Origin of the sequence: Pseudomonas sp. Fl5BN2 (assembly GCF_009908205.1) — a bacterium.
Lineage (GTDB): Bacteria > Pseudomonadota > Gammaproteobacteria > Pseudomonadales > Pseudomonadaceae > Aquipseudomonas.
This window is the reverse complement of record NZ_JAAARL010000003.1, coordinates 170261-285603: the sequence shown is the minus strand read 5'-3', so window position 1 is coordinate 285603 and position 115343 is coordinate 170261. Positions and strand designations below refer to the sequence as shown.

Annotated in this window: 102 protein-coding genes and 2 tRNA genes (2 of these 104 running past the window's edge); 63 read left to right on the top strand and 41 right to left on the bottom strand. The window is 59.0% G+C overall.

Features of this window, described 5'->3' with window-relative positions:
- The 5 genes from hisA to GV819_RS05775 all read right to left on the bottom strand — a co-directional run.
- Positions 1–149, bottom strand: partial view of a 1-(5-phosphoribosyl)-5-[(5-phosphoribosylamino)methylideneamino]imidazole-4-carboxamide isomerase gene (hisA, locus tag GV819_RS05795; protein WP_161754364.1) — the 5' end (the start) only. 589 nt of this gene lie to the left of the window's left edge; the window shows 149 of its 738 coding nt (coding positions 1–149); the start codon lies at positions 147–149; the stop codon falls past the left edge of the window.
- 42 nt (positions 150–191) lie between these two features.
- The gene (locus GV819_RS05790) at positions 192–452 is read right to left on the bottom strand and encodes a DUF2164 domain-containing protein (protein ID WP_123724143.1); all 261 of its coding nucleotides are present in this window, start codon (positions 450–452) and stop codon (positions 192–194) included.
- Positions 453–1091, bottom strand: coding sequence for an imidazole glycerol phosphate synthase subunit HisH (gene hisH / locus GV819_RS05785; RefSeq protein ID WP_161754362.1), 639 nt, complete (start codon positions 1089–1091; stop codon positions 453–455).
- Positions 1091–1684 (bottom strand): imidazoleglycerol-phosphate dehydratase HisB, encoded by a 594-nt coding sequence (hisB, locus tag GV819_RS05780; RefSeq protein WP_025128392.1) that lies wholly within the window; start codon positions 1682–1684, stop codon positions 1091–1093. The genes hisH and hisB overlap by 1 nt, the downstream gene beginning before the upstream one ends.
- 202 nt (positions 1685–1886) lie before the next feature.
- Entirely contained in the window at positions 1887–3548 is a 1662-nt protein-coding gene (locus tag GV819_RS05775; RefSeq protein WP_161754360.1) for an OFA family MFS transporter, read from the bottom strand.
- 348 nt (positions 3549–3896) lie between these two features.
- Between GV819_RS05775 and GV819_RS05770 the strand changes: the two genes are divergently transcribed.
- From GV819_RS05770 to GV819_RS05740, 7 genes are all read left to right on the top strand, one after another.
- Entirely contained in the window at positions 3897–4295 is a 399-nt protein-coding gene (locus GV819_RS05770; protein ID WP_161754358.1) for an acetyl-CoA sensor PanZ family protein, read from the top strand.
- 81 nt (positions 4296–4376) lie between these two features.
- Entirely contained in the window at positions 4377–6602 is a 2226-nt protein-coding gene (locus tag GV819_RS05765) for an AsmA family protein (RefSeq protein ID WP_161754356.1), read from the top strand.
- On the top strand, positions 6599–7666 hold the full coding sequence (gene mutY / locus GV819_RS05760) for an A/G-specific adenine glycosylase (RefSeq protein WP_161754354.1): 1068 nt from the start codon (positions 6599–6601) through the stop codon (positions 7664–7666). Before GV819_RS05765 ends, mutY begins: the two co-directional genes overlap by 4 nt.
- Positions 7663–7935 carry an oxidative damage protection protein gene (locus GV819_RS05755; RefSeq protein ID WP_161754352.1) on the top strand — a complete coding sequence of 91 codons (273 nt, stop codon included), beginning with the start codon at positions 7663–7665 and terminating at the stop codon, positions 7933–7935. Before mutY ends, GV819_RS05755 begins: the two co-directional genes overlap by 4 nt.
- Positions 7936–8039: 104 nt before the next feature.
- Positions 8040–8115: transfer RNA gene (locus tag GV819_RS05750), tRNA-Phe, on the top strand.
- A gap of 96 nt (positions 8116–8211) precedes the next feature.
- Entirely contained in the window at positions 8212–9312 is a 1101-nt protein-coding gene (locus tag GV819_RS05745; RefSeq protein ID WP_161754350.1) for a site-specific integrase, read from the top strand.
- A gap of 55 nt (positions 9313–9367) precedes the next feature.
- Positions 9368–10621 (top strand): hypothetical protein, encoded by a 1254-nt coding sequence (locus GV819_RS05740; RefSeq protein WP_161754348.1) that lies wholly within the window; start codon positions 9368–9370, stop codon positions 10619–10621.
- Positions 10622–10661: 40 nt separating this feature from the next.
- Here GV819_RS05740 and GV819_RS05735 read toward each other — a convergent pair whose 3' ends face one another.
- A complete protein-coding gene (locus GV819_RS05735; RefSeq protein WP_161754346.1) occupies positions 10662–11111 on the bottom strand; it encodes a hypothetical protein in 450 nt (149 codons plus the stop codon).
- Positions 11111–11347, bottom strand: a complete 237-nt coding sequence (locus tag GV819_RS05730) for a hypothetical protein (RefSeq protein WP_161754344.1) — start codon at positions 11345–11347, stop codon at positions 11111–11113. Before GV819_RS05730 ends, GV819_RS05735 begins: the two co-directional genes overlap by 1 nt.
- A gap of 1110 nt (positions 11348–12457) precedes the next feature.
- On the opposite strand from GV819_RS05730, the gene GV819_RS05725 reads away from it, so the two are divergent.
- The gene (locus tag GV819_RS05725; RefSeq protein WP_161754342.1) at positions 12458–14722 is read left to right on the top strand and encodes a DotA/TraY family protein; all 2265 of its coding nucleotides are present in this window, start codon (positions 12458–12460) and stop codon (positions 14720–14722) included.
- Between the two features lie 26 nt (positions 14723–14748).
- Here GV819_RS05725 and GV819_RS05720 read toward each other — a convergent pair whose 3' ends face one another.
- Positions 14749–15087 carry a hypothetical protein gene (locus GV819_RS05720; protein ID WP_161754340.1) on the bottom strand — a complete coding sequence of 113 codons (339 nt, stop codon included), beginning with the start codon at positions 15085–15087 and terminating at the stop codon, positions 14749–14751.
- Between the two features lie 41 nt (positions 15088–15128).
- Here GV819_RS05720 and pilV point away from each other — a divergent pair, with 41 nt between their 5' ends.
- The 4 genes from pilV (at position 15129) to GV819_RS05700 (ending at position 22255) form a co-directional block, all read left to right on the top strand.
- Positions 15129–16391: a shufflon system plasmid conjugative transfer pilus tip adhesin PilV gene (gene pilV, locus GV819_RS05715; protein ID WP_161754338.1), complete on the top strand. Its 1263-nt coding sequence runs from the start codon at positions 15129–15131 to the stop codon at positions 16389–16391.
- Positions 16392–16612: 221 nt separating this feature from the next.
- Positions 16613–17653 (top strand): hypothetical protein, encoded by a 1041-nt coding sequence (locus tag GV819_RS05710; RefSeq protein ID WP_161754336.1) that lies wholly within the window; start codon positions 16613–16615, stop codon positions 17651–17653.
- 829 nt (positions 17654–18482) lie between these two features.
- On the top strand, positions 18483–21542 hold the full coding sequence (locus tag GV819_RS05705; protein WP_161754334.1) for an HsdM family class I SAM-dependent methyltransferase: 3060 nt from the start codon (positions 18483–18485) through the stop codon (positions 21540–21542).
- Positions 21539–22255, top strand: coding sequence for a Fis family transcriptional regulator (locus GV819_RS05700; protein ID WP_161754332.1), 717 nt, complete (start codon positions 21539–21541; stop codon positions 22253–22255). Before GV819_RS05705 ends, GV819_RS05700 begins: the two co-directional genes overlap by 4 nt.
- A 590-nt stretch (positions 22256–22845) precedes the next feature.
- Here the strand turns inward: GV819_RS05700 and soxR are convergent.
- Entirely contained in the window at positions 22846–23307 is a 462-nt protein-coding gene (gene soxR, locus GV819_RS05695; protein WP_161754330.1) for a redox-sensitive transcriptional activator SoxR, read from the bottom strand.
- Positions 23308–23420: 113 nt separating this feature from the next.
- Between soxR and GV819_RS05690 the strand changes: the two genes are divergently transcribed.
- Positions 23421–24899 (top strand): MFS transporter, encoded by a 1479-nt coding sequence (locus GV819_RS05690; protein ID WP_161754328.1) that lies wholly within the window; start codon positions 23421–23423, stop codon positions 24897–24899.
- A 12-nt stretch (positions 24900–24911) separates the two neighbouring features.
- On the opposite strand, the gene GV819_RS05685 is transcribed toward GV819_RS05690, so the two are convergent.
- Positions 24912–25913, bottom strand: coding sequence for a DMT family transporter (locus GV819_RS05685; RefSeq protein ID WP_161754326.1), 1002 nt, complete (start codon positions 25911–25913; stop codon positions 24912–24914).
- A 93-nt stretch (positions 25914–26006) separates the two neighbouring features.
- Between GV819_RS05685 and GV819_RS05680 the strand changes: the two genes are divergently transcribed.
- Positions 26007–26972: a LysR substrate-binding domain-containing protein gene (locus GV819_RS05680; protein ID WP_161754324.1), complete on the top strand. Its 966-nt coding sequence runs from the start codon at positions 26007–26009 to the stop codon at positions 26970–26972.
- On the opposite strand, the gene GV819_RS05675 is transcribed toward GV819_RS05680, so the two are convergent.
- The 3 genes from GV819_RS05675 to GV819_RS05665 form a co-directional block, all read right to left on the bottom strand.
- Positions 26923–27243 carry an isochorismate lyase gene (locus tag GV819_RS05675; protein WP_161754322.1) on the bottom strand — a complete coding sequence of 107 codons (321 nt, stop codon included), beginning with the start codon at positions 27241–27243 and terminating at the stop codon, positions 26923–26925. The genes GV819_RS05680 and GV819_RS05675 overlap by 50 nt on opposite strands.
- A 139-nt stretch (positions 27244–27382) precedes the next feature.
- A complete protein-coding gene (locus GV819_RS05670) occupies positions 27383–28003 on the bottom strand; it encodes a hypothetical protein (RefSeq protein WP_161754320.1) in 621 nt (206 codons plus the stop codon).
- A complete protein-coding gene (locus GV819_RS05665; protein ID WP_161754318.1) occupies positions 27996–28145 on the bottom strand; it encodes a hypothetical protein in 150 nt (49 codons plus the stop codon). Before GV819_RS05665 ends, GV819_RS05670 begins: the two co-directional genes overlap by 8 nt.
- A gap of 125 nt (positions 28146–28270) precedes the next feature.
- Between GV819_RS05665 and GV819_RS05660 the strand changes: the two genes are divergently transcribed.
- Together GV819_RS05660 and GV819_RS05655 are read left to right on the top strand one after the other, a co-directional pair.
- A complete protein-coding gene (locus GV819_RS05660; RefSeq protein WP_161754316.1) occupies positions 28271–28600 on the top strand; it encodes a hypothetical protein in 330 nt (109 codons plus the stop codon).
- A 48-nt stretch (positions 28601–28648) separates the two neighbouring features.
- Complete coding sequence (locus GV819_RS05655) at positions 28649–29626, top strand: alpha/beta hydrolase family protein (protein ID WP_161754314.1); 978 nt, start codon at positions 28649–28651, stop codon at positions 29624–29626.
- 9 nt (positions 29627–29635) lie between these two features.
- Here the strand turns inward: GV819_RS05655 and gltS are convergent, their stop codons facing one another.
- The 3 genes from gltS to GV819_RS05640 are packed head-to-tail and all read right to left on the bottom strand — an operon-like array spanning position 29636 to position 32584.
- Positions 29636–30844 (bottom strand): sodium/glutamate symporter, encoded by a 1209-nt coding sequence (gltS, locus tag GV819_RS05650; protein ID WP_161754312.1) that lies wholly within the window; start codon positions 30842–30844, stop codon positions 29636–29638.
- Between the two features lie 57 nt (positions 30845–30901).
- Positions 30902–31840, bottom strand: a complete 939-nt coding sequence (gene hutG, locus GV819_RS05645; protein ID WP_161754310.1) for a formimidoylglutamase — start codon at positions 31838–31840, stop codon at positions 30902–30904.
- An 18-nt stretch (positions 31841–31858) separates the two neighbouring features.
- On the bottom strand, positions 31859–32584 hold the full coding sequence (locus tag GV819_RS05640; RefSeq protein WP_161754308.1) for an IclR family transcriptional regulator: 726 nt from the start codon (positions 32582–32584) through the stop codon (positions 31859–31861).
- Between the two features lie 249 nt (positions 32585–32833).
- Between GV819_RS05640 and GV819_RS05635 the strand changes: the two genes are divergently transcribed.
- A complete protein-coding gene (locus GV819_RS05635) occupies positions 32834–33244 on the top strand; it encodes a hypothetical protein (protein ID WP_161754306.1) in 411 nt (136 codons plus the stop codon).
- 82 nt (positions 33245–33326) lie between these two features.
- Here the strand turns inward: GV819_RS05635 and GV819_RS05630 are convergent, their stop codons facing one another.
- The 3 genes from GV819_RS05630 to gabP form a co-directional block, all read right to left on the bottom strand.
- Positions 33327–33647 carry a hypothetical protein gene (locus tag GV819_RS05630; protein ID WP_161754643.1) on the bottom strand — a complete coding sequence of 107 codons (321 nt, stop codon included), beginning with the start codon at positions 33645–33647 and terminating at the stop codon, positions 33327–33329.
- 367 nt (positions 33648–34014) lie between these two features.
- A complete protein-coding gene (locus GV819_RS05625; protein ID WP_161754304.1) occupies positions 34015–36057 on the bottom strand; it encodes a DKNYY domain-containing protein in 2043 nt (680 codons plus the stop codon).
- Positions 36058–36244: 187 nt separating this feature from the next.
- Positions 36245–37636 carry a GABA permease gene (gabP, locus tag GV819_RS05620; RefSeq protein WP_161754302.1) on the bottom strand — a complete coding sequence of 464 codons (1392 nt, stop codon included), beginning with the start codon at positions 37634–37636 and terminating at the stop codon, positions 36245–36247.
- A 554-nt stretch (positions 37637–38190) separates the two neighbouring features.
- Between gabP and GV819_RS05615 the strand changes: the two genes are divergently transcribed.
- From GV819_RS05615 to GV819_RS05590, 6 genes are all read left to right on the top strand, one after another.
- Entirely contained in the window at positions 38191–38964 is a 774-nt protein-coding gene (locus GV819_RS05615) for an ABC transporter ATP-binding protein (RefSeq protein ID WP_161754300.1), read from the top strand.
- 13 nt (positions 38965–38977) lie between these two features.
- On the top strand, positions 38978–39730 hold the full coding sequence (locus tag GV819_RS05610) for an ABC transporter substrate-binding protein (RefSeq protein WP_161754298.1): 753 nt from the start codon (positions 38978–38980) through the stop codon (positions 39728–39730).
- Between the two features lie 60 nt (positions 39731–39790).
- Positions 39791–40483: an ABC transporter permease gene (locus tag GV819_RS05605; RefSeq protein WP_161754296.1), complete on the top strand. Its 693-nt coding sequence runs from the start codon at positions 39791–39793 to the stop codon at positions 40481–40483.
- Entirely contained in the window at positions 40484–41173 is a 690-nt protein-coding gene (locus GV819_RS05600) for an ABC transporter permease (RefSeq protein ID WP_161754294.1), read from the top strand. It begins immediately after the preceding gene.
- Positions 41174–41222: 49 nt separating this feature from the next.
- On the top strand, positions 41223–42434 hold the full coding sequence (locus tag GV819_RS05595) for a methyltransferase (protein ID WP_161754292.1): 1212 nt from the start codon (positions 41223–41225) through the stop codon (positions 42432–42434).
- A 275-nt stretch (positions 42435–42709) separates the two neighbouring features.
- Complete coding sequence (locus tag GV819_RS05590; RefSeq protein ID WP_161754290.1) at positions 42710–44341, top strand: BBE domain-containing protein; 1632 nt, start codon at positions 42710–42712, stop codon at positions 44339–44341.
- A 512-nt stretch (positions 44342–44853) separates the two neighbouring features.
- On the opposite strand, the gene GV819_RS05585 is transcribed toward GV819_RS05590, so the two are convergent.
- Entirely contained in the window at positions 44854–46437 is a 1584-nt protein-coding gene (locus GV819_RS05585) for an amidohydrolase (RefSeq protein ID WP_161754288.1), read from the bottom strand.
- Positions 46438–46754: 317 nt separating this feature from the next.
- Between GV819_RS05585 and GV819_RS05580 the strand changes: the two genes are divergently transcribed.
- The 9 genes from GV819_RS05580 to GV819_RS05540 all read left to right on the top strand — a co-directional run bounded on the left by GV819_RS05580 (position 46755) and on the right by GV819_RS05540 (position 57426).
- Positions 46755–47672, top strand: a complete 918-nt coding sequence (locus GV819_RS05580; RefSeq protein WP_161754286.1) for a LysR substrate-binding domain-containing protein — start codon at positions 46755–46757, stop codon at positions 47670–47672.
- Between the two features lie 149 nt (positions 47673–47821).
- Positions 47822–48913, top strand: a complete 1092-nt coding sequence (locus tag GV819_RS05575; RefSeq protein WP_161754284.1) for an ABC transporter ATP-binding protein — start codon at positions 47822–47824, stop codon at positions 48911–48913.
- Positions 48914–49004: 91 nt separating this feature from the next.
- Positions 49005–50117, top strand: coding sequence for an ABC transporter substrate-binding protein (locus GV819_RS05570; protein WP_161754282.1), 1113 nt, complete (start codon positions 49005–49007; stop codon positions 50115–50117).
- Between the two features lie 10 nt (positions 50118–50127).
- Positions 50128–50964, top strand: a complete 837-nt coding sequence (locus GV819_RS05565) for an ABC transporter permease (RefSeq protein WP_161754280.1) — start codon at positions 50128–50130, stop codon at positions 50962–50964.
- A gap of 7 nt (positions 50965–50971) precedes the next feature.
- A complete protein-coding gene (locus GV819_RS05560) occupies positions 50972–51787 on the top strand; it encodes an ABC transporter permease (RefSeq protein WP_161754278.1) in 816 nt (271 codons plus the stop codon).
- A 506-nt stretch (positions 51788–52293) separates the two neighbouring features.
- Positions 52294–52770 carry a formate dehydrogenase subunit gamma gene (locus GV819_RS05555; protein ID WP_161754276.1) on the top strand — a complete coding sequence of 159 codons (477 nt, stop codon included), beginning with the start codon at positions 52294–52296 and terminating at the stop codon, positions 52768–52770.
- Complete coding sequence (locus GV819_RS05550) at positions 52767–54329, top strand: formate dehydrogenase beta subunit (RefSeq protein ID WP_178125943.1); 1563 nt, start codon at positions 52767–52769, stop codon at positions 54327–54329. Before GV819_RS05555 ends, GV819_RS05550 begins: the two co-directional genes overlap by 4 nt.
- On the top strand, positions 54326–57208 hold the full coding sequence (gene fdhF, locus GV819_RS05545) for a formate dehydrogenase subunit alpha (protein ID WP_161754274.1): 2883 nt from the start codon (positions 54326–54328) through the stop codon (positions 57206–57208). Before GV819_RS05550 ends, fdhF begins: the two co-directional genes overlap by 4 nt.
- Entirely contained in the window at positions 57205–57426 is a 222-nt protein-coding gene (locus GV819_RS05540) for a formate dehydrogenase subunit delta (protein WP_161754272.1), read from the top strand. The genes fdhF and GV819_RS05540 overlap by 4 nt, the downstream gene beginning before the upstream one ends.
- A gap of 52 nt (positions 57427–57478) precedes the next feature.
- Here GV819_RS05540 and GV819_RS05535 read toward each other — a convergent pair whose 3' ends face one another.
- A complete protein-coding gene (locus GV819_RS05535) occupies positions 57479–58123 on the bottom strand; it encodes an amidase (RefSeq protein ID WP_161754270.1) in 645 nt (214 codons plus the stop codon).
- 199 nt (positions 58124–58322) lie between these two features.
- On the opposite strand from GV819_RS05535, the gene GV819_RS05530 reads away from it, so the two are divergent.
- From GV819_RS05530 to GV819_RS05485, 10 genes are all read left to right on the top strand, one after another.
- On the top strand, positions 58323–59708 hold the full coding sequence (locus GV819_RS05530) for a sodium:solute symporter (RefSeq protein ID WP_161754268.1): 1386 nt from the start codon (positions 58323–58325) through the stop codon (positions 59706–59708).
- A 544-nt stretch (positions 59709–60252) separates the two neighbouring features.
- Positions 60253–61584, top strand: a complete 1332-nt coding sequence (locus tag GV819_RS05525; RefSeq protein WP_161754266.1) for a nucleotide disphospho-sugar-binding domain-containing protein — start codon at positions 60253–60255, stop codon at positions 61582–61584.
- A complete protein-coding gene (locus GV819_RS05520) occupies positions 61581–61925 on the top strand; it encodes a cupin domain-containing protein (protein ID WP_161754264.1) in 345 nt (114 codons plus the stop codon). Before GV819_RS05525 ends, GV819_RS05520 begins: the two co-directional genes overlap by 4 nt.
- 123 nt (positions 61926–62048) lie before the next feature.
- On the top strand, positions 62049–63581 hold the full coding sequence (locus GV819_RS05515) for an aldehyde dehydrogenase family protein (protein WP_161754262.1): 1533 nt from the start codon (positions 62049–62051) through the stop codon (positions 63579–63581).
- Between the two features lie 241 nt (positions 63582–63822).
- Positions 63823–64779, top strand: a complete 957-nt coding sequence (gene speB / locus GV819_RS05510) for an agmatinase (protein ID WP_161754260.1) — start codon at positions 63823–63825, stop codon at positions 64777–64779.
- Positions 64780–64883: 104 nt separating this feature from the next.
- Complete coding sequence (locus tag GV819_RS05505; protein WP_161754258.1) at positions 64884–65675, top strand: helix-turn-helix domain-containing protein; 792 nt, start codon at positions 64884–64886, stop codon at positions 65673–65675.
- A 194-nt stretch (positions 65676–65869) separates the two neighbouring features.
- Complete coding sequence (locus GV819_RS05500; RefSeq protein ID WP_161754256.1) at positions 65870–67306, top strand: APC family permease; 1437 nt, start codon at positions 65870–65872, stop codon at positions 67304–67306.
- Positions 67307–67323: 17 nt separating this feature from the next.
- Complete coding sequence (locus GV819_RS05495; RefSeq protein ID WP_161754254.1) at positions 67324–67917, top strand: hypothetical protein; 594 nt, start codon at positions 67324–67326, stop codon at positions 67915–67917.
- Between the two features lie 106 nt (positions 67918–68023).
- Positions 68024–69067 carry a zinc-dependent alcohol dehydrogenase gene (locus tag GV819_RS05490; protein WP_161754252.1) on the top strand — a complete coding sequence of 348 codons (1044 nt, stop codon included), beginning with the start codon at positions 68024–68026 and terminating at the stop codon, positions 69065–69067.
- A 50-nt stretch (positions 69068–69117) separates the two neighbouring features.
- Positions 69118–70593: an aldehyde dehydrogenase family protein gene (locus GV819_RS05485; protein ID WP_161754250.1), complete on the top strand. Its 1476-nt coding sequence runs from the start codon at positions 69118–69120 to the stop codon at positions 70591–70593.
- Between the two features lie 186 nt (positions 70594–70779).
- Here GV819_RS05485 and GV819_RS05480 read toward each other — a convergent pair whose 3' ends face one another.
- The gene (locus tag GV819_RS05480; protein WP_178124663.1) at positions 70780–71049 is read right to left on the bottom strand and encodes a hypothetical protein; all 270 of its coding nucleotides are present in this window, start codon (positions 71047–71049) and stop codon (positions 70780–70782) included.
- A gap of 430 nt (positions 71050–71479) precedes the next feature.
- On the opposite strand from GV819_RS05480, the gene GV819_RS05475 reads away from it, so the two are divergent.
- From GV819_RS05475 to GV819_RS33125, 4 genes are all read left to right on the top strand, one after another.
- A tRNA-Thr gene (locus tag GV819_RS05475) sits at positions 71480–71555 on the top strand.
- A gap of 171 nt (positions 71556–71726) precedes the next feature.
- Positions 71727–73049 carry a tyrosine-type recombinase/integrase gene (locus GV819_RS05470; RefSeq protein WP_161754246.1) on the top strand — a complete coding sequence of 441 codons (1323 nt, stop codon included), beginning with the start codon at positions 71727–71729 and terminating at the stop codon, positions 73047–73049.
- Positions 73050–73960: 911 nt separating this feature from the next.
- Positions 73961–74941 (top strand): integrase domain-containing protein, encoded by a 981-nt coding sequence (locus GV819_RS05460; protein WP_161754244.1) that lies wholly within the window; start codon positions 73961–73963, stop codon positions 74939–74941.
- Entirely contained in the window at positions 74938–75204 is a 267-nt protein-coding gene (locus GV819_RS33125; protein WP_256667365.1) for a hypothetical protein, read from the top strand. Before GV819_RS05460 ends, GV819_RS33125 begins: the two co-directional genes overlap by 4 nt.
- Positions 75205–75337: 133 nt before the next feature.
- On the opposite strand, the gene GV819_RS33530 is transcribed toward GV819_RS33125, so the two are convergent.
- From GV819_RS33530 to GV819_RS05445, 3 genes are read right to left on the bottom strand one after another with little or no spacing between them, the layout of a single operon-like run.
- Entirely contained in the window at positions 75338–75763 is a 426-nt protein-coding gene (locus GV819_RS33530; protein ID WP_161754242.1) for a Mov34/MPN/PAD-1 family protein, read from the bottom strand.
- A 17-nt stretch (positions 75764–75780) separates the two neighbouring features.
- Positions 75781–77460 carry a ThiF family adenylyltransferase gene (locus GV819_RS05450; RefSeq protein WP_161754240.1) on the bottom strand — a complete coding sequence of 560 codons (1680 nt, stop codon included), beginning with the start codon at positions 77458–77460 and terminating at the stop codon, positions 75781–75783.
- A gap of 3 nt (positions 77461–77463) precedes the next feature.
- Positions 77464–78630: a CBASS cGAMP synthase gene (locus GV819_RS05445; RefSeq protein WP_161754237.1), complete on the bottom strand. Its 1167-nt coding sequence runs from the start codon at positions 78628–78630 to the stop codon at positions 77464–77466.
- An 88-nt stretch (positions 78631–78718) separates the two neighbouring features.
- On the opposite strand from GV819_RS05445, the gene GV819_RS05440 reads away from it, so the two are divergent.
- Positions 78719–79423 (top strand): hypothetical protein, encoded by a 705-nt coding sequence (locus GV819_RS05440; protein ID WP_161754235.1) that lies wholly within the window; start codon positions 78719–78721, stop codon positions 79421–79423.
- Between the two features lie 309 nt (positions 79424–79732).
- Here GV819_RS05440 and GV819_RS05435 read toward each other — a convergent pair whose 3' ends face one another.
- From GV819_RS05435 to GV819_RS05425, 3 genes are all read right to left on the bottom strand, one after another.
- Positions 79733–80308: a hypothetical protein gene (locus GV819_RS05435; RefSeq protein ID WP_161754233.1), complete on the bottom strand. Its 576-nt coding sequence runs from the start codon at positions 80306–80308 to the stop codon at positions 79733–79735.
- Between the two features lie 575 nt (positions 80309–80883).
- Positions 80884–82293 carry a cyclic GMP-AMP synthase DncV-like nucleotidyltransferase gene (locus tag GV819_RS05430; protein WP_161754231.1) on the bottom strand — a complete coding sequence of 470 codons (1410 nt, stop codon included), beginning with the start codon at positions 82291–82293 and terminating at the stop codon, positions 80884–80886.
- Positions 82294–82295: 2 nt separating this feature from the next.
- Positions 82296–83294 carry a CBASS cGAMP-activated phospholipase gene (locus tag GV819_RS05425; RefSeq protein WP_161754229.1) on the bottom strand — a complete coding sequence of 333 codons (999 nt, stop codon included), beginning with the start codon at positions 83292–83294 and terminating at the stop codon, positions 82296–82298.
- A 921-nt stretch (positions 83295–84215) separates the two neighbouring features.
- Here GV819_RS05425 and GV819_RS05420 point away from each other — a divergent pair.
- The 5 genes from GV819_RS05420 to GV819_RS05400 all read left to right on the top strand — a co-directional run bounded on the left by GV819_RS05420 (position 84216) and on the right by GV819_RS05400 (position 89014).
- The gene (locus GV819_RS05420; protein WP_161754228.1) at positions 84216–85199 is read left to right on the top strand and encodes an AraC family transcriptional regulator; all 984 of its coding nucleotides are present in this window, start codon (positions 84216–84218) and stop codon (positions 85197–85199) included.
- A gap of 168 nt (positions 85200–85367) precedes the next feature.
- Positions 85368–86402, top strand: coding sequence for a DUF1254 domain-containing protein (locus tag GV819_RS05415; RefSeq protein WP_161754226.1), 1035 nt, complete (start codon positions 85368–85370; stop codon positions 86400–86402).
- Positions 86403–86507: 105 nt separating this feature from the next.
- Positions 86508–87353, top strand: a complete 846-nt coding sequence (locus GV819_RS05410; RefSeq protein WP_161754224.1) for a MipA/OmpV family protein — start codon at positions 86508–86510, stop codon at positions 87351–87353.
- Positions 87354–87390: 37 nt separating this feature from the next.
- Positions 87391–88206 (top strand): acid phosphatase, encoded by an 816-nt coding sequence (locus GV819_RS05405; protein ID WP_161754222.1) that lies wholly within the window; start codon positions 87391–87393, stop codon positions 88204–88206.
- Between the two features lie 13 nt (positions 88207–88219).
- Complete coding sequence (locus GV819_RS05400; RefSeq protein ID WP_161754639.1) at positions 88220–89014, top strand: hypothetical protein; 795 nt, start codon at positions 88220–88222, stop codon at positions 89012–89014.
- 103 nt (positions 89015–89117) lie between these two features.
- Here GV819_RS05400 and GV819_RS05395 read toward each other — a convergent pair whose 3' ends face one another.
- Together GV819_RS05395 and GV819_RS05390 are read right to left on the bottom strand one after the other, a co-directional pair.
- A complete protein-coding gene (locus GV819_RS05395) occupies positions 89118–89474 on the bottom strand; it encodes a hypothetical protein (protein WP_256667364.1) in 357 nt (118 codons plus the stop codon).
- Positions 89440–89838, bottom strand: coding sequence for a carboxymuconolactone decarboxylase family protein (locus tag GV819_RS05390; RefSeq protein ID WP_161754220.1), 399 nt, complete (start codon positions 89836–89838; stop codon positions 89440–89442). The genes GV819_RS05395 and GV819_RS05390 overlap by 35 nt, the downstream gene beginning before the upstream one ends.
- Positions 89839–90269: 431 nt before the next feature.
- On the opposite strand from GV819_RS05390, the gene GV819_RS05385 reads away from it, so the two are divergent.
- From GV819_RS05385 to GV819_RS05375, 3 genes are all read left to right on the top strand, one after another.
- On the top strand, positions 90270–90758 hold the full coding sequence (locus GV819_RS05385) for an OB-fold protein (RefSeq protein ID WP_178124661.1): 489 nt from the start codon (positions 90270–90272) through the stop codon (positions 90756–90758).
- A gap of 356 nt (positions 90759–91114) precedes the next feature.
- On the top strand, positions 91115–91501 hold the full coding sequence (locus tag GV819_RS05380) for a c-type cytochrome (protein WP_161754216.1): 387 nt from the start codon (positions 91115–91117) through the stop codon (positions 91499–91501).
- Between the two features lie 86 nt (positions 91502–91587).
- Complete coding sequence (locus GV819_RS05375) at positions 91588–92667, top strand: lysozyme inhibitor LprI family protein (protein WP_178125941.1); 1080 nt, start codon at positions 91588–91590, stop codon at positions 92665–92667.
- A 65-nt stretch (positions 92668–92732) separates the two neighbouring features.
- Here the strand turns inward: GV819_RS05375 and GV819_RS05370 are convergent, their stop codons facing one another.
- From GV819_RS05370 to GV819_RS05345, 6 genes are all read right to left on the bottom strand, one after another.
- A complete protein-coding gene (locus GV819_RS05370) occupies positions 92733–93428 on the bottom strand; it encodes a tetratricopeptide repeat protein (RefSeq protein ID WP_161754214.1) in 696 nt (231 codons plus the stop codon).
- A gap of 5 nt (positions 93429–93433) precedes the next feature.
- On the bottom strand, positions 93434–94099 hold the full coding sequence (locus GV819_RS05365) for a hypothetical protein (RefSeq protein ID WP_256667363.1): 666 nt from the start codon (positions 94097–94099) through the stop codon (positions 93434–93436).
- 108 nt (positions 94100–94207) lie between these two features.
- The gene (locus GV819_RS05360) at positions 94208–96241 is read right to left on the bottom strand and encodes a multicopper oxidase family protein (RefSeq protein ID WP_161754210.1); all 2034 of its coding nucleotides are present in this window, start codon (positions 96239–96241) and stop codon (positions 94208–94210) included.
- Between the two features lie 359 nt (positions 96242–96600).
- Complete coding sequence (locus GV819_RS05355) at positions 96601–97887, bottom strand: OprD family porin (RefSeq protein ID WP_161754208.1); 1287 nt, start codon at positions 97885–97887, stop codon at positions 96601–96603.
- Positions 97888–98126: 239 nt separating this feature from the next.
- Entirely contained in the window at positions 98127–98516 is a 390-nt protein-coding gene (locus tag GV819_RS05350; RefSeq protein ID WP_161754206.1) for a nuclear transport factor 2 family protein, read from the bottom strand.
- A 27-nt stretch (positions 98517–98543) separates the two neighbouring features.
- Positions 98544–99239, bottom strand: coding sequence for a DsbA family protein (locus GV819_RS05345; protein ID WP_161754204.1), 696 nt, complete (start codon positions 99237–99239; stop codon positions 98544–98546).
- Between the two features lie 263 nt (positions 99240–99502).
- Between GV819_RS05345 and GV819_RS05340 the strand changes: the two genes are divergently transcribed.
- The gene (locus GV819_RS05340) at positions 99503–101602 is read left to right on the top strand and encodes a TonB-dependent receptor (protein ID WP_161754202.1); all 2100 of its coding nucleotides are present in this window, start codon (positions 99503–99505) and stop codon (positions 101600–101602) included.
- A gap of 59 nt (positions 101603–101661) precedes the next feature.
- Here GV819_RS05340 and GV819_RS05335 read toward each other — a convergent pair whose 3' ends face one another.
- The 4 genes from GV819_RS05335 to GV819_RS05320 form a co-directional block, all read right to left on the bottom strand.
- Positions 101662–101862: a hypothetical protein gene (locus GV819_RS05335; RefSeq protein WP_161754200.1), complete on the bottom strand. Its 201-nt coding sequence runs from the start codon at positions 101860–101862 to the stop codon at positions 101662–101664.
- Positions 101863–102108: 246 nt separating this feature from the next.
- Positions 102109–103215 carry an agmatine deiminase gene (gene aguA / locus GV819_RS05330; protein ID WP_161754198.1) on the bottom strand — a complete coding sequence of 369 codons (1107 nt, stop codon included), beginning with the start codon at positions 103213–103215 and terminating at the stop codon, positions 102109–102111.
- Between the two features lie 5 nt (positions 103216–103220).
- On the bottom strand, positions 103221–104099 hold the full coding sequence (aguB, locus tag GV819_RS05325; RefSeq protein ID WP_161754196.1) for an N-carbamoylputrescine amidase: 879 nt from the start codon (positions 104097–104099) through the stop codon (positions 103221–103223).
- 199 nt (positions 104100–104298) lie between these two features.
- A complete protein-coding gene (locus GV819_RS05320) occupies positions 104299–107214 on the bottom strand; it encodes an aminotransferase (protein WP_161754194.1) in 2916 nt (971 codons plus the stop codon).
- Positions 107215–107457: 243 nt separating this feature from the next.
- Between GV819_RS05320 and rfbB the strand changes: the two genes are divergently transcribed.
- The 7 genes from rfbB to GV819_RS05285 all read left to right on the top strand — a co-directional run bounded on the left by rfbB (position 107458) and on the right by GV819_RS05285 (position 114704).
- A complete protein-coding gene (gene rfbB / locus GV819_RS05315) occupies positions 107458–108540 on the top strand; it encodes a dTDP-glucose 4,6-dehydratase (protein WP_161754192.1) in 1083 nt (360 codons plus the stop codon).
- Positions 108537–109412, top strand: coding sequence for a glucose-1-phosphate thymidylyltransferase RfbA (gene rfbA / locus GV819_RS05310; protein ID WP_161754190.1), 876 nt, complete (start codon positions 108537–108539; stop codon positions 109410–109412). Before rfbB ends, rfbA begins: the two co-directional genes overlap by 4 nt.
- Positions 109409–109954 carry a dTDP-4-dehydrorhamnose 3,5-epimerase gene (gene rfbC / locus GV819_RS05305; protein WP_161754188.1) on the top strand — a complete coding sequence of 182 codons (546 nt, stop codon included), beginning with the start codon at positions 109409–109411 and terminating at the stop codon, positions 109952–109954. The genes rfbA and rfbC overlap by 4 nt, the downstream gene beginning before the upstream one ends.
- Complete coding sequence (gene rfbD / locus GV819_RS05300; protein WP_161754186.1) at positions 109951–110832, top strand: dTDP-4-dehydrorhamnose reductase; 882 nt, start codon at positions 109951–109953, stop codon at positions 110830–110832. Before rfbC ends, rfbD begins: the two co-directional genes overlap by 4 nt.
- An 83-nt stretch (positions 110833–110915) precedes the next feature.
- On the top strand, positions 110916–112724 hold the full coding sequence (locus tag GV819_RS05295; RefSeq protein ID WP_161754184.1) for a sensor histidine kinase: 1809 nt from the start codon (positions 110916–110918) through the stop codon (positions 112722–112724).
- A gap of 83 nt (positions 112725–112807) precedes the next feature.
- A complete protein-coding gene (locus GV819_RS05290) occupies positions 112808–114211 on the top strand; it encodes a sigma-54-dependent transcriptional regulator (RefSeq protein ID WP_161754182.1) in 1404 nt (467 codons plus the stop codon).
- Between the two features lie 37 nt (positions 114212–114248).
- On the top strand, positions 114249–114704 hold the full coding sequence (locus GV819_RS05285; protein ID WP_161754180.1) for a YiiD C-terminal domain-containing protein: 456 nt from the start codon (positions 114249–114251) through the stop codon (positions 114702–114704).
- Positions 114705–115112: 408 nt separating this feature from the next.
- Here GV819_RS05285 and cysQ read toward each other — a convergent pair whose 3' ends face one another.
- On the bottom strand, positions 115113–115343 hold the 3' portion of the coding sequence (gene cysQ, locus GV819_RS05280; RefSeq protein ID WP_161754633.1) for a 3'(2'),5'-bisphosphate nucleotidase CysQ. 597 nt of this gene lie beyond the right edge of the window; only the last 231 of its 828 coding nucleotides appear in the window; its start codon lies beyond the right edge, outside the window; it ends in the stop codon at positions 115113–115115.

Below are 115343 nucleotides of genomic sequence, written 5' to 3'. Positions count from 1 at the left end.
ACCAGATGCAGACGACGGCAGCCCCCCTCAACCCACTTGGCAGCCATGCTCACCGGGTCATCGGAGAACACCGTGGAATCTTCCATGCGGCCCTGGCGCAGACGTACACAGGCACCGTCTTTAAGATCGATAGCGGGAATAATCAGCATCTGGCAAACCTTCAAATTCGATTGTTCAGCTTCACTCGAAAATCAGTTTTTCTCGAGCGCCCACAGGTCGCTTTCGATGCTCTCGAACCTCTCTTTGAGGTGCGTCTGCACATCGAAAATCGCCCTGTTGTAATAGTGCGGAGCAATTTCACGGGTAAACAGCTCAAGAATCTCCGCTGCTTCGAACGAACCCAGATCGAGTTCGAAGCGGTCTTCCATGAAGCGCTTGATCTTGTGTGTCGCCTCACTCTCCTGTTCGGTGGTGAGGGTCAGGATCGGCGGCTTGGATTTCTTGATCGCCATTTACCAGCGACCGTCCCAGGCGGCGAAGTTCTGCAGTAACTGCAGGCCATGGGTATGGCTCTTCTCCGGGTGGAACTGCACGGCGAAACGCGAGCCGTCGGCCAACGCCGCAGCGAAGTCCACGCCATAGTGACCACTACCCACCACCTGCCGGGCATTGCCGGCCGCGATGTAGTAACTGTGCACGAAGTAGAAGCGCGCCAGGTCCGGAATGTTGTGCCACAGCGGGTGTTCCACCGCCTGCTGCACTTCGTTCCAGCCCATGTGCGGCACCTTGAGGTGCTCGCCATCCTCGATCAGGCCCTTGCCGAAGAACTTCACCTGGCCCGGGAACAGGCCGATGCAGTCGACGCCAGCGTTCTCTTCGCTGTGGTCCAGCAGGGCTTGCATGCCCACACAAATGCCCAGGAAGGGACGGTCCTGGCTGACTTCGCGCACCAGGGTGTCGAAGCCCAGGCGACGGATCTCGGCCATGCAATCGCGGATCGCGCCGACGCCGGGAAACACCACCCGGTCGGCTTCACGAATCACACTGGCATCGCTGGTGATCAGGACCTTGCCGGCACCCACGTGCTCCAGGGCCTTGGCCACCGAGTGCAGGTTGCCCATGCCGTAGTCGATAACGGCGACGGTCTGCATTACAGCACGCCCTTGGTCGACGGCATCTGGCCGGCCATACGCTCATCCAGCTCGACGGCCATGCGCAGCGCGCGGCCGAAGGCCTTGAACACGGTTTCGATCTGGTGGTGGGTGTTGGTGCCACGCAGAGTGTCGATGTGCAGGCTGACCAACGCGTGGTTGACGAAGCCCTGGAAGAACTCCTGGAACAGGTCAACGTCGAAACCGCCAACGGTGGCGCGGGTGAAAGGCACGTGCATCTGCAGGCCGGGGCGGCCGGAGAAGTCGATCACCACACGAGACAGGGCTTCATCGAGGGGCACATAGGCGTGACCGTAGCGACGAATGCCTTTCTTGTCGCCAATGGCTTTGGCGAAAGCCTGGCCGAGGGTGATACCGACATCCTCCACGGTGTGGTGGTCGTCGATATGCAGGTCGCCCTTGCTTTCGATGTCCAGGTCGATCAGCCCGTGCCGGGCGATCTGGTCCAGCATGTGCTCAAGGAAGGGCACGCCGATATCGAATCGGGCCTTTCCGGTGCCATCCAGGTTGATCGAGGCTTTGATCTGGGTTTCCAGAGTGTCGCGCTCGACAGATGCCTTACGTTCGGCCATCACCAGCTCCGCAAAATCATTGGGCGAAAAAGGCGAATAGTATAGGCCCGAGGACGGCTAAACAGAAACACGTCGGACAATATCCTGACAGGCGCCAGCCAATGGCTCCGGGGCTGTACCTGTCATGACAAGCAGTCATCTGCGGTGGCCAGAACGCAGAACAGGGCGCATGCGCCCTGTTCCGTGAACCTCAGACATTGACTCAGTGAAACAGCACCGCGGTCTTTTGCAGGGTGACCCACACGCCCCACGCCAAGGGAATGCCCACCGCCAACCAGGCGGCGATCACCACCGGCAGGCTCGCGGACGAAGCTTTCCACTCCAGCACGACACTGCTGTCAGCACCTTTGTCGTGGCCCAGGGCCTGTTCAGCGGCCAGTTGCTCGTCGGTCATGAAGTACTTGTCCGCCACCGGACGTACCAGCAAGTTGCACAGGAAACCCAGCACCAGCAGGCCGGCGAGGATGTACAAGGTGATGTCGTAAGCCGCCGCACGCTCGACACCGATGCTCAGCTGGTACTCACGCAGGTAGTTCACCAGTACCGGGCCCAGCACCCCGGCCGCCGCCCAGGCCGTCAGCAGGCGGCCGTGGATCGCCCCCACCATCTGCGTACCAAACAGGTCCGCCAGATACGCCGGCACGGTGGCAAAACCGCCGCCGTACATCGACAGGATGATGCAGAACGCCGCCACGAACAGGGCGATATTGCCCAAGTGGCCGAGGTTCGGAATCAGCGCATACAGGGCAAAGCCCAGGGCGAAGAACACAAAGTAGGTGTTCTTGCGTCCCAGGTAGTCGGAGAACGACGCCCAGAAGAACCGCCCACCAATGTTGAACAGGCTCAACAGTCCGGTGAAACCGGCGGCGATCGCGGCAATCTGCGCCAGTTGCCCGGCATCCAGTTGACTGAAGGTCAGGCTATTGCCCAACAACTTGCCGGCAAAGACTTCCTGCAGCAGTGGCGAGGCCATGCCGAGAATGCCAATACCCGCCGACACGTTGAGGCACAGCACCAGCCACACCAGGCGGAACTGCGGGGTCTTCCAGGCCACGTTCACATGCACATGGCGGTGAGTGATCATCGCATTGGCGGTTTTCTTCGCCGGTGCATTCCAGCCCTCAGGCTTCCAGCCGGTAGGCGGAACCCGATAGGCCAGGGCGCCGCCGATCATGAACACGAAGTAGATCGCCGCCATCACCAGGAAGCTCTGCCACACGCCAACGCTGGTAGGGGTCGCGAAGTGGCCCATCAGCGCTGCCGCCAGGGGCGCGCCAACCATGGCGCCACCGCCGAAACCCATGATCGCCATGCCGGTAGCCATGCCGCGCTTGTCCGGGAACCACTTGATCAGGGTCGACACCGGGGAGATGTAGCCCAGCCCCAAGCCGATACCGCCGATCACCCCCGAGCCGATCCACATCAACCAGATCTGGTGAGTGTAGATCCCCAGCGCGGAGATCAGCAGACCGCCACACCAGCACAGGGCCGAGACCACACCAGCCTTGCGTGGACCGGCATGTTCCAGCCAGCCACCCCAGATCGCCGCCGAGCAGCCGAGGAAGATGAAAAACAGGGTGTAGATCCAGCCGAGCATGGAAATCGGCCAGTCACACTGGGATGAAAATATCTGTGCGACAAAGCTCATGTCCGGTGCGCAAGCCACCGGCGCGCCGATGCCCAGGGCCTTGGACAGTGGCAGCCAGAACACCGAGAAACCGTAGGCCATGCCGATGCACAGGTGAATGGCCAGCGCGGCCGGCGGTACCAGCCAACGGTTGAAACCGGGCTTGGCGATGATGCGTTCTTTGGACAAGAACGCTGGCTGAGCGGCCGAACTGGCGGACGCGATGCTAGTGCTCATGGATGTTTCCCCCAATTATTAGAATTGTTCATCGGCCACTCCTCTGCGACGACCTTGGCACGCAGGCGCGGTCGTTTTATTGAGTAAAGCTCCATTTTGGCAGGCGCGACATTAAGTCGCAGAAGGACGAACGAACCGCGAGAGGTTACCATTTGCGACGCGCTAAAAAACCAGACTGCTATGACCTTTTTTGCCGCGCCTGCTTCGCTCGGCCTCGCCAAAGTGTTGACCTGAGCCTGCAGTCGGCCCTGTTCGCCGGCAAGCCGGCACCTAGCTGAAAACGCTACTCCCGCAGGAGCCGGCCTGCCGGCGAAGGCCCAAGCCACGGCCCCCCAAACAGGAAATCCCATGCCCATTCTTGTCGAATCACTGCGCAACGCCAGTTATCAGGACCAGCAAGACCTGCAGAAGATTTACCAGGACGCCCCGGACTGGCTGTTTGCGCCCCAGCGCGACGCTCAGGACCTGATCGACAGCGGCCTGCGCGAAGGCGAGCTGCTCACCGCCCGCTTCAATGATCGCTTGCTGGGCGCCGCGCGCCTGCAACGGCACTCGGATGGCTGGCACCTGTCCCAACTCTGCGTCCGCAGGATCACCCGGCGCCGCGGGGTGGCCGAGCGACTGCTGAACGAGGCACGGAAAATGGCTCGGGACCAGGGCGCAACCTTGCATTTGCTGGCCCCCGCCGGGCACCTGGAGGCTCAGGCCCTGGCGGCCAAACTGCATCTGCCGCTGAAAAAACTGTAAGCGGATTGGCTGACCAGTCGTCTGGTTCAGAGCGCTATACTCCCCGGCTAAATTTTGAATTCGACATACAAGGACTCGCCCATGAAAGCGTTCGGCAAAATCCTGGGTCTGGTAATTCTCGGGCTGTTGCTGATCATCGTGGCTCTGGGCTTTGCCCTGACCCACCTGTTTGATCCCAACGACTACAAAGACGAGATTCGCCAGATTGCCCGCGACAAGGCCCACATCGAGCTGACGCTCAATGGCGACATCGGCTGGAGCCTGTTCCCCTGGCTTGGCCTGGAACTGCACGATGCCGGGGTAGCCACCCTGGCCAACCCGACCCAACCTTTCGCCGACCTGCAAATGCTCGGCCTCTCGGTGCGCGTGCTGCCGCTGCTGCGCCGCGAAGTGCAGATGAGCGATGTACGGGTCGAAGGCCTGAACCTGCGCCTGACACGCAACAAGGACGGCCACGGCAACTGGCAAGACATCGGCAAGGCCGCCCCTGCCGAAAAGCAGGGCGAGACGCCTGCCACCAGCACCGGTGAAACCGGCCAGGCCAGCGCCGGCACGGAGAAGCCCTCGCAGCCGATCCGCCTGGACATCGACAGCCTGACCGTGAACAACGCCCGGATCGAGTACAACGATGAACAGACCGACAAGCAGTTCACCGCCGAAAGCATCCAGCTGAGCACCGGGCCGATTCACGAAGCCAGCAACACCCCGGTCAAGCTCACCGCCTTCCTCGCCAGCACCCAGCCCGCCGTGCGCGTGCGCACCGAGCTCAATGGCGAATTGCGTTTCGATCGCGCCCTGCAGCGCTACCAGTTCGAAGACATGCGCCTGTCCGGCGAAGTGGCCGGCGATCCGCTGCAAGGCAAGACCGTCACCTTCGCTGCCCAGGGCCAACTGCTGCTGGACCAGGCCGCCAACGTCGGCCAGTGGACCGGCCTGAAAGTCTCCCTCAACCAACTGCGCGCCCTGGGCGAGCTCAAGGTCAATGACCTGGACAAGACCCCGCAGATCAGCGGCGGGATCTCCATTGCCCAGTTCGACCTGGCAAAATTCGTCGACAGCATCGGCCAGACCCTGCCGGCCATGGCTGAAGGCAGCCTGAGCAAGGTCGAACTGGTCAGCCGCCTGCAAGGCACGCCCACCAGCCTGGCTCTGGAAGACCTGAACCTGAAGCTCGACGACAGCACCTTCAGCGGCCGCCTGGCCATCGAAGACTTCGACAAGCAATCCCTGCGTGCCCAGCTCAAAGCCGACACCTTCAATGTCGACCGCTACCTGCCGCCAAAATCCGCCGCGGCCAATAGCGCCACCTCGGCGCGCAAGGCTGAAGTACAAAGCAGCGAAGCCGATGCCATGGCTGGGGCCGGTACCACGCCACTGCCCAATGCACCGACCAAAGGCGCCTGGAGCACCGACAAGCTGCTGCCGGTGGAGCGCCTGAGCAAACTCGACGTCGATGCCGACCTGAGCTTCGGCCAATTGACCCTGGACAAGCTGCCGATCCACAACGCCGCGCTCAAGGCCTCCGGCCAGGGCGGCCTGCTGACGCTCTCGAGCCTGCGCGGTGAGTTGTACAACGGCAGCTTCGACGTCAGCGGCAATCTCGATCTGCGCCCGAACACCCCGCAACTGAGCCTGCAGACCAAGATCAGCCGGGTGCCGGTGGAACGCATCCTCGAAAGCCAGGGCCAGACACCTCCGATCAAGGGCCTGGTGACCTTGAACAGCAATCTGACCGGCAGCGGCAACAGCCAGAAGGCGCTGATCGACAGCCTCAACGGCAATGCCAGTTTCGCCATCAACAACGGCGTGCTGATCAATGCCAACCTGGAACAGCAGCTATGCCAGGGCATCGCCGTACTCAATCGCAAGAACCTTGGCAGCACCCCACGCGGCAAGGACACCCCGTTCCAGGAGCTCAAGGGCAACCTGACGTTCCGTAATGGCGTCGCCAGCAACCCGGACCTGAAGGTGCGGATCCCCGGCCTGAGCGTCAACGGCAATGGCGATATCGACTTGCGGGTGCTGGGCATGGACTATCGGGTCGGCATCATTGTCGAGGGCGACCTGAGCACTAACCCGGACCCGGCCTGCCAGGTCGGCGACCGCTTCAAGGGCATCGAACTGCCGCTGCGTTGCCGTGGCCCGCTGGAGCTCGGGGCCAAGGCCTGCCGCCTGGACAAGGACGGCCTGGGCCAGGTCGCGGCCAAGCTGGCCGGTGACCGCCTGCAGCAAAAGATCGACGAGAAGCTCGGTGACAAGGTCAGCCCGGAACTGAAGAACGCACTCAAGGGGCTGTTCAAGCGATGAGAGCCGAGGCGTTTGCACCGGCGGTGCTGGACTGGTACGACCATCACGGCCGCCATGACCTGCCCTGGCAACAGGGCATCAACCCGTATCGGGTATGGGTCTCGGAGATCATGCTGCAGCAGACCCAGGTCAGCACCGTGCTCAACTACTTCGACCGCTTCATGGCCTCCCTGCCCACGGTGCAGGCCCTGGCCGAAGCCCCGGAAGACGAAGTGCTGCACCTGTGGACCGGCCTGGGTTACTACACCCGCGCACGCAACCTGCAGAAGACCGCGAAGATCGTCGTCGCCGAGTATGGCGGCGAGTTTCCCCAAGACGTGGAAAAGCTCACCGAGCTGCCGGGCATCGGCCTGTCCACGGCCGGCGCCATCGCCAGCATCAGCATGGGCCTGCGGGCGCCGATCCTCGACGGCAACGTCAAGCGGGTGCTGGCGCGCTTCACCGCCCAGGAGGGCTACCCCGGGGAACCCAAAGTGGCCAAGCAGCTGTGGGCCGCCGCCGAACGCTTCACGCCCCACAGCCGGGTCAACCACTACACCCAGGCGATGATGGACCTGGGGGCCACCCTCTGTACCCGGAGCAAACCCAGCTGCCTGCTGTGTCCCCTGGAGCGAGGCTGCGAAGCCCACATGCTCGGCCTGGAGACCCGCTACCCGATTCCCAAGCCGCGCAAGGAAGTGCCGCGCAAGCGCACCCTGATGCCGCTGCTGGCCAACCGCGAAGGCGCCATCCTGCTTTACCGAAGGCCCTCCACGGGGCTCTGGGGCGGCCTCTGGAGCCTGCCGGAGCTGGATGACCTGGAAGACATCCAGCACCTGGCCCTGCAGCACTCTCTGGAACTGGGCCAACAGCAAGAGATGCCGGGACTGGTACACACCTTCAGCCACTTCCAGCTGGCCATCGAACCTTGGCTGATCCGGGTCGAAGAGTCGGCCCTGCACGTCGCCGAGGCCGACTGGCTCTGGTATAACCTCGCCACCCCGCCGCGCCTGGGCCTTGCCGCCCCGGTGAAGAAACTGCTGAAACGCGCGGCCGAAGTATTGAATGCAGGAGAGTCCGCATGACCCGCAGCGTAATGTGCCGCAAGTACCAAGAAGAACTGCCAGGTTTGGAGCGCCCTCCGTATCCGGGCGCCAAGGGCCAGGATATTTTCGAACACATCTCGGCCAAGGCCTGGGCCGACTGGCAGAAACACCAGACCCTGCTGATCAACGAAAAGCGCCTGAACATGATGAATGCCGAAGACCGCAAATATCTGCAGGGCGAGATGGACAAGTTTTTCTCCGGCGAGGAATACGCCAAGGCCGACGGCTACGTGCCACCGACCGAGTAAACCCGCGGAAAATCGGGGCGGGAACGTAAGCGGCGGTAATAATTAAACTTTTTTTCAAAACTTGCTTGACGACCCCCCGAAAAACCCGTTTAATGCGCCCCGTTGCCCAGATAGCTCAGTCGGTAGAGCAGGGGATTGAAAATCCCCGTGTCGGCGGTTCGATTCCGTCTCTGGGCACCACTAATTTCAAGGCTTAGCGCAACACTAAGCCTTTAGTCCCTCGCTCCAGAGGTACAGTTTCGGTACAGTGCCGATACGTAAGCTCTGGAGACAGCGATGGCGACAATAGTAAAGACCCCCTCCGCAACATGGAAAGCAGTCGTCCGAAAACAAGGATGGCCAACGGCTTCCAAGACATTCAGAACCAAACGTGATGCCGAAGACTGGGCTCGCGGTACCGAAGATGAAATGACCCGAGGGTTGTACATCCGTCGCACCCTCTCAGAAAAAATGACTTTAGAAGCAGCCTTGAGCCGCTATCTCCTCGAAGTAACTCCCTCCAAAGCAGACTCCACGCAAAAATCTGACAAGACCAAGTCCAAGCCACTCATTCGACTTTTGGGCAAGTACTCTCTTGCTGCATTAACCCCCGACATCATCGCTGGCTATCGCGACAGACGCCTAAACGAACCTGTAGCAACAAAGCTCAAAAAAAATAGCCTCGTAGTACCTCGAAACGTCGGAGACAATACTGTGCGCCTTGAGCTGGCCCTACTGAGCCACCTCTTTACAATCGCCATCCAAGAGTGGCGTATCGGGCTCCCACAAAACCCAGTCTCAAATGTGCGCAAACCGAGCCCAGGTCCAGGGCGCGATCGGCGCCTCCTTCCTGAAGAAGAGATAAGCCTGCTGAGAGCCGTTAGTGCACACAGCAACCCGATGCTCGCCTGGATCTTCAGGATCGCCCTAGAAACCGGCATGCGCTCTTCAGAGATCGTCTCCTTACGTAGGCACCGGGTAGATCTGAAAAAACGCGTAGCACGCCTTGGAAAGACCAAGAATGGGAGCGCACGCACCGTCCCCCTGAGCCTCATCGCAACGAACGTTTTCGCGCAAGCTTTAGATAACCCAGTACGTCCTTCCGACTCAGACCTAATTTTCTTTGGTGAACCTGGCGAGGATGGAAAACGAAGACCCTACGTATTTTCCAAGACATGGATTGCGATGAAGAAAAAGCTCGGTATCGCGGACTTTCGCTTTCACGATCTGCGACATGAAGCGGTTAGCCGATTTGTTGAGACAGGAAAATTTTCAGATCAACAGGTCGCAGCAATCAGCGGACATAAGTCGATGCAGATGTTGAAAAGATACACCCACCTAAGGGCGGATGAGCTAGTAGGGCTGCTAGATAAAGCAAACGCGGATAGCCCGACTTGAAGGTCAATAAAGTCGCCACGCGCATCTAACAAGGAAGCAGCCATACTGGAGGAATATGAACATACTTACTGAAGAGCAGCTCAATTTCGTAATTTCTGAGATTTGCGAAGCGAAAACTCTTGAAGAATCAACAGCCCAATACAATTTATATGAGCCAATATTGCCCGACTGCAAGTTTGTTTTTGCGTCGCATAATGGAGCCAGCCCTGGCTTTTCGGTAAATCGTACGTTTTCGGCCGGCGCTGTTGTAAGAGGCCTCTTCAAAACTCCAAAGGTCTGGGTCCTCGACAGAGAAACCCTACAGGAGATGAAAACAGGGCCATCAACATTCAGAATTGACTATTCAATCTCCTTGGACACAATGGCTCTAAGCTACTTAGAACCCTACCTACAAGGAAAACACTCACAGATACCCAGTGACTTCAAGGAAGTATTTCAGTTTATCTCCAGAAAGGATGTCTGGATTGACTCACTAGCTTATTGCACAGAAAACATTAAAAACCTAAAAGATCCGAAACATTCGGATAAAATATACAACAAACTAAAAGCTTATGAAATACTTAGAACCCTGGACACAAGCCTACTTGAATCACAAGGGATAGCTCAATCAACCCTTTCAGAGGACGAACTGACGAAGGCCGCACAAGAACATATTGCAAGAATGTATATGAACTTGGACGACAACCGCGACGTAAATGACGCCAATCGCATCTACCAGCTCTCTTATTGCTACCTATTAAAAATGGTCCTAATTCAGTTTCGCGAGCCAAAGCTTTTGCTTCACGAGAAAATTTGGCAACTGCTTGAGTTCAGCGATGAAGAAGCGGGCGTCATAGCTGCTAGAGAATTCGCTATTGCGAAGGAATATTTTAGCAAAGGACAAAAACTGAATTTTTTTGGAAAAATCCAAAAAAATAAATCTGACACGCTCGAAAAACTAGACGGAATGGCCTGGGACTTAACTCACGCAAGAAGAATGGAGCTAACATTGACTGTCAGGCCTGATGCTGGCGCACGGTATTTCTTCCCAGCATTACTAACTTTCGACAAAGCATTCATAGAAATTCTTGATCTGTACCCGCTAAAGGTCTGTGCCTACGTTGAAGGGCGTCACAACCCGATGCCATTTTATGATGGGGATTGGTTTGGGCTAATCTCAGAAAATCCAATGGAAAAAAATAAAATTATCGAACGCTTCTATACGGCTGAAGCAATAAGTAGCAGAGCAAAACGAAGAAAATCTGTACAACTATCAAATTTGATTAGCCGTCTAGAAGACGAACTCAAACAATTTATGGCCTTGCAGTGATCAGCCCCAACATTAAATGGAACAAGCTAGTAATCCAAGCTCACTCGGGTTCAGAATAACCGGTTACAATACCTAGACTCGCCGTATAGTGGCGAGTCTGGTATATCAAAACGTTTTTGGCTTGAAGCGTAACATCTTCATTTAAACCCCAATCCGCAGCCAGCTTGTCCAGTTTATGCGTTATAACTAACTGTATTAGTGGCTCTGGGTGCACTCCCATTTTCAGCGCAGACCAGTCATAAACGAATGACTTGAGCTGCGCTGCCCTTTTCTTCGTTACGCAGGGATAACGCCTAAACTTATCGATAAGGTAAACCGCACGGCGCTGCGCCATGATGTCGCCCTGTAGCGCCTCCAAAACCTCCCTTGCAGAAAAGCTCTCGGCGTACCAAATCGAAAGGGCAAACTCCACCAACGTATCAACACTAGCTTGCGCTAACGGAGAGCTCGCTAGGCGAAATAGAGGGTGAGCATGCACCATTGAACTCACTACCCCTGCTCTTCATCCGCTGCAGAAAGCAAATTCAACACAAACAAACGAAATGCACGCTCAGTCGAGACTGTAACTGCCGCTGACTGATAAGCAGACACAACCAAATCAAGCGCGGGCTGCAGTAAGGACCCCAGAGCCTTCATTTGCGGATCAAAGTCTGGAGCATCGGCGTTTGGGCAGACTTCGTAGAGAAGATCTTCAACAAGATTTTCAGATACAATCGACATAGCCATTTCAGGACCTCCTGCGGTCTTGGTGGTTAGGCGCTGCCTGGGGTTGCCGCCCCGGGCAAGCGCTGACTTCTTTTAGTTTCGGTAATAACCCCCCTCCCGTCCAGTGCTGTTTGTATGTTTTTCTTTTAGCCAATACAAAACAAAGCTTTAGACACACTCCACACCTTGATCTACGTGGCCCACAGTACTAGTTAGGTGAATACTTATGGGGCGAAGGTGAAAGGATATGGGGCGTATGGTGAACGTTTATGGGGAGCAGCTTCTTGTAAGGTGAAAGCTTATGGGGAGCGTAAAGTGAATGTCTATGGGGAGCAAGGTGAATGGATATGGGGCATCACCATCCAATCGAAAGCCCTCTTACGAAAATTTTAAATTTGGGGATCTACAGCACACTTAGCCACACAAACCCTATAACAACTAAACTTTTATACTAGTTCGTTATAGGGTTTTTTCGAAAATTCAGCTCAAACACCAATAAAGCCAAAAAGAGCATAAAAAACAATACGCAATAATACATTTGACAAAAAACAAATAAACTCCAAATGATCTTGGCGCACTCTTCCTGACTCGAGAGCCCGTCAATGAACGCAGCTACTAATCTTAAGCCCACATTCGAATCCGAATTTTTACATCGCTATGGGCCGCTTCTATCCCAAGACCAGATGGCCAATCTTCTGGAGAAAACTCCAGGTGGTCTCAGAGCTTTTTTACTTCAACGATCAAAGCTTGCCGTAGGGCTCTCAAACTGCAAAGTTCAGGTCGGCCGGAGAATCTTCTACCGCACCATTGAAGTTGCGGAGCTTCTATCATGCCGCGCATAAGATCGCTTCTTTCTTCGCCCCAACTTACAACCTTAACAAATCGGATGTTTTATCTATTGCTTCTGCTGTCCAATATTTTGTTACCCGCAGGGCAACATAGAGTATGGGGAGGTCTCCGCCGATGGTGGATATTTCCTTTGACCGCGGCCGCAACCTACATATCGGTGCAACTCTATCTCAATGGTCACGGCTCGTATTGGAGGCTAGCCGGGGTGCCCTACGCGTTGCTGTACGTGCACGACGCCTTGGCAGTAACCGCAGTTTCAGCCAATAGCCCGAGTGCTGAGAAATGAAATTAACCTTCCATTTGCTGACGCTGCTTGCTGCTCTTTCCTGCGGACCAGTCCTAGCCGCAGGCGGCCCCTTTCAGCAGTTCACTCCACCACCAGGTGATACGTCGATCGACTTTCTGGAGGAAGTATTCGGATCCATCGTCGGCACCATCCATTCAGGAGGCAATGTCCAAACAGGGGAAGCCGAGGACGTTATGGGCTCCATGATGGGAGTCTTCGGTGGCGCAGTGCTCTTCCTGGGCATGCTTTTCGTGGGCTACACCACGATCAAAGGCACGATCGACTCCGCGCATGACGGAGAGGTGCTCGGCAAGAAAATGAGCTCTATCTGGATTCCGCTTCGGACTGTTGGCGGTACCGCCCTGCTACTCCCCCTCGGGCACGGCTACTCGCTGATCCAAATCATCGTGCTCTGGCTCGCGATTCAAGGCGTCGGCATCGGTGACGCGATCTGGAGCCAGGCTGTGGACCAGATGGGGAAAGACGGGATGCTCACCCGCCCGATGATCCCTGATTCGCGACCATTGGCGGCCAGTATTCTGAAATTTGAGGTGTGCGCCGCGGCCATGAACAAACAGTTTGCGGCCTCAGGGCGCTCAACCAAGATTCAGGCGGTTTCCTCACCACGCAAAGTGGTGAATACCGGAGAGTTCAATGTGGGTCTTCCGGACGCCATCCCCGTTTATGGTGCGGCGAATATGATCCAGAAGTACGCCAATGCCTCGTACACAGTCATCGACTACAAATGGAAAGCCAACGACAGCTCTTACATGAATCCTGATGTTTGCGGCGCACTGACCTGGAAACAAAGCTGGGAGGCCTCGGAAGGCAACAGCAACACCAAGATCATCAAGGAGCCGATCCTCGCAGCCCATGCAAACGCCGTTCAGCAGATGATCCTCGATATTCGTCCGACAGCTCAGCAGATCGTTGCAGGGCAGAAGCCTGAAGCTGGGGCCCTCGACTCTGCAGCAAACAAGTATGAAAACTCACTTCGGACGGCGGCCAAAACAGCCGTTTCGCAGACTAGCGATCGAGCCCGGGCTGACTTCCTCTCAGGCGCGAAAGACGGCGGGTGGCTATTTGCCGGAACCTGGTACAACCACATCGTCAAAATGAACGACGTCATGCAGTCGACCTTGAATGCTCTACCGGCAGCCGAGCCCATCGACATCGTCGACAAGGAAACGAAGGAGTCACTGCAAACGTATCAGGACGTCATCACGACAGCCGATGAATACGCAAAGAATCGGGTTGAGTCCATCAGAAACGTTTACTACACCGATACGAACATTCGCGCACCAAGGGACGGCGAAGGGGCATGGGAGTACGTCAAAAAAATGCTTTCGGCGCCTTTCATGGGTGCTATCAACCAGATGACTCAAAGCATTGCCGGCTCGAATTTGAACCACATGAGCCAGATGAAATCCTTCGGAGATGTGATCGTCACGACCGGTGAGGTGATGATGGCTGCAATGGCAAGTGCAGTGGGCGTCTCAAACTCTTGGGCAGCTCAGGCGACGGTGAAGGTGGGCTTCGACGCCGGAGCTGTTTTCCAATTTCTTTCTTCATTGATCACAGTCTTACTGATCAGTTTATTTTTCTTCGGCGCTACGTTAAGCACCTATGTGCCAATGATCCCCTTCATCACCTGGATTACCTCTGTAGTGAACTGGTTCGTCCTGGTGCTTGAGTCAGTGATTGCCGCCCCCCTGTTCGCCGTTGCGCACGTTCACCCGTACGGCGACGATGCAGTCGGCAAGGCCGGCCAGGGTTACATGATGATCCTCTCGCTGGTAATGCGCCCAGCGCTCATGCTGTTTGGACTGATAGGCGGAATGCTACTGACGCAGCCGATTGTGGGCTTCATCAACGTTGGCTTCATGTCCGTTGTGGCAGGCATTCAGGCTGACTCCATGACTGGGATAGTCTCCTTCGTAGCTTACGTGGCCATCTATGTAATCGTGATGACCACTGTCGTGCACATCGTTTTTAGCCTGATCCATTGGGTGCCAGACAACATCATTCGGTGGATTGGTCACGCTGCCGGCGGCATCGGAGACGCCCAGAGCACTGGCGACAGCGGTCACGATGTTTTCATCGGTGGTGTCAGAGAGGCCAAGCATGGGGTGTCTGGAGGCTTGGGCGGGGGCGGGCATAAGTCACTTGGGCCGGAGGGAAGCGGCACCCCGGGGCCGAGCGGCTCAAACTCACCAAGCAATAAAGATCTTCTTGGAAGTGGCCCGAGACCAGGTGACTGAGAACTCAGTCTTGGGGAAAGAGGTTATTACCGGGAAAAGCCTTTCGGACTTGAGGCTTCATAGCCACTTTCAATCATGCATTCCTCGAAAACCTCTTGGCGAATGGCATCACGATTTTGCTTGATTAACAGATGAGAGTTTGGCTTTACAGCTCTTAACTCATCCATGAGCAAGCGGAGCAAATGATTATTTGCGTCGAAATCGGCTTGCATGATTACCACACGCTCATTCAGTGCGGAAACTTGAGTCTTTAATTTATTTGAGTGGGCACGCCACTCAGCAATCTTAGATTCATATTCATTCTGGATGGATCGTGCGCGAGCAAAACCGGCTCCAAGACCACCTTGATAATCAGAATTACTCATTCAAAACCTCCAAAGCAGACTAAAACTCAAAGAGAGAAATCATGCGGAGATTCAAGCAGCAAATCAACTTAAAATCCAGTGGGCAATCAGGCTTTGCCGCAATCGAAATGATCGTTGTACTGATACTGGTAGTAGCAGCATTGGGGATTGGCTCTCAAGCGATGTTCGACCATGCAGATAACATGGCGGGACAATCCGCGGCTGATCATCAAAAAATCATTTCGGATGCAGCAAGTGCATACATTAAAGACAACTACGCCGCCGTTCTCAATGTCGCAACACCGACGACGCCGGCCAACATTACCGTGGGCATGCTTAAAAACGCCGGTTATCTATCACCCAGCGTGACTGACATAAATAACTTTGGCCAAAGCTATTCGGTGCTTGCTATTAAGCCAACAGCAAACAAGCTTCAAACCTTGGTCATCACTATCGGAGGGGAAACAATTCCGGAAACCAGCATCCGTCGAATCTCCAAGCAGGTGGGCGCAAGAGGCGGGTACATTTCGAACATCGATACCAGTGTCGTTGAAGGTACATATGGAGGGTGGAATGTTTCTTTGGCGCCCTATGGTATTTCACCAGGTGAAGGCCATCTTGCGACCGCGCTGTTTTTCGATGATGGAGCCCTCACCAACGACTACCTCTATCGAAACGCCGTGCCGGGCCATCCGGAAGTCAATGAAATGAATACCTCGATCGATATGAAGGGAAACAACCTCAACAACGCTGCAAATGTGAACGCCACGAATGTCAATGCAACGACTGTAAACGCCAACAACGCTGCGGTTACCGGCACAGTTAAAGCGGGTACAACAGACACCACCGGTGAAACCTATACTGGCGGCTGGTTCAGGACTCGCGGCGACACTGGCTGGTACAACGAAAAGTGGAACGGCGGCTGGTATATGACCGATCCTAACTGGGTTCGCTCCTATGGTGACAAGGGCGTTTACACAGGCGGGGCGATTGCAGGTGGGACTTTGCAGTCTAACGGCAGAACCACCGTAGGTGAGTATCTACAGCTCAACGGAGTTGCAACTGAAGGTGCAGCGTGCTCCCCCAATGGCCTAGTCGGCCGAAACGCGGCAGGCCTAACACTATCTTGCCAATCCGGCGTATGGAAGGGGGCGGGTAGCATCCGCGGCATTGGCAGCGGATTCATGACTGGTGGAGCTGGAACTTACGTAAACCAAATGACAGGTGGATTTAATTGCCCTACGGGACTAATCCCGGTCCTCACAGGTGGGCAAGTTAACGGTAGTTGCCAACCTTGCTTTATGTACTCGTGCGTCCTGCCATAGCAAAAAATCCAAATCTCAGGACATGTAAATAGCGCCACTCGTGACCTAAATACGATAGTCATCAGTGACCTAAAAAAAGATACGCCACATGTGACCTAAAAATAAAACACATTCACGCACCTGCGTGAATGTGGGCGCTGGTCGACGTAGTCGATTCACGTAGTGAAAAGCGCCCTTTCCGTCAGCCATAGAAAAGTCTCTGGTCACAAAAAGGAATAGGTATGAGGACACAGTCAGAAGCATTTGCTCTCATCGTAGAGGCCAGACAGCATTTAAAGAATCAGGTGTCCAATTCTCTATCTGAGCAAACCATAAAAGGATATGAGAGCGAGGCTAAGCGGCTGCTCGCCAAAAGCGAATCGGATATCGACAAAATACTTCCTGCCATCCGAGATACAACAAGCAAGTCGACATATCACAGACGTAAGGCGGCCATTAAATACGTTCTGATGCAGGTGCTTGAGAGGCAAATTCGCCTTCAGGATAAGGCGCAGCGAGGGCAGCACACAGAGGATTTCCATCGGCACATAGAGGTCATTAATGGCACCTTGAAAATGCTCAATGCGATCGCAGAGAGTACAGATGCCTGCCCACTAGAAAAGACTAAAAGACGAAGGTCGAAGCGCCAAGATCTTCATAAACTGCCGTCCAACTGGCGCGATCTGATGGCCGACGAGACTGAGCATGGCAAATACCAGATCCCCTACCTTGTCAGCGCGATTTGTGGATGTCGACCAGGTGAGCTTGAAAAAGGCGTGAACGTGACTTTTTCTGCTACCGAACTGCTGGTACGAATCGACAGTGGAATCAAGGTCACAGCAAGTAAAGGACAACCTTGGAGGGAGCTTCGATACTCACTGGATGATCACAGCCATCCATTGGTACGCCGCCTCATCGAGGTGCTCCAAGGTGAGCACCAAGCAGCAAGCGGTGGCGCTATCATTTCTATCGAGAAACAAACAAATTTCAGAGCGGCCATGACTGCAGCAGGGAAAAAGCTCTGGCCGAACGGCCCGAATGTGACTCCCTATTGTTTACGCCATGCATTCGCTAGCGATCTCAAACGCGGTCGGCAAGTATCCAGAGAGGAAATCTCAGCTGCAATGGGCCATTGTGTGGATAAAACGGCAAGCTATTACGGTCAATTTCAGATTGGGCAGTCAGGCGGCGCCGGATTGGCACCTAGCAGTATCAAAGCTGCTCGATCCATCCTACAAACCCGCAGCCCTATACCCCGAAAACAAACGCGGGCAAGACGATGAGAAGACTGAGATTCGCAGCAATCATCCCGCATTTCTCGCGGGCAGAGGCAAATTCAGCATTCATGAGCAAAAAACACATGCATTATTTCGATGAAATGGTGAATCCGAGATAGGAGAACGCCGCTGCTCTGTACCAACCTCGAGAACTGAATTTTCGTGCAGCCACGAGCCCTTGCCACCAACCCTCGACACGCTGCGGCAGCAAAGCTGCCTTGGTCTCGGGTTTAAACTATGAAAAACCACGCTGCTGCGTGACATATACTCAGATCTGCGTCTAACATACGCAGATGAAAACCAAGCCTATAACATCTGCTGACATTGCGAACGTAACGGGATATACCCGGCACCAGCTGCGCGGATTACTGAACGAATTACCTGCATATCAGGCAAAGGCTGAGCGTGCGCGGGTTGCCCGTGAGTACTCCAAGCATGATCTGGCAGTAATCACTATTTGCTGCGAGCTTGAGGCTCGTTTTGGGCTCCGCAGGGACGCTATTGTCTCTTTAAGCCAACATCTCGCACGAGCCCTCCTTGGCCCGCGCCCAAACACCCAAGAAGCATATCTGATCATCCAGGTTTGCCCTTCAGCCGTTCAGTTTGTGGAACATGTGCCAAGCACCCTGAGAGAGGGTCTGGTCATATCTTTACGAGAGATCTTTGCTCGAGTGGACGGCTACCTAGCAGCCGATTACCTACCGGGACTATCTCAACAGCAATTGCTTGACCTTGGTCTGCAATCAGTGATGCCAAATCGGAAAAAAAACAGAGTGCAGACTTTCAACGCTTCTGAGACGGCCGTCAAAGCCGGAGCGCGTAGGCAGCGTAAACAATGAACGAGAACATTACTTTTGAGCGCTGGTTAGAAGTTCTCGGATATAGCCATGCCCAAGGGCTCCACATTGAGTCTGCGGATATTAGCCTCAGCCACAGGTATAGAAGTGAGCTTAACGAGCTGTTGCGTCCTGACGGCCAAGTTCGTGCAAAAGCTGTATTTGAAGTAGATGGCGTGCCTGCGGTAGCTTTTTTTGATGACGCGCTATCACTCTCGACTGAAGACTTAAATCGAATTCGTCAAAAGATCTGGAATCAAAACCTGATTTCGTTGGTCATTGTGATGGACGATTCAAGCTTAACTGCGTACCCGCCGGCGAAAAACGTGCCCATTGGCACCACCCTAAGTGCTAAAGAAGCCATTACTACAGGGTACTTCTCATTAGCCGAGGTCTCGTCAAGTGATGTTCAACGTAGACTGCCAAAATGGTTTTCCCCAGGAGACAGAGTCGATCGACAACTTCTTAAAAACTTGGGACTTGCAATTGAACAGCTAACGAAAGCCAGTGTAGCTCGAGCGGCAGCACAGGGACTTTTAGGACAGATACTTTTTATCTCTTATCTTGAGCATAGAAATATCGTAAGCGAAGTTTACCGCACCCAACGAAATGTCGAGCCTCTACACTCGTTAGTCGCCAGCCATAATACCCGTGGCATTGAAAAACTGATCGAGGCGCTTAGGAAAGACTTTAATGGTGATTTTCTTTCGCTGGACCATACAAACTCTGACTGGTGGTCACTGGTCAGCTCCAAGGGTTTAGACATACTAGGCCGATTCCTTGACCAGGTCGATCTAGACAGCGGTCAGCTATCATTGTGGAATTATGACTTTAGCTTCATTCCTGTAGAGCTACTGTCCGGAATTTACGAATCATTTATAGGGGAACGACAGAGCATATTGTCGGCCTATTATACGCCTCGTCATCTTGCAAATTTTGTAATTGATGAAGCATTCCATACGTCTCTGAATCCAGCAAATGAAACGGTTTTCGATCCAGCCTGCGGCTCTGGCATTTTGCTTACTACCGCATACCGGCGCCTTCTTCAAATACAAGAAGGTCAAACAGGTGAATGCCTAGATCTCGCAGGCCGTATAAAACTTTTAAAGGGACACATTTTTGGCGCTGACATTAGCGAGGCCGCCTGTCGTGTTACTGCTTTCAGTTTATACCTTTCGCTTCTTGAGGATCTGAAACCTGCCGATATTGCTCTACTTCAAGAGAGTGAACAGGTTAAGCTTCCGACACTTCGCGGTATAAACTTACTGTGCGGCGAACAGCACGGGGACTTTTTCGCGCCTGAAAACCTGTTTGCTACATCACAAAGATTCAGCCTCATAATCTCGAATCCTCCTTGGAGTGAGCCTGCTGGAAGCGCATGGAGTTCGGCGGATATTTGGGCAAAGAAAAAAGGAGTGCCAAGAGCGCGTCGCCAACTGGCGGGCGACTTTGCGTTTAGAGCATTGGAGAGTGTATCGCCAAATGGCCGTATATGCTTGATTATGCCAATCAGCCTACTAATTGCGTCCACTAGCCGACCATTTATTCAGGGCTGGCTTGCCTTTGCAAAAATTGATCGATTTATAAATTTTGGAGACCTCCATAACTTTATATTTGAGACAGCAGAACACAGCTGCGCTGTTATTACCTCTCGCCCTAGAACGGGCACACAGTCATGGTCAATACCAGCAGATGAGCAAATTGAATACTGGGCCCCAAAAGTTGATGCTAGCTTAGCCTTTGGCCGTCTGGCCCTTTCTCCAGCGGACCGTCACTTGGTGCCAGCACAGGCTTACTACAATGATCCCACTCGTCTTGTCACACTGATGTGGGGCAATGAGTTCGATATAGCCCTATGTGAACGACTTAGAGCTATAGGTCAAGTTAAAGACTTGTTCAACAACGGAGAAAACAGCTGGCGCACCCGCAAAGGTGTTCACCTTAAAGACAAACACGCAAAGTTTACTTCAGATGCGGCCCCCCTAAGAAGAATCGGGCATATACTAGTTGAATCATTGAAATCCAGCTCGCCTGTTCTCTTGGATGACGAAATACAGAGTTTTCCAGAAGGTATTGAATCCGTTGTAAATCTCACAGACGATTTATGGGATGTTTTTCATGGCCCTCGTATATTGTTTACTGATGGTTTCGATAGCAGTAAACAAATCCGAGCGGCTTATATTGAAAAGCCGGCTTCATTCACCAGCAGCATAGGGGTAATTTCAGGCCCAGAAAGCGATAGAGAACTTTTGCGCTTTATGGCTGCATATCTACGCTCCGACCTTGCTACCTATTTCCTGTTGATGAGGGCGTTTCAAGTTACCTGTGACCGCAACCGAGTAACATTGGGTGATATAGAACAGTTTCCTTTTTTCGCTCCCGATGATCACTTCGATCCAAGCCGAGCCAGAGAAATAATATCTGAAATATCTTTAGCCCTCGGAAATATTGAAAGACTTGAGTTTCTAAGAGCACAAAACCATAGCACCCAAATACAGAAACACATAAACATCTTGATTCACGAGTATTTTGGATTGAGTGCCGAAGAGTCTGCTCTGGTCACAGAAGCAAACACTATACTAGTCCCTTCAGTGCGCCCTCGCGGCTATAAAAGCATAAATACCGAAGTATACAAAACCATCACAAAAAACGAGCTAAAAGATTACGCAGATACTTTGAGCCAAGAACTCGGCATATGGCGCTCCCATTTAAATGGCGAGGGTTCCATTGTAGTTAAGGCTTGGACGGTAAACTCTGCAGTTGGTCGAGTAGCGGTAGCGGCTATTACTCTCTCTGAGCCTGAGAAGGCTGCCGACTTCGACGAGAAAAAATTAGAAATTTGGGTTAGGAAAACTATGGAAGGTCTAAACTCCCAAGGACTACTACCAGCTCATCGTTCTGAAACTGTTGCCTTCCTCCCGGACGTAACAATTCAAGCGCCAGGTGCTTTCTTGCTTCTTCGTCCACCTTTCCGTCGGATGTGGCTAAAACGATCTGCAATGCGCGATGCGCGCTCTATCGTAGAGCTTATTCACCGTGAAAAGGTGTCTGCTGAATGAGTAATAGCATCCCATTGGACTGGTTGAAAACCTTCCCTCACCAGCAGGCAAAACAGGCTGTCGACGCGCTTTCAGAAACATGGAAGCTCCTGGCTAGACGCCACCAGGATGGTTTTAATAGAGCAAAAAAAGAGCCTGACCTAACTTTAGTCCTTTGCTCTCGAGTGCGAGACTTGCACCCTAGATTGCTCGGAAACTGGTCTGCGGAACCTGTTCACGTCATCCTGGATCCAAACACTCTGAATATTAAATCTCGTACACGCACGGATATTGAATATACTTGGAATGACTCAAATAACTGGAAAATTGTTTTTGAGTTTAAAAAACTAAAAAGGACTGCCAGTAGTTATAAGGCATATTGGGGGAGCGACGGTCTGGGTCGTTTCGTCGATGGTTCCTATAGCTTCGGAGATCCTGTGGCCTGCATGGTAGGTATAATCATCGATGACTACTCAGAATGTGTGGATCCCATTCGTCAGGCCTTAGGTGGTAGTCCAGATGTTCAGACCAACCTCAGAATTCAGCCCTCCAGCGATGGCGCTCACCTGCAAACGCCGTCTGTTCTTTTTCCATCAGCGGCGGCGTTTGACACGGTCCATCTTCGCCCCGCCGCAAGCGCCCCACCACACGGCAGCATCCACGTAGCACACTTCTTCCTAGAGTTTGGTTACTCCTCACCTGCCCCGCAAAATCGCGGGAAGAAAAAAGTATGAATGATAGTTTCGCGTTACCGCATAACCCGAGACCAAGGCAGCTCCGCTGCCGCAGCTTGTCGAGGGTTGGTACGCAGATCCTAAGCCGAGCGATGAGACACCACCTCCAAGCCAGGCTCCGCCCCTTGGGTTTTCAGGTACACCAGCGGTACAGCACGGACGAGCTCGAATGTAACGTACCGTACGCTAATGCACTGTTTGATAAGTACTTTACCGTGCTGTACCTTACTCAAGCGAACGTCAGTGTAATCTAGCGTTGCAACGACACTGGCGAATTGAAAATCCCCGTGTCGGCGGTTCGATTCCGTCTCTGGGCACCACCTTCAGCTTTCAGGTGGTGTTTACATCACGTGAAAGCAACCAAAAAACCCGCCTAGTGCGGGTTTTTTGCTTTCTACGGTTCCAAACCATTCCCCTAGATGCTGGCGCTTGGCGCATACCCAGCAGTCACCCTGCTCAACGCTCGCCAGAGCCTCAATAAAGCCGTCAACTACCGATTGAGGGCATCGATCCCGGCGAGTGGAAGAAACCCCTCAAACGCGCTCAGAAGGGCCAGGCCCTGGTTGTCGGCAAAACTGAAAGCGATTCACTCACGCTGTGGACATGGTGTCTTTCTCGAGCAAAACGGCGCCCTTTCCGAGCAGGCCCAACTGATCACCCGGGTTACGAAGAGGACAGTCGTCCATAGAGAGACACCCACAACCGATACAACCGTCAAGCTGATCGCGAAGCTGGGTGAGGCTGCGAATCCGCTCGGTCAGCGTATTCCTCCAGATCGTGGAGAGATGCGTCCAGTCTTTTGCCGTCAGCGGTCGCCCGGATGGAAGCTCGTCGAGCGCAGCCTTGATGGTCATCAACGGGATACCCGCAAGCTTCGCGACCTTGATAATGGCAATGCGCCGGAGCGTATCGCGGGCATAGCGACGCTGATTGCCCACGCTGCGCTGCCCCTGGATGAGGCCTTTGGCCTCGTAGAAGTGGACGGTCGCAATTGTCACACCGCATCGGCGGGCCAACTCTCCTACCGATAAAGGCACGCGTACATCAATCATGGATTCTTGACCCCTCTTGACCTCATCTATACATGAGGTTTTATAACGAGTGTCGGTTTGCCTTCGCAAGCCCTCATGCACTGCCGCGTGAGACCTCTCGAAGTGGAGCTAACATGGACAAGCGTCACGCCTCATCCGATCAATATTGCCACTCCGCGCCAGGAGCGGGTTGGACCGCCCTGCTGTCTGGCTCTAATGGAGTACGCGCGCTCGCACTCGCAGGTGGCGTGGTCCTCCATGCAATCAATGTCTACATCGCCACCACGATTCTGCCGTCGGTGATCAAGGACATTGGCGGCATTGACTATTACGCCTGGAATACCACCCTGTTCGTCGCGGCTTCCATCCTTGGTTCGGCGCTGTCGGCGAGGCTGCTCACCAGCGCGGGGCCACGCGGCGCGTACGTTATTGCCGCATTGGTGTTTGCGAGCGGAGCGTTCATCTGCGCACTTGCCCCGTCAATGCCGGTAATGCTCACGGGGCGTCTTGTTCAGGGACTAGGCGGCGGTTTTTTGTTCGCGCTCTCCTATGCCATGATCCGGCTGGTTTTCGATGAAGCCTTGTGGCCGCGCGCAATGGCGTTAGTCTCCGGCATGTGGGGCGTGGCAACGCTGGTCGGTCCTGCCGTAGGCGGCATCTTCGCTGAACTCGGCGTCTGGCGAGCGGCGTTCTGGTCGCTCATTCCAGTCGCGGTACTGTTTGCCCTGCTGGCTGTAGGCATGCTGCCGAAACGCAGCGCTGACAAAGCCGAGCGCTCGCCGCTTGCACTCGCCCAGCTGGTGTTCTTGACGTCGGCGGTGCTCGCGGTTTCTTTCGCCAGTGTCTCCTCGGTCCTCTCCTGGAACATCGCGGGCCTGGCAGCCGCCGCCATCCTGACCGCGCTGCTGATCGGCACGGAAAACCGCGCCCGCCATAGACTGCTGCCGGCAGGCGCGTTCCGGATCACAACGGCACTGGGGGTGCTGTATGCAACCATGTCGCTGCTTGCGGTCGCCGTGACCAGTGGCGAAATATTCGTTCCGCTGTTTCTCCAGGTCCTCCACCATCAGTCCCCGCTCGTCGCAGGCTATCTCGCAGCGCTCATGGCCGCTGGATGGACACTGGGGTCAATCGCAAGCTCTGGGGCGAGCGGCACAGGCATCAGGCACGCGATCCTCGCCGGCCCGATCCTTGGAGCGGTCGGCATGGTGGCGCTTGCCGTTTTGATGCCAACCGAGAGCGCTGGTGGCTGGCTGTCACTCACGCCGATATGCATTGGGTTGGTCGCCATCGGATTGGGTGTGGGACTCGCTTGGCCGCATCTGCTGACCCAGGTGTTTCAGGTCGCGTCAGTTGGCGAGCAAGACTTGGCTGCTGCGTCTATTACGACCGTGCAGTTGTTCGCCACCGCGCTCGGCGCCGCCCTGGCCGGCATGATCGCGAACGTCGCCGGTCTAACTGATCCCGGAGGCATCCCCGGCACCGCGAGCGCTGCCAGCTGGCTGTTTGCAGTCTTCGCGCTCGCGCCGATCGTCGGAGTTTTTACTGCCCTGCGGGTGGTCCGGCGGCATTCGAAAAATGGAGAGAGTCGCCAGGCTTCACGCAACACGTGACTAGCACAGTTTTCAGGGCTCGCGCACCGAAGCATGCTCGCCTGCTCCGGTACGCAGCGTTCCAATCCCTGGCTCACCACGAAGCATGATCACTCGCACCGCCAGCACTGTCCCCGTCAGCACCGCCATCAGGCCCAGGCCTTCGAACAGGGTTGGCCAGCGCCCATGGAACAGCAGGCCGAGCAGGGTCGCGAACAAGGACTCCAACGCCACCAATTGCCCCGAGAGCACCATCGGCAGATGTCGGGTGGCAAGATTCCAGGCCCAGGCGCCGGCCACCGAGGAGCACAGGGCAATCATCAGCGCCCAGAGATACAACGATCCGGCCTGTGCCCAGGAAAAGCCCAGGGTCGGTAACCGGAACAACTCCAGGTGCAGGCCCAAGGGCAGCAGAAGCAGCATCGCCAGCGCCCCCCCACTCATCATCAATCCGGTCCAGGCGCCGAGTGCCCGCACAGACAGGCTTTCCATCGCCCGCTGATTGAGCAGGCTGAAAATCAGCCACACGGCTATCGCTCCCAGGGAGAACAGCAGCCCGACACCCAGGGATGAACCCTCGACTGTCGCCTGCCCCAGGCTGCCCAGATGGATCAGCCCCAGACCGGCCAGCAGGAACCCCAGCGGCAAGGCCAGCCGCCCCCAAGGCAAGGTCCGGCTACGGCTATTGCCCAGCAGGGCCATCAGCACCGGCACCAGGCCAATCAACGCCGGGGTCAGCACCGGGCCGGCGAGCAGCACACCACCGGCGATACAGGCGCTGTACCCCAGGTAACCGATCACTCCCAGGCCCAGACCAAGGCAGCGCAGCCCCCGGCTGATGCCGCGCAGATGAGTACGATTGACCCACAACAGGCAGGCACCGATTGCTCCGGCCATGAGAAAGCGCAGGGCCATCAGGTCGTACAGGCTGTAATTGCCGGTGATATACGGCGCGATGAAATTCACTGACCAACTCAAGGTGGCGAAAACGGCAAACGCCACGCCCAGGGCCAGGCTCGCAGTGTGGTTGTTCATGACCGGCCTCCATCGATAATTCGGGGCCATACTGCGCAATCCTCAACCTGTGCTACAAACGAGTTCTCGGCCGTCGATGCATAACCACAGATCATGAATCTACTCGGCAAGGCACTACCTCCGCTCGCCACCCTGCTGCCCTTCGAAGCCGCCGCACGCCTGGGCAGTTTTTCCCGCGCGGCCGAAGAGCTGCACATCACCCAGGCCGCCGTCAGCCGGCAGATTCGCGGGCTGGAGGAGAACCTCGGGCTGAAGCTGTTCAGCCGGCGCAATCGCTCGGTGTTCCTGACCCCGGAAGGCATCGAGCTGGCCCGGGTGGTCAGCAGCGCCCTGGGAGCGATAGGCAGCACTGCCGAGGCCATGCGCGGCCGGCCGCAAAGCCATCAGGTGGTGCTGCTGTGCCAGCTGTGCGAGGGCTTCTATTGGCTGATGCCACGGCTGTCGAGGTTCCATCTGCGCCATCCGCAGATCGAGATCCAGGTGGTCACCACCACGCAGCCCCTGAGCCGATTCGACGGCCATTTTGATGTTGCCCTGCAAAGCACCGGGCGCGACAGCGGTTCCCACCAGTTGATGTTCACCGCCTCGGACGAAGTGTTCCCGGTGTGCAGCCCCGAGTATCTGGCCATCGCCCCGGGCTCCCTGGCGATCGATGAACTGCAGCGGCATGTCCTGCTGCACTACCGCTCCAGCACCCCGCACTTGATGGAGTGGAGCAGTTGGCTACGCAGATTCGAAGCGAACCTGGCCGAAAGCACCCGCGGCCAGTTCTTCGATAACTACCCGATGGTGCTCCAGGCCGCAGTCCAGGGGCACGGTATCGCCATGGGCTGGCGCCGTACCGCCGACCGCTTGATCGACCATGGCGCGCTGTTCAGGCCTTGTGTTGAAAGCGTGTCATTGCCCACGGCGCTCTCGGTCTACAGCCATCCCGAGGAGCACCCTCGGCAGCAGGTCCAGGCCCTGCTGGAATGGCTTGAACAGGAGTTCAACGAAGAGGATTCAGCCCTCAGGCCGGAGCTTGCGCGGCCTGCCAATGACGCATCTCTTGCGCGATGAAATGCTGCACCAGGTCGGCATAGAGTCTTTCGATGGCATCCGGGTCCAGGCCCTCGGCCTGGGCCCATTCACGCCGGGTGGCGAGCATCGCCTTGAAGCGCTCATCGGCGCGCACCGACGCCGCCGAGGTCTTGAACTTAGAGGCCGCCAGCACGTACTTGAAACGCGCCCCCAGCAACTCGATGACGGCTCGATCCAGGGTGTCGATCTCACGCCGGATGTCTTCCATACCCTGGCACTGTTCCGGGCTCAGCTGATTCTTCACTTCCATGCTCGACACTCCAGTCGTCAGTTAGGCCGCCACGGAAAACCATGGCCACAGATTATTCCCATGGGCCTGCCCGGGAGTAAAGTTATCCAGCGGCCGTGGCTGAAAGACGAACTGCGCGCCGACGATGAGGCGCTGGCGCCTAGGTGAGCTCCGAGGCGGACGGCGCGGGGTAGTGCCTCGTCGACGGTACGACAATATGCACCGCCGCTGGCAACCGCCCCAGACGTTCGAGCACCGAACGCAGCGCCTCCAGGCTGCCTCGGGTGCTGATGTGGATGCTGGTCGGCCCAGCGAAGAACTGTCGGCTCTCGACAAGGTAGGTGCGGTACTGCACATGCCCTCGCCGTCCAAGGTCGATGGACTGCTCCAGAGTCGCCACGCGGGTAATGTCCGCAAAGGGAATGAAGTACTGGTAAACCGCGCCCGGGGCCTTTTTCGTGCCGCGCATCAGGTGCAAGCCGTGGGCATCGAACCAGGCATCGGCACGAGCAGGCGGGCGCAGCAGCCTGACGATAGCCAAGACCATCAGCGGCACAAACAGGATCAAGGCGCCAAAGCCAAGCACCAGTGCCTGGTTGCCCAGTGCCACCGCGCCAAGCAACCCCACCACCAGCACCACCCAGCCATAGCGCAGCGCCCGGAAGGGGCGCTTCTCGGGCATGGCCAGTGTCGCCAGCTCCAAGCAGTCGGCCCACAGACTGACGTGCTCGGGAAACAGCTTGATGCGCGCATCGTCGGCAGTCAGGTTGTACTCAGGCACTCTTGAACCTCAAGGCGACCAGCACGTACTTGAAACGCGCCCCCAGCAGCTGGATGAGCGACCGCTCCAGGGTGTCGATTGCACGCCGGATCTCCCCCATGCCCCAGCATTGTTCCGCGCCCAGCTGATTCTTCACGTCCATGCTCGACACTCTATTCGTCAGTCAATGCCGCCACGAAAAACCATGGCCACGGATTATTCCCATGGCGCTGCCCGGGAGTAAAGTTGTCACCACCCGCCCCCAAGGCTGCAATGGAACTGCCCTGCGTGAATCAGAAGAGAACCCGTATTCCCCGGCCCCATCCCAAGCCCGCAAACCACCGCAGCGGGGCCTGGCTATTCCTGTTGATCGGCATGGTGCTGCTGGCACTGACCGGGCTGCTGGCCTGGACGCTGATCGCTGCACTGCTCGATGGCCAGATTGTCACCAGCAACCGCGTCGGCCCGAAGCTCACCTACAACCACGAGCTGCAACCCACCCAGTTCTATTTCGAGCTGCTCTGGCAAGGCACCTCTACGCTGCTGCTGGGAGCATTGGCGGTTGCTGTGCTGTGGATCGGCCGGGTATTAATGAGCGCACAAAAAAACCGTCGCTGAGCACCGTCAGTTCCCTGACTCACTCCAGCCAACCAGGAACAACCGCCCATGTCCCTGTTGTCCCCATCCGACCTGCCAGCCACCCGCCCCGCCATCACCGGACCTGTGGTCGGTCCCAGCGAAACCTTCAGCGAGCCCACGGCAGATGGCGTGGTTCTGGGCGGCTTTGCCTGGCGACACGCCCAACCGGACCCGGCACGCGCCGTGGTGATCATCAACGCCGCCACTTCGGTGCGCTGCCGCTATTACTTCCGCTTTGCCGACTACCTGTTCGCCAACGGCTTCGATGTCATGACCTACGACTATCGCGGCATCGGCGAGTCGCGCCCGGCCTCGCTCAAAGGCTTCAAGGCCTCCTGGTCGGATTGGGGCTCGCTGGACTACGAGGCCATGCTCAAGCGCGCCCAGCGCGAGTTCCCCGGCCAGCCGATCGATGTCGTCGGCCACAGCTTTGGCGGCTGCGCAGTGGGCCTGGGAGCCTCCTCAGGGATAGTTCGCAGGGTGGTGACCATGGGCGCGCAGTTTGCCTACTGGCGTGACTACACTCCGCAACTGCGCTGGCGAATGCTCGCCAAGTGGCATCTGCTGATGCCGCTGCTGACGCGGTTCTATGGCTACTTTCCCGGCAAGCGCCTGGGCTGGATGGAAGACACCCCGGCCGGCGTGGTCAGCGACTGGTGCACCCCGCACTCACGCTACGAGGGCCGCCCCAGTGGCAGGACACTCAACAGCCGGGAGGACTCTCTGGCGTTCAGCCGGGTCACCGCGCCAATGCTCGCCATCAGTGTCAGCGACGACCCCTTTGGCACCATCCCGGCCATCGAGCGGCTGCTGGGCTATTACAGCAACAGCCCACGCACCCATCTGCGCATCAACCCCGAGGACATCGGCGAAACCGAGATCGGGCATTTCGCGTTTTTCCACAGCCGCTTCCAGACCCGGCTCTGGCCCGTGACCCTGGCCTGGCTGCGCCACGGCGAACTGGATAGCCAGGGCCCGGGGCACCAGGTGCCAGGGCCTCGCTAAGCCTGCGACTCAGGCAAAGGCGTTGATGAACCAGGTGATGATCGGGATCGCCACGATGTCGATCAACACCGCGCCACACAGCGGCACGATGATGAACGCCTTGTAGGAAAATACTTTGTAGTGATCACAGATCGCCCCCATGTTGGCCACCGCATTGGGCGTCGCACCCAGGCCATGGCCCATGAAGCCGGCACACAGCACCGCGGCGTCGTAGTTGCCGCCAAACAGGCGAAACAGCACGAACACGCACAGCAGAATCATGATCAACACCTGCACCACCAGGATCACCAGCAGCGGCAGGCCCAGTTGCTCCAGCTCCCAGAACTTCAGGCTCATCATCGCCATGGTCAGGAATACCCCCAGGCACACATCGCCGACGGTGCTCACGGCACTGTCGGGGATCTCGATGATCTGCGTGCGGTCGTTGAGATTGCGCAGGATGATCGCCACGAACATCGCCCCGACGTAGCTGGGCAGGACAATCCCCAAGTGCTGGTTGAGAGCGCTGCCCATCCAGAACCCCAGCACCATGATCACCAGGATGCAGGTCAGCAGGCGCAGCAGGGTGGGCGCATCCAGCGGCGCGAGCGGCGTAGTGGCGGCACTTTCCAGGTGTTGCAGGCTACTGACCTGATCGGCCTGGATCACCAGCTTGTTGCGTTCGATCAACCAGCGCGCCAACGGGCTGCCCAGCAGGCCGCCAGCCACCATGCCGAAGGTCGCCGCCGCCAGCGCTGCGGTGGTGGCGCCGACGGCACCGAGGTTCTCGGCAATCGGCCCGAACGCCGCCGCCGCGCCAAAGCCGCCTTCCAGGGACACCGCGCCCGCCATGATGCCCAGCAGCGGATCGATCCCCAGCGCCTTGGCCGTGCCAACCCCTACCAGGTTCTGCAGCAGGGCCAGGGACCAGCAGGCTCCCAGATAGACAAACAGAATCTTGCCCCCCCGACGCAGTAGCCCGAGGCTGCCACCCAGGCCGACTGTGGTGAAGAACGCCACCATCAACGGGCCCTGGATCGCCGTATCGAGCTTGAGGCTGAGCAACTGCTGGTCCCGCAGCAGCCAGACGATCAGGGCAAAGCCAAATCCGCCGATGACCGGTGACGGCACACACAGCTGGGTCAGCCAGCGGCTGCGCTTTTTCAGCTGCGCGCCCACCCCCAGAAGGATCAAGGCCAGCGCCAGCGTAGTCGGCGCGTCCAGTTCAAAAGTCAGCATGCGTGGTATCTCTTCTTTTTGTCGTTGTGGTGTCGTTCAGCGGGGGTCAACGCCCCGTCAGTGAATCAGGCTGGCCAGCAAGCGTGCTGCCACACGGGCGGTACGCTGGTCATGATCGAGCCCGGGATTGAGTTCGGCGATATCGGCGACCCGCAGCTTGCCGCTGGCACGGGCCCGCCGCGCCAGGTGCTCGACCACCTGGACATCGACGCCGTGAGCCGAAGGCGCACTGACCCCTGGCGCTTGGCTGGCGGGCAATACGTCCAGGCACAGGGTCATGTAGAGCACATCGATGCGGTCTAGAAAATCATCGACGAATGCCTCGATGGCCGTCATGTTCCAGCCCTGCATCTGCCGGTCCAGCAGATAGTGCACCTTGAGCTGGCGTGCCTGATCGAACAGTGCCTGGGTATTGCTCAATTCACTGACCCCCAGGCAGCAGTAGTTGAAGGGCAGGTCCGCCGCCTGGCAATACTCGGCGATCTGCCGAAAGGGCGTTCCCGAGCTGCTGTGCTGGGCATGGCGCAGGTCGAAATGCGCGTCGAAATTCAGGATGCCGATCCGCGGGCGCTGCGCCTGGCGCTCAAGGTGGTCGGCCAGGCCGCTGAAGCTGGCGAAAGCGATTTCATGGCCACCGCCGAGACCCAGGGGCAGATGCCCTTGATCCAGCAACCGGCTGAGCCGCTGGGCGTAGGCCTGTTGCGCCGCTTCCAGTTGAGCACCCTGGCAGCTCACATCACCCGCGTCGTACAAGCCACAGCTGCCATGCCAGGCCAGGTTGGCCAAGGCGCCGCGCAAGGCCTCGGGCCCCTGGCGGGCACCGGTACGCCCCTGGTTGCGCTTGACCCCCTCATCACAAGCCAGCCCCAGCAAGGCGATACCTGCGGCCTGGCCGGGTGCCTCGGGCTGCACCCATTGGTGCCAGCGCAAGGCCGCCGCGCCTTCGGCCAGGTCGCTACGGCCCTGCCACAGATGCATGGGGGGATGGACAGTCATGGGTTTGCTCCAGTCAATTCAGTCAAGTCGGGCGCTCAGGCGCTGCGCCGCTTCGCGGGTCCAGCGGATCAGCCGCTCGCTGTTCTGCCCGGCACGAAAGGCCGGGGCCATGAGGCTGATGGCGCCCTGCAAGCGCTCGCGGCTGTCCAGCAAAGGCGCGCTGACGCCCCAGATACCCTCATCGATTTCACTCAGGCTGACCGCATGACCGGCCTGGCGGATTTGCTCGAAGCCCTGCAGGTAGCCCGCGAACTCACCTTCATCGACGCCCTGCAGACGCAGGATCGGCAGGCTGCGCTCAGGCTCCATATAGGCCAGCAGGACCCTGGCCGAGGCCCCCAGCAATAACGGTTGGGCCAGGCCTTTTTGATAGCAGCAGCGCAGGGGCTGGGGGCTGTCCACCAGCTCGATGCAGATGGCCTGCCCGTTGCTGGGTACCATCAGCGCGACACTTTCCTGAGTGAGCTCGGCCAGGCGTTTCAACTCCGGCTTGGCCAGGGTCACCAGCAACCCTTCACGGTCGAATTTCTTCGCCAGTTGCAGGCAGGTCGGCCCGGGCACATAGCGACCCTGGCCGTTGTCTTCGGCCAAGCCCCAGCGCAACAGGGTCTTGAGGTGGCGATAGGTGCTGCTCAACGGCTGTTGCAAGTCTTGCGACAAGGCCTTGGCGGACATCGCCTCGGGGGATTGCCCCAAGGCCACGAGGATTTGCAGTAAGCGATCAGTCGGCGTGTGGTAGTTCATAGCGGCCTCTTGCAGCCATGGTGCATGGAGTTTCCCGCCGAATGAAATCAGATTCCCACTGAGTGGGAAAAACCCGACAAAAGACCCACGCGCTCGCTTCCAAGGCACTCCCGGGCAAGACTTCGGCGGTGCCCGCGGTCCGGCAGCAGATGCCGGATCGCGGATTTACTGGCATCCTTGCGCGCCTGACATGCCGCACGCCTGCCATCAGGCGCGCGCTGAACCATTTCGCAGCAAGGTAAGACGCCCATGGCCTCTCTGGACAAACAACACAAACGTGCCGCCCGGGCCAAAGCCAAGGCCAAGCAAAACCGCGCCAAGCGCAGTGCCCCGACCTCGGAACTGGAGCTGGACCCCAACGACAGTCGCCTCGACTTCGAGTCGGTGGACCTGACCGAGCTGTTCGTGAAAATGCGCGACGCCGAGAAAACCAGCCAGCAGGCCCTGTGCACGGTGTTCCTGCAGGATCCGTTACTGGAGCTGGTGTATGAACAGGAGGGCGAACAGGGCGCCACGGACTTCATCCTTGCGGCCCTGATCGAATACCGCAATTGGTCCACCGAGGCTGACGAGGCCACGGCGCTGGCCTGGATCGAGTCAGAGGCCTTCCAGGCCGACTACATGGCCGCGTCCCAGGCCTTGTTCAGCGCCGAAGGCTGAGCCTCGACCGCGGATGAAAAAAGGGCGCATTCAGCAATGAATGCGCCCTTTTCCATTTCCGCTACGGGAGCCGACCTGAAACTCAGACTGCTTCCAGCCGGGGGATTTCCATGCCGACACTGGCGCTGGCGAAACCCAGGTCGCCGCTAGCGATGGACTGAGCCTTGTAGCCTTCGCCGATCAGATCGCGGGCATAAAACTTGTTGTAGATGAAGCAAAACACGAAGTTGCTCAGGCTGAAGGTGAAGAAGCCCACCGCGAACATGATCGCCGCCCATTTCCAGTCGGAACGAAACAGTGCCGGGATGAAACCAAAAAAGAACACGGTCCAAGAAAAGCCGATAGGCGCAACTTTCATGGCTCCGGTGTTCGGGTTTTTGAAGATGATTTTAGTGAATGCCATGCGCGTCTCCTTGCCGCCCCATTTTGAGGAACCAATGATCGGGCGATCACCGTTGGCTCCTGAATGCTCGCTCTTCGAGCCGGGACTGTCGGCCATGCCTGAGGCAGGCGCGGCCAAGCAGGAGCAAGGGCCGGCGCGGATGGATCAAGGGAGAGAGGCAGAAGACGGATTCAGAGTCCCGACAAGTGTTCAATCCCTTGCAATACAGCGCCATTCCCCGGCTCCTCTCACGTTGCCACGCAAGAGCTCTTATCGAAGAATGCGCAGGCTACTATTTCGTCTGGGGGGCTGTCCATGAAACGCCCTCCAACGCGTCGCAAACCCAGTAGAAAGGCCGCTGTAAATGCTGACAACGGCCTTTTGTCCTTCAGAAGGTCACACCCTCGGCACCGGCCTCCGGTTGCTGCTCAAGTTCCTTGACCAGCGCCTGGCGGTACTGCTCCGCACTGACTTCGGTGAGAGTCGCGTAGCCGTCGTACTGGTAGAACCGCTGCTTGTCCCGGGCATGGCGCGCGCCGAGAAACTCCAAGCTCGCCAGGTCGATGCGCTTGGCACTCAGCGGCCGCCGGCCACAGAACAGCTTGCGCGTGCCCAACTGCAAAAAGTCCGGATGCGGCACCCTCACCTCTTCCGGGCTGAACGCCACCTCCAGCGGTTTGCCGGCAGAGAACATCTGTGTCGCGCAGAAGGCGTAGTTGCCCATGAAACGGGTGTGAGCCGGGTCGAGGCGTTTTTTGCTCTCGCGGTAGTAATACACCGCACCCTTGTCCCTACCCCAGCCATACCCACAGGACTCGAAGCTGGCCAGATCCGCCTTGCCCATCGGCTCAGGCACCAGGTAGAAAATCGTGTGGCAGAACAGCGTCTGGCCATCCGTCAGGTAGGGCCCGCCCAGGGCGCGGTAATGCTCGACAGGAGCCGAGGAGAAACGCTCGGGCACATCCGTCTGGGCATTGTGGAAAGGGATCAGGTACAAGCCATTGGCATCGCCGCACAGATGGGTGTCCAGCAGCTTGAAGCTGGCTGCATCCAGGCCATTGATCACGCGGCCATGGAAGTGCACCTGACGCCCCAGCTCAAAGCCCAGGCCAATGGCCCGCAGGGGTTGCGGCTCAGGCACCGGCTCAGGTCGCGCCTGCAGGCGGTGCCACCAGTAATCCTGCAACTGTGGATGGGCCTCGAAGAACGCTGCCCACTCTTGCAGCATCCCCTGGTCAATCACCCCACCCGAGCCCAGGGGGCCATGCCTGTCGCCCACCAGCACCGGCGAATACTCGTACTCACCGCGATTGAGCTGGGCGACCACAAAGCTCTGCACATCCAGCTCCAGCGGTTTGTTGCGCAGGTAGGCGCGATGCTCATCGGCGTAGTAGTCGAACCCCAGGTGGCGGAAGCTCGGGCCGTGGGCTCCCCGCAAGCGGGTGCCAGCGCAGTAGACGAACTGGTCGTCCACGGCAAAGTACTGGTCCGGGCTTGCACTATGGCCCAGCACTCGGCCACCGGCATCGAACAACGGCTGACAGCGGTTCAGCAGGCGAAAGTCGCCGACAAAACGCACGGTCTTGCCAGTCAGGTAGTAGGCCCGCTGGGCATCCTTGGCGTAGCGTTCGTTGAGCACACTGAAGGTCGTCAGGTCGACCTTATCGATGCGGTAGAAGTATTCGTAGGTCGTTTTTGAGCCCTGCTGCGCCTGGACGATTACCGAATGCCCGTCCGTGCCCCAGCGCCGGGCCAGCATCTGAAAGCCGTCCGGATTGATGATGGGCAACACCGATCCGTCCTTCTGGTGCAACGGTGTACCGCCCCGACAGACCTGGCCGTTGATCACCTGATAAGCCGGGTGGTTGGTGCCACGCACCTGATCCGCCGCACTGGCGATCGCTCGCCCGCCGAGAAAGACCTTGGCCCCGTCGCTGAACAGCACCGCGGCCGAAGGCCAGCTGTCCGCTACCGGCTGCAGGAGCGCCAGGCGTTCATGACGCACGCCCTCGATCACATTGAACCCATAGTCGTGGCAGAAATAGGCGCGCTCATGGTCGCGCCAATGGTCATGACCCAGGCTCTGCAGCCTTCGGCACACGCGCATCGGCAACGCCTGCAAAGGGTAGTAGCCATAACGCTCGAAGTAGCGGGGCAACCCATAGTAATCAACCCGGGCATCCCGCAGCAGTTGCCGCTGGGTCCGATGCCGCCAGAGCGGTTCGCCAGGCACCAGGGGGGAAACCGGAAAGTGCTGGGCCGCCGCCTGGCGCGCCTGCTCAGAGGGCGCCTGCCCGTCGAGCTGGAGCATCAGGTAGACGTCCCGCGCACACGCGTCCACCAGCAGCGCAGCGTCCATGAAGGCAAACCCTTGATGCCATTCAAGGTCGAGTATTTCCCACTCGGCAGAGTCCATATCCAGATGCTTCATCGCAACCTCCCAAGCTGACCGAGTGGCGGATTATCAGCAGGAGTCCACAGTCAGTAAAGCCACCGGCAGCCCCACCAGCGGGGAACCCCAGACGCGCCACGGGGCCAGGCGCCGGGTTTGATCCGGGGATGAAAAAGGCCGCGGTCATCACTGACAGCGGCCTTTTCGGTAGCAATGGGTCGAACCGTCAGTTCAGAACCAGTGCTCCCCTGCGTTCAGCCTTGCGCCGCCGTGCCACTAGCAGGCCGGCGACAATCACCACCACGCTCAGCAAGCCGGTGGCGAGGATCTCCACCCGGTGCTCTTCCTGGAACAGCATGATGCTCAGGATCGCGACGATGAACACAATCACCGCGTAGGTCAGGCCGGGGAACAGCCACATGCGAAAAGCGATCTTCTCACCGGCGGCCATGCGCTTCTGGCGCATGCGCAGTTGCGAAACCGCGATCACCAGGTACACCAGCAAGGCGATGGCACCGGAACTGGCCAGCAGGAACTCGAACACTGCAGCCGGCGCTACGTAGTTGGCGAACACCGCAAGGAACGCCGCAGCAGTGGACAGGATCACCGCCCAGTAAGGGGTGCCACTGGCGTTGGTGCGCTTGGCTGCGGCCGGAGCATCGCCGCGCTTGCCCAGGGAGAAGAGCATGCGCGAGGCGGTGTAGAGCGCCGAGTTCAGGCAACTGGTCACGGCCACCAGCACCACCAGGTCAACGATCAGCTTGGCGTTGGGGATACCCATGCGATCAAGCACGGTCTGGTAGGAGCCGACCTGGGCCAGGCTCGGGTCGTTCCACGGCACCAGGGCCACGACAATGAAGATCGACACCAGGTAGAACAAGCCGATACGCCAGATCACCGAATTGGTGGCCTTGGAGATCTGCTGGCCCGGGTTCTTCGATTCCGCCGCCGCAATGGTGACAATCTCGGTGCCCATGAAAGAGAACATGGTGGTCAGCATCGCTGCCAACACGGCTCCCATGCCGTTGGGCATGAAGCCCTGGGTATCCACCAGATGCGCGACGCCGCTGACCTGGCTGTTGGGCAGGAAGCCGAAGATCGCCGCCAGACCGAGAATCACGAAACCGATAATGGCCACCACCTTGATCAAGGCGAACCAGAACTCGAACTCGCCGTAGTGCTTCACGCTGAACAGGTTGGTGGCGGTCAGCAGCAGAGTGATCACCAGGGTGAAGGCCCAGATCGCCACGTTGGGGAACCAGGCGTGGAGGATGGTTGCCGCGGCGTTGGCCTCCAACGGGATCACCAACACCCAGAACCACCAGTACAGCCAACCGATGGTGAAACCGGCCCAGTGGCCGATGGCGCGATCGGCGTAGGTCGAGAACGACCCGGTGTCCGGCGAGGCTACGGCCATCTCCGCCAGCATGCGCATCACCAGCACTACCAGGGTACCGGCGGCCGCGTAGGCCAGCAGGACGGCCGGGCCGGCCTCGGCAATGGCGTGGCCGGAGCCGACGAAGAGACCCGCACCGATCACGCCGGCAATCGACAGCATGGTCACATGCCGTGGTTTGAGCCCCTGTTCGAGGTCATTGGAGAGTTGCGTACCGCTCATGAAAAGCACCTTTGCAACGAAAAAAGAGTCACTCCACCCGGTCTGCATTCGTTCTCGTAAAAAGAATCCAACAGGGCGTTCTTTATTTCGTACGCAAGAATTGCGCCAAAATGTTACAGGCTCCCGGACTCCGCGGGCTGGCGAACCGACCAACGGAAATCTCAAGTCATTGAGATTAATGGCATTTCGCCAGATCGTTACTGGCCGACTCACTTTGTAGGACGAAACAGTGCACCAAAAACACACCCAAAAAGTAAGGGATGTGCAAATAGAGTGCAGAACCATGGCCTTTGACCCGTTAACCCTTCCAACACCCGGCCAAAGCTGGCACCATCGCGCCTTTTTTTACGCGACACCCGCCGGATCCAGGGTTAAAACAGGCGTTCGGTTGTTGATGGGGCGACAGTCTTCTGTGCTGATGCGACAACCTGCCACACACCGCCTGTTTACCGCCGGTAGCGCTGTTGGCTGCGCTTTGAACCCTATGCTAGCTTGGCGCCTCGCCAGGAAGGCCGCCAACAGCAGGAGCACACTGAACTCAATGAGGACCGCACATGGCTGAGGCCACGCCCGCGCTTGAAATCCGCAACTTGCACAAACGCTACGGCACTCAGGAGGTACTCAAAGGTATCTCGCTGACCGCTCGCGACGGTGACGTGATATCGATCCTGGGTTCCTCCGGCTCCGGCAAGTCCACTTTCCTGCGCTGCATCAACCTGCTGGAAAACCCGCACCAGGGCCAGATCCTGGTAGCCGGTGAAGAGCTCAAGCTCAAACCCGCGAAAAACGGTGAGCTGGTGGCCGCCGACGGCAAGCAGATCAACCGCATGCGCAGCGAAATCGGTTTCGTCTTCCAGAATTTCAATCTCTGGCCCCACATGAGCGTGCTCGACAACATCATCGAGGCTCCACGCCGAGTGCTGGGCCAGAGCAAAGCCGAGGCCACCGAAGTGGCCGAGGCACTGCTGGCCAAGGTCGGTATCTCCGACAAGCGCCATGCCTACCCTTCCCAGTTGTCCGGCGGCCAGCAGCAACGTGCGGCCATCGCCCGGACCCTGGCGATGCAGCCCAAAGTCATCCTGTTCGACGAGCCGACTTCGGCGCTGGACCCGGAAATGGTCCAGGAAGTCCTCAATGTGATCCGCGCCCTGGCCGAAGAAGGCCGTACCATGCTGCTGGTCACCCATGAAATGAGCTTTGCCCGTCAGGTTTCCAGTGAAGTGGTGTTCCTTCACCAGGGCCTCATAGAAGAGCAGGGATCGCCACAGCAGGTCTTCGAAAACCCGCTTTCGGCGCGCTGCAAACAATTCATGTCCAGCAACCGCTAACGGAGCTACACGCATGCAGAGCTATAAGAAAATCCTCCTGGCCGCTGCCGTCACCCTGGCCTTCAGCGCCAGCGCTGCCGCCGAGACCCTGAAGATGGGCATCGAAGCAGCCTACCCGCCGTTCAATAACAAGGATGCCAGCGGCCAGGTCGTGGGCTTCGACAAAGACATCGGCGACGCCCTGTGCGCCAAGATGAAAGTCGAATGCAGCGTGGTCACCTCTGACTGGGACGGCATCATCCCGGCCCTGAACGCGAAGAAGTTCGACTTCCTGATCTCCTCGATGTCGATCACCGACGAGCGCAAGCAGGCGGTGGACTTCACCGACCCCTACTATTCGAACAAGCTGCAGTTCATCGCGCCGAAAAGCAAAGCCGACTTCAAGACCGACAAGGCCTACCTCAAGGGCAAGGTCATCGGTGCCCAACGCGCCACCCTGTCCGGCACCTGGCTGGAAGACCAGATGGGCGATGACATCACCATCAAGCTCTATGACACCCAGGAAAACGCTTACCTGGACCTGACGTCCGGCCGCCTGGACGCAATCCTGGCCGACAAGTACGTCAACTATGAGTGGCTCAAGAGCGAAGCCGGCAAGCCTTACGAGTTCAAGGGCGAGCCTGTGGAAGAAAGCGACAAGATCGGCATCGCCGTGCGCAAGGGTGATCCGATCCGTGCGAAGCTCAATGCCGCGCTGAAAGAAATCGTCGCTGACGGCACCTACAAGAAGATCAACGACAAGTACTTCCCGTTCAACATCTATTGATCTGACTCGCTCGGCCGCGCCCGCCCCCCGGGCGCCGGCCGGGCAACACCTGGCCTCCCCATGACTATCGACCTTCACGGATTCGGCCCGGCGCTTGCTGTCGGCGCGCTGATGACCGTCAAACTGGCCCTCCTGGCCATGTGCCTGGGATTGGTGCTCGGCCTGCTCGGCGCACTGGCCAAGACTTCCTCGCACAAGCCCCTGCGCTGGCTTGGCGAAACCTATTCGACCATCGTCCGTGGCGTGCCCGAGCTGCTCTGGGTGCTGCTGATCTACTACGGCACGGTCAACCTGATGCGGGCCTTGGGCGAGTTCTTCGGCAACCCCGAACTTGAACTCAACGCCTTCGCCGCCGGGGTCATCGCCCTCGGCCTGTGCTTTGGCGCCTACGCCACCGAGGTGTTCCGTGGTGCGATCCTGGCGATCCCCAAGGGCCACCGAGAAGCCGGTGTCGCCCTCGGCCTGTCGCGGCCGCGGATTTTCATTCGGCTGATCCTGCCGCAGATGTGGCGCATCGCCCTGCCCGGCCTGGGCAACCTGTTCATGATCCTGATGAAGGACACCGCGCTGGTGTCGGTGATCGGCCTGGAAGAAATCATGCGCCACGCGCAGATCGCAGTGACCGTGTCCAAGCAGCCGTTCACCTTCTACATGGTGGCAGCGGTGATGTACCTGGGCCTGACGATCATCTCCATGACCGGCCTGCACTATCTGGAAAAACGCGCAGCGCGCGGCTTTGTGAGGACCACGTAAATGGAATGGGAAGTCATCTACAAATGGCTGCCGAAGTTCATCCAGGGCGCCACGCTGACCCTGGAACTGGTGGGCCTGGCCGTGACCCTGGGGCTGCTGCTGGCGATTCCCCTGGGCATCGCCCGTTCGTCGAAGTTGTGGTACGTGCGTGCCCTGCCGTACGGCTACATTTTCTTCTTCCGCGGGACCCCGCTGCTGGTGCAACTGTTCCTGGTCTACTACGGCCTGGCGCAGTTCGACGCGGTGCGCGAGAGCGCCCTGTGGCCCTATCTGCGCGATCCGTTCTGGTGCGCCGTGGCGACCATGACCCTGCACACCGCGGCCTATATCGCCGAGATCCTGCGGGGCGCGATCCAGGCCATTCCACCGGGTGAGATCGAAGCCGCACGGGCCCTGGGCATGTCCAAGCCCAAGACCCTGTTCTACATCATCCTGCCCCGGGCGGCGCGGATCGGCCTGCCGGCCTACAGCAACGAAGTGATCCTGATGCTCAAGGCCAGCTCCCTGGCCAGCACCGTGACCATGCTCGAACTGACCGGCATGGCGCGCACCATCATTGCCCGCAACTACCTGACCGTGGACATGTTCTTCACCGCCGGGGTGTTCTACCTGGTGATGTCCTTCGTCCTGGTTCAGGTCTTCCGGCAACTGGAACGCTGGCTGCGGGTCGACGCCTGCCAGGGACGCTGATCCTCTCCCGCTCCCACCAGGGAGCGGGCTTGCCCCGGACGCCATGACCATGCCTGCGACTCTCCAAGGCCCTGCGCTCCTCAGCCGCTTCCAGGCCCTGGACATTTTTTTGCTGGAGCACCAGGCGCTCTGGCGCCCGCGTCCGTTCAACCATCTGCAACTGCCTTGGGAAACCGCTCATCCCGAACTGGCGCAGTGCCTGCGCCAGCGCTCCCTGGAAGACGCCGAAGCGGCACACAACCATCCGGAACAATTCCAGGCACCCGCACCCTTCGGCGAACTGGCCGCTCAATCCCTGGCCCTGTCTGCCGTGGCTGAATTGCCTGGCCAGGCATTGCCACCCCTGCGCCAGCGCCTCAGCGTCGACGTCCCGGGGCGCAAATGGCAGCAGATCGAAGCCTTCGCCGCCAGCCTGCAATTCAACCAGGCACCCGGGCACTGGCTCGACTGGTGTTCGGGTAAAGGCCACCTGGGACGGCGCCTGCTGCAACCCGGGCAACAGCTGACCTGCCTGGAATACGACCCGGTGCTGGTGGCCAGTGGCGAGCAACTGAGCCTGCACCACTGCCTGCCTGCCCAGCACCTGCAGCAGGATGTACTGGCCGCCGACGCCGCCCGGCAACTCGACGCCCGGCACACCCCGGTGGCCCTGCACGCCTGCGGCGACCTGCATGTGCGGCTGATGCAACTGGCCAGCCTCCAGGGCTGCCGTCAGCTGGCCATCGCCCCGTGCTGCTACAACCGCACGCAAAGCAGCCAGTACTCGGGGTTATCCACAGCAGGACAAACTTCGGCGCTGCGCCTGCACCGGGACGACCTGGGCTTGGCACTGAGCGAAACCGTCACGGCCGGCGCCCGGGTCCGGCGCCAGCGCGATACTTCCATGGCCCGGCGCCTGGCATTCGATCTGCTGCAACGGCAAGTGCGCGGCATCGACGAATACCTGCCGACGCCCTCCCTGCCCAGCCACTGGCTGGACAAACCCTTCGCCGACTACTGCCGCGACCTCGCCGGGCTCAAGGAGTTATCCACAGTCGATTGCCAGGACTGGGCCGCCCTCGAAGCCGCCGGCTGGCAGCGCCTGGCCCAGGTGCGCAACCTGGAACTGCTGCGCGGCCTGTTCCGCCGCCCCCTGGAATTGTGGCTGGTGCTCGACCGCGCGCTGTTCCTGCAAGAGCAGGGCTATGCCGTGCGCCTCGGAACCTTCTGCGAGGCCCCCTTGACCCCACGCAACCTGCTGCTGCTGGCAGAACGCTCGTAACCTGCCGCTGCTCCAGCTCCAGCTCGTTGTGCATACCCACTGTATCCAGTGACCTCACAGACGCACGTCGGACCTCCACGATCTATTGAAAATCGCCTATTGAGCCGGGGGATATTGCGCAACCTCAAGAAAGAAAAAACCAAGCTCATTACAGCTACTAGTCTCTAAGGCGCGCAGGACACTAGAAGCACTCAAGCAACAGGTCTGGCGCAACGAAAGCGGTCATTTTTCGACAGGAAGTCCCCAAGTTCAGCATCACCTACAGGGAGTTAACCATGAACGTCATAGACCATCAGGCACCTACCTACCAAACCCTGCAAAAGGGTTTCAACTTGCGTTGGCCTCCAACTATCGAACAGGGCGCCAACCGGATTTATGTGTGCACAACACCTGATGAAGCTCTGGCGGCAGCCAATGCCGCACTGAGTGATGGCTATCGAATCACAGTGCGCAGTGGCGGCCACTGCTATGAAGGCTTTGTTTCCAACAAGTTAACCGGCGAGACCGAAAGCCTGGCGATTATCGACATCGGTGAAATGAAAGGCCTGAAGTACGATGAAAGCCAATCCATCACTTCCCCCTGGGATAGCCAGAACAAGAAGTATCGATTCATGGCATTAACGGGCAATCAGAACTGGGACGGCTACTTGTCGCTGTATAAGCAGGCCGGGCGCACGATTCCTGGCGGTTCATGTTACTCAGTCGGTGTGGGCGGGCACATCAGCGGTGGCGGTTATGGGTTGTTATCGCGCCTACAGGGATTGACCGTGGACTGGGTCACCGGCGTCGACATTCTTGTACCTGTGAAAAATTCGCGGCAACTGGAATTCCGGCATGTTCGCGCTGACAGTCCATCGAACCACGACAAGGCATTGTTTACCGCCTGTTGCGGGGCCGGCGGTGGCAACTTCGGCCTCATCATCGGCTACTACTTCGACCAACTCCCCCAGGCCCCGCAAAAAGCCTACTGGATTCCCCTGGCCTACCCGTGGAAAGAGCTGATTCCCAACTTCTCGAACTTCCTGCGAGCCTATTGGCAATGGTTCTCGGATAACGACGCCGCCGCAACCAGCCCGGTGGAAGGCATTGGCAATGGTGGATTGTTCACCCTGCTGAAACTGAACCACGTGGATACCTCCGACCATGTGGTGCTGGCGATCCAATACACTGGTCCAAATGGCCTGGTCGGCGGCGCGAACGATATACCGCTCAACGACTTCATCAGCAAGATGAATGCCGCCGCGGGCATAACGCCAACCCTCCATGACGGTTTCATTGCACCTAACATTGCCCCGCTCAGACACCCTCAGGCCGGCAGGAAGTTCAGGGGCGCGGTTGAAGAACATATTGCGATGGATTGGCTATACGTCACTCAAATGATTAACGGCTCGGGCAACAATCAGCGGGGTAAATACAAGTCGGACTATCAGGTCGAACAATTTTCCGAGCAAGCCTGCAACGCTTTGCTGACTCACTTGACCGAAGCTACGCCAGACAAACGCTTCAGCCAGTCGCTGGTACAGATTGACTCCTACGGCGGAGCCATCAATAAAAATGGTATGGGAACAACCGCTGTTCCTCAAAGAAGCTCACTGCTTAAAGCCCAATACCAGACGTACTGGACTAATGCTGCCGATGACGCGGTGCAAATAACCTGGATTCGAAATATCTTCAATGCCGTACATGGCGGCAAGCCGAAAAGACCCGCCTACGACGGCTGCTACATCAACTACCCCGACATCGACATGAAGTACACCGATACGGGTGCTGTAGACCCCGACTGGTTGAACTTGTACTACGGCTGGAATACAGAGCTCATCAACAAACTGTCCAACCTGAAAGCCTCAATTGACCCAAACAACCTATTTCGTAATGAAATGTCCATCCCGGCCACGAAGGCCGAGTAGGTTCTGGCCTGGACACAACACAGTGGCATGACCACAGCGTGCCCGGTTGAGCCTCGCGAACAAAAGGCCCGACCAGGCAAGCCGTTATTGAGGCCTGAGACTGATGCCTTGTCAGCCTCAGGCCTTTTTATGGTTCTTCACGGCTGACCGGGCAATGCGCTCCTGCTCTTCATGGAAGAAAATCGCTCTCCCGGTAGCCGTGCGCCATTCGCTGGATGAGTGTGCTGCGTGCCTCTGCGACAGCCTGTCGCGACCTGTGGATAAGTCTGTTGATGGAATCCTGACAAAGCCCGCGAATGCAAGGTTTTGCGGGCCAATCATAAGCTGGTCATTTTTTGTTCATAAAATAAAATCCCGAAAAAACAGCCAGTTGCATAAAGATGAGAACGGCTCTACAAATCCAACAGTTCCCGGCCCTGGCAACCCATCCATTGTGCATAAGCACCTGAGCGAACAGGCATAACGCCCCTCGCTCAAGTGCATTAGGCCGACCTCAGGCCTGGTGCTGGCGCCTACTCATCGGTCCTTGCCGGAATCCACCACTCTTCCCCCCGCGCCGTGCTGATGTACTCCGGCCAGCGGAAATCGTGGGGTACCTGAAAGTCCACCGGCAGCAGCGGCGCCTGCCAGCGGGTACCACCGATGCCACCGCCGGTGCGCTCGACGAACTCGGCCTTGGCCGCGCCGAGCAGTACCTCGTCAGTCAGCAGGTCCACCAGGGTGGCGGCGATGGTCTTGGCGGCGACCTCGATCATCGGGTCGATGGTCTGGCGAATCCCCCCCAGGGCGTTGGATACCCAGTCCGGATAGACCGTGCCTGGCGGTGCGCTGAGCATCGGCCGGGCCACCAACAGGCGCACGGTGGGGCAGTGCCAGGTGTATTCCGGGTAGTCGTCGGAGGTCAGGTAATTCTGCCAGGCCGGCATTTGCAGGCGCATTTGCCGTTCGCATTCCTGGGGTTCGATCAGGGTTTCAGTGGCCGGCAGGAAAGGCCTGTCCATGGCCTCAAGTCCCAGGTTGCGCTGGATCTCGCGAGCAATTTCCCGGGCCTCTTCATCCCACTGCGGGGCACCTACTGCCGCCAGGTTGTCGTAGGTGGCCTGGGCCATCACGTGGTTCGCCAAGCCGCCCCGGGATTTGCACACCCAGGTCTTTTTCCACTGGCAGCCGGTGGCCATGGCGGCCGCCGCAGCGTTGTTGTCCATCACCTGGGAGATGGTCTCGGCCTGTTCGATGGAGTCGCAACGCAACAGGTACTGGATCTGTGACAAGTGCGGCGGCAGGTTGTCCGCCGTGGCCTGGCCGGCGGTGAGGATCGCCTCGTTGTAGCTCCACAGGCCGGTGAACGGCAGGGTCGAGCGGCGCAGGCTTTCGTTGAGGGTGTAGAAATGCACCAGGGCATCGTTGGCCCCCGGGGCCCGGGCTGCCAAGTGATTCTGCGGAATGGGGCTGTAGCGATCGGCGGCGATCCAGTTCTGCGGATCCTCGCAGGTGAAGCTGTAGATGTAGGCGTAGGCGATGCCGCAGTGGGTATCCCAGGTGGTGGTGTTGTTCAGCGGCAGCATGTAGGTGGGGTGGAAGCTGATGGCCGCGTCCAGGTCGTCGTAGTAGCCCTTGGCCGCGTGCACCGGCTTGGAGGCGCGGAGTTTTTCCGCCGGCTCGCCGAAAAACCTGATGCTGCCCTGAAGGCCGAATTCGACCATGGTCGCCTTCGCCGCCAAGGCGCCGCCCAGGGCACTGATGCCCAGGGCCGAGTGCGGATCGGTGTGCCCCGGAGCGAAGCGCGACAGGCCGTCCCGCGGTTGCTTGCGGGTGGTCGCCGCCTGGCAGTTACCGGGCACCGCGTCGTACTCGCCGTAGGTGGCCAGTACCGGCCCCTGGCCCTGGGTGAAGGTCGCGCAAAAGGCTGTAGGCATGCCACCACTGGCGCGCTCGACGGTGAACCCCTCAGCCTCCAGCAACTGGACATACCAGGCGCAGGACTTGTATTCACGGAACGCCGGTTCAGCGTAATGCCAGATGATCTGGTGCCAGTCCGACAGTTGCTGGCGGTGGCGTTCAACCCAATCGAGAGCGAATTCTTTGTAGCGGGACATCCGCGGCACTCCTGTTTATCCAGGTTCCCGCCGGCCGGCACCAGGACGCCTCAGCGCCAGCTCCGAGCCTGCGGAACCTGTTGTTGTTATGGGAATGGTCCGGTCGGCTGCGGGCCGGATCGAGGCTCAGTATTGGTGAATCGTGGTTTACATCAATCGAATTTTTTCGCCACTAATGTCAAAGAAAATTGACCAGTCTGCCGGCACGGCGGCCCATACTGCGGCGCGGCAGCCGCTGGATCGACGCCCTGCCAGGGCCCGACAACAACGCGCAGCCGGACACACTCGAAAAGCGGTTTCCCCGACCCGGAGGTGCTATGCGTTATCCCTCGATCACCGCCCTGCGTGCCCTCGACGCGGTGGCCCGGCTGGGCAGCGTGACTGCTGCCGCGCAGCAACTGAGCCTGACCCGCAGCGCCATCAGCCACCAGATCATCAGCCTTGAACAGAGCCTCGGCTTCGCCCTCACCGAGCGGGTCGGGCGCGGTATCGGCCTGACCTATCAGGGTGAGTGTTATGCCCGCGAAGTCCGGCGGATCCTGGCGGATATCCAGGACGCCGGGAGGCGCTTCGACGGCCTCGCGGTGTCTGGCAAATTGCGCATCAGTTGCAACCCGGGGTTCGCCAGTTTCTGGCTGTGCAATCACATCAACGGCTTCCTGCGCCAATATCCCCAGGTGCAACTGCAAGTGGTCAGCCCGCGCTCCCAGGACGACACCAGCGACGCCGAAGCCGACCTGTTCATCGCCTACGGCATTGGCGACTGGCCGGGGCTGCTGGTGGAACAGATCGTCACCCTGCGCTTCTCGCCGGTGTGCAGTCCGCGCCTGATCAACGCCATCGGCGGCCTGAAGACCCCGCTAGACCTCAAGGACTTCCCGTTGATCCACATGAGCGACACCAGCGACTGGCGAGTCTGGCTGGCGGCGGCCGGCGCCAGCCAGGTCAATGCCGATGGCGGCATCACCTTCTCCGATGCCCACTGCGCGCAGTCGGCCTGCATCGCCGCCCAGGGCGTGGCCATTGGCGACAATCTGCTCAGCGGCGACGCTCTGGCCAGGGGCCTGCTGGTGCGACCCTTCGACATCGCCATCAGCGCCTTGCGTGGCTACTTCCTGGTAATCGATCCGGCCAAAGCCGAACGGCCGGTAGTCCAGGCCTTCAGCGCCTGGTTGAAAAACCAGCTGCAGGTCAGTGCCCAGGGCATCACTGACAGCCCGTTGATCGATCCCTGAAGAGCTCGCGACTGGGAAATTTCACTCACCAATGAGGCAAAAATTATTCCATTGATGTGGCGTTGCTTTTCACAATAATGAGCCGACCGCCTGCTGTTCCGACAATAAAAATTCCATAGCGCAGGCCGGCTTTGCGGGAGATTTCTGTAGTGTCCAGCAGCCCCTCGACTCAACTCAGTGCCCAAGGAATCAGCCAGTTCTACGGCAACTTCACCGCCCTGGATGGCATTGACCTGGACGTTCGCCAAGGCGAATTCCTCACCCTGCTGGGCCCCTCCGGCTCAGGCAAGACCACCCTGTTGATGATCCTCGCGGGCTTCCTCACCCCCAGCGCCGGCAAACTGCTGGAGCATGGCGTGGACATCAGCCGGCGGCCGGCAGAAAAGCGCAACTACGGCATGGTGTTCCAGGGCTACGCGCTGTTCCCGCACATGAGCGTGGCCGACAACGTTGCCTACCCGCTGCGCATCCGTGGCGTGAAGGCCGAGGAGCGCCAGCGCCGGGTCAAGCACATCCTCGACGTGGTGGGCCTGGGCGCGCACCTGCACAAGAAACCCTCAGAGCTGTCCGGCGGCCAGCAACAACGAGTCGCCATCGCCCGCGCCCTGGTGTTCGAGCCGGACATGCTGCTGCTCGACGAGCCACTGTCGGCCCTGGACAAGAACCTGCGCGAGCAGTTGCAGACCGAGTTGCAGCGCATCCATCGCCAGGTCGGTACCAGCTTCGTCTTCGTCACCCACGACCAGGGTGAAGCCCTGGCCCTGTCGACTCGCATCGCCATCTTCAACCAGGGGCGGCTGGCACAGATCGACACCCCGGAAAACATCTACGACCGGCCAAAAAACCGCTTCGTCGCCGAGTTCCTCGGCAAGATGAACCTGTTCCCGCTGCAGGCCATTTCGCGCCATGGCAGCCAGGCCAGCGGGCGCTTTGGCGACAGCCCGCTGCAGGCCACGACGGCCGGGGAAATCAGCAACCAGCCGCAGTTGCTGGCGGTGCGCCCGGAACACATGACCCTGCACACCGAGCGCCCCCTGGCGGGGGATCACAACGTGCTGCCGGCCTGCCTCGGCGATCGGGTCTACCAGGGTTCCAGCACCCATCTGGCGCTGAACATCAGCCCGGAACTGGCGCCGGTCAACCTTGCGGTGCCTGGCGATCACCCCGGCGCCCGCTTGCCCAGTGGCACCCCGGTGTGGCTGAGCTGGCCGGTGCGCCACAGCTTCCTCCTGGAAGCCTGAGCCGGCCACACCCGCTGTCGAGCGTTTTCGTAGAAAGCCAATAACAATATCGGCCGGCGCCTAGCACGTCGGCCTCGCGAGGACTTGCCCCATGAGCCAGCACCATCAACGCGACTGCATTGAAATCCTCATCGAAAAAGCCCGTGGCGGACAGGTCAGTCGCCGCACCTTCCTCCAGGCCATGGGCCTGCTGGCAGCCGTACCCCTGGCGCTGCGCAGTGGCATCAGCTGGTCGGCGGACAAGCCCCTGGTGGTGGTCAACTGGGGCGGCGACGCGCTCAACGCCTTCCGCAGCGCCTGGACCGACAGCTTCACCAAGAGCACCGGCATCCCGGTGCGCATCGACGGCGCCGGCCCCACCGAAGGGGCAATCCGCTCGCAGTTGGCCAGCGGCCGACCAAGCTGGGACGTGGTGGATGTGGACAGCTACAGCGCCATGACCCTGGGCCGCGACAAGGTCCTGCAGCCGCTGGACTACAACGTGGTGCAACGCGATCTGGTGGCCCCGGAGCTGTCCCATGAACACGGCATCGCCGGTTATCTGTTCAGCTATGTGATCGCCTGGGACAGTCAGAAATTCGGCGACAACGGCCCGAAGAACTGGGCAGATTTCTGGAACGTGGAGAAATTCCCCGGCAAGCGCACCCTGTACAAATGGATGAACGGCATGCTCGAAGCCGCGCTGCTGGCCGACGGCGTGAGCGCCGACCAGCTGTATCCGCTGGACGTGCCCCGGGCCTTGCGCAAGATCGACGAACTCAAGCCCCATGTCCTGTCGTTCTGGGGCTCGGGCGCCGAAAGTCAGCAGCTGATGATCGAAGGCGAAGCCTCCATGGGCGCCATCTGGCACACCCGCGCCACCCTGCTGCACGAGGACAGCGAGGGACGCATCAAATGGGGCTTCGACAATGCCTTCCTCAACGCCAGCAGTTGGGGCGTGCTCAAGGACAACCCGGCGGGCACCGCGCCAGCCATGCAGTTCATCCAGCACGCCTTGCAGCCGGCCGGCCAGTTGACGCTGTTCAAAGCCCTGGGCAACGGCCCCTCCAACACCGCCACTCAACAACTGATGAGCGCCGAACAACGGGAGATCAACTGCGCCTCTGAAGCCAACATGAAAAAGCAGATCTTCCTCAACACCCAGTGGTACGCCGACCACTACTCCAGCACCCTGGAGCAGTACCTGACCCACCTCTCCAAGTGAGCCGTCGACCATGAGTGCAACCCGAACCGCACGCCTGGAACGCAGCCTGCTGCTGTTTCCACTGCCGTTGCTGCTGGTGGTGTTCTACCTGTTGCCGTTCTTCGGCGTGGTGAGCTGGAGTTTCACCCTGCCCGAGCCCGGGATCGAGCAGTACCAGCGCATTGCCACGGACCCGGCAATCCACGACATGCTCCTGCGCACCCTGCGCCTGTGCCTGACCGTAAGCCTGCTGGCCCTGGTGATCGGCTACCTGCTGGCCTACTGCTGGGTGTTCAGCCCGCCGTTCTGGCAGCGCATGGTGGAGATCTGCGTGTTCATCCCGTTCTGGATCTCGGTGCTGGTGCGGGCCTTCGGCTGGCTGATCGCCCTGCGCAGCAATGGCGTGGTCAACGACAGCCTGCTGTCCCTGGGCTGGATCGAGCATCCGTTGCAGCTGACCCGCAACGAGCTGGGGGTGGTGATCGGCATGCTGCACTTCATGATTCCCTATGCCCTGTTCCCGCTGCTGTCGAGCATGCGCCAGCTGGACCAGCGGGTACTGCTGGCCTCCCGCGGCCTGGGCGCCGGCGCCCTGCGGACCTTCTGGCAGGTGCTGCTGCCGCAGACCCTGCCCGGGCTGCTGGGGGCCTTCATCATGGTCTTCGTGTTCTGCCTGGGCTTCTTCATCACCCCGGTGCTGCTGGGTGGCGGGCAGACGGTGATGATTGCCGAGTACGTGTTCCTGCAGATGTTCCAGACCAGCAACTGGGGCTTGGGCGCGGCCCTGAGCCTGGTGCTGCTGACCCTGGTCAGCGCGCTGATCTGGCTGCTGCTGCGCATCACCCGTGTCAATCGACTGGTGGGTTGAGATCACTATGAATACACATCGCACTGCCCTGAGTACCCGGCTGATCGCCGTGCTCGCCATGGTTTTCATGCTGTTCCCGCTGCTGACGGTGATCCCGGTTTCCTTCACCGCCAAACGCTACCTGTCGATGCCCGATGGCAACTGGTCGTTGCGTCACTACGAGGCGCTGCTGAGCAACCCCGACTGGCTGTCGAGCATCGGCCAGAGCCTGGCCATTGCCAGTGCAACCAGCGTTATCGCGACCTTGCTGGCGGTGAGTTTCAGCCTTGGCATCTGGTACCTGCGCTCGCGCCTGGCAACGCTGCTGATTGGCCTGGTGTTGCTGCCCATGGCGATCCCGCCGGTGATCTCGGCGCTGGTGCTGTACTTCATGGAAACCAACCTCGGACGCATCGCCCCGGGCTGGGGCTACGACACCTTGCCCGGGGTGGTGATCGCCCACGTGATAATGGTGGTGCCCTATGGCGTGGTGACCATGCTGGTGGCCCTGAGCCAGGTGGACCGGCGCATCGAACTGGCCTCGCGCAACCTGGGGGCGAGCCTGATGCAGACCACCTTCCTGGTGATGCTGCCGAACCTCAAGCTGGGGATTTTTTCCACCGCGCTGCTGAGCTTTGCTCTGTCCTGGGAGGAAGTGGCGGTGACCCTGTTCATCACCAGCGTCGACGTCAACACCCTGCCCCGACGCATCTGGAGCGGGCTGCGGGACAACGTCGACCCGAGTGTGGCGGCGATTTCCGTGCTGTTGATCGGCCTGACCCTGCTGGTGCTCATGGGCCGCCTGGCCCTGCAATACGCCGCCCAGCGCCGGGCCCGCCCTTGATGCGGCGGTGAGGAAGCTCACTGTCGCCGGGACGCAGCCGCCACCAGGGCTGAGTTCCGGTTCCTGCAAGTGAATCGCGGACTCGGGTTTACGGTCTTGAGCCCCTGAACGCGAGCAAGCGCCGTCGCCATAGCAATCCTCCCCAACTGCCCCTGGCTATTCGCCACTGAGCTGACCGAAGTCATCCCCCGCCCCCCGCGTTTTATCCGATAGTGCGCAGCTCACCCACCCGGTTGCACAGGCTCTTCTAGACTCAATAGGTGGTCGTATTCGGAACTGAACAAGTCGCTTTCGTGCGGATCAATCAGAGGCAGCGTGTCAAGCTGCCCTTTATGCCCTGAACAGGTGCGGCAATGACCGCATCGGGTACGACAAGATGCCCATTCAGGGTGCATGGCCAACGGTCTGAAACGCCGCGCTACCGTGACGTGGCAACCAGTGCCGCAGCCGACACTTTCGGACAACCGACAACCACCAGGTTCGTCCGTGACCGTGAGGAATGCTGTATGCCTGATGAAACATTGCACCTGCCTTTGATCCACACCCTGCTGGAGCGCCACAAGGGCTCCCCGGGTGCGCTGTTGCCGATTCTCCATGAGATCCAGGAAGGGCTGGGCTACATCCCCGACCTGGCCGTCCCCGAAATCGCCCACGCGCTCAATCAGAGCCAGGCGGAAGTGCGCGGGGTCATCAGCTTCTACCACGACTTTCGGACCGCGCCGCCGGCGCGGCACATCCTGCGCCTGTGTCGCGCCGAGTCCTGCCAGAGCCACGGCTCCGAGCAACTGGCGGCGCACTTGCGCGAGCGCCTGCAACTGGACGACCACGGCAGCAGCGCCGACGGCAGCATCAGCCTGCGACCGGTGTATTGCCTGGGCGCTTGTGCCTGCTCGCCGGCCCTGGAACTGGATGGCCAACTGCATGCCCGCGTCAGCGCCGAACGCCTGGATGCGCTGCTCGACACCTGCCGGGAGGACGCATGATGCCCAGCCTCTACCTGCCCTGTGATTCCCTGGCCCGTGCCGTAGGTGCCGACGCAGTGGCCAGCGCCATCGCCGCCCAGGCCGAACAGCGCCAGCTCCCGGTGCAATTGCAACGCACCAGTTCCCGCGGTCTGTACTGGCTGGAACCGTTACTGGAAGTCGACACTCCGGACGGGCGCCTGGGCTTCGGCCCGCTGAGCGCCGCCGACGTACCCGCGCTGCTGGATGCCCTGCAGGCTGATCCCGCCAGCCATCCCCTGGCCCTGGGCCGGGTGGAAGACCTGCCCTATCTGAAAAGCCAGCAACGTCTGCTGTTCGCCCGCGCCGGCATTACCCGGCCGCTGTCCCTGGCGGACTATCGGGCCCACGGCGGCTTCGAGGGCCTGAGCCGCTCCATCGCCCTGGGCGGTGACCAGACCGTGGCCGCAGTACTCGACTCCGGCCTGCGTGGCCGTGGCGGCGCGGCGTTCCCTGCCGGGATCAAATGGCGCACCGTGCGCGACACACCGCAGCAACCGAAATACGTGGTGTGCAACGCCGACGAAGGCGACTCCGGCACCTTCGCCGACCGCATGCTGATGGAAGGCGACCCGTTCCTGCTGATCGAAGGCATGGCCATTGCCGGCATCGCGGTAGGCGCCAGCTACGGCTACATCTACGTGCGCTCGGAATATCCACAGGCGGTGGCGACCCTGCGCGAGGCCCTGGAAATCGCCCGGGATGCCGGCTACCTCGGGGCCAATGCCGGCGGTAGCGGCCAGGCCTTCGACATGGAGGTACGGGTCGGCGCCGGGGCCTATATCTGCGGCGAGGAAACCGCCCTGCTGGACTCCCTGGAAGGCAAGCGCGGCATCGTCCGCGCCAAGCCGCCGATCCCGGCGCTGCAGGGCCTGTTCGGCCAGCCGACCCTGGTGCACAACGTGCTGACCCTGGCCTCGGTGCCGCTGATCCTGGAAAAGGGCGCGCCGTTCTATCGCGACTACGGCATGGGGCGCTCCCTGGGCACCATGCCCTTCCAACTGGCCGGCAACGTGCTTCACGGCGGCCTGGTGGAACGGGCCTTCGGCCTGACCCTGCGCGAGCTGGTGGAAGGTTACGGCGGCGGTACCGCCAGCGGCCGGCCGCTGAAGGCCGCGCAAGTGGGTGGCCCTCTGGGCGCCTGGGTGCCGCCTGCGCAGTTCGATACACCGCTGGATTACGAAGCCTTCGCCGCCATCGGTGCAATGCTTGGCCACGGCGGCGTGGTGGTCGCCGATGACCGCCTGGACATGGCCCACATGGCGCGCTTTGCCCTGCAATTCTGCGCCGAGGAATCCTGCGGCAAATGCACCCCGTGCCGCATCGGCTCGACCCGGGGCGTGGAGGTCATCGACCGCCTGCTGGCCGCCCCGCAATCCGCGGATCGCCAATATCAGGCAATCATCCTCAAGGACCTGTGCGACACCCTGCAATACGGCTCGCTATGCGCCCTGGGCGGGATGACTTCCTACCCGGTGGCCAGCGCCCTGAAGCACTTTCCCGCCGACTTCGGTCTGCAGCCCTCGGAGGCTGACCAATGATCAGTATTTTCGACCCTGCCACAGACATCGACCTTGGCACCCCGGCCCGCGACAGCCAGGTGCAGATCAGCCTGAACATCGACGGCCGCAGCATCAGCGTGCCCCAGGGCACCTCGGTGATGCGCGCCGCCGCACTGATGGGCACCACCATTCCCAAGCTCTGTGCCACCGACAGCCTGGAAGCCTTCGGTTCCTGCCGCATGTGCCTGGTAGAGATCGCCGGCATGCGCGGCTACCCGGCCTCCTGTACCACTCCGGTCAGCGAAGGCATGGTGGTGCACACCCAGACACCAAAGCTGGCGACCCTGCGCCGCAACGTCATGGAGCTGTACATCTCCGACCACCCACTGGACTGCCTGACCTGCTCGGCCAACGGCAACTGCGAGCTGCAGACTGTGGCCGGCCAAGTCGGCTTGCGGGAGGTGCGCTACGGCTACGACGGCGCCAACCACCTGCAGGACCAGAAAGACACCTCCAACCCCTACTTCGACTATGACCCGAGCAAGTGCATCGTCTGCAACCGCTGCGTGCGCGCCTGCGAAGAAGTCCAGGGCACCTTCGCCCTGACCATCAGCGGGCGTGGCTTCGAATCCCGGGTCGCGGCCGCCGGCGGCGATAACTTCCTCGACTCCGAATGCGTGTCCTGCGGCGCCTGCGTGCAAGCCTGCCCCACCGCCACCCTGATGGAAAAAAGCGTGGTCGAACTGGGCCAGCCGGAACGGGCGGTGATCACCACTTGCGCCTACTGCGGCGTCGGCTGTTCGTTCCGCGCCGAGATGAAGGGCGACCAGCTGGTGCGCATGGTCCCGGACAAGAACGGCCAGGCCAACCACGGCCATTCCTGCGTCAAGGGCCGCTTTGCCTGGGGCTACGCCACTCACCCGGACCGCATCACCAAACCGATGATTCGCAAGCACATCAGCGACCCCTGGCAAGAGGTCAGCTGGGACGAAGCGGTGACCTACGCCGCCAGCGAACTGCGGCGGATCCAGTTCAAATACGGCCGCGACTCCATTGGTGGCATCACCTCCAGCCGCTGCACCAATGAAGAAACCTACCTGGTGCAAAAACTGGTGCGGGCGGCCTTCGGCAACAACAACGTCGACACCTGCGCCCGGGTCTGCCACTCGCCCACCGGCTACGGCCTCAAGCAGACCCTGGGGGAATCGGCCGGGACCCAGAGCTTCGACTCGGTGATGCAGGCCGACGTGATCCTGGTGATGGGTGCCAACCCCAGCGATGCGCACCCGGTGTTCGGTTCCCAGCTCAAGCGCCGTCTGCGTGAAGGGGCGCGGCTGATCGTCATCGACCCACGGCGCATCGACCTGGTGGATTCGGTGCACGCCCGCGCCGAGCTGCACCTGGCCCTGCGGCCGGGCACCAACGTGGCCATGCTCAACGCCCTGGCCCATGTGATCGTCACTGAAGGGCTGGTCAATCAGGCGTTCGTCGACGCGCGCTGCGAATCGGAGGCCTTCGCCCAGTGGAGCGCCTTCGTCAGCCGCGCCGACAACTCGCCGGAAGTGCTCGGCGCCATCTGCGGCGTACCCGCCGCCGATATCCGCGCCGCCGCCCGCCTGTACGCCACTGGCGGCAACGCGGCGATCTACTACGGCCTGGGAGTCACCGAACACAGCCAGGGCAGCACCGCGGTGATGGGCATCGCCAACCTGGCCATGGCCACCGGCAACATCGGCCGCGAAGGGGTTGGAGTGAACCCGCTGCGGGGCCAGAACAACGTCCAGGGTTCCTGCGACATGGGTTCCTTTCCCCACGAACTGCCAGGCTACCGGCACATCTCCAACCAGGCCGTGCGCCAGGAGTTCGAGCAGGCCTGGAACGTCACCCTGCAAGCCGATCCCGGGCTGCGCATTCCCAACATGTTCGAAGCGGCCCTGGGCGGCAGCTTCAAGGGCCTGTACTGCCAGGGCGAAGACATCGCCCAGAGCGACCCCAACACCCAGCACGTGACTGCGGCGCTGTCAGCCATGGAATGCGTGGTGGTGCAGGACATCTTCCTCAACGAAACCGCCAAGTTCGCCCACGTGTTCCTGCCGGGCTCCTCGTTCCTGGAGAAGGACGGCACCTTTACCAACGCCGAGCGGCGTATCTCCCGAGTGCGCAAGGTCATGGAGCCCCTGGGCGGCAAGGCCGACTGGGAAGGCACCCTGGCCCTGGCGGCGGCCCTGGGCTATCCGATGCACTACAGCCACCCGGCGGAAATCATGGATGAGATCGCCCGCCTGACCCCGACCTTCACCGGTGTCAGCTACGCCAGCCTGGATCGGCACGGCAGCCTGCAATGGCCGTGCAACGAGGCCGCGCCGGACGGCACGCCGACCATGCACATCGATGAGTTCGTGCGCGGCAAGGGGCGCTTCATGCTCACCGGCTATGTGCCCACCGACGAGAAGGTCAATGGCCGCTACCCGCTGTTGCTGACCACTGGCCGCATCCTCAGCCAGTACAACGTCGGCGCCCAGACCCGCCGCACCGACAACGTCGCCTGGCATGCCGAGGACCGCCTGGAGATCCACCCGACCGATGCCGAGAGCCGGGGCATCAACGAAGGCGACTGGGTGGGCATCGGCAGCCGCGCCGGGCAGACTGTGTTGCGCGCCCGGGTGACCGAGCGAGTGGCGCCGGGGGTGGTCTACACCACCTTCCACTTCCCCGAATCGGGGGCCAACGTGATCACCACCGACAACTCCGACTGGGCCACCAACTGTCCGGAGTACAAGGTCACGGCAGTGGAAGTCAGCCGCGTCTATCACCCTTCCGAATGGCAGAAGCGCTACCAGGAGTTCAGCGACGAACAGCATCGCCTGTTGGATAAACGTGGTCGCTCCCGGGGTGGCAAGGCGGAGGTGCCACGATGAGTACCGCCAACCTGATCAAGATGGCCAACCAGATTGCCTCGTACTTCGCCAATGAGCCGAATCAGGATCAAGCCGTGCTCAGCGTGCGCAACCACATGCAGATGTACTGGACCCCGGGCATGCGCAAGGAGCTACTGGCCTGGCAGACGCAGCAGCAAGGCGCCGAACTGCATCCACTGGTGCAGCAAGCGGTGCGTGACGCGGGCTGGGAGGCCTAAGCCAGCAATCCCCCCGGCCTGTTACCGCAGGCCGGGGCAACCCTCCAGAGGCTCAGCTACCCGGGCACTTGCTGTCCACTGGCGGTTTGGTCTGGACCGCCAGCGGCATGACCGCCCCCGGCTTGCCCAGGGGCAACAACTGGTACACCGCAAAGGCACACATCGCTGCGGTTTCGCCGTTCGCCTGGGGGATGTAGTTCAGGCCGACATAGGCCTCATAGCTCTTGCCCGGCTCGAACACCACCACCTTCCTCACCTCGGGACAGGTGCGATAGGTGCTGCCATAGCCACCCGCCGCCACCCCCCCGCCTTCCAGCAGGAAAGGCCGCCCGGCCGGTACCCGGTATTCGGTAGCGATCTCGTTGTAGGCGCCCTCGCCCATGCGGATTGCGCCTACGTAGGCCGGCAGTTTCGGCGCGAACCGGGGCTGCATGTCGATCTCTCGGGGCTGCACTGGGAACTGCGGGTAGTTGATATTGGCCTGCTGGTCACTGCCGAAGCGCCCGGCCTTGGCCAGGCGCTTGCTGTCCCCCAGGCAACCGGCATAGGCATCCCCGCGCACTTCGCCGTTGGTGATCACCCGCAACTGCGCAGTCGGCACGTTCAGGGGCGGTTCCGAATAGGGCTGTACCGGTTTGACACTGCAGGCGCTGAGCAGCGCCAACGCAGCCAGCAGGGAGGGGGTTGTGAGTTTCATCACTGAAGTTTCCTTTGACTGAGGCGGCCACCGGGCCTGCACAGGCTATCGGCCGAGTGCCCGCAGCCTTCACTGCCGCCCGGGCACTTTCCACAAAGCACAAGCCAGCTTGTGCCCGCCGGGATGTACCCGGCAACGCCTGCAACCTACGCTGCGCCGACCTGCCTTCAACAACAAGAACAAATGAGGAGCAACGGTTATGACACTCGATTATCTGGTAATGGCGATCTACGTCCTGCTGATGGCCGGCCTCGGCTGGTGGGGCATGCGCAAAGTGAAGAACCAGGACGACTTCATGGTCGCCGGACGGCGCCTGGGGCCGGCGCTGTACCTGGGCACGCTGTCGGCGGTGATGCTCGGCGGCGCGTCCACCATAGGCTCGGTGCGCCTGGGGTACAGCTACGGCATTTCCGGGATGTGGCTGGTGTTCATGCTGGGCCTGGGGATCATCATCCTGAGCCTGGTGTTCTCCCGGCAGATTGCCCAGTTGCGGGTATTCACCGTGACCCAGATCCTCGAACAGCGGTACCAGGCCTCCTCACGACTGATCGGCGGCTGTGTGATGGTCGCCTACGACCTGATGGTGGCCGTCACTGCGACCATCGCCATCGGTTCGATTACCGAAGTGGTGTTCGACATCCCGCGGATCCCGGCGATTCTCTGCGGCGGCGGGCTGGTGATCTTCTATTCGGTGATCGGTGGCATGTGGTCGCTGACCCTCACCGACATTATCCAGTTCGTGATCATGACCGTGGGCATCTTCTTCATCCTGCTGCCCATGAGCGTCGGTCAGGCCGGCGGGTTTGAAGCGCTGCAGGCCAACCTGCCGGCGGGCTTCTTCGAACTGGGCAACATCGGCCTGGATACGATCCTCACCTACTTCCTGCTGTACTTCTTCGGCGCCCTGATCGGCCAGGACATCTGGCAGCGGCTGTTCACCGCGCGCAGCGAAACCGTGGTGCGCTACGCCGGCCTTGGCGCAGGCGTCTACTGCATGTTCTACGGCGCCGCCTGCGCCCTGGTGGGTGCCGCCGCCAAGCTGCTGTTGCCTGACCTTGCGGTGGCCGAGAACGCCTTCGCCGAAATCACCCGCAACGTGCTTCCCGCCGGCCTGCGCGGGCTGGTGGTGGCCGCGGCCCTGGCCGCCATCATGTCCACCGCCAGCGCCTGCCTGCTGGCCTCGGCCACGGTGCTCAAGGAAGACATCTACAGCCGCTTCCTCAACCGCGGCCGGGAGAACCACCTGGCCAGCAGCCGCTGGATCACCCTGGGGCTGGGCCTGGCGATGCTGATGATGGCCTGCCTGGTGAACGACGTGATTGCCGGGCTGAGCATCGCCTACAACCTGCTGGTGGGCGGCCTGCTGGTGCCGATCATGGGCGCCCTGCTGTGGCGTCGTGCCTCGGCCAAGGGTGCCATCGCCTGCATGGTCACCGGCAGCCTGACAGTGATCGGCTTCATGGCTCGGGACGGCATCCTGGCCAACACCCCGATCTACTACGGCCTGGGGGTCAGCCTGGTGACGTTCGTCGGGGTCAGCCTGATGAGCCAGGCGGCGCCAGCGTTGCGTACGGCCAGCGACTGACAAATAGACTCATGCCACAGCGCACCGGCATGACGCGCTGTGGCACAGGTTCCGGCCGGACACACCAGGGGCTGATTTGACAGGCCTCCGAGTCGGCATTAGTTTCCAAGCCCGTGACTCTAAATAACACCAGAAGGATCTAGGTGAACATCATGAGCAAGCCGACCTCCCTGCACCACTGCACACCTCCTCCCCGCTTGGCAGCCAAGCCCTCCCGATGCCATCACACCGGCAATGCGCTGTTCATTCTGCCGGCCTTGCCCTCAATCTACTGCCCTCACGCTATCCCCCTCTCCCACAGCCACACCACTCGCCGTATTCGCTGCCGCCGCATGACGAGCCCCCCTGCATCTCGCCCTGCCCTGTTGAGTGCCACGTTCAGGGCGAACCGCTGCGTCCGCCCCTGAACCCGTACTGATCGTCGCCTACACCCCTAGGACGCCCGCTCTGGAGAGCGATGCCGTGCTGAATAGGAACCCCTAAAGGACTAGCGAGCCTGGCTGATGCGCTGAACGCATTGAAGTCCAGGCGGGAGCACACACCCATGCAACAAAAAGTGATCGCCTTCTTTCCAGAAGCTGCCTACGGACCAGCCTTGAACTCGGTCGGGATTGCACAGGCCTGTGAGGCCCTCGGGCACAAAGCGGTATTCCTGACCGACCCAGGCATGCAAGGCGTCTATGCCGACTTTGGCTTTGAGGAACACATGCTGAATATGTCAGCACCGATGCCCGCTGAAGAAATGGCCCGCTACTGGGTCGATTTCATCAACGGACACCTGGCGAACTTTCGCAAACCGCCCCTGGCGCAGATCGACAACTATGTAAAGGAGTGCTGGGCGGCAATCGTCGACACCGCAAAATGGGCCCAGAAGGAGTTGCCCGAGGCTCTGGAGCGACTCAAACCCGATCTTGTGTGCGTCGACAACGTCATCCTGTTTCCCGCGATCAAGCAATATGGTGCGCCCTGGGTACGCATCATCTCCTGCTCGGAAAATGAAATCGGCGACCCGGACATCCCGCCGCATCTTTCCGGAATGAGCGTTCATGACACTGCAGGCCATGCACGCTTCCGTGCACGCTTCGAGGAAGTGATCCAGCCGATTCATGAGGACTTCAACCGGTTTCTCCAGGAGCATGGCGAACAACCCTATCCGCTGGGCACTTTTTGCGAACCCTCTCCTTACATGAACCTGTTGCTCTACCCCGATGCAGTCCGGTTCAAAAGGCGCCATCCACTGCCAGCCGAACGCTTCCACTACCTGCAAGGCAGCGTGCGCAAGGACCGCCCCTACACAATCCCCGACTTTCCAGTGAATCGCCACCAGCCACTGCTGTATGTGAGCTTCGGTAGCCTGGGCGCCAGCGACACTTTTCTGCTCAAGCGGCTGATCGCCGCCCTGGGCAAGTTGCCCTATCGCGCCCTGGTCAATGTCGGTGAGCATCTGCACGAGTACCCAGTGTTGCCAGACAACGTACTGATCGCCAACTGGCTGCCACAACCCTCGGTTATCGCTCAGGTGGACGTAGTCATCCACCACGGTGGCAATAACAGTTTCACCGAGTGCCTGTTCTTCGGTAAGCCGGCCATCGTCATGCCTTATGTCTGGGATGGCCACGACAACGCTATGCGTGCCCAGGAGACCGGACACGGTTTCATGCTCGACCGCTATCAATGGACCGAGGAGCAACTGGCCGACACTCTGAGCGCCTGCCTGAGCGACCAAACTTTGCATCAGCGTCTGCAGCGCACCAGCACGCAGATGCAAGCACGCAAAGGCACCGTAGAGGCCGCGAAAGTGCTCGATGCAATCCTTAGGCAGGAAGCACTACCGCTTCATCAAGAGGGCATGCCCCTCAAGAAGCAAGACAGATGAACACACCCTTCCTGCAAGACCCGCTGCAGATCACCGACCTGAAGGATTGGGGTGAAATACCGGAAAGTCTGGAGGGCCAGTCACGAGTTGCCGGAGTGATCCTGCACAAGGGTGCGCAAGGCCAATCAGAGTGCGGACTGTGGCGCTGTACCCCCGGCAAGTGGTTGTGTCACGTGACCAGCGATGAGTTCTGCCACTTTCTTGAGGGGCGCTGCACCTATGTCCATGAGTCCGGCGAGGTCATCGAGATCAGCCCTGGCTGCATCGCCTTCTTTCGCCAGGGTTGGAAAGGTACCTGCACCGTCCATCAGACGATCAAGAAGGTCTACATGATTCGCTAAACAGCCGTCTCCAGCCCCCGTTCGCACTGGGAGCCGGCCTCTAAAGCAGCCGGCTCAGCCAGGGTTGGCAACCTGGGTTACCGATGCCAATGGCGGTTCCCCCCATGCGTCAAGGACAGACCGATGACCAGCTTCACCTGTGAAAAAGCTTTTTACTTTATCAATCCGAACTACCTGACTCCTGCCAGTGGCAGGCTGCGCGAGGTCTTCGACCCAGCGACACTGTTACGGGTCGGACGTATAAGTCTCTGCGAAAAGTCTGATGTGCAGACGGCAGTCGACGCCGCCAATACCGCACAGCGACACTGGGCCAAAGTGGATGCCAAAAGCCGTGCAGCGTGCCTGCATGAACTGGCCAACACGATCGAAAAGGCAACAGAGCTCAACCGTGAAGTGGCGCGGCTAATGACTCTGGAGACGGGCAAGCCTTTTCCGGAGGCCATGGGTGAGCTGGCCAACTGCGCATCGGTTTTCCGCTATTACGCGGAGATGGCACGGGACGATGCTGGCAAGGTTGCAGGCACCACGCAGACCGGCTCATTTCAGCATGTGCGTTATGAGCCTTACGGGGTCAGCGTGCATATCATGCCTTTCAACTATCCCATTCTGCTGATGTGCTGGACGGTTGCGGCCTCCCTGGCAGCAGGCAACGCCTGCATCGTCAAACCTGCGGAAACAGCCACCCTCAGCACCCTGAAATTTCTCAGCCACTTCATGGATCTGTTGCCAGGGCTGGTGTGCTGCCTACCCGGGGATGCGTTGACCGCCCAGCTGCTGGTGCAATCACCCGGTACCCACGCAGTCGCCTTTACCGGAGGTATCGCCGCCGCGCATGCCGTGGCGGTGACCTGTGCCGACCTGATGAAGCCCTGTGTGATCGAGGCTGGAGGCAGTGATCCGATGATCATCTCCAGGCATGCCCCACTGGATGTCGCGGTAGCGGGTGCGGTGACCGCCGCCTTCCACCTGAGCGGACAGATCTGTACCTCAGCCGAGCGCTTTTATGTGGTCGATGATATCTACGAGGCATTTGTCGAACGCTTCGTCGAGCGTACCCGCCAGCTACGTATTGGTCATGGCCTGGAGCGCTCGGAGATCGGCCCACTGATCAGCGAAGTCGCTAGAGCCAAAGTCATACGCCTGGTGGAAGACGCCGTAGCCAAAGGTGCGCAGGTACTTTGCGGTGGACGCATCCCGCAAGACCGGCCCGTGGGCTGGTTCTATGAGCCGACCATCCTCAGCGGAGTCACCGGTGACATGGCGATCCTGCAGGAAGAATGCTTCGGCCCCGTAGCGGCGATCTGTCGAGTCGCGGATTTCGACGAGGCGATCCGCCTGGCCAACGATTCACCTTTCGGTCTTGGAGCCTCGTTGTTCTCCACCAACCTGACCGAGTCGATGGAAGCCGCAGAGCGCCTTGAGGCGGGCATGGTATGGGTCAACAACCCGTTGGTGGATAACGACGCCCTACCGTTGAGTGGTTGGAAAATGTCGGGGCTCGGCAGCGAATTGGGCCGCCAGGGGCTCGACGCGTTTCGCCGCTCAAAGATGGTCATCATCGATCACAAACCTCGTATCCAAAGCTGGTGGTACCCCTACCCCGACCACGTGTTCTATGACGCCCAGCACGGGCTGGACAAGCAGGGTGAATCGTAGCCAAACCAACAGGGCCGGCCGCTTCCTGGCACAACACACTTCGCCAAGGTGCCTGCATCACCTTGGCAGTCCTGCTCTTTTTGCAAACCCGCGGACCTGCCCTGCAGACTCGCGCGCCCCGGCACATCACTTACCACAAAACGTAAACCAGCTTGCGGCTGCGGTTATGTCACCTGGCGGCTACCCCACTTACTCTGATGCGGCCGGTTGTATCCAATAAAAATCATAAAGGAACCACACCATGCCCAAGCCCTTTCCCCAACCTGTGGATGCCGCCCTGGTCCCGCGCTTCGCCGGCATCCCCAGCTTCATGCGCCTGCCGCTGTTCGACGACCCCGCCCAGGTGCAGATCGCCCTGGTGGGCGTGCCCTGGGACGGCGGCACCACCAACCGCGCCGGTGCCCGTCACGGCCCGCGGGAGGTACGCAACCAGTCGAGCCTGATGCGCAAGGTGCACCACGTCAGCCGCATCGCCCCGTATGACCTGGTGCGAGTCGGCGACCTGGGGGATGCACCGGTCAACCCCATCGATCTGCTGGACTCGCTGAAACAGATCGAAGGTTTCTTCAGCCAGCTGCACAACGCCGGCGCAGTGCCCCTGGCGGTAGGCGGCGATCACCTGGTGACCCTGCCGATCTTCCGCGCCCTGGCCCGCCAGCGCCCCATCGGCATGGTGCACTTCGACGCCCATTCCGATACCAACGACCGTTACTTCGGCGACAACCTCTACACCCACGGCACGCCTTTTCGCCGCGCCATCGAAGAGGGCCTGCTGGACCCGAAACGCACGGTGCAGATCGGCATCCGCGGCTCGATCTATTCCGCCGACGACGAGGACTTTGCCAAGGATTGCGGGATCCGCGTGATCCACATGGAGGAGTTCGCCGACATCGGCGTCGAAGCCACCCTGGCCGAAGCTCGACGCGTGGTGGGCGATGGCCCGACCTACATCAGCTTTGACGTCGATGTGCTCGACCCGGCCTTCGCACCCGGCACCGGCACCCCGGAGATTGGCGGCATGACCACTCTCCAGGCGCAACAGATGATCCGTGGCCTGCGCGGCCTGAACCTGATCGGTGCCGATGTGGTGGAGGTCTCGCCGCCCTTCGACGTCGGCGGCGCCACGTCCCTGGTGGGGGCAACCCTGATGTTCGAGCTGCTGTGCATCCTCGCCGAATCGGTGGCCGGGAGAACCTGAAGCGTCCACGAGTTTTTGAACCCGTCCGATAGTTCAACGACGAGTTCCTGTGCACACTGCAAAGCCTCTTCCTGGCCAGGCACAACCGCCTCAAGGTGAACGCCATGCAGTACAGCGAACTCAAAACCTGGGCCCAGGAGATCACCTCGATCCTCGCCTGCCCTCCCGGCACCCCACAGCTGCTGGCGACCAGTCAATGGTTGCAGCGGCTGTGTCGGGTGGATCACTTCGTGCTGTTCATCTACCAGGGCAACTACCGTCCGCTGTCGCTGTTCGACACTTTCTCGGCCCAAAACCGACTGTTCTTCGTCGATGAGTATCAAACCGGCGCCTACCTGCTCGACCCGTTCTACCTGGCCTGCAGCAATCACCTGCACCAGGGGCTGCACAGCCTCAAAGAGCTGGCGCCCGATCACTTCTATTTCAGCGAGTACTTCCTGAGCTACTACCACCGCCTGGGGCTCACCGAGGAGATCGCCTTCTTCGTCGATCTGGGTGACAGCAGCATCGGGGTACTGTCGCTGATGCGCGGCAGCGAGTGCAGCGATTTCAATGATCAGGAGCGACAGTTGCTCGAATGCGCCGAGCAGGTGGTGGCGCGGGTGGTCAAGGTTGCCTGGGAGCAGCGTCAGCAGTCTCATCCACGCCCGGCCCTGGAAATGGATCATGCCATTCGCCAGGCCTTCGAACGCTTCGGCGAAGGCCTGCTCACCGCCCGTGAGTGCGAGGTCGCCAGGCTGTTGCTACGCGGGCACTCCAACGATTCGATCGCCCGGCAGCTGTTCATCAGCAGCGGCACGGTGAAGATTCATCGCAAGAATCTCTATACCAAGCTGGGCATCGGCAGCCAGTCGGAACTGCTCGCCCTGTTCATCGACAAGCTCGCCGGTTGCTGAAGCCGCACCGGCTCGCAACAGCCCTCGGCCTTTTCCGCCAAGCCCGGCCGGGGGAAATCTATCCCTTTAGGGATATGTACAGCGCGAAAGCCCTGCTGATAGCGTCCATGCACCCCGTCATCCAGTCGTCCGGGGCTGCAACTGAAGTTGGATTGTCACCAAAGACAAGAATAAACATCCACTGAGGTAGGCACATGAGCAACTTGAAACTGAACCGCAGCCTGGGTTTCTGGGCCGCCTATTCGACCTCGGTCGGGCTGGTGGTCTCGGGCACGGCGATGGTCGCACTGGCCAACGGCTACGGAGTCTCGGGACCGGCTTTCAGCATCGTCGCACTCGGCGCGCTGCTGGTGATTCTCTGCGTCGCCCTGTCCTATTCGGAGCTGGCGGCAATGCTGCCCGGTGCCGGCATGGTCGGTGAATACACCTTGCCCGCCCTGGGCAAACTACCGGCACTGTTTGCCGTGCTGGCCGGCTACATCGTTCTGGTGGGCACCGACGGCGGGACCAACATGATCATTGGCGGCCAGTCCCTGGAACGCTTGACCGGCGCCCCCTGGTACTTGTTTTCATTCGGCATCCTGGCACTGCTGGTGGCGATCAACCTCAAGGGCGTCGAGGTCTTCGGACGGGTGCAGACCACCCTGGCCATCGCCATGATGCTGATGCTCGGGGCGGTCGGCGTCTGGGGCCTGAGCGGCTTCGGCACGTTGCAGCAGTTGGCGGTGCAACCGGCATTTTCCCCTGTGCCGGTGGGCCAGCAATTCAGCCACCTGAGCCTGGCCATCTGGCTGTTCATCGGCATGGAGTTCGTTGCGCCGCTGGCCGAGGAAGTGAAGAACCCGGGGCGCACCATTCCCTTGGCGATGATCGTCGGCTGCGCCAGCATCTGGTTGGTCGACCTGCTGTTCGGCCTGAGCATCACCCGCTACATCAGCCTGGATGCACTGGCGGCCTCGACCATTCCCCACGTCGACGGCGCGGCGGCGATGCTCGGTGCGCCCGGCCTGATCATCATGGGCGGGATCTCCATCCTGGCGGCGGTCACTACTTGCGATACCTATCTGGTGGCGGTGCCGAGAATGCTCTATGGACTGTCCCGGGAAGGCTTGCTGCCAAAGATTTTCTGCTGGCTGCACCCGAGCGCACGCACCCCCTGGTTCGGGATTTTTTTCGTGGTCGGTCTGATCATGATCGTGCTGCTGTACGCCATGGCCAAACGCGCGGATATCGCCCTGATCACCATGATGATCAGCGTCGCCTGTACCACCTGGCTGCTCAGCTACGTGATCGCCCAAGTCGATGTGCTGGTGCTGCGCAAGCGTTATCCCCAAGCCCGGCGCCCGTTCAAGACACCGTTCTATCCCCTGCCGCAGGTGATCGGTATCGGCGCCTGCCTGTACATGGTCGCCACACTGATCAGCGACCCGCAGGTACTGACCATTGCCACGGTGTGTTCGGGCTTGATCATTCTGTTCGCCACCCTCTATTTGAAGGGCACCGGGCAGGCGCTGTTCACGCCACTGTCTCTGGAAGAGGTGCTGCGGCGCATCGAAGAGCGCGCCGAGTCCACGCATGAGTCGTCCTTGAGCAGCGCCGGCGGGCAAACCGCCCAGCTGAAGCTGCAATAACCGAAGGGGGCAACGCGATGAACCTCTATGCCGCCATCGACCGCCATGCCCAGCAGGCCTTGCAGTGCACGGCTGGGCGCTTCGACGCTTATCTCAAGCAGCGTTGCTCGGAGCAACCCTATTGCCTGGAAAGCCATGGGCACAAGCTGGCGGCAGACAACCTGTCCCTGCGCCAACAACTGGCCAGCAAGTTGTTCGGCCGGATCTACAGCCTCAGTTGGAACTGGAGCGTACCCATGGATCTGGGCCAGTGCTCCATGGACATCCACCTGGCTTACCGGGGCTGGCGCCGCAAAACACGCCAGGCGCTGTTTGTCGGCAAGAATTGTCCACCGCGGATGCTCGACATGCTCAATCACAGCGAGGTGTTGCGGCCCCTGTGCCTGGCCATGGAACTGGGCGGCCTGGAGATTCGCTATCGGGCCCAGGAGCGACGCTGCGAAGCGATGCTGCGGCCCAACTACGGCGACTTCATCTGGCTGTTGATGCCGCCGCTGAAATACATCCGCCAGCCCTCGGTGGCCGAAGTCGACAGCACCATGCTGCTGATCCATGAACTCTCGACCCTGCTGCGCAACAGCATCGAGAAGCCCTTGCGCGGCCACGGCTGATTCGTCGCCCTGCACCTTGCAGCACTCACCAGGAGCCGGCCGCCGCGTCATCGGCTCCCAGGGCAGCCTGCTGTCCGCAAACCGAACAAAAACCAGGAGTAGCACCATGAACGACCTGCAGTCGAAAACCATGAAAGCCGCCGTTCTGCGTGAGCTGGGTGGCCAGCTCCAGCTTGAACACGTAGCGATTCCACAGCCCGGTGACGGTGAAGTGCTGATCAAGGTGGTCGCCTGCGGCGTCTGCCACAGTGACGTACACGCCTGCGACGGTGACTGGCCCAGTCCACCCAACCTGCCGTTGATTCCCGGCCATGAAGTGACCGGGCATGTGGTGCAGTTGGGCAAGGCGGTGAGCGGCCTTGAACTGGGTGACGCGGTGGGCGTGCCCTGGATGTTCAGCGCCTGCGGCGCTTGCGAGTACTGCCGGGCCGGGATGGAAACCATCTGCAAGCATGGCGAAGCCACCGGCTACAGCAAGCCGGGAGGTTACGCCGAATACATGGTGGCGCCGGCGGCCTTTGTCGCCAAGGTCGACCCTAAGGCCGACCTGTATGCACTGGCACCGATTCTTTGCGCCGGGGTGACCACTTATCGCGGCCTCAAGCGTTCCGGCGCCCGGCCTGGCCAGTGGGTGGCAATCATTGGCATCGGTGGCCTTGGCCACGTGGCGGTGCAATATGCCCGGGCCATGGGATTGCGGGTGGCAGCAGTGGATGTCTCGCCGGAGAAGCTCGAGTTGGCCCGCACCCTTGGCGCCGAGCGCCTGTATGACGCCAGGCAGGATCCGCAAGGCGCGATCCAGGAAGAACTCGGTGGCGTGCACGCGGTGCTGGTAACGGCGGTGGCCAACCAGGCCTTCGAGCTGGCGGTGGGCTTGCTGCGCCCGGGTGGCACGGCGATCTATATCGGTCAGCCCGGTGGCAAGGCCGATCAGGTGCGCAGTTCCATCGACCGGGTGGTCAACTGGGAGTTGTCGATCCGTGGCTCCAACGTCGGCACCCGCCAGGATCTGCACGAGGCGGTGGAGTTCGCCACCAACGGCCTGGTCAAGGCCACCGTTGCAATGACTCATCTGGAGGAGATCAACCAGGTATTCGAGCAGATCCGCACCGGCGCAGTAGTCGGCCGCAAGGTGCTGAAGATCGCCTAACTGCGACGCTCTCGGCACCCCTTACATCAGGCTGAAACAAGGAGTTCTTCATGCTTAAGCAGCTCTATATCGATGGGCAGTGGGTGACACCGGCCCAAGGCGGCCAATTCTCCTGCATCGACCCGGCCACCGAAGAAACCTTGCAGCACGTGGCCGCAGCCACGGCGCAAGACGTCGACCTGGCAGTCCAGGCCGCGCGCAAGGCATTCAACCAGGGCTGGAGCCAGACCCGCGGCGCCGAACGTGCCGACTGGCTCGAGGCGCTGGCTGACAAGTTGGCCAGCAAGCAGGATGCATTGGCCATTCTCGAAGTGTGCGACAACGGCAAACCCTTGCCCGAAGCACAGTGGGACATCAGCGACGCCATCGATTGCTTTCGCTATTACGCAGGCTTGGCGAGGGAACTGGACCAACGCCAGGACCAGCCGCTGGAGCTGCCTGACCCACGCTTCAGCTGCCGCATTCGTCATGAACCCGTGGGCGTCGCCGGGCAGATCATTCCCTGGAACTACCCACTATTGATGGCGGCATGGAAAGTCGCCCCGGCCTTGGCGGCAGGCGCCACCTGCGTGCTCAAGCCCTCGGAATTGACCTCACTGACGGCCCTGGAGCTGGCCGTGGCCGCCAGCGATGTCGGCCTGCCCGCCGGAGTACTCAACATCGTCACCGGCCTTGGCAACGAGGCCGGCGCAGCGCTCGGCGCACACCCGGACGTGGACAAGATGGCCTTTACCGGCAGCGTGCCCACCGGTGCGAAAATCATGTCGGCGGCAGCGGCCGAGATCAAGAACATCAGCCTGGAACTGGGAGGAAAATCGGCCTTCATCGTCTTCGACGATGCCGACGTCGAGGCGGCGGTGGAATGGATCATGTTCGGTATCTTCTGGAACCAGGGCCAGGTATGCAGCGCCACCTCGCGCCTGCTGGTACAGGAAGGCATCGCCCCGCGCTTGACCGAACGCTTGCTGGACGCGGCCCGTCGCATCCGCATCGGCCCGGGCCTGGAGCCTGGGGTTCAACTGGGGCCATTGGTGAGCGCCGGCCAGCACCGCAAAGTCCTGTCGATGATTGAACAAGGCAAGCAGCAGGCGACCCTGCTCACGGGAGGCAAACGTCCGGGGCATCTGCCTGAAGGCTACTTTCTAGAGCCGACGATCTTCGCCGAACCAGCGACCGACAGCCGCCTATGGCGCGAGGAGATTTTTGGCCCGGTGCTGTGCATAAGACGTTTCAAGACCGAGGCTGAAGCCTTGCAGCAAGCCAACGACAGTCGCTTCGGCCTGGCGGCAGCGGTGATGTCCGCCGACCTGGAGCGCAGCGCCCGCGTGGCCAATGGCCTGCGGGCCGGCATCGTCTGGGTCAACTGCTCGCAACCCACCTTCACCCAGGCCCCCTGGGGCGGGATGAAGCAGAGCGGCATCGGCCGTGAGCTGGGACGTTGGGGGCTGGAAAACTATCTGGAGGTCAAGCAAGTGACCGAGTACCGCAGCCAGGACGCGTGGGGCTGGTACCTCAAGCAGGAATAGACAAAGAGGGCTGGCCGATCACGCCAGAACTTATTCAAGACATCCCCCCTCTTCATCATCGTGAGTGACATGTTTCACGATTATTAGAGGGGGGATCTACCACAGAAAGCCAATCTGCAGCAGGTTTGACCTGGAACTTGCAAATTCAAATAAAGTCTGGTCAAACCCAAAACTTCAACCGCATTATTACTTGGCTACCTCCTTGGTTTTTTTATGCGCGCGCGCTGAAGTCTTATAGGCCGCTTCAACTTTGCTCTTGGACTCATCCAGATGCTTGCGCCAGTCGCCTTTGAGCTTGGAAATAACCCCATCCCTCGAGTGCTCATGAGCGTGTACCGCAGACTGGTGGCGCTCAGCCAGGTGTTTATGGTGAATCGCCGCCTCCTCGTGCTTTTTCGCCGCCTCATGATGCTGGATCGCAGTTAGGTGATGGTGTTTGATAGCTTCCTTCGACATGAGTTTCTCCATTTATTTGCACGGACCATAAAAGCCCGGAAAGATAAAGCCCTGCTGTACGAGGGCTCCAATCAAACTTAGTCCAGTTAATTTATAATTCAAGCCATTGGGATGTACGGTCGCAATTACCAATAACAAAATCAGATTTCTATATTTAACCGAAGATATAAAAACAGAATTTAAAAAACTGCAAAAAGTGCCTGATGGGTCTGTGATACCAGCCTTGGCCTGACGACCAGGCAACCTCCTCAACGGCGATGAACAGCCTCCTGCCTCCACGGATCAAAAAAGCCCCTGAGCCACCTGCCTTGATCAGGCGTCAGGAGCCCAACTGCGCCCTTGCGAACAGAAACCTGAAGCCTGCACAAAAATAGTCAGATTTCAGGGGTTTACAGAACCTCGCCAATCGCTATAATCGTCGCCCTAACACGCCGGTATAGCTCAGTTGGTAGAGCAACTGACTTGTAATCAGTAGGTCCCGGGTTCGACTCCTGGTGCCGGCACCATACAAGGTTCCAGAGAAGGCTTTCAAAATCTCTGGAACCCCCGAAAAACCCGCCTTCTGGCGGGTTTTTTCGTTTTTGGGTTCTGTCGGGTTACGTCAAAATCTGGTGGATTCTGGCCGTTTTAGGGGTAATGTTAGGGGTAAGGTAATTCGATAAAGGGGGAGTACCCTTATGTCGCGCACCACTGCACCACTCTCCGATTCGGCTTGCCGCTCAGCCAAGCCCACTGACCTCGCCTACAAGCTTTTCGACGGCGACGGCCTCTACCTTCTAGTCCAACCCAATGGCCGTAAAGGCTGGCGTCTCAGGTATGTCAAACCTGATGGACGCGAAGGACTGACCTCGTTCGGCAGCTACCCCGTGGTCGGCCTCGCCGATGCGCGCAACAAGCGCCTAGAGGTCAAGCGGATGCTGGCGAAAGGCATCGACCCCATAGAGACCAAACACCAAGCCAAGACGCAGGCCGCAATCACAGGCCGAACCTTTGAAAGCGCTGCACTGGAATGGCACAAAGCGATGTCTGCCAAATGGGCACCGGGCCATGCCAAGACGGTCCTGAGCCGCCTCAAAACCCATGTATTCCCGCTGATCGGCGCGCGCTCTATTGTCGATCTGGACACCCATGACCTGATGCAACCTCTGGAAGCGATCCAGAAACGCGGCACGATTGACGTCGCTTTAAGGGTACAAAACTACCTGCAAAGCATCATGCGCGAGGCGAAACGTGCTCGACAGATCGCGGCAAATCCTGCCTCCGACCTTGAAGGTTTGATCAAAGCCCCGAGGGTGATTCACCGCCCTGCTTTACCCTTATCGCGTCTGCCTGAATTGCAGGAGCGCATCGACACCTACAGAGGCCGCGCACTTACCCGGCTGACGGTCATGCTCTCGCTGCATGTGTTCGTCCGCTCCAGCGAACTGCGCTTCGCCCGCTGGAGCGAGTTCGACCTCAAGCGCGGCACCTGGGAGATACCGGACACTCGACCCGCATTGGACGGAGTACCCTTTTCAACAAGGGGAACGAAGATGGCCGGGGACATCCACCTTGTACCCTTATCGCCGCAAGCCGTGGCTCTGCTTGAACAGATCCACGTCCTCACCGGCAAATTCGATCTGGTGTTTGCAGGCGATGCCAAGCCTTGGAAGCCCATGTCTGAAAACACGGTGAACAGCGCACTCAGAAAGATGGGGTACAACACCAAAGCCGAAATATGCGGGCATGGGTTTCGGTCGATGGCCTGTAGCACGCTGATTGAGTCAGGGCTGTGGTCCGAGACAGCCATTGAAAGGCAGATGAGCCACAAGGAGCGGAATAACGTCCGCGCCGCTTACATCCACAAGGCCGAGTTCATTGAGGAGCGCAGGCTGATCATGAACTGGTGGAGCCGGTACCTAGAGGCCAACCGGCAGGAGCATGTCACTCCACACGAGTTCGCGAACCAGACCGGAGCGAACGTCACTCGCCTAAAAGCAAAACGTGGCGCAACCGAGTAAGCGCTCGGTCTTCATATCTCAGTGATCCGCATGTCCACGCGGGTCCATCCAAACAGGGCTGCAAAGCCGCCCTGCTTGGATGGACCTCACTTAAAAAATCTAAAGCCCACGCAACTGTCTGTGGAAAACCACAGATTTCCACCGGTGGATAATTTCATCCACAGCCGCAGAACTCCCAAAAATTCGAGCCTTGACCCGAATTATCCACAGGCGTAGAAAAGATCGGGCAAAACGCTGTCGTTGACAGCAACCCCAGGTAGCCAGAACCTTCAAGGCTACGCCATACCGTGGTGGTTTTCCCAAAGTGCGATTAGCGTCCGGCGGCTCGCACGGTCACAGCGATGTGATGGATGCCTACTTCTACCAGAGTGCCACTGCGGCAACTCATACCCCTTTATAGCTGCCCTGCAGCAACCTATTCGCTTGGCCATTTCATTGCGCCAACCTACGCCCGTCTCTTTCTTCCGGAAAGAGACGGGCGCTCCTACCGCTGCTGCAGCCCAACTCGTACAAGGCTTTGCGGCATTCCTCCTCGTGACAATCGGCGTGACAAACACTGAAGTCACCAGCAACAGCGATGCAGATGACGGTGCCGCAGCCCACGGAATGGGCTGCACCTGACTGACAGTCAGGTATGCCCCGGTCATCGCATCACTGCCTTCATCCGACTCAGGATCTCGCGGCGCTAGTCTCGTCAGCCAGTGCAGCCTTCACCCGCCCACTTCCTCGGAAGTGCTCAGGAGGCCAGATCATGAGATGCCCAAGCTCCCGGTCGTAAAGAGCCGTCAGTCCCGCGTTAGTGGACAACCCTCACAGGTCGCAGGGGCCTTGATCCCTGATAACACTCAACACTCTTGGCGGGATGACGTGGGGAAGATCTTAAAAGTTTTGGCTTCAAGAGGAGTTTTGTCATGGGATTGGTAGGTAGACGGGATGGGCGGAATTTTGGCTATGGCCGGCAGCTGAGCTATGCCGGGCCACAGGCGTTGAAAGATCTGTTTGGCGGCGGCCATTACGGCACGGTCAAAGCACACAGTGATCGCTGGCAGGCATTTGTACGTTGGTGCCGATCCGAAGAAGGACCGGGCTATAACGATGCCCGACAGATAGACCGAGAAACCCTGATGCAGTATGCCCATCACCTTCGGAATCAGGTCGAGCGAGGCGAACTAAGTGTTGCCACTGCTCACAACCGCCTGTCCAGCGTTAACCGAACGATGGCCGCACTTCGCGGTGATTACCACATCAGGGTACCGAGCCCGAGTAAAACATTAGGGGTGCAGCGTTCAAGCGTTCGTAATGCAGCACCGCAGGGCCAGAACAAAACGCAATTTGATCGGATTATTTTGGCGCTCAGAGATCAACAGCAATATCGAGTTGTTGCCATTCTGCATCTTACGCGTGAGATCGGAATGCGACTGCGCGAGGCTATCTTGGCCGATCTGCCTCGATTGCAGCGTGAAGCCAGCCAGCTTGGCAAGATCAACATTCAAGACGGCACCAAAGGTGGCCGATCAGGGGCTTCGGCTCCACGCTGGGTGTCAGTGAATGACCATATCCGTGAGGCAATAGCATTTGCGCAAGAGACAGCGCCACATGGGAGCCACAATCTGCTGGCGCCGGAAGAAAGCTATGCCGAATTCATACGGAAAGTCGTTCGACCTGCCCGAGACGTGCTGCACGCATTCGATCTAAAAGGCTTTCACGAACTACGTGTGGCCTACGCCTGCAAACGTTACGAAGACATCACAGGATGCTCGGCACCCGTCAATGGTGGTACCTGCTATCGAAAAGACCATGCCCTCGATCAACAAGCCCGGATACAAATCAGCCGCGAACTAGGGCATGGTCGTACTGACGTAGTCTCGGCGTATATCGGTGGCCGAGTATGAATAAACCATATGACATGGAGCTATTCCTGACTGGAGTGTTGACAGGTTCGCATGCCAGTCGTCAGCGCCACATAAGACAAGCCAAAGCGATCCAAGCAGCAATTTCCGAACGTTGGCAACGTGACAGTCCGTGGACTTGGCAACGAAAGCACGTCTTATGGTTTCTGAATTACTCGATAACGCATAAAACTGAAGCGACACGCTACTACTATGGACTAACTACTAAGCTAATTGCTCTTCGCTTAGGAAAATCATGGTTCTAGGCGTAACTTAATTCAGAACTGCCACCCTTGAAAAATAGAAAGCATTAATCAATTAAGGCAGGCTATGCTGATTAGAAGCTGAAATCTGGACTACAGACTCAAGATATATTTAAATAAATGCCGATAGCACCATCTATACAATATCTTGAAGTCGTTGACACTTCTGATTATCCGCAAATGCATAAAAATTAGAGACGGTCCCCCCGATGATCACAAGAAGGGGTTCTTTGAGCCTCTTTGAGGCTCTAGACCACTCTCGCAAGTCAAGAGGGCTTGGATTTGCATCTTGCTCGGGATGCGTATGCCACTCGCCCACATAATTCTCCAATCCTTCGCTCGCTCTCCAACGTTTGAGCAAGATCTCCTTGTGACCAGCCTCGAATCGACGAAACCGCATGCGAGAGCGCTGGTCGGAGATTTGTGGTGGAGTCGCTGCTGTGACCTCTAAGTGAATCCCTCTTGCAATACCAATTAGAATCCCTCCAGACTCACAATCATCTGTCGAAACTTGCCTATAATGGTGGATCAACTCCAATACTTCGGGAGCGATAATCACCATCCGATAAGTACAACGATCTATAAGTGATAGTGGCTGCATATGGAACAATCACTTCTACGAGAAGGTGATACAGGAGGAACTAACTTTCCTGTTTTATGATTAAGCGTAATGCTTCTGAACGTAGGTGATGATGTGATTTCACCGCGCACCCAAGCTAAAGCTAGGTCATTTGCCAGGCCAGCAGCATGCACAGCAGCTGATGCCGAATATGGCACCAGCCAATCACCACAAGAAGGCGCATGTTTAAAGTTGTGCTGGTACTCAGAAGACATTATCGAGTACTGGCCACCGGGAGTGCTGTAATCGAGACAGGATAAGCAAGCCTGCCCCTTCTTTTCCAGAAAATAGGCCTGGGCACCACATCCGGTTCCGGTAATCCACGTAAACAGGATTCGAGGTATGCGACCTTCTAACCATTGCTCGCTCATGTGATAAGAAAGGGCTTGATCGCCTGTTGCATTGACTATCAAATCCCCCCCATGCATGATTTTCAAATCGAGGATATTGTCGCATAAGCCCAGAACGTTGATTGAGGGGTACCGATTACGAAGTTCCTCAGCCAAAGTCATCGCCTTGCTTTTGTAAATATCTCTGAAACCCAGAACGTGGCGCCCAAGATTTCCAGATGACAGGTAATCGTCGTCTATCAGTACAAGATGCCCCCCCAAAAACCCCGCACCGCTTTTTGCGAGCAAGTCAGCGAGATAACCACCAATCGCGCCACAGCCAACCATAATAATTTTCTTACCTGAAAGACCGCGCTGGTCGTCTTGAAGGTTTCTCTCCAACCAAGATTTCGGGTCAATTCGAATGGGTTGGAGGCGAAGCATACTTATACTCTTCGATTTCTTGCGTAGAACTGTATGCAGAAACTTAATTGGGGATTTTACAGACGGCGTATCAGACCACAATGCGGGAAAGGTAAGCCACGCCGCACATGAAGCATTTGGTGCCTGAATGATCAGAATGAGATTTTGGCATTTAGCCGAGTATATGTCCTTTATTCCAGCGTAAACTCCATTTATGGCCTTAATGTCTGAAGACAGCCAATTTAGGAGCATAAAAAGATCTTCTAGCGGCCAATCATGCTCTCTGGCCCCAAGCGGTAGATGCGCCTCAACCACCCGAACAATAAATGGAAGATCGACAAGTCTGGGACTCCAGTATTTATATCTTTGGAGCAGCTTTTCTTTTTCACGACCCAACAAGAAAACTCCTGACTTCTCACTCTCGCTCATGACTCGTATCATTTGTGAGTCGAGAATGCTTCCGAAGTCGTCGCTATCTATATCGATAAGTAAACTATCGCCGAGCCATGACGCGTGAAACTCGTCCTGAGTGTCCTTAAGGGCATCTCCAGCAGCCAATCGAGACAGTAATTTTTCAGCGATTTCAATGCACCCAAGTATCCCACCAACCAAGTTATCTCTAGGTAGATGTGCTTGATTAGGCCCGATATAGCAGAGATAACCATTAGACGTGAGATGAGCACAGTTAGCCGGTATTCCAGGCGGACGTTCGATGACACGAATGTTTGGCAGCTTAGTAAAACCAACATCGCTGAAAGAGATGATCGAAGAATAACCAACACCATCAACAATCAAAGATCCAAAGTACTTGGGGAGAGGATAGCTCTTAATTAACTCGAAGCCCTTGCAAACAAGAGCCTCGTGAATTCTTACAAAATTAACGTTCATTGATCAACCAGCAGTGATGTCGCCAACAGGCTTAACAGCGACTGTTGCAACGGGCACTACGGTTTTAACGGACTCGATTCCAACTCGATTTGGATCATTCGGTAGCCGGCTTCCGAACTCTGTACGAAGAATGAAACAGGCCACACTCGGATCTTTGCAATCATTGATCGCTTGCTCCAGATGCTTCGCAAGCTTCTCAACACGGCTGACCAACAAGTCTCGAATTCCATCTTTGTCCAATCTAGCGGCGAGATCTTCCTGATCGGCTGCGGAGCGATGGGCTGTCACTGGATTTATGACCTTCCCGCACAATATCCGCGGCAACTCCTTGCAGACTTTTACTAAAGCTAGATCATCGCGGCCATGGATGGCGACATCGAAAGCTTCTGCAGTAGCCACCATCAGCAGAATTGACTTTGGATCCTTGTCAGCTTCCCAGTCCTGATTATCACGCCACGCCTTTATATAGCGCATGATTCGCCGGAGCTGATCCCCCTTAAGATTGACCTCACCCTCCACCCACTCCTTAACCGGCCTAGGGTCACTATCCCGCCAACCATTTTTTTTGGTCGCCATGAGGACACCTTGGGTGGGGAGCAAATCCCAATTGTCATCAATGGAGAAAGCAGAATCCATGGTAAGACCTTTTTGCTCCATTGAGGCCCGTGCTTCATTGAGCTGTAAGAACTCATCATCTGGAATGCTGTAGACCGGGACGTCGATATGCGTCTCCGAATCGATGACAAGTCTGGTGCAATTGGGGTTGTCTGTGACCAGCCCCCATCCCTTTTCCTCAGCTAGCTCATCCAGGATGGCCTCAACCGCATTAAACAGAATGCTGCTCATCTCGGACGGCGGAGCTGACTCCATGTAACTGAAGGGCAGATATGTACCGTCGTCCAAGTCAGCCTGCTGAGGAGGCTTACAGGGAGCGTTTAGCGTTTTGTACGCCCAAGATCCTTGGGTGAAAAAGCGCGGAACTGGGACTCTTCCAGCTTCCTCTAAGGCCACTCTCAAACGTTTGGGCAGCTCGGTACGCAACGTGTTGCGGATATCCGTTCGAGCCTCAAGCATCGTCTTGGATGCATCCTCCTCCAGCGTCAGGTTGTTGATGAAGGTGTCTTGGTAGACCTTGCTACTGAACAAGCTGTGTAGATTGAGGAGTTCCATTGGATCGATCCCTGCCCACTGTCATTTCACATTGCCAGCACTATATGGGGTAGCATCATCAGCGGTCAATTTTAGTAGGAATGCGCGCATGTACGCCGTTTTTGGAATCAGAAACCTTCTTGCTGCCATCGTTACAATGGTCATTTTGTTCACCGGCATCGTGATGCTGATTCAGATGCCTGGAGATGCAATTAGCATCGGGCTGCTAGCAATGAAGGTCGGTACGTACACTGTTAGCGGCTTTTTGGCTCTCGGGAGCATCAAACCCGTATTTGGATTTTTCTGGAACGTCATGAATCGAATACTGCCCAGCTCGTTTCCCAACATTACGGGAGAATGGGAGGGATACCTGGAGTCGAATGTCACGGTTCAGGAAATACTGCGTGAAGCTGCACGGTCTACTGACAGGCAATTTGATCAATTCGATCCGGAGCAGGTGGAGGCGATCAAACTGCTAAAAATTCCGGCTCGTATCACGATCAATGCGAACATTCTAAAAATCGATGTGACCATGGTCGTCACGAGTAGGGACAAGAAATCGCAATCTCACAGCATAGCCGTCAAGCCTTTGGTTTCAGTCAATGGCGAGCCTCATAGTTTGGCCTACATATTCCAATCTTCACGACTCAATCCAGAAGCAGATGACACCTCATCACATATAGGGGCAGCTCATCTACTCCTGACCCGAGAAAACGATTCGCTCATGCTCCAAGGCACCTACTGGACGTCTCGTAATTGGCGAAGAGCAAGTAATACGGCCGGCGCATTGACTTTCAAACGAGTCAAAACTTGATTCACAGCTCGCGCAGCAGAGAATCTAATTGCGACTGACGCCCTTGACTTTTTCCAGCTCTAGTTCTAGTTCTAGTTCTAGTTACCGCCATGGTTTGCAGCTGAGCTCTAGACCGCTTGAAAAATCATTCAAACTTAAAATAGGAAGAGAGCATCTAGTCTTTGCCACACATATCTTAGACCCTCTAGATGGCTAAGATTTAGTAGGCCTTAAGCAAACACGCGAACAAAATAAAGTTATGCATAATGCTATGCAAAATCAAACATAAAACTCTCGCTGTATTGCACTTATATGCATTGACTCAAAAAGTCACGGCGCAATACGAACAAAGCTAAAATATCCATTTGTGGAGAGACTGGTAAAATAATTCCCTTGCAACTGATCATAGTCATCATGACTAACTTTTAGTAGTGCAGCTCCATCGTAAGTCGGTTCAGCCCCAACACTTATCTGTTTTGGGCGAACAGTATAGACATAATGTAAAATCGGTCGACCGGATTCTGGATCGCGCTTAACTATCACTGCCTGTGTATTTGACTCAGAGCTATCGGTTACAACCTCAAGAGAAATTTTGAAAAAGTCCTGAATAATGTGAACCTTTCCTTTTGCTTGCCCGGATTTGGCATCCATATTCCAGTCAATAGTTGCCAGCCACTGACCATTTAGGTCCGGAAATAGCAAGCGATTGAGTGCCGGAACAAGTTTCCAGATTTTTCGCCACCCCCATGCAGTGAAAGCCAATAACAGAAACTCGAGAATAGTTACGGTCCGAAAAACCTGGGCGAGATCAGCGTTTCCATAACAAGAAACGACGAACGCCCATATAGTGGCGTAGATCCCAGCAATAACGGCAATGATTTTAATCGGAGAGAATAAGGAAAACATTCAGTAATTACCCGCCTTCTTATGGGGAAATATAGCCATCCCGTAGGAGGCACTTAACACACCAGTAGCCAGTACCCCTGGAAGGTAGGATCCGAACAACGCAGCGGCATACCGCCCCCCGTAGTGACGTGTACGATCCCAATTTACTCCTGGGACGATTGGAGGAGAAAAATACATACCAGAAGCTACCAACATAAAGTCTTCGGTAAGAATATGAAACCCGTCGTGCACAGGGCATTCCTGCTCACCAAGCGCAGCGAGGTGGGAAGCCAACGTTCCCTTGGCAAGAGTTGGTTGTTCGTCAGTCAACGCACAAACAGGTAACTCCGTCACACCATCCCACACAATGACCCCAAGGCCGGTGAAGGCAGAAGTGGTACAAGATTGTGCCTTACGAAGCATCGCAGCTAGACGTGTCGCGATTTCAGGGCTACTCATCAGCAGAAAAATTCAAGTTTGGTGGACGACTCAAGCATGGCTCTCTGACGCGCAGCTTGCCGATTGCTTCCAAATCAGCTAGGAGAAGTAGGATCTCTAGGCTTTTGCAAATATGTTAAAAAACTAATCCATACATCCTAACCGCGCCTACCTCGACGTGTCCGCAGCTTAACCCATGCGCGAGGAGCCTGCGCAGCTAGCTTTTGCTGACCAGGATTGATGGAGACTGTCACTCTTCGCACAGCAAAAACCGATCCGTCACAAAAAACGACACAGTCCATATAGTGTTTTCCAAGATACGCAGTGCTTTCCTCCACAGTGAACATGCCGCGCCCCTTTTTCGAGTGCCCCAAATCACCGATGTAATCAGCCTTTTCTCCATCATTCCTTACGGTCCAGCCAATCTCAGCAGAGTCAGGAACCGCTTGCTTATTAACAATGTTAAACACCAGCCATCGGTTCCGTTCTACGTTAGGTACCTCATTGCGGTAGGTTGTTAGTAAGGCTCCTCCCTTACGGTCATACACCGCGATATCAATATCCGGGACCTGCATCAGCGCCTTCTCAGTGGCGGACTCGACTACCTCAAGCTCATCTGTTTCGGGCAGAGGCATCAAGAACGAAAATGCCTGCTCCCAAGCGAGGACCGCAGAGGATTCATCTTCAGCAGCGTTTGCAGCCTGAGCCGAATCGTTCAGCCCCCTCAGCCTTTGCAGGAATGCATCCCAAGCGTCCATAGGTATGCGATTAAGGTCCTCGGTTTTATCGACTGGATTCGGAACGCTCCGATCTTGTGCCAATCGCTTGTAAATCCTGTCAACAACCGCAACAAGGACATCATCATCGCCAATACTTGGAATATGCACCCCCCATACCTCGCAACATGCCTCAGCAGAGGTCACTGTAAGGAAAATAGAAGACGGGCGAGCCTCCGGCACATCATCGAACGCCACAGCAGCCCATCCCTTTAGATAGCGAACAAGGCGTCGCAATTGTGAGCGGCTGTCGGGATCTACGGTATCCCTGAACCATTTATAGAGCTGCTTAGGATCGCTGTCTTCCCATCTACCGGAGAGACAAGCAAGTCGACGCTGATCCGTCGAAGGAATGAGACGATATGTCGGCGTATCAATATGAAACTGCTTCACATAGACCGCACGGGAGCATCGCTCCTTGGGAGGTTCCAGTACCTCCGTTAGCTCGACGCAGGAGCTCTTATATTCACATAACACGCTTTGCACCCAACTCCTCAATTCCTGAGCTGTGGGCGCTCCATCTTCCTCTTCTGGGTTCCACGCAAAATATACACCGACATCAACATCGTACTCCTCTCCCTTATGAACTGGCTTAATGAGTGTCCCATATTTGTAGGAACCTTGAAGCCAAGTTGAAACCGGGTAGCCCTGCACCGCAAGCCGTTCCTTCAAATACTCTGCCAACGCATTCCACTGTTCTTGCAGAAACGCTCGCTGTTCCGTTGTTGGAGTGACACGCGAATAAAGAGTCTGCTCGGCGGTACCATTGAACAAGCGTACGGCTTTTCCCATTGTCAGGAATCCTTCAATAATTGAAGTTGCGGTTGGTGATTAAGGTATGGTTGGAGCTTGGACCCTAGAATGTCTGTAACTGACTTTTCAGCTAAAGCCAAAAGCGTGCTTCTCGCAGCATCGGTTGTAACATCTAGGCCCAAGTCCTGTGCTTGCTCATTCGACGGTACCTGATCAATACGTAGGTAATTGCTACCTAATCGGTGCGCGACAAGTTGGTCGACCAACTGCTGTTGGGACGAAATAATGACGTTAAACAGTCGCTGTTCAGACATCCAATCAAGTATTCCGAATTCGCGGCCGGCAGCGTGAGAAATGGAATACTTTTGAGTTGTAGTACCAATACTTAAAAGCCGAAAGGCGTCTTTAGGTACGTTGAAAAAGTGCTCTGCCTCATGCTGCGCGACTAAATCTGGAGCATTCGCGAAAAGTCCTCCATCGGCATAAAGGCTATCGCTAATTTTGGCCAGTTCAAAAAATGTAGGTGCAGCTGCGGTTGCCAGCGCCACTTCCACAGCCTTCAGCTTCCAGTCGCGATTCCATTCTTGAAAGTGTCGGGTTTTAAATACTTGGGGTTTACCCTCAGTAACATTAACCGCAGGTATTGCCAATGGGTGTAGTGCATCGCCGATTAAGGCATTTTCTGGGATGAGCTTTGTTATGACGGCCCGAAGCGGCTCGGTTCTGTAGCGTGGCTTGGACCTATGGACCCATAAATCCCATGCTTTCGCTGCTGCATGACTTGGTTTTTTATAAAGAGGAAAAATGGAGGGGCCGTGTTCGACGAACACTTTAACTACTTTCGCCATGGGCACCTCAAAAGCTGCAGCCAAAGCGATGATGCCTCCGATGGAGGTGCCGCAAACAAGGTCAAAACGCCTCGCAATCGGATGCCCTACCTCTTTTTCCATCACGTCTAATACACGAGCTGTGAATAGACCACGGTAGCCTCCACCGGTAAGCGCTAGTGCCTGAAAAGGTGCTTCTGCAGTCCATTCCATGAGTAATGCCTATGAGCCAAGAGGTCCAAATTGCACCATGCCACCAGCCGTAATTTACCGCAGCGTTCATCTCTGAACGGAGCTCAGTACTGACTACGGAAGCTTGAATAGTTCCTTACCATCAGGTGTTACCCAAAAAAATCTTCGTATGGAGTAACTCTCGAATTGCTAGAACAGCTTAGCTCATCCAATGGGGAGAAAAGGCATTCAAACTCCAGCGCATTTAACCATTAAAACGCTCGGTTAAATTACTAAATAGTATTAAAAACCATGACATATTTCTTTTTTAAATCGGCCTAAGGGCAACATCCACCAAAAATATTCTCAATATTTTTGAGGTAGTTTTAGGGGTAGAAACAGATACCAACTCTGAAAAAAATATTATTTCATAATTAGTTAGCACTCAGTTCGACTCCTGGTGCCGCACCATACAAAACAAGGCCTCGCAGCGATGCGGGGCTTTGTTGTTTCTGGGCTTTGCTCCCGACTCGCTTAAACTCCTGACAACGTCCACAGAATGTCCACACCCCTCTGCCAAAGGGTTGAGATTGACTACATCTGCAAGGTGACCAGGGCTGAAGTGTGCGAACTTCATCGTCATGGCCAAGAACGCATTCCGCCTCAGACCATCGAGTACCTGTCGCGAGGCAGATCCGCGCAACAACACCCGCAGCTGGCGATCGAGCAGCGGTTTGGTCTGCTCCGGCTCCAGGTAAGCCATCTCGGCTTCGTCACATTTCAATCCCCGCACTTTGCCCAGCGGGTTTCACCCTGAAACTCTCCCAGACGGTCCAACTCGTTGAACAAAGCGCGCAGGTACTGTGCTGTCATAGCGCGGCTTTGGTAAAAGCTTTGCTAGTGTTTCCCTGCGAGCCAAGACGGTTTCAAGTGCATTGCCTTTAAAAACAGGTGCGCCCCCCCATGACGAATGCTACGCCAGCCATCAAACTCAGCACTCTTCGGCAAATAGCCCCCTATCTGAGCATGCGCGGGGTGTTGCCGCTGGAGTTCTTTCGGCGCTTTGGTATTTCCCCGAATGTTTTTCAGAGCCCTGATGCATGGGTACCACGCGCGGCCTGTTTTCATATAGCCAACGAAATGGCAGCTATCGCACAGGACCCCTTCGGCGGTGCGACTGTGGGGCACCTGACCGAAGTGCGCTCAACCGGTGTATGGGGCGAATTGATATTGGGCTCAACCAACCTCGCTCAGGCTTGTGCGGCGGCGGCGGTCCATACGGCTTTACTGCATCAAGGAGCAGAAGTAAAAATCCTCACCGAAGGTCGTACGACGAAACTGATCCAACAATTTACCGGGCAGCACGGGGCCGATCCGAAGCAAGTCATTTTCGGCACCCTGGCGGTTCTTAGAAAAGTCCCGCTGCTGTCCGGCGAGGCTGGCGCCATACGCGTACATCTAAAAAATTCGAGAGAGCATGGAGACGAGGCGCTTGAAGAATTCCTGGGCCCGAACCTCGAAATGAACGCTGAGTACAACATGATCGAATTCGATCGTGAGTTGCTCGAAATCCCTCTGCAACATGTTCGAGACAATGCCTGGAAAACCACCCAAGCCTTGAATTCGACCTCTGACGCAGCTGACGTGCTCATCAAGCAGATAGCGGATCAGGAGCAATCCAAACTTCTGACTATTTCAAGGACGATTGGACTGTCTGCTCGAACCTTGCAACGTCGCCTCGAACATTGCGGCATCGACTTCGACGCGTTACGTGACGAGACACGTCGCAGCGAGGCCTTTCAGTTACTGGCCAGCGGTAAATACAGCTCGACTGAAATTGCCTATATGGTCGGCTACAGCGATCCAGCGCACTTTACGCGGGCCTTCAAGCGCTGGACCGGGAGCACGCCGTCGCGCTATCGCTCCGTCTTGAAACATGATCGTTAACATCCTCGCCTAACCCCTCGCCCCCTCCAGCCTAATCATTTGGCCCCTCTCAAGAGCGGCCTTCAGGTACGCGCTCGCTTTGCTTTTGGCACCAAATGGCAAGTTTCCGCCGAGGCGTTCTTATACAGTCAAAAAGTTAACGCCAACTTATAAGTCCAAGAGGTTTAAATGTCCCATTCATCCACGGCCTGCATCATCGCCATGGCGCTGGCAGCGTTTGGAAGTGCGAACGCTCAGTCATCCTCAGATGCATCGATAGCGGTTGGCGTGAATAACTTTATCCGTGCTGAGTCCGATCTCTACATGGGCAAGATGGTAGCGAGTGGAGGCTTTGCTCGGTTTGTGCATAGCCGCGAACCTGTACCCATCGACGCTCAGAATGTCATCCGGATGAATCGGGACACACTCTACTCGTCAGCGGTGTTCGATCTCGATGCCGGTCCAGTCACGATCACGTTGCCTGAGGCCGGTGGAAGGTTCATGTCGATGGCGATGGTCAATGAAGATCACTACGTACCCGCCGTCGTTTACGGCGCCGGCCGCCGTACGCTGACGAAACAGGCTATCGGCACACGCTATGTATTTGTCGCTATCCGCATATTCTTCGACCCCACAGATCGCAAGGACCTTGAGCAGGTGCATGCACTGCAGGACGCAATCAAAGTCAGCCAGGCCAAGGCGGGGGAATTCGTAGTACCGAAGTGGGATCCGGCGAGCCAGAAAGCGATGCGTGATGCCCTGGCTGTGCTGGGCTCGACGATTCCCGACTACAACCAGTCCTTTGGCCCCAAGGGCACGGTCAATCCGATCCATCACCTAATCGGCACTGCGACGGGGTGGGGCGGAAACCCGGCAAAGGACGCCATCTACCTCGGCGGTGTGATGTCGAAGAACGATGGGAAAGCCGTATACCAGCTCAAAGTTGGAGATGTTCCGGTCAACAGCTTCTGGTCTGTGAGTGTTTACAACGCGGACGGTTACTTCCAAAAGAACCCATATGACGCCTATTCGTTGAATAACCTTACAGCCAAGAAAAGTGATGATGGCTCGATTGTTATTCAGTTCGGCGGGTGTGACGGAAAGATCGCTAATTGCCTGCCTACTACGCCTGGCTGGAACTATACGGTCAGACTTTATCAGCCGAGCGAACAAATACTGAATGGCAAATGGAGTTTTCCACAGCCGCAGCCCGTCGCACTCTGATTAACAACACAAGCCAAAAATTTTCGACCCTTATAAGTAAACGCACGCGCTAATAAGTCGGGGACTCCCCTGAACTACTGAGTTTCACACCAAAGGAAAGTAACAATGACAGCCATAGGTGGTTCAAGCTTTTTTAAGCATCAAGCGATGCTCATTACAGGCGCGACCCTCGCCTTTGCGACGGTGTTGCCTGCACATGCAGACGATGCAAACAGCTCTCCCTCGGTAACAGTAGGCGGCGGAGTTGCCGTTGGTCCTTTGTACGAAGGTTCTTCCCGATACGCCGCGTTCCCCTCACTGAAACTCAAAGCGGTCTTGCCTACCGAAGACTGGGGCAAATTTACCGCAGCCTTCCCGGAAGGGCTGCGTTGGGACTTGCCCGGACTTTCTCCTTTCGGCGTGGCCCTGCTGATTGGCTACGACCCAGGACGCAAGGAAAGGATTCACACCCTCGACGGTCGTGATAGCTACTTGAGGGGAATGGGCAACCTGGACAGCACTGCCTTGGTCGGCGCAGAAGCGTATTGGGTCCTGCCGGCCGGCCGCCTGTTTGTTCGAGGCCTGCAATCAAGCCAGAGCCGCGATTACGGTGGCGAAAGCCTGGGGCGTACCGCGTACCTGGAGGCCGGGGTAGCCACTGCATATGCACTGTCTTCGACATTGACCCTGGACTCGACCCTGTACGGCACCTGGAGCAATGAGAACGACATGATGGCCCGCTTCGGTGTCACTGCCCAACAGGCTGCACGCACCCGGTTCGACGAATACCACCCGGGTGGTGGGATGCGGGATGTGACCTTGAAACTGGGCCTCACTTGGCAATGGCAACCACAGGTGGCACTGGAGGGTGGCATCAAGACCTACGCCCTGGTCTCCGATGCCCGCAACAGCCCGCTGACGGGTGAAAAACTGGGCGCAGGCGCCTATCTGAATGCCCTCTACCAGTTTTGATCAGCCGGCAATACCGGGATAGATAAAGGAACACTCGATGAAAACAGTACATAAGCAGTTGGGGCTGGCCAGCTTGCTCTGGTCGGGGCTGGTGCTTGCCGACGATGCCGCCACCAAGGTCACGGACCCTCACTTCAAACTAGCCCCAGGCTATCTTGACTCGGCAGACCTGCCACTGCGCCTGGCGTTGCTTGGCGCCCCACCAAAGCCCGACTCTGCGGCGCTTGCGCGGGATGAGGAAGCACGGCGTACGGCGCTGTCGCTACGTGGAACCGCCCGGGAGAAGCTCGCGGCAGCGGATGCGGAGCTGTCATTCCCAGGCCCGGCGAAAGCATTCTCCTGCGCGATGGGCACGCCGATCACCGAGAAAAGCACACCGCATCTTTATACCCTGATGCAGCGCACCCTGACGGATGCAGGCGGTTCTACCTATGCCGGGAAAAATGCCTACAACCGCACCCGTCCATTCGTGGCGCACAACGAAGGGACCTGTCGCAAAGACATGGAGCCGGTGCTGCGCACGGATGGCTCCTGGCCGTCCGGCCACTCCGCTGCAGGTTGGGCCTGGGGGCTGTTGCTGGCCGAGATTCAACCAGCGCGCGCCACTGAACTGATGACCCGCGGATTGTCATTCGGCCAGAGCCGGGTCATCTGCGATGCACATTGGCAGAGCGATGTGGATGCAGGCCGCATCATGGGGGCTGCGACTGTGGCGAGCTTGCATAGCAATCCGACGTTCCTGGCGGACCTGGCAGCCGCGAAGGAAGAGGTCAAGGCGGCTCAAAAAGCGGGCCTCAAGCCTACAGAGGACTGTGCGGCCGAGGGCGTGGCGCTCTCGCTGACTCAGCACTGATCGGAGAAACAGCATCATGCACAGTGACAACCCACGCTCGGTTTTGCGGCGCAAGCACGCACGCCTGGCACTGATGGCTGGCGCCTTTGCGGCAGCCGCGGCCAGTTTGCCGACGGGGGCCGAGGCGGCAGACGGCGATGAATGGACGTTCAACGGCGGGCCTTACGTGTGGGGCGCTGGCATTCGTGGACACGTAGGCCACCGCAGCACCGGGACCCAGTTTATAAAGTCCGATTTCTCTGATATCGCGCGGACTGTCGATATGTCGGTGATGCTGATGGGCGAGGCTCGACGGGGCCCATACAGCGTACTCGCCGACCTGATGTACATCGACACCGACACCCGCAACCGTCTGCCTGGGGGCCTCTCTGAGTCCAAACTTGAGGTAGAAAGCAAGACGGCCTCCGGATTCCTGGGGGGCGGATACACGGTTTTGGGTGATGAAAATCGTCGCTTGGACGTCGCTGGCGGCGTGCGCGTCTGGTACAGCAGCACCGCCATCAGCCTGCATGGTGGGCCTGTTGGCGGCCTGTCTGGCTCCGACAAGGCTACCTGGGCCGACGCCATGACGGGGCTGCGTGGGTACTATGCCGTGAATGACCGATTCTGGTTGTCATCCTGGGGGATGGTGGGCGCCGGGCAGTCCCGGGAAGACTGGGACCTGGCAGCGCTGGCAGGCTGGGAGTTTTTGCCCGGATTTTCGGCGGTGGCCGGTTACCGGGCCATGGGGGTTAATTACCGCCATGATGGCTTTGTCTACGACATTGTCCAGAAGGGGCCACTGTTGGGTATTAGTGGGCGATTCTGAGGCTTTCATAGTGAAGCTCCCGCGCCGTTCAACGAGCTGCCATGGCCAACTGTAAACAGAATGGACGGCAAATCACTACGACGCCGTTGGCTGCAGCCACTTCTCAGAGGTCAGTGTTCCCGGGGGCCGCTCCCGCCTGTGGGCCTTTGCCGAGAAAGGGGGCAGTTTCCACTTCAAGCATCAGCAACACCATTTCCGTCAACTCGGCGTCGGACTTCTGTCCCGTATAGAGATCATGCAGTGCCTTGGCGAAAGGAATGCGCAGGTCCTGGTTCTCTTCGCGGGCGGTGTCGCTGTATTGCATCAGTTCGCCGATGGCTCGCAACACAGCCGCTTGCCACCGAGCGGTGGTCCTCGGACCATCGCTGGTGATTGCAATCAACTTATCCTTCGTCAGCTGGCGAAGGGCTGGTTCGCGCAACAACTCATGCGGCTTTGGCTTGCGAGTGATCTTTGACATACCGGACGATACTCAGCGTCTCTTGCCGGAACTGCTCGTAGTCAATCTGCTGGGCATTAATAAAGGTGCTGCCCATCATGGTCAGCGAGCCCATAAAGCTGGCTTCGGAAATTTCCTCGTCACTCGCGCCAAACAAACGCGCGGCTTCGGTATGGAACAGAGCGCAATACTTACAACGGGTCGCCCCGGACACCGCCAGACCTATCAACTCCTTGTACTTGTTGGGAATCTGGGTCTCCGCCAGCCAGAAGTCCCGGGCCACGCCCCAGAATCCATTCGCGGCGCCTTCCGGCATCTGCTTAATCCACTCCGGTACCAGACCCAGGGTCTGTTCAATCTCCCGATAAGTATCATGAATGGCCATTTGACACCTCCTTGCCTCTCTGGAGGCATCTGCTCCAGAGACACAAGAAGTAGTTTAGTTCGCTGGTAGCCATGCCAAAGCCGGCAACAGGAAAACTCCAGCAATGAATGGTTAAACGTCGTAGAAACAATAGGATGGATTTAGATTTTTTTGGCGCAATGACGTACCACTCAGTATCTGCAGTTATCAAGCTTGGCGGGGGGCTCCGCGACCCGCTTTGGCTTGCGCTTTTCCCTTCCAGCAGAGCAGTCCAGGCCAGCACAAGCTGAGCAGCAGATGAAAGCGATTGCCTGAACTCCCTGCCATTTCGTCAACCTGCTTGCTTCGCTTGCACCTGTTCTGGACAATCACGTTGCTTCGAGTCGTCGGGCAAAAAAGACCTACGCCTGCGATGCGGTAATGGACAAATGGACTATCAGAGGAAGAAGGGTGTGAAAAAACTGTTCAAGTGGGTTGGCATCATCATCGGTGTTCTGTTCGTTATTGGATTCATCAGCAATGCGATGAAATCTCCAGAGCAGAAGCAAGCAGATGCGGTTGCGGTTGCTGAGGCGAATAAGGCTCGTGCACAGGCAGAGCTGGAAAAATCCAAACAGGAACTGGCTGCAACGCCAACCGTAACGGCTGGTGATATTGCTGTTGCTTACAACGAGAATACAGTCGCTGCCGATCAGAAGTTCAAAGGCAAGAAGTTCAAGGTGTCGGGTACTGTGGCAGACATCAATACGGACTTCATGGGTAATCCGTATCTCACGCTGCGCGGTGGGGTGAATCAGTTTATGGAGCCACAATTCTCATTTGAGAAGTCTGATGCCGACTCCCTCGCTTCGCTTAAGAAAGGGACAAAGGTGACATTGCTCTGCGTAGGCAAGGGTGATGTAGCCAAGATCCCAATGTCTGGCTCTTGCGCTCTGCTTTAATTTTCAAGATGTGAAAAAGGGACTCTGCCAGATGAGTCCTTTTTTTATTTTTGTCTGTCAGGTCAGTGGCTGTCTTCTGGTTGCTCAATGCGTAGCGATGGCGGCCCATGAGTAGTTTTTCCCAGCACCTGCTCCTGATTGCGCGCGTCCTCGCACTGTAATCACTCGCTCCCGGGGTCGACCTCTGGTGCCGTACCCTGCAAGACGAAGCCCTCGCAGAAATGCCAGGGCTTTGTTGTTTCTGGACAATCTTCCCACCCCACTGAAAGTTGCCGCAATGCCTCCCGGGCCGATGCACTTCATGATCAAATAGCCGCCGATTTCAGCTGTACGCGTTATCCGGTCTGGAGCAGAACATGAAGCGAATCGCCGTCTCGACCCTGGCCCTGCTGGTCAGCTCAGTGCTACTCACCTCCCCCGCCACAGCCGGTGATGCCGAAGCCGGCGCCAAGCTGTTCAAGCGGCTGTGCAGCGGCTGCCACAACATTGGCCCTGCGGTGCGTAGTTCATTCGGACCGCAGCTCAACGGCATCATCGGGAGACCGGCCGGTAGTGCCCAGGACTATCAATACTCGGCGGCCATGAAGTCGTCGGGCATTGTCTGGACCCGAGAAAAACTCATCCAGTACCTCGAGGATCCGAAAGCCGTGGTTCCCGGCACCCGGATGATTTTCTGGGGGCTGAGCGATGAGGAAAAAATCGACAACCTGCTGACCTACCTGCAGACGTTCCAGACGAACTGACCCCTGCCTCACCTTCCTACAAGGATGTTTTGATAAAGCTCCCTTTACTGTCGCTGGCAGCTACGGCTCTTGCCCTGGCCGCGCTCATGCCTAATGTGCAGGCCGCTGGTTTCGACTGCAGCAAGGCCTCGACCCAGGTGGAAAAGACTGTCTGCGATACGCCGAGCCTGTCCGCCCAGGACGAAGAGCTGAACCGCCGCTACAAGGCACTGAAGCACTTGCAGGTGTTTCGCCTGTTGCAGGTGCGCTGGCTGCAGGAGCGCAACACCTGTAACTCCACGGACTGCCTGGAAGGCGCCTATCGGGCCCAGTTGAAGATGCTTGCGCCGCAGCCGCTGCCAATCCCGCCGGCACCGAGCAAGGAGCAACTGCGGCCGATGGCGCCTACGAGCCAATACAGCCTGCTGGACCCCGACGGCTGGCAGCGCTATCCCCTCGCAACCTTCAACGCTGCGCCCCCGCAGGGCGATCAGCAGATCGTCGATACCCAGGTGATTGCCGGGGTGTTGCATGTGGTGCTGTTTGTCGGCCAGTACCAGCAGGGCCAGACGGGGTATATCGGCACGCTGTACGAGTACGCCGATGACCAGCCAGGCCTGCACCCCATCGCCCAGGATATTGGCTTCGTCGGCTGGTCCTCGCCGGGCTCCAACGATCAGGGCATGCGCTTTGCCGGCATCGCTGACGGGTTGTTCTACTACCGCCAGCGCAGCGGCGGCGATCTGCAGCAAAGCATGACTTACCACCTGGGCTCACGCCGGGCACCCGAAGCCAGCCAGCAGCTGTTCCAGTCGCCGACCAACACCCTGCGCCATGCGCGGGCGCGGGTGGCGCATGACCTCAACCAGGAGAACTACAGCCTGTCCCTGGACTACGACCAGCAGAGCAACGGCACTTACTCCGAGAACGTCACCGAGCACAACGAAGTCGACTCGGGCTGGAGCATCGTCAACCCGACCTGGAGCGAAACTCGTCCGGTGATGTATTTCGACAACGAAGGACCCAGGGCCTGTATCTGGCGGGTCGACGTACAGCGCAAGCTGCTGTCCAAGATCGTCCCGGAGCATGAAGCGGTATCGGCGCGCCCGGTGGATATCCATGGCCGCGAGGCGGTGGTGTACCTGGAGCGGAATCAACTGAAGTTCGCCCTCAATCCCGACGATTGAGGACAACCGATCTTGCTAAAAAAGGCTCGCGCTCAGGCGAGCCTGTGGCGTAATCAGCGCCTTGCTCAGGGCAGGGTGATCTTGTACTCGGTCAGCTTGGCCTGGTGCTGTGGCTCGACGTACTTCTGGTTTACCAACTTGGCGAACTGGCTGAAGTCGCTGCGGGCGTCATCGGTCAGGTCGAGTTTGTCGTAGGCCAGGCCCCGATGGTAAAAGGCCCAGGCATAGTCCGGCTGTTTCTGCAGGCCGGCGCTGTAGGCTTCGGCGGCCTCGCGGTATTGCCCCAGGTCATAGAGGGCCTGGCCCAGATGGTAGTAGGTCGGCATGTTGAAGCCACTGCCCTTGCCCGCCTCGCCAAGGTTGGCATCGAGGTTGGACTGCACCAGTTGCAGGGCCTTTTGCGGGTTGCCCGCCTCGCGGTACAGACGGCTCAGGTCCAGCACTGCTCGAGCATCGGGCTTGGCTCCCAGCTCGATGGACTTTTCCTTGGCGCTGATGGCTTCCGGGTAACGCTTGAAGCTGGCGTAGGCGTCGGACTTCAACCAGTACACCAGGCTTTGTGTGGACTTGGACAACTGGTTCCTGGACAGGCACAGATCCGCCTCTTGCAGCACCACATCAAACTTCTCGGCTTTGGAAGCCTGGCTCGCCAGACGGCAATGGGCGAAGTTGATCTGGTCCTGGCTCTGCAGGCTGGCGCAGCCGGTCACAGCCAGAGCACACAAGAGCAGGAGCAACCCGCGAATAGACAATGAAGGCATGTTTTTCAATCCAGCAGGTGAGCGTTGAGGTCAGGGCGATACACTTGCAGCAGCGGCGCAGTAACCGTGCCCTGCAAGCTGCAGAAGATCGTGGTGCGACCAGAGATCGGCGCGCTGCTGGTACCGTTGTCGATGCTCAATATGCGCTCGACGTAACCGAACGGCGTGGCCACGCCACCGCCCGCCAGACCTTCGGTGCGCCATTGCTGGATCGGGTCGCCGACGCGACGGATCTCCACCCGGGTCATGGCGCTGCGATCCGCCTGCAAGCGGGCGTTGTCCATCAACAATGGTTTGAGGCTCGCGGCCACCGCTTTAGGCTCACCCTCGGCGATGAATCCCCAGAACAGCAAGTTGCCCACCGACTTCAGCGACTGGGCCTCGTTGTAATAACCCACCAGGCGCACGCCATTGACCGTCAGCGGTTGCTCGAAGGCTTGGTAACGGCCGCCTTCCTGCAAGGGGTTGATGACCTTGGGCGCCTTCACCGCACCATACTGGGCCAGGCTCAGGGTACCGGCCGGCAGTTGGGCCGTGTTCAGGGTTTGGAAGAATTGCGCGTCACAACGGGAGAAGTCGGCCAGCAACTGCTCGGGCGAGATTGCTTGCTGGCCATGGGCGATGCTGGCGACGCTCAGCAGGCACAGGCCGGACAACAGGGAACGGAACATCGAGATCATCCGTGATGGAAAAGTGAGGGGCGTGACTCTATCAAAGTCACGCCCCTCACGTGCCATCGGAAAGCGCCGAGCAAGGCGCCCTCCTTTTCCTTCAACGGCTCAATGGTGCATAGGCGCGGTTCCGCCCTGGCCGTCGGACAGCTCGATGCTGACGTTCTGCATCATGCCCTGGTCCTCGTGGTCGAGGATGTGACAGTGCAGCACGAACTCGCCGATGTAACGTTCATAGCGAGTGCGCACGTACAAGGTGTAGCGCCGGCCATCCTTGTCCGGTCCCTTGACGAACAGCGTGTCTTTCCACACCCCCTTGAGTCCGGCGTACTGCTTGTCGTCAGGGTCGGTTTTGTCGATCGCTCCCGGCTCGCTGAGATCCGTGCCGTCCGGGCCGATGATCTTCTCCACCTGGAACGGATTGACATGGATATGGAACGGGTGGCTGGCAAAACCCGAGCTCAGCATCCAGGTTTGCGCCGTGCCCAGGGTCAGGTGGCGATTGATCTTGCCGGGCTCATAGGGTTTGACGTCATCCATGCTGGTACCGACTTCAAACTTGGGATTTTTCTTGTCGTCGCGGTTGATGAAGAACATCAGCGACTCCACAGGCCTACCTTTCACTTCATCGTCACCGATGCTTTTATGAGGCACGAACTTGGTCAGCAGCAGACCGTTGTTGAGGTCGCCGATGATCTGGTTCTGCACACTGTCCGGCATGTTGCGACGGGCCGAGTCGACTAGCAGCTGAGTCAGGTAGGCGCTGGTGTCCTTGACCTCGGTGCCGCCTACCACATCGACAAACCCCAGTATCTGCCGACCGCTTGCCGCCTGGGCCACGCCGCCGTCGGCAGACTGCGCGGCATCCACCACGCAATAGCGTCCGGTTTGCGGGAAGACCATCAGCAGGTCGTTACGGTAACCAGGCTGCAGGGTGACCTGGCTGAGTTTCTGCGCCTTGCCCAGGGTCAGGCCATCGGCGGCGACCACTTGGTAGTCCACCGGTTCGCCCACGCATTGCTGGCTGACAAAAGCATCGGCGTCGACCGCGGCAACGCCCGCGTTACTCTTTTGCAGACCGCTGTCGGCGAGCTTGCGAAACTCCAGTTTGATGGTGTCGCGAATGCCCGCATGCACCAGGCGCCAGCGCTCCACCTGGCCGGCACGGGCCTTGCGAAAGATCGGCTGCACCAGGCCATTGATGCTGGTGTAGCGACCCGACTGGCCCCAGCTCTGCGGCGTGAACTGGGCAAAGTCCTCGACCACGCCCACCTCCCCCGCATCGCAGTTCCAGTTCACGCTCTTGTCGCCGGTCACAGGGTCGGTCTTGACCCCCTTGCAGGCATAGGGGATCTGCTGCAGCACTAGCAGGCGTTCAGGAAAGGCCTTGCCATCGGCCGACTTGAGCAGGGTGTCGAGGTCGCCGTTGGCCCTCTTGCCTGGAAGACGGCTGCCACGGATGATCAGCGCACCGGCCATGCCACTGGCGACCTGCAGGGCGGTGGAGCCATGGCGGTGGGGGTGGTACCAGAAGGTCCCGGCCGGATGGTCGGCGGGAATGTTGTACTCGTACTGGAAGCTGACACCGGGATTGATCGACAGCATCACGTTGTCGCTGTTACCGGCGGGACTGACCCACAAGCCATGGGAGTGCAGGTTGGTGCTGTTGAAACACTGCGGCTTGTCCGGTTCGCCGGAGTGTGCGTTGCAGGGCTGTTCATCCTTGGGCTTGAGCTTGTTGTTGAGGGTGATGCGCACGGTGTCGCCCGGCGTCACGTTGATGGTCGGAGCCACGAAGGGGGCCAAGGGGTTCACGCCTGTGCCACGGTAGCTGCGCAATCTGACCGGTACCTTGCGCCCGGTCGCCGGATCGAAAAGCGTGCTCTGGGTGTAGTCGATGTTCAGCACCAGGGCGCGTTCGGTACCGCCGTGGGGCGGTAGCGCCAAGGGGCTCAAGGTCGTCGCCTTGGACGACATCAACTGTGTGGTTTCCGTGGTTTCCTGCTCCGGCACCTGCTGCTCCAGGCTGCTGGGGTTCTCGAATATTCGTGTGACTTCTTCGGCCGCGACAGGGGGGATACTGCAAGCCACAGACAGCAGGATACATCCGCCATAGGCGGTTATCGGCAGGGTTACTTTCATGGTGATCTCCTGTGCTCCAGGAAGGTAAGGACCAAGCGACCCGCAGCAGAGCGGCGGCAGGGCGCAACAACATCGGCCAAGCACAGGGATGGGCGGCACGCCGCAATTTCTCCCGCATCCATTACGGCTGGAACCTCATCCCTGATGGCATAAAGCTAGTGGGAAATACCCGGAAAGCAACGCGCCGCCGCTATCCATTCCAGCCAGGTCCAGCCTGTCGACTCCAGCGCCGGCTGACAGCCCAGAAAGTTGTTCCAACGGAGGTTTTTCCAGCCGTACCACAGGCATGAAAAAGCCCCGAACCAGTCGGGGCTTTTTCCAGTGCAGCAACCTGCGGTCAGGTCACGATCAGACGTTTATCAGAACACGTTGATCGGGTAGTCGACGAACACACGCAGTTCGTTGCCACCCACGTTGTACTCGGAAGACTTCTGCGACACGCGCAGTACCGAGCTGCGTACTTTCACGCTCAAGTCCTTGGCCGGACCGCTCTGAACCACGTACTTCAACTGGTTGAAGATTTCGCGCTCGCTGCCGCCGCTCGAGGTGGACGTGGTGATGTTGTCGCCACGGATGTAGGCCACGTTGTAGCTCAGGCCAGGTACGCCAAAGGCGCCGAAGTCCAGACCGTAACCCAGCTGCCAGCTGCGCTCGTCTTCAGCATTGAAGTCGGACCAGTAGGAGTTGGCCAGGTAGATGGTGTTGCCACCGTCACCCACACGGTTCTGACCACGCTGGTAGCCGCCGTAGGCGTAACCCAGGTGGCTGTCGCCGGTGCTGCGCTGGTGAGCCAGAGTGAACGAGTGCGGACCTGTGGCGAAAGTCGCTGCCAGGCTCCAGATCTTGTTGTCCTGGCCGCCGGCGCCGGAGTCCTTGGCGTAGGACTTGTCCAGCTTGGTGCGGTAGCCGTTGAAGTCCAGGGTCAGGGACTGGTCGGTGGCCAGAGGGAACACGTAGTTCAGGTTCACGTACTGCTTCTTCAGCACGTCTTCGACGTCGGAAGCATACAGTGCAGCCTTGAACTGTTCGGTGAACTGGTAGCTACCGCCCAACACGTCGATCGACTTCAGGCCACCACTGTCACGGCCTTCAGCGCTTTTACGCGACTCGGCGGTGAAGTGACCGGCGTTCAGCTCCAGGCCCTTGATCTCCTTGGAGGTGATCAGGGTACCGGTATAGCTTTCCGGCAGCAGGCGCGAGTTGTCGTAGTTCAGCACCGGCAGCGCCGGCATCTGGTCACCGTAGGTCAGTACAGTGTTGGACAGGCGGAACTTGACCGCCGCACCGAACTTGCTCAGGTCATCGGCGGCACTGCCGCTGTCACCCTGCTTGAAGAAGTCGATGCCGCCGGCGCCGCTGCGGCCCTTGCCGCCATCCAGACGCAGTGCGTACAGGCCAAAGGCGTCAACGCCCACGCCGACGGTGCCCTGAGTGAAGCCGGAGGAGAAAGTACCGATGGCCGCTTGGCCCCATTCGGCCTTGTCATCGTTACCGTCTTTGTAATCACGATTGATGTAGGCATTGCGCAGCAGCACTTTCAGGCTGCTGTCTTCGACAAAACCCTTGGCATCAGCCTGGCCGTCGGCCATGGCCTGTGTAGCGCTCAAAATCCCCAGTGCAACCAAGCAGATCCGCTGTTTCAACATTTTATTTTCCTTATTACGGTTTGGTGACGCGCTGTGAGCTCTTGCGGCTATGGCGTTTGAACGCTCTTTTACCGCCGAAACAAAAAAGCCCGCCCACGAGTGATCGCGGCGGGCCTTTTATTATTCTGATTTATGGCTCGTGGCCACAGGCGTTGGGGCGAATCCTATCTGCGCCCTTAACAACGTGTCAATTTCGTGAATCGTCTTTGAATAGCTGAAAATGTTCTAAGAACACCGGGTTAGAGCATCGCCAGCTGCACACTGTGGCTGTCGACAAATTGCTCGAAATGGGTGACCTGGCCGTCTTTCAGCGTCCAAAGGTGGGCCACTCGTACATCAATGGGCTTACCTGAATCCTTATAGATGCCCTGGTAATTGCCATAGGCAAACACCTTGTCGCCTTGGGCCACGTAGTTTTCGACCTTGAACGTGAAGTCGTGCCACTCCGAGCCCAGGCGCTTGAAGACATGCTCCAGCACCGCCTCGAAACCGACGTAGGTACCGGCATAGGGAAAACCCGCCGCCTCGGTCCAGCGAGCATCGGGGGCCAGGGCGGCTGCGGTATTTTTCGCATTTTCCTGGGAGTTGGCACCTTCATAGGTGCTTCTGATCAACGCTAGGTTATCCATGGGTGACTCCACGCAGGTCAAGTGAGATCAAAGCGCACAACCGTCCAGGCCACAGGCCTGGATCGCGCCATCATGAGGGCCGCTGTCCGCGCCCAGAGAAGTCTTCAGCCACTCGGCAAAGGCCTCGGGTTTGCCCAGCCAGGAGCTGATATCGAGCAACTGGTAGCGGCCATCGCGCTCCAGGGCCAGGGTCGGAAAGCCCTGCCCGCCGACCTTGGCCAGCAAGGCCCGGCTGGCCTTTATATGCTCATCCAGCTCATGCCCGACAACCTGGTCGAATGCTGCCTCGAACTCTACCGTGGCAAAACCCAGGGCCTGTGCGAGTTCCAGCAATACATCCCGATCGGCGATGCGCCGCCCCTCCAGGTAATGAGCAGTTTGCAGGCGCCCCAGTAGCTCCAGACCGCGACCACCGAGGGCTTCGGCCGCCAGCACTGCGGCAATCGGTGGTGCCGAGTCGAAGACCGCCGAGTGATCCCGCAGCAACCCCTCGAAGTAGGCCTGGCCGAAAGGTTGCCCGGTGTACTCGGCAATCCGCCGGTCGTGGGGCATGACGTAGTCACGTAGCTGCGACGAGACCGCTTGGCGGTTGCGACCGGTCATCATGCCGCCGGCGTGGGCCTGCACCGGAACCACCGCCTGGGCGGCCTGCACCAGCGGCTTGGCGCCATAGCACCAGCCGCACAGCGGGTCATAAATGTAGTGAAGGGTGGCCGAGGACATACGGGACTCCAGCAAGATCATGAGAATTTGATGGTTTGCAGACTATGCCGCGCATGCCACGGGAAAAACCTCGAAATGGCTTTTAGTCTGTTTCTGTAACCGGTCGAATCTGTCTGCTTAGCCCTTGTATCTGGGCAGATACTCGGATGAAATATTTTGTAATAATAGCTGTGAGGAACTCTCGAGAAATAACAAGCATAAGCAAATAGCACTCATTGTCATTCGCATCCTAGAATTACCCCCCTCTCTCGGATGCGTTTCAGATGCCTGCCCATTTCCGCCTTACGCCCCTGTCCCTGGGACTTTGCACCCTGCTGTCTGCCGGTTTCGCCTGTGCCGCCGGCACCACACTGCCGATAACCTCCATCAGCGCCCAAGCCGAGGCCGACCCTGACGATCCCCGGGTCAAGGAGGTCAGTACTGCAACTCGCACCGCGACGCCCGCGCGCTACGTGCCCCAGGCCATCGACACAATCAAGACCGCCAATGCACTGGACTACGGCAACAATGACTTGGGCAGCGCCCTGAGCGGCATCCCCAACGTCAGCAGTGGCGCCGACACACGTTTCGACAGCCTGCGGATTCGCGGTTTCGACGCCAGCAACGACTTCTACCTGGACGGCATCCGCGACGACAGCCAGTACGTGCGCGACTTGCACAATATCGAGCGCATCGAAGTGCTCAAGGGCCCGGCTGCAGTACTCTACGGCCGCGGCAGCCAGGGCGGGATCGTCAACCGGGTGAGCAAGCTGCCGGAGTTCGGCCGGCGCTCCAGCGTCGAAGTCCAGGGCGGCAGCGAAGACTTGCGCAGCCTGTACGCGGACTTGAGCGCCGACCCGACCGAAAACATCAGCCTGCGCCTGAACCTGGGCAACCAGGACAAGAACAGTTTTCGCGATGGCGTCAGTGGCAATCGGCAATTGTTCGCGCCCTCCATGAGCTGGCAATTGACGCCGGAGCTGAACTGGCTGGTGCAGTACGAATACAGCCGCTACAACCGCACCCCGGATCGCGGCATTCCCGGGGTCAACGGACGCCCGGCGGATGTCAGCCGTGAAACCACCTACGGCGACAAGCGCGACTACATTGACGACAAGTCCCAGTCCCTGCGCTCCAAGCTGACCTACGAGCTCAACGACAGCTGGCAACTGCGCCATACCCTAGGGGTGTTCAAGCTCGACAGCGATTTCGACAACACCTACCAATATGGCTACAACGCGAAAACCGCAAAAGTGTTACGCCAACGCTGGCAGCAGGACCTGAAGACTCGCAACATCTACAACAACACCGAGCTGGAAGGCCGTTTCGACACCTTCGGCCTGGAACATCGCCTGCTCACCGGCATCGAGATCGGCAGCCAGCGCCGCGACCCGATCCTCTACAACGCCGCCACCTCCGGCCCCGGCAGCCAGGCGGTGCCCGCGGTGGACTTGTACAACCCCAATCCGTACCAGAGCCACACCGGCCGCATGCAGGTGTCCAGCAACAACCACACCGAAGTACAAAGCCGGGCCCTCTACCTGCAGGACCAACTGCGCCTCAACGATCAATGGCAATTGCTCGCTGGCCTGCGCTACGACAACTTCGATATCGAAACCACCAACCGCCGCACCGGGGTCTCCGACAGCCGCGACAGCCATAGCGTCAGCCCGCGCCTGGGGGTGGTCTGGACGCCACTGGAGCACCATTCGTTCTATGCCTCATGGAGCAAGTCGTTCTCGCCCGTGGGTGGCGGCCTGATCGGCATCACCCCGAACGCTGCCGGCAACGGCAACGACCTGAGCCCGGAGCTCACCCGGCAGAAGGAAGTCGGGGTCAAGAGCGACTGGCTCGACGAACGCTTGAGTACCACCCTGGCCGTGTATGAACTGGAACTCTACAACCGTCGTACCACCGACCCGCTCGACCGCAACATCGTCCTGCTTACCGGGCTGCAACGCTCCCGAGGCATCGAGCTGACCAGCAGCGGCAAGATCATCGGCAACTGGTACCTGCGTGGCGGCATCGGCTTGCAGGATGCCGTCGTGGTCAAGGACAACAACGGTTTCGAAGACAAGCGCGTGAATAACGTGGCCAAGCGCAATGGCAGCCTGTTCATCACCTGGAAACCTGAATTGGGCTGGTACGCCGAGACCGGCCTGACCCTGGTCGGCGACCGCTTCGCCGATAGCGCCAATACCGTGGTGCTGCCGGGCTACGGTCGCTGGGATGCCCTGGCCGGGTATCGGCACAAGGACTGGGATGTGCGCGCGGCGTTGAACAACATTGCCGATCGCGAGTACTACAGCTCCGCCACCAGTGCCTTCCAGATCCAGCCCGGGGATCCACGCAGCCTGGTGGTCACCGGTAACTACCGCTTCTAAAGAACAGGCAAAAAAAAGCGCCGCCCTCCCGGCAGCGCTTTTAACAATCCGTTGTCTTTCTATCCTTTCACCACATCCCACAATGCTTGCAGTTCCGCCTCGCTGAGCAATCCAGCGGGGTAACGCTCAATGATGATCCGGCGCGGATCAGGTTCCCTGATCTGACGCGTTCCATTGGACTTCAACCATTGCACCAGAACCTGCAGCGACTGGTTATTGACTGCCAAGGGATGCGCTACCCGCTCGCTGACACTATTCATTCCAGCGCTCTCTCCTGGTTCCTGAGCGGCCTAACTTATCCAAGGTTTATGACAGAACAACAGAGTTCCACATGTCTCAGAATCACCCCAGAACAGATACAAAAGCTGTGCCAATGTGTCCAGCGCGCCAACAGACAAGCATGAAAAAGCCCGCAGACCTTCTGGGCTGCGGGCTCGTTGAGTGGTGTCAACGCTGGCGCCGGCTCACCTGTCTCAAACAATCGACAATTTCTGTTACAACGGCACTCAAACCCGCCGCGGTGCAGGCTGTTGTTGAGTAAGGCAATGGATATTCCCGCCCCCCAGTAACAGTTCACGCCCCGGCACCATCACCACTTCGTGTTCAGGGAACAGCGCCTGCAGGATGGCCTTGGCCTGGGCGTCCATCGGGTCGTCGAAACTCGGCGCGATGATCCCGCCATTGACGATCAGGAAGTTCACGTAGGAACCCGCCAGACGTACCGAAGGGTTGCGCTCCTGGGTACCGTCCACCGCATCGACACCGGCACACTCCTCTTCGGTGGCGTACAGCGGCCCGGGAATCGGGATCTTGTGCACTTTGAAAGTGCGGCCCTTGGCGTCACGGGTATTTTCCAATACCTGCATGGCCGCCTGGCAGCGGGGGTAGTTCGGGTCCTGTGGATCATCGGTCCAGGCCAGCAACACTTCACCCGGGCGCACGTAGCAACAGAAGTTATCCACATGCCCGTCGGTTTCGTCGTTATACAGGCCGTCCGGCAGCCAGACGATCTGCTCCACCGCCAGTTGTTCGCGCAGCACCGCCTCGATCTGCTCGCGGGACAGGTGCGGGTTGCGGTTGTGGTTGAGCAGGCACTCCTCGGTGGTGATCAGGGTGCCTTCGCCATCGACGTGAATCGAGCCGCCTTCAAGCACGAAGCCCTCGGTGCGGTATTCCTGGCAACGCTCGATCTCCAACACTTTGCTGGCCACCTGTTCGTCACGGTTCCAGGGCGAATACAGTCCGCCTTCGAAACCGCCCCAGGAATTGAAGCCCCAGTGCACGCCGCGCACTTCGCCGCTGTCATTGATGACGAAGGTCGGACCGGTGTCACGCACCCAGGCGTCGTCGCTGGACATCTCGACGACCCGGATATTGGCCACGTCCAGGCGGACCCGGGCGTTTTCATACTGGGCCGCAGAGACCGCCACGGTCACCGGTTCAAAGCGTGCAATGGCCTTGGCCACTGCGGCGTGAGCGGCTTGGGCCGGCTTGCCACCCAGGCGCCAGTTGTCCGGGCGCTCGGGCCAGATCATCCAGGTCTGGGTCTGCGTTGCCCATTCAGCCGGCATGTAGAAACCGTCGGCGCGAGGCGTGCTGTGCAAAGTGCTCATAGTGTTCAGGACTCCAGGGAACCGTCGAGGGTTTTCAACGCGCCATAGAGGTTCGGACGGCGGTCACGGAAACTGCCCCAGGCGCTGCGGATGTGCTCGAGCTCGTCGAGGTCGAAACTGTGCACAAGAATACCTTCTTCGCTTTGGTTGAGCTCCTGAACCTTCTCGCCGAACTGGTTGGCAATGAAAGATGAACCATAGAAGGTGATGTCGGAGCCATCCTGCTCTTCATTGCCGATACGGTTGCTGGCGATCAGCGGCATCAGGTTGGCACCGGCGTGGCCTTGCTGCACACGCTGCCAGTGATCGCGAGACGAGATGCTCTGGTCGTGGGGCTCGCTGCCGATGGCGGTGGGATAGAACAGAATCTCCGCGCCTTGCAGGGCCATGCTGCGGGCGCACTCGGGAAACCACTGGTCCCAGCAGATGCCCACGCCGATCTTCGCGTAGCGGGTGTTCCACACCTTGAAGCCGGTATCACCCGGGTTGAAGTAGTACTTCTCGTGATAGCCAGGGCCATCCGGAATGTGGCTTTTCCGATAAATCCCGAGGTTGCTGCCGTCCGCATCGATGATCGCAATGCTGTTGAAGCGCGCACGACCGGCCAGCTCGAAGAAGCTGATGGGCAGTACCACCTGCAGTTCCCTGGCGACTTTCTGGAAGTGCGCGATGGCCGCGTTGGCTGCCACCGGAGTGGCCAACTGCAGGTAATCCGGGTTGGGTTTCTGGCAGAAGTACGGGGTTTCGAACAACTCCTGGATCAGGATGATCTGCGCGCCCTTGGCGGCGGCTTCCCGCACCAGCTTCTCAGCGGTTTCGAGGTTGGCTTCAAGGTCCCAGGAACAGGCCATCTGGGTAGCGGCGACGGTAACGGTACGGCTCATGGAGCAACTCCTGGGCAAATGCGCAGCGGTCGATGACAACGGATCGGAAAAGAGCCGGGCACGGTAGGACCCTACCCGACAACGGCCAATTTATATCCGATAAATATCGACTTTAGAAGCTGAAAAAATACATATTTAGTAAAACAACCAAAAAAAGACCGATAACCATCGGGATCATGCAAGGACCCAAGGCCCGCGCCTAGAGATCTTCGCCCAGTACCTTCGACAGCATGTCGACGAAGAAGTCCACGCTCTGTCGGGTGGTGACCATCGGCGGCTTGATCTTGAGGATGTTCAGGTGATCGCCAGTGGGCTGCATGAAAATACCCAGCTGCCGCAAGCGATCGCACAGCAGGGTGGTTTCCTCGGTGGCCGGCTCCAGGGTCTGATGATTGCGGATCAACTCCAGCCCCAGGTAGAAACCGGAACCGTGCACCGCGCCTACCAGCGGATGAACATCCTTGAGTGCCTCCAAGCGCTGCTTGAAGTGCTCGCCGACTACCTGGGCATTTTCCCAGAGCCGCTCTTCCTGCATCACATCCAGCACCGCAATGCCGATGCGACAACTGACCGGGCTGCCGCCTGATGAAGAGAAGAAGTAGCCCTCGGCCTCCAACGCCTCGGCAATTTCGCGCCGGGTGATCACTGCGCCCAGGGGCTGGCCGTTGCCCATGCCCTTGGCCATGGTGATGATGTCCGGCACCACGCCCTGCTCTTCGAACCCCCAGAAGAACTTGCCCATGCGCCCGTAGCCCACCTGGATCTCATCGGCGATACACACACCGCCACGGGCCCGGACCCGGGCATAAACCTCGCTCAGGTAGCCCGGTGGCAGCGAAATACCCCCGGCATTGCCATACACCGGCTCGCAGATGAAACCGGCCAACTGGCGGCCCTGCGCATCCAGCTTGTGCAGTTGCTGATCGACGCTGCGCAGGTACTGCGGGGTGCTGTCCAGCCCGCGGAACTCGCCACGATAAGTGTTGGGCGCCGTCACCGGGTGCACCCAGTCCGGGCGGCTGGTGAGGGCCTGGGGATTGTCGGCAATGGAGGTGGAGATCGCATCGGCCGCCACCGACCAGCCGTGATAGGCCTCCAGCACGCTGAGCATGTCGCGCCCGCCGCTGTAGGCCCAGGCCAGGCGAATCGCCAGGTCATTGGCCTCGGTGCCGCTGTTGACCAGGAATACCCGGTCCATGGAGTCCGGCGCCAGGGCCAGCAGGCGCTCGGAAAACTCGGCGATGGCTGCATAGTGAAAGCGCGAGTTGGTGTTGAGCAGCGACCACTGGCGCGCGGCCTCGGTAGCCATGCGCGGATGACCATGCCCCAGCACCGCGACATTGTTGAGCATGTCCAGATAGGAACGCCCCTGCATGTCGATCAGGTGATTGCGCCAGCCCCGCTCGATCCGTGGCGGGTCGACGTAATAGTGCTTTTGCGAGCGGGCAAAGCTGGCATCACGACGCTCCAGCAGAGCCTGTGGATCCAACTCCGGCTCGGCATCGCAGGCCAGTCCCAGCAGCGCCGCCGGAGAGGGGCACAAGGCCTGCCAGGCCGGGGCCCGGGAAGGCGTGCAGAACAGGGGTGGATCAAGCTCGGCAACTCGACACAACTGCACCTTGAGCCGGCCGTCGGCCGCCACTTCACCCAGCACCTGCCCCTTGACCAGGGCGGCGCCGGCTCGCAGCGAGGGATCGACGCCCCACAGGTGCACACTCAATGCCGGGCCATCCAGACGTAACAGGCCATTCCCGGCCCGGTGCAGGACCCCGGCAAACGGCGCCTCTACCGCGGTGCCCGCCGGTACTTGCAACTGGACATGCAGAGGGCAGGTTTCCGGCTCCAGCGCACTGTCCGGGCAGGTGCGCGACAAACGGTATTGGCCGTAGCGGCTGGCAGCCAGGTCATGGGTGGCACCGGCCTCAGCCAGCAAACGATCGTCGATCCCGGGCTGCTCCCAGTTACCGGCTTCGAAGTGGGGGCTGAGCACTCCCAGGTCGATCAGGGCAAACTCGCGGCCCACCAGGCTTGGCAACAACGGAGCGAAGCCTTCACTGCCGATGGCCGGCAGTGACTGCCCGACGGCGCTGAGGATTGCCGCCTCCATCAGTTCGAACGCCACGGAGTTGGCGACCCGGAAGATCTCCCATTCATGAGTCAGATTGGCGCGCGAGTACTCGTTGCCAGGATCGATGCTGACCTGCTGCTCGCCACTGAGCACCAGTACCGCGGCCCGGGTCACGATCAATGGCCAGAGCGCCGCCAGCTCCGCAGGTTGCAACGGGTTCACCTGATGGTAGGCCTGGATCGCCGGCAGGATGCGCAGCGGATCGCCTTCGACGTGATGTAGCAATGCAGCGCAGGTTACCGACAGATCGGTGACACGCCAGGTGCGGATCAGGTCGCCGAAATCGATGACGCCCTGCAATTGCCAATGGCGCGCCGCATCCCGCTGGCAGACCACGTTGTCATCGGTAATATCCATATGGATCGCCTGCACCGGCAACCGCTCCAGGAGCGGCTGCAAACGGCGCTCGGCGTGTTGCGCGGCCGTGGCGATCAGGGCCTGTTGCTGCGGGTCCTCGACCACCGCAAGCAAATGCTCGATTAGCGCGGGGGCATGGCGAGCATCCCATTGCAGGGTGCGCTCGAGGCCCGGGTGCTGGAAATCCTCCAGGGCTCGGTCCATCTGCCCGCAGAGTCGGCCCAGGCTCGCCGCCAACTCCGGCCCCAGGTGTGGCAGGTGAGTCAGCGAGCGCCCGTCTATGTAGTCCAGCAAGCGTACGTGCAGCGCTTGCCCGGCAATTTCCAGGGACAGCAAGTCCGCACCGCTTTTCGCCGCAATGACCTTGGGCACCCGCACTGCGCAGTGCTGCAGGTGCTTGAGGCCTGCGTGCTGTGCCTGCAATTCCAGGATGGAGTAATCACCTCGACAGATTTTCAGGACAAAACGTCCCTGGGGGCTGTCGACACGAAAGTTGAGATCCTGCTGGCTACCCAGGGAATGCACGGTGGCGTGCAGGCCGTAATGGGTTTCCAGTATCTCCAGCGCTTGCTGCGCAGTGACCTGTGGACTGGGCAGGCTGGCACGGTGGATCAAGGTGGCGAGCAACATACAACGACCCCTGGAATTGTTATTGGCCGCTTATATCGCCACTGCGCAAGGCGATACGCAAGCCCCTCGAAAGGTGACCGACCCAAAGAACTCCAGCAGGTCGTGAACGGTTCCCCACCAATATTCCACACACTTCTCGGACAAATCACCCTGCAGTCCCTATTGCACCGCAAGCGCCGTGCCGACAAGCTATGCTGCATTGGTTGTAGTAAATGACCGTTTTAAGGATACAGGCCACCTCACATGCGCATTCTCGTCACCGGCGGAGCCGGTTTTATTGGTTCGGCCCTGATCCGCCACTTGATTGAGCACACGGAACACGAAGTGCTCAATCTGGACAAGCTGACCTACGCCGGCAATCTGGAGTCACTGCACAGTATCGCCAGCAACAGCCGCTACGAATTCGTCCAGGCCGACATCGTCGACCAGGCCACCGTCAGCGCCGTGCTGGCACGCTTCCAGCCCCATGCGATCATGCACCTGGCAGCCGAGTCCCATGTCGACCGCTCCATCGACGGGCCGGCCGATTTCATCCAGACCAATATCGTCGGCACCTACAGCCTGCTGGAGGCCACCCGTGCCTACTGGCATAAACTGCCCGAAGCGGAAAAGACCGCCTTCCGCTTCCACCACATCTCCACCGATGAGGTCTACGGCGACCTGCATGGCGTCGATGATCTGTTCACCGAAACCACGCCTTATGCACCCAGCTCGCCCTACTCCGCCAGCAAGGCCGCGTCCGACCACCTGGTCCGCGCCTGGCAGCGTACCTATGGCCTACCGGTGCTGATCACCAACTGCTCCAACAACTATGGCCCGTTCCATTTCCCCGAGAAGCTGATTCCACTGGTGATTCTCAACGCCCTCGCTGGTAAACCGCTGCCGGTCTACGGCAACGGCCTGCAGGTTCGCGACTGGCTGTATGTCGAAGATCACGCCCGGGCTCTGTTCAAGGTAGTGACCGAAGGCGTAGTGGGCGAGACCTACAACATCGGCGGCCATAACGAGCAGAAGAACATCGATGTAGTGCGGGGCATCTGCAGCCTGCTGGAAGAGCTCGCACCGCAGAAACCCCAGGGGGTTGAACATTACGCCGACCTGATCACCTTCGTTCAGGACCGTCCCGGCCACGATCTGCGCTATGCCATCGATGCCGGCAAGATCGAACGCGAGCTGGGCTGGGTGCCGGAAGACACCTTCACCAGCGGCCTGCGCAAGACCGTGCAGTGGTACCTGGAAAACCTGGAATGGTGCGGCCGGGTACAGGATGGCAGCTATCAAGGCGAACGACTGGGCTCCACCAACATCAAGGATCTGATTGCATGATCAAAGGCATTGTTCTGGCGGGCGGCTCCGGTACCCGTCTGCACCCCATCACCCTCGGCGTTTCCAAGCAGCTGCTGCCGATCTACGACAAACCGATGATCTACTATCCGATCTCGGTCCTGATGTTGGCCGGTATCCAGGACATCCTGATCATCTCCACGCCTCAGGACCTGCCGCAATACCGCAACCTGCTGGGTGACGGCAGCCAGTTCGGGGTGCGCTTCAGCTATGCCGAACAGCCTTCGCCGGACGGCCTGGCCCAGGCGTTCCTGATTGGCGAAGCGTTCATCGGCAATGACCCGGTGTGCCTGATCCTCGGCGACAACATCTTTCACGGCCAGTACTTCGGCGAACAACTGCGCGATGCTGCCAAGCGCACCTCAGGCGCCACCGTGTTCGGCTATTGGGTCAAGGATCCGGAGCGCTTCGGGGTCATCGACTTCGACAGCGAGGGCCGTGCCCTGTCCATCGAAGAGAAGCCCAAGAACCCGAAGTCCAGCTACGCTGTGACCGGCCTGTATTTCTACGACAACGATGTGCTGCAGATCGCTAAGGAGGTCAAGCCCTCCCCCCGTGGCGAGTTGGAGATCACTGACGTCAACAATGCCTACCTCAAACGCGGTGACCTGCATGTGGAGCGTTTTGGCCGTGGTTTCGCCTGGCTCGACACCGGCACCCACGACAGCCTGCTGGAGGCCTCTCAGTATGTGCAGACCATCGAGCACCGCCAAGGTTTGAAGGTCGCTTGCCTGGAAGAGATTGCCTACGAGAATCGCTGGATCAGCCGTGAGCACCTGCTGGAGCGCGCTGCCTACTTCGGCAAGACCGGCTATGGCCAATACCTCTTCACTCTGGCCGGAGAGACCCAATGAACGTCATTCAGACTGAACTCCCTGGCGTCCTCATTATCGAACCCAAGGTCTTTGGCGACGAGCGTGGTTTTTTCTATGAAAGCTTCAATGCCAAGGCGTTCGAAGAAGCCACCGGCCTGAGCAAGCAGTTTGTCCAGGACAACCATTCACGCTCAGCCAAGAACGTCTTGCGCGGCTTGCATTATCAGATCGAGCACCCCCAAGGGAAACTTGTCCGAGTCATTGCCGGTGACGTGCTGGACGTGGCGGTCGATATCCGCCGCAGCTCGCCTAACTTCGGCCGCTGGGCCAGCGTCCGCTTATCCGCGGAGAACAACCGTCAACTATGGATTCCAGAGGGCTTCGCCCACGGTTTTGTGGTGCTCAGCAAGTTCGCCGAGTTCCTCTATAAAACCACCGATTACTACACGCCATCCGCTGAGCGTTGCATTCGCTGGGATGACCAGACTCTGGCTATCGATTGGCAGTTGCAGGGACTGCCAACACTCTCAACCAAGGACCAGAATGGCAAGAGTCTGAAAGAAGCCGACCTGTTCCCATGAACACTCCCCTGAAAACTCTCATCATTGGCCAGTACGGCCAAGTCTCCCGCGAACTGCAGCAGCGGCTCGGCGACCTGGGGGAGTTGGTAGTGCTTGGCCGTGACCAGTTGGACCTGAGCCACCCGGAGCAAATCCGCCAGCAGGTCCGGGCCATTCGCCCAGGCCTGATTATCAACGCCGCCGCCCATACGGCCGTCGACCAGGCCCAGAGCGAGCCTGACCTGGCCTTTGCGATCAACGCGGTTGCCCCCGGGATCCTGGCCCAAGAAGCCTTCGAGCTGGGCGTCCCGCTGATTCACTACTCCACCGACTATGTGTTCGATGGCAGCAAGGAGTCGCCTTATGTGGAGGACGACGAGCCCAATCCACTGAGCGTCTACGGCGAGAGCAAGCTGGCCGGCGAGCGGGCCATCAACCTGGTGCAAGGACAACACCTGATCCTGCGCACCAGTTGGGTCTATTCCAGCCACGGCAAAAATTTCCTGCTGACCATGCAGCGCCTGCTGCAGGAAAAACCGGAGCTACGGATAGTGGCCGACCAGATCGGTGCACCGACCTGGGCCGGCACCATCGCCAACAGCACCCGGGCGCTGATTGAACGCTGGCGGGCTGGAGCGCCTGGCACCTGGGGCACTTACCACCTCACGGCCAATGGCGAGACGTCCTGGTTCGGTTTCGCCCAAGCCATCGGCGAGCAACTGCTGGCCATGGGTAAGCCCTGTGCGGTGCTCGAAGCCATTCCTTCCAGCGCCTATCCGACTCCGGCCCCCCGGCCACTGAACTCGCGCCTGGACTGCAGCCGCCTGGCCCGGGAGTGGGGAGTCATCCAGCCGGACTGGCACACCGCACTGCGCGAGTGTCTTGCCGAGCAGGGCTAGGGCTTTGTCCGAAAGCCCGCCTGACCGCGGGCTTTCGTGCATGACACTGGCATAATGCGTCTATCTCCATAGGCGCCGCTCCCATGACTGCACCCCTTCCCCGTCGTCCCCGCTGGCGCAGCCTGGCCTTGCTGGCGCTGTGCCTGGCGCCGTTGCTATGGCCGCTGGAACACCTGGCCGAGCGCTACTACCGCAACGAGCTGACCAGCCAGAACCGCCAGACCCTCGACCTCTACGTGGCCAACCTGCTGGGCACCCTGCACCGCTACGAAGTACTGCCGCAGATACTTGGCGACCTGCCGGCGCTGCGCTCGGTACTGGGCGCCCCGGACGATGGCGTGAGCCAGGGCAACGCCAACCGCCTGTTGAAGAACATCAGCGCCCAGACCGGCGCCGAAGTCATGTACCTGATGGACACCAGCGGCAAAACCCTGGCGGCCTCCAACTGGGACAAGCACGACAGTTTCGTCGGCCGCAATTTCTCCTTTCGCCCCTATTTCAGCGAAGCCATGGCCGGGCGCCTCGGGCGCTTCTTCGGCCTGGGCACCACCTCGGCCAAACGCGGCTACTTTTTCGCCGCCGCGGTCCGCAATGGCGAAAAGATCCTCGGCGTACTGGTGGTCAAGGTCGACCTGGACCACACCGAAAGCCTGTGGGGCAAGACCCCGGAACAGCTGCTGATGACCGACCACAACGGCGTGGTGATCCTCACCTCGCGCCCGGAATGGCGCTTTCGCTCGACCCGCCCACTGAGCGAAGAGGAGCGCCAGGCCATCGTCGCCATCCAGCCCTACCCAACCCGCGATCCTCGGCCGCTGAACCTCGACCCCAATGCCTGGCTGACCCAAACCCAGCAGATCGAGGAAACGGGCTGGAGTGTCAGTATTCTTGCCCCACGCACCCTGATCGATCGCCCGGTGCGCACTGTGGTGGCGGTGGGCGCCGCGACGCTACTGGTGCTGATGCTGCTGCTCGGACTGATGATGCAGCGCCGCCGCCACTATCTGGAACGGATCGCCTTCGAAGCCAAGGCCCGCCGGGAGCTGGAAATGCGCGTGGCCGAACGGACCAGCGACCTGGAGAGCCTCAACCGGCGCCTGAAACAGGAAGTGCTGGAGCGTGAAACCGCCCAGCAGGAACTGGTGCGCGCCCAGGACAACCTGGTCCAGGCGGGCAAGCTCTCGGCCCTGGGCACCATGTCCGCGAGCATCAGCCACGAACTCAACCAGCCCCTGGCGGCGATCCGCAGCTATGCGGAAAACGCCGAAGTACTGCTCGACCACCAACGCACCGATGACGCCCGGGGCAACCTCAAGCTGATCAGCGAACTGACCGGACGCATGGCCTCGATCATCGCCCACCTGCGGGCCTTCGCCCGGCGCGATCACCACGCCCCGGAAAGCGTCGCCCTGCAACCGGCCCTGGACGATGCCCTGGCCTTGCTGGCCAAACGTCGCCGGGCCATGGAAGTGGAACTGATCCGCGACCTGCCGGCCGCCACCCTGTGGGTAGAAGCCGGGGAAACCCGCCTGCGCCAGGTGCTGGGCAACCTGCTGGCCAATGCCCTGGACGCCCTGACCGAAAAAGGCCCGCCACGTAAACTCTGGCTGAGTGCCGAATCCACCACCACGGGCGTCAATCTGTACATTCGCGATAACGGCCCGGGCTTCTGCATGGAAGCCCTGGGACGCGCCGGAGAGCCGTTCTACACCACCAAGACGCGGACCCAGGGACTGGGGCTGGGCCTGGCGATCTGCGACACCCTGATGCGCGCCTTCGGGGGTGAGCTGTCGTTTGCCAACCACCGCGAAGGCGGGGCCCTGATCACTCTGCGCCTGCGGGCCGGGGCACCAGGGGTGAACCTGCAACCCTCCGAGGACCGCGGGGTATGAAGCGCTGCAACAGGCTGTTCAAGCTCTCAATCCACTGGCCCGAACCGGCGTTGCCGGCCCTGACACGACCTGGAAAGTGACCGATGACTCGTCCCGAGACCCTCGACCCTCAGCTGCAAGTGGTGTTGATCGATGACGATCCCCATCTGCGCCAGGCCCTGAGCCAGACCCTGGACCTGGCGGGACTCAAGGTGCTGTCCCTGGCCGAAGCCCAGGGCCTGGCCCCACGCCTGGAGCGGGACTGGCCAGGAGTGGTGGTCAGTGACATCCGCATGCCCGGCATGGACGGCCTGGAGCTGCTCAACCAACTGCATGCCCAGGATTCGGAACTGCCGGTGCTGTTGATCACCGGTCACGGCGATGTGCCCCTGGCGGTGCAGGCGATGCGTGCCGGCGCCTATGACTTTCTGGAGAAACCCTTCGCCAGCGATGCCTTGCTGGACAGTGTGCGGCGCGCCCTGGACTGGCGGCGCCTGGTACTGGACAACCGCAGCCTGCGCCTGGCCCTCAGCGACCGCCAGGAATTGAGCGCACGGCTGGTGGGCCAGTCGGCACCGATGCTGCGTCTGCGCCAGCAGATCGGCGCCTTGGCAGCGACCCGGGCCGATGTGCTGATCCTCGGTGAGACCGGCGCCGGCAAGGAAGTGGTGGCCCGCGCGCTGCACGACCTTTCGGCACGGCGCAACGGACCGTTCGTGGCGATCAACGCCGGCGCCCTGGCCGAGTCGGTGGTGGAAAGCGAACTGTTCGGCCACGAACCGGGGGCCTTCACCGGCGCGCAGAAACGCCGCATCGGCAAGTTCGAATTCGCCAACGGCGGCACCTTGTTCCTCGATGAAATCGAAAGCATGAGCCTGGATGTCCAGGTCAAGCTGCTACGCCTGCTTCAGGAGCGGGTGGTTGAGCGCCTCGGGGGCAACCAGCTGATCCCCCTGGACATCCGCATCATCGCCGCAACCAAGGAGGACCTGCGCCAGGCAGCGGACCAAGGCCGCTTCCGCGCCGACCTCTACTACCGCCTGAATGTCGCCCCGCTGCGCATCCCCCCCCTGCGTGAACGGGGCGAAGATGTACTGATGCTGTTCCAGCATTTCGCCGACGAAGCCAGTGCCCGCCACGGCCTGCCGCCCCAGGAATTGCAACCCGGGCATCGCGCCCTGCTGTTGCGCCACAGCTGGCCGGGTAATGTGCGTGAACTGCAGAACGCTGCCGAACGCTTTGCCCTGGGCCTGGAACTGGCCCTGGACCACCACGACCCCGCTCACGGCGCCGCTATCGCACCGACGGTGATCGAAGGCGGTCTGAGCGAGCAGGTGGAGCACTTCGAAAAGGCCCTGATCGCTGCCGAACTGGCACAGCCCCACAGCTCGATGCGCAGCCTTGCCGAAGCCCTCGGCATACCGCGCAAAACCCTGCACGACAAATTGCGCAAGCATGGCCTGAACTTCGCCGACGGCGGCAGCCATCCTGGCGATGAAGCCGAATGAGCCGCACCGTGACTCCCTTGACCCTTGAGGCCCATGCATGAACCGCGACAGTCGATACCTGGAATCCATCCTCCACCACGATATTCCCCTGACCCGGGACATGGGGCTGAAGGTGCTCGACTGGCAGGCGCAGCAACTGCGCCTGCAACTGCCCCTGGACGCCAACGTCAACCACAAGAGCACCATGTTCGGCGGCAGCCTGTATTGCGGCGCCGTACTGGCCGGCTGGGGCTGGTTGCACCTGCGACTCAAGGAGGAAGGGATAAATGACGGGCATATCGTCATCCAGGAAGGACAGATCAGTTACCCACTGCCAGTCACCGGCACTGCCGTGGCGATCTGTGCGGCCCCGGATGAAAAGGTCTGGAAGAAATTTCTCTCGATGTACCAGCGCTACGGCCGGGCCCGGCTGACCTTGCACACCCGGGTGGTGAATGCGGGCCAGAATGAAGACGCCGTACGCTTTGCCGGCCAGTACGTCCTGCATCGCTGATGCCCATTGCCTATGGCAGGCCCCTACAAGACCCCGGAACGCGCATCCCTGTAGGAGCTGGCTTGCCAGCGAAGAGGCCCGCCCATGCGCGCAAGACTCAAGGGCCCATTCGCCGGCAAGCCGGCTCCTACAAGACCCCGGAACGCGCATCCCTGTAGGAGCTGGCTTGCCAGCGAAGAGGCTCGCCCGTGCGCGCAAGGCTCAAGGGCCCATTCGCCGGCAAGCCGGCTCCTACAAGACCCCGGAACGCACACCCCGTAGGAGCTGGCTTGCCAGCGAAGAGGCCCGCCCGTGCGCGCAAGGCTCAAGGGCCCATTCGCCGGCAAGCCGGCTCCTACAAGACCCCGGAACGCGCAGCCCTGTAGGAGCTGGCTTGCCAGCGAAGAGGCCCGCCCGTGCGCGGGATGATCAGGAGCGCGCCAGTTCCAGCAGTTTGCTGCGCCAGGGCGCCTTGGCCGGCAGCGCCAGGAAGAAGCCGTTGAGCAACGACTCCCGCGGCGGATAACAGAATGGTGAGCCCTGAAGATCCACCACCTCGCCCCCTGCCCCCTCGAGCACGCCCTGGGCTGCAGCCGTGTCCCACTGGGAGGTAGGTGCCAGGCGCGGATAACAATCCGCCGCCCCTTCGGCCAGCAGGCA

Coding starts and splice junctions, on each gene's coding strand:
- GV819_RS05560 (WP_161754278.1), top strand. CDS start 50,972: ATGAATACACATCGCACTGCCCTGAGTACCCGGCTGATCGCCGTGCTC.
- GV819_RS05615 (WP_161754300.1), top strand. CDS start 38,191: ATGGCTGAGGCCACGCCCGCGCTTGAAATCCGCAACTTGCACAAACGC.
- GV819_RS05745 (WP_161754350.1), top strand. CDS start 8,212: ATGGCGACAATAGTAAAGACCCCCTCCGCAACATGGAAAGCAGTCGTC.
- GV819_RS05430 (WP_161754231.1), bottom strand. CDS start 82,293: ATGGGAAAAGCCGTACGCTTGTTCAATGGTACCGCCGAGCAGACTCTT.
- GV819_RS05440 (WP_161754235.1), top strand. CDS start 78,719: ATGTACGCCGTTTTTGGAATCAGAAACCTTCTTGCTGCCATCGTTACA.
- GV819_RS05595 (WP_161754292.1), top strand. CDS start 41,223: ATGCCTGCGACTCTCCAAGGCCCTGCGCTCCTCAGCCGCTTCCAGGCC.
- GV819_RS05530 (WP_161754268.1), top strand. CDS start 58,323: ATGACACTCGATTATCTGGTAATGGCGATCTACGTCCTGCTGATGGCC.
- GV819_RS05490 (WP_161754252.1), top strand. CDS start 68,024: ATGAACGACCTGCAGTCGAAAACCATGAAAGCCGCCGTTCTGCGTGAG.
- GV819_RS05380 (WP_161754216.1), top strand. CDS start 91,115: ATGAAGCGAATCGCCGTCTCGACCCTGGCCCTGCTGGTCAGCTCAGTG.
- GV819_RS05665 (WP_161754318.1), bottom strand. CDS start 28,145: ATGGACGTGAAGAATCAGCTGGGCGCGGAACAATGCTGGGGCATGGGG.
- speB (WP_161754260.1), top strand. CDS start 63,823: ATGCCCAAGCCCTTTCCCCAACCTGTGGATGCCGCCCTGGTCCCGCGC.
- hutG (WP_161754310.1), bottom strand. CDS start 31,840: ATGACTGTCCATCCCCCCATGCATCTGTGGCAGGGCCGTAGCGACCTG.
- GV819_RS05640 (WP_161754308.1), bottom strand. CDS start 32,584: ATGAACTACCACACGCCGACTGATCGCTTACTGCAAATCCTCGTGGCC.
- GV819_RS05445 (WP_161754237.1), bottom strand. CDS start 78,630: ATGGAACTCCTCAATCTACACAGCTTGTTCAGTAGCAAGGTCTACCAA.
- GV819_RS05355 (WP_161754208.1), bottom strand. CDS start 97,887: ATGTTGAAACAGCGGATCTGCTTGGTTGCACTGGGGATTTTGAGCGCT.
- GV819_RS05425 (WP_161754229.1), bottom strand. CDS start 83,294: ATGGAATGGACTGCAGAAGCACCTTTTCAGGCACTAGCGCTTACCGGT.
- rfbC (WP_161754188.1), top strand. CDS start 109,409: ATGAACGTCATTCAGACTGAACTCCCTGGCGTCCTCATTATCGAACCC.
- GV819_RS05480 (WP_178124663.1), bottom strand. CDS start 71,049: ATGTCGAAGGAAGCTATCAAACACCATCACCTAACTGCGATCCAGCAT.
- GV819_RS05690 (WP_161754328.1), top strand. CDS start 23,421: ATGGACAAGCGTCACGCCTCATCCGATCAATATTGCCACTCCGCGCCA.
- GV819_RS05290 (WP_161754182.1), top strand. CDS start 112,808: ATGACTCGTCCCGAGACCCTCGACCCTCAGCTGCAAGTGGTGTTGATC.
- GV819_RS05345 (WP_161754204.1), bottom strand. CDS start 99,239: ATGTCCTCGGCCACCCTTCACTACATTTATGACCCGCTGTGCGGCTGG.
- GV819_RS05405 (WP_161754222.1), top strand. CDS start 87,391: ATGAAAACAGTACATAAGCAGTTGGGGCTGGCCAGCTTGCTCTGGTCG.
- soxR (WP_161754330.1), bottom strand. CDS start 23,307: ATGATTGATGTACGCGTGCCTTTATCGGTAGGAGAGTTGGCCCGCCGA.
- GV819_RS05600 (WP_161754294.1), top strand. CDS start 40,484: ATGGAATGGGAAGTCATCTACAAATGGCTGCCGAAGTTCATCCAGGGC.
- GV819_RS05775 (WP_161754360.1), bottom strand. CDS start 3,548: ATGAGCACTAGCATCGCGTCCGCCAGTTCGGCCGCTCAGCCAGCGTTC.
- GV819_RS05705 (WP_161754334.1), top strand. CDS start 18,483: ATGAACGAGAACATTACTTTTGAGCGCTGGTTAGAAGTTCTCGGATAT.
- GV819_RS05435 (WP_161754233.1), bottom strand. CDS start 80,308: ATGTTTTCCTTATTCTCTCCGATTAAAATCATTGCCGTTATTGCTGGG.
- GV819_RS05655 (WP_161754314.1), top strand. CDS start 28,649: ATGTCCCTGTTGTCCCCATCCGACCTGCCAGCCACCCGCCCCGCCATC.
- aguA (WP_161754198.1), bottom strand. CDS start 103,215: ATGAGCACTTTGCACAGCACGCCTCGCGCCGACGGTTTCTACATGCCG.
- GV819_RS05580 (WP_161754286.1), top strand. CDS start 46,755: ATGCGTTATCCCTCGATCACCGCCCTGCGTGCCCTCGACGCGGTGGCC.
- gabP (WP_161754302.1), bottom strand. CDS start 37,636: ATGAGCGGTACGCAACTCTCCAATGACCTCGAACAGGGGCTCAAACCA.
- GV819_RS05535 (WP_161754270.1), bottom strand. CDS start 58,123: ATGAAACTCACAACCCCCTCCCTGCTGGCTGCGTTGGCGCTGCTCAGC.
- GV819_RS05525 (WP_161754266.1), top strand. CDS start 60,253: ATGCAACAAAAAGTGATCGCCTTCTTTCCAGAAGCTGCCTACGGACCA.
- GV819_RS05370 (WP_161754214.1), bottom strand. CDS start 93,428: ATGCCTTCATTGTCTATTCGCGGGTTGCTCCTGCTCTTGTGTGCTCTG.
- GV819_RS05460 (WP_161754244.1), top strand. CDS start 73,961: ATGGGATTGGTAGGTAGACGGGATGGGCGGAATTTTGGCTATGGCCGG.
- GV819_RS05790 (WP_123724143.1), bottom strand. CDS start 452: ATGGCGATCAAGAAATCCAAGCCGCCGATCCTGACCCTCACCACCGAA.
- GV819_RS05415 (WP_161754226.1), top strand. CDS start 85,368: ATGTCCCATTCATCCACGGCCTGCATCATCGCCATGGCGCTGGCAGCG.
- GV819_RS05550 (WP_178125943.1), top strand. CDS start 52,767: ATGATGCCCAGCCTCTACCTGCCCTGTGATTCCCTGGCCCGTGCCGTA.
- GV819_RS05710 (WP_161754336.1), top strand. CDS start 16,613: ATGAGGACACAGTCAGAAGCATTTGCTCTCATCGTAGAGGCCAGACAG.
- GV819_RS05555 (WP_161754276.1), top strand. CDS start 52,294: ATGCCTGATGAAACATTGCACCTGCCTTTGATCCACACCCTGCTGGAG.
- GV819_RS05765 (WP_161754356.1), top strand. CDS start 4,377: ATGAAAGCGTTCGGCAAAATCCTGGGTCTGGTAATTCTCGGGCTGTTG.
- GV819_RS05740 (WP_161754348.1), top strand. CDS start 9,368: ATGAACATACTTACTGAAGAGCAGCTCAATTTCGTAATTTCTGAGATT.
- GV819_RS05410 (WP_161754224.1), top strand. CDS start 86,508: ATGACAGCCATAGGTGGTTCAAGCTTTTTTAAGCATCAAGCGATGCTC.
- mutY (WP_161754354.1), top strand. CDS start 6,599: ATGAGAGCCGAGGCGTTTGCACCGGCGGTGCTGGACTGGTACGACCAT.
- fdhF (WP_161754274.1), top strand. CDS start 54,326: ATGATCAGTATTTTCGACCCTGCCACAGACATCGACCTTGGCACCCCG.
- rfbD (WP_161754186.1), top strand. CDS start 109,951: ATGAACACTCCCCTGAAAACTCTCATCATTGGCCAGTACGGCCAAGTC.
- GV819_RS05375 (WP_178125941.1), top strand. CDS start 91,588: ATGCCTAATGTGCAGGCCGCTGGTTTCGACTGCAGCAAGGCCTCGACC.
- GV819_RS05630 (WP_161754643.1), bottom strand. CDS start 33,647: ATGGCATTCACTAAAATCATCTTCAAAAACCCGAACACCGGAGCCATG.
- hisH (WP_161754362.1), bottom strand. CDS start 1,091: ATGCAGACCGTCGCCGTTATCGACTACGGCATGGGCAACCTGCACTCG.
- rfbB (WP_161754192.1), top strand. CDS start 107,458: ATGCGCATTCTCGTCACCGGCGGAGCCGGTTTTATTGGTTCGGCCCTG.
- GV819_RS05505 (WP_161754258.1), top strand. CDS start 64,884: ATGCAGTACAGCGAACTCAAAACCTGGGCCCAGGAGATCACCTCGATC.
- GV819_RS05350 (WP_161754206.1), bottom strand. CDS start 98,516: ATGGATAACCTAGCGTTGATCAGAAGCACCTATGAAGGTGCCAACTCC.
- gltS (WP_161754312.1), bottom strand. CDS start 30,844: ATGCTGACTTTTGAACTGGACGCGCCGACTACGCTGGCGCTGGCCTTG.
- GV819_RS05520 (WP_161754264.1), top strand. CDS start 61,581: ATGAACACACCCTTCCTGCAAGACCCGCTGCAGATCACCGACCTGAAG.
- pilV (WP_161754338.1), top strand. CDS start 15,129: ATGCGGAGATTCAAGCAGCAAATCAACTTAAAATCCAGTGGGCAATCA.
- aguB (WP_161754196.1), bottom strand. CDS start 104,099: ATGAGCCGTACCGTTACCGTCGCCGCTACCCAGATGGCCTGTTCCTGG.
- GV819_RS05720 (WP_161754340.1), bottom strand. CDS start 15,087: ATGAGTAATTCTGATTATCAAGGTGGTCTTGGAGCCGGTTTTGCTCGC.
- hisB (WP_025128392.1), bottom strand. CDS start 1,684: ATGGCCGAACGTAAGGCATCTGTCGAGCGCGACACTCTGGAAACCCAG.
- GV819_RS05295 (WP_161754184.1), top strand. CDS start 110,916: ATGACTGCACCCCTTCCCCGTCGTCCCCGCTGGCGCAGCCTGGCCTTG.
- GV819_RS05495 (WP_161754254.1), top strand. CDS start 67,324: ATGAACCTCTATGCCGCCATCGACCGCCATGCCCAGCAGGCCTTGCAG.
- GV819_RS05285 (WP_161754180.1), top strand. CDS start 114,249: ATGAACCGCGACAGTCGATACCTGGAATCCATCCTCCACCACGATATT.
- GV819_RS05755 (WP_161754352.1), top strand. CDS start 7,663: ATGACCCGCAGCGTAATGTGCCGCAAGTACCAAGAAGAACTGCCAGGT.
- GV819_RS05365 (WP_256667363.1), bottom strand. CDS start 94,099: ATGTTCCGTTCCCTGTTGTCCGGCCTGTGCCTGCTGAGCGTCGCCAGC.
- GV819_RS05485 (WP_161754250.1), top strand. CDS start 69,118: ATGCTTAAGCAGCTCTATATCGATGGGCAGTGGGTGACACCGGCCCAA.
- GV819_RS05360 (WP_161754210.1), bottom strand. CDS start 96,241: ATGAAAGTAACCCTGCCGATAACCGCCTATGGCGGATGTATCCTGCTG.
- GV819_RS05700 (WP_161754332.1), top strand. CDS start 21,539: ATGAGTAATAGCATCCCATTGGACTGGTTGAAAACCTTCCCTCACCAG.
- GV819_RS05335 (WP_161754200.1), bottom strand. CDS start 101,862: ATGAATAGTGTCAGCGAGCGGGTAGCGCATCCCTTGGCAGTCAATAAC.
- GV819_RS05590 (WP_161754290.1), top strand. CDS start 42,710: ATGAACGTCATAGACCATCAGGCACCTACCTACCAAACCCTGCAAAAG.
- GV819_RS05730 (WP_161754344.1), bottom strand. CDS start 11,347: ATGGCTATGTCGATTGTATCTGAAAATCTTGTTGAAGATCTTCTCTAC.
- GV819_RS05585 (WP_161754288.1), bottom strand. CDS start 46,437: ATGTCCCGCTACAAAGAATTCGCTCTCGATTGGGTTGAACGCCACCGC.
- GV819_RS05565 (WP_161754280.1), top strand. CDS start 50,128: ATGAGTGCAACCCGAACCGCACGCCTGGAACGCAGCCTGCTGCTGTTT.
- GV819_RS05610 (WP_161754298.1), top strand. CDS start 38,978: ATGCAGAGCTATAAGAAAATCCTCCTGGCCGCTGCCGTCACCCTGGCC.
- GV819_RS05515 (WP_161754262.1), top strand. CDS start 62,049: ATGACCAGCTTCACCTGTGAAAAAGCTTTTTACTTTATCAATCCGAAC.
- GV819_RS05570 (WP_161754282.1), top strand. CDS start 49,005: ATGAGCCAGCACCATCAACGCGACTGCATTGAAATCCTCATCGAAAAA.
- GV819_RS05470 (WP_161754246.1), top strand. CDS start 71,727: ATGTCGCGCACCACTGCACCACTCTCCGATTCGGCTTGCCGCTCAGCC.
- GV819_RS05500 (WP_161754256.1), top strand. CDS start 65,870: ATGAGCAACTTGAAACTGAACCGCAGCCTGGGTTTCTGGGCCGCCTAT.
- GV819_RS05390 (WP_161754220.1), bottom strand. CDS start 89,838: ATGGCCATTCATGATACTTATCGGGAGATTGAACAGACCCTGGGTCTG.
- GV819_RS05725 (WP_161754342.1), top strand. CDS start 12,458: ATGAAATTAACCTTCCATTTGCTGACGCTGCTTGCTGCTCTTTCCTGC.
- GV819_RS05340 (WP_161754202.1), top strand. CDS start 99,503: ATGCCTGCCCATTTCCGCCTTACGCCCCTGTCCCTGGGACTTTGCACC.
- GV819_RS33125 (WP_256667365.1), top strand. CDS start 74,938: ATGAATAAACCATATGACATGGAGCTATTCCTGACTGGAGTGTTGACA.
- GV819_RS05675 (WP_161754322.1), bottom strand. CDS start 27,243: ATGGAAGTGAAGAATCAGCTGAGCCCGGAACAGTGCCAGGGTATGGAA.
- GV819_RS05635 (WP_161754306.1), top strand. CDS start 32,834: ATGGCCTCTCTGGACAAACAACACAAACGTGCCGCCCGGGCCAAAGCC.
- GV819_RS05450 (WP_161754240.1), bottom strand. CDS start 77,460: ATGAACGTTAATTTTGTAAGAATTCACGAGGCTCTTGTTTGCAAGGGC.
- GV819_RS33530 (WP_161754242.1), bottom strand. CDS start 75,763: ATGGTGATTATCGCTCCCGAAGTATTGGAGTTGATCCACCATTATAGG.
- GV819_RS05685 (WP_161754326.1), bottom strand. CDS start 25,913: ATGAACAACCACACTGCGAGCCTGGCCCTGGGCGTGGCGTTTGCCGTT.
- GV819_RS05770 (WP_161754358.1), top strand. CDS start 3,897: ATGCCCATTCTTGTCGAATCACTGCGCAACGCCAGTTATCAGGACCAG.
- GV819_RS05395 (WP_256667364.1), bottom strand. CDS start 89,474: ATGTCAAAGATCACTCGCAAGCCAAAGCCGCATGAGTTGTTGCGCGAA.
- GV819_RS05540 (WP_161754272.1), top strand. CDS start 57,205: ATGAGTACCGCCAACCTGATCAAGATGGCCAACCAGATTGCCTCGTAC.
- rfbA (WP_161754190.1), top strand. CDS start 108,537: ATGATCAAAGGCATTGTTCTGGCGGGCGGCTCCGGTACCCGTCTGCAC.
- GV819_RS05605 (WP_161754296.1), top strand. CDS start 39,791: ATGACTATCGACCTTCACGGATTCGGCCCGGCGCTTGCTGTCGGCGCG.
- GV819_RS05320 (WP_161754194.1), bottom strand. CDS start 107,214: ATGTTGCTCGCCACCTTGATCCACCGTGCCAGCCTGCCCAGTCCACAG.
- GV819_RS05420 (WP_161754228.1), top strand. CDS start 84,216: ATGACGAATGCTACGCCAGCCATCAAACTCAGCACTCTTCGGCAAATA.
- GV819_RS05625 (WP_161754304.1), bottom strand. CDS start 36,057: ATGAAGCATCTGGATATGGACTCTGCCGAGTGGGAAATACTCGACCTT.
- GV819_RS05680 (WP_161754324.1), top strand. CDS start 26,007: ATGAATCTACTCGGCAAGGCACTACCTCCGCTCGCCACCCTGCTGCCC.